Origin of the sequence: Mesorhizobium dulcispinae, assembly GCF_033977345.1 — a bacterium.
GTDB classification, from domain to species: domain Bacteria; phylum Pseudomonadota; class Alphaproteobacteria; order Rhizobiales; family Rhizobiaceae; genus Mesorhizobium; species Mesorhizobium dulcispinae.
In genome coordinates, this window is the sequence record NZ_JAVIIY010000002.1 from 499317 (window position 1) to 614116 (window position 114800).

The following is a 114800-nucleotide window of genomic DNA, read 5'->3' on the forward strand; positions in this document are numbered from 1 at the left end:
CCTGAAGGTTTCGACATTGACGCTTGGCACGATGACCTTCGGCGGCACGGGCCCGTTCGCCGCCGTCGGCAATTCCGATCTTTCGGAGGCCAGACGCATCATCGACACCTGCATCGATGCCGGCATCAACCTCATCGACACCGCCAACGTCTATTCGAACGGCCTGTCGGAAGAAATCGTCGGCGAGGCGCTCGGCGGCAAGCGCAAGAACGATGTGCTCATCGCCTCCAAAGCGCGCATGCGGATCGGCAACGGCCCCAACGACGAAGGCCTGTCGCGCCATCATCTGATCCGCGAATGCGAGAGAAGCCTGAAGCGGCTGAAGACCGACGTCATCGACATCTATTTCCTGCATGAGTGGGACGGCGTCACGCCGCTCGAGGAGACAATCGCCGCGCTCGACACCTTGGTCGGCCAGGGCAAGGTCCGCTATGTTGGCTGCTCCAACTATTCGGGCTGGCAGGTGATGAAGGCGCTCTCGATCAGCGACAGCCATCATCAGCCGCGCTTCGTCACGCAACAGATCCACTACACGCTTGAAGCGCGCGAGGCGGAGTACGAGTTGCTGCCGATCGCGGTCGACCAGGGCCTTGGCGTGCTGGTGTGGAGCCCGCTGGCCGGTGGCCTTCTTTCGGGCAAATACCGCCGCGACAGCCCGACTGCGCGCCAGCTCGGCGGCTGGTCGGAACCGCCGATCCGCGACGAGGACAGGTTGTGGCGGATCGTCGACGTGCAGGTCGAGATCGGCAAGGCGCGCGGCGTTTCGGCGGCACAAGTGGCGCTGGCCTGGCTGCTCGGCCGCCCGGCTGTTTCCTCGCTGGTGATCGGCGCCCGCAACGAAACCCAGCTCAAGGACAACCTTGCGGCGGCGAGCCTGACACTTTCGCTCGACGAGCGCCTGCGCCTCGACGCTGTCAGCAGGCCGCCGGTGCTTTACCCGTACTGGCACCAGCAGCTCACCGCCAAGGACCGGTTCGGCCCGGCCGATCTGGTGCTCGACCGCAGTGACATCTGAGCATGGTCAGCCGGTGATGTAGCGCCAGACTTCCGGGTCGGGTTCGATCTGGCCGCTCAGCACGAAATATTTGTAGAGGACGAGCAGCGAGACCGCACGCTCGTCCTTTTCGTTGCTGAACCGGCGGCAATAAGCGTTGGCCGCCGCTGTGATGCGCTGGGCTTCCGCCTGATGCTTTTCGAAATAGGCGATCTTGTCGGCGATGTCCGAAAAATCGGGCGCCAGCGGCACGTAATGGACATTGGCTTCGAGCTCAGCTTCGGCGAACCATGTCTCATAGGTCGGAGGCGGCATCAGGCAGAGCGAATTCGAGCTCATGATCCATTTCAGGTTCGTCGCCACGTCGTTGCCTTCGAGCGAGACGATGTAGCGGAACTGCCGCTGCTGCGGGATGGTGAGATACGGCTTGCGGTAGTCCTCCGGCGCGCTCGGCTTGGGCGAGCCCGCATCGCAGACCGGCAGATCGCGCACGGTGTCGACGAACCGCTTGCGGATCGGATTGTTGAAATCGCCGCGCCAGACCGCCATCGGGCGCTTGTCGGCGAAGGACAGATTGTCCCTCGGCATGTTGAAGTGGCGGAACTTGTCGAGCTTCATGATCACGGCGTTGCCGTTGCCGTCGCGGATTGGCCGATCCTTGACGATCGCCGGCATCGCGGGCACGTCGACGACATCGCCGAACTCGAGGTCGATGAGCAGGTCGCGATCGAAGTAGCGGGCGAACTCCTTCAGATCGTAATAGTACATGCTCCCGAATTTGGGTATTTGACCGGCTGGGACGGCAGCCGGGCTCGGCACGAAGCTGTGGTCGAGCTTGTTGTAATAGTTGACGCGATCGCGGACCGTTTTACCGGAGAGCTTCGCCTGTTGCAGGCGGCCGGCAAGGCGCTGGCGAAAGAGAGCCTGCGGCAGCACATCGCGCGTGATGTTGCGTACGAAGTAAAATACCCGCGCTGCGGTGCGTAAGGGCGAGGCCATGCGTCCTTCGTTTCAAAGATGTGCCGTCGCGCCTCCTACAGCATTGTGCCGAACATCTTGCAAGCCCGCGCAGCCCAATGAACTTGTGAGAGTCCTAATATTCGACGACGTTGCGGGATCAGGCAGCGACGACGGCGAAGCCCCTGGCGCGCAGGCCGCGCCGGTCGTCATGCAGCGACGTAATCAGCCGATCGCGGCTGCCCGCGATATGGGCCGAAAGCAGCCGCGCTGCCTCGTCGGCGTCACCCTGTCGCACTGCAGCCAGGATGGCATGGTGCTCGGCCCAGGCTCGGCCGAGGGCTCTCTCGTCACGCACTTCCAGCCAGCGGGCGCGCGACAGCCTGGTCATGGCGTCGCGCACCGCTCGCAACAGGAATTCATTGCCGGAAAGCCTGGCCAGCTCGATGTGAAAATCCATGCCGACGCGGTGCCATTCCTCGCGCGGCGTATCGGCGTCGCAGGAATCCAGCATCGCCGCGATCACTTCGACACCGCTGCGATCCTCAAGCGCTGCCGTCAACCGCACCGCCGCCACCTCGACCGCCTCGCGATAGACGGCGATCTGGCCAAGCTCGGCAAGGTTGATTGGCGCCACCGTCCAGCCGCGGCCGTCGCGGCCGATCAGCCCTTCGGTCTCGAGGCGCAGCAGTGCCGCCCTGACCGGGGTGCGCGAGGCGCCGAAGCGGCTTTCGATCCAGCGCTCGGTCAGCCGCTCGCCCGGGCCGATCTCCAGCCCGAGGATCATCTCGCGAAGCTGCCTTTCGACATTCTGCATCTGCGACATTGTCGTTTCGCTCTTCGGCGCCGCATTGACAGCGGCCGGGTCGAGGTTCATGACGGATACCAGCTTGGTATCCCAAATTGGTATCCGGAACAACCCGGGCAGGCAAGACATGGCGAACGACACTTCGGAACAGAGCGGTTACAACCTCCACTGGCGACGCAACCTTGCCGTCTGCTTCGCCGGCTCGTTCAGCACGCTGATCGCCATGACACTGCTGTTGCCCTTCCTGCCGCTTTACGTCGAACAGCTCGGCGCCGAGGGACACGTAGCGATCGTGCAATGGTCGGGCGTTGCCTATGGCGCCACCTTCTTTGCCGCGGCGCTGGTAGCACCCTTATGGGGCAGGCTCGGCGACCGCTACGGCCGCAAGCTGATGCTGGTGCGCGCCTCGTTCGGCATGGCGATCTGCATGTCGCTGACCGGTATGGTGCAAAGCGTGTGGCAATTGGTGCTGCTGAGGCTCTTGATCGGCTTTGCCGGCGGGTACTCTTCGGGATCGACGATATTGGTAGCGATGCAAACGCCGAAAGACCGCTCAGGCTGGGCGCTCGGCGTGCTGTCGGCCGGCATCACGGCGGGCTCGCTGGTCGGCCCGCTGCTCGGCGGTTTGCTGCCGCCGGTGATCGGCATCCGCGCCACCTTCCTGCTCTCGGGTGGCGTCATCTTCCTGGCTTTCCTGGCCACGACTTTCCTGATCAAGGAAAACCCGCCGGCGCCCAAACCTGTCTCGGCGGCAAAGCCGAAAAGCGGCTGGTCGCAGATCCGCGACAAGCGCCCGGTCGTCGCCATGCTGACAACCGGCATGCTGCTCGCCTTCGCCACCATGTCGATCGAGCCGATCATCACCGTCTATGTGCAGCAGCTCGTCGAGGACCAGAGCAAGGTGACGATGGTCGCGGGCGTGGTGATGTCGGCGGCAGCGCTCGGTACCATCCTGTCCTCTTCATGGCTGGGCAAGCTCGCCGACCGCGTCGGCCACTGGAATGTCGTCGTCGGCGCCCTCGCCGTCTCGGCGCTGCTGCTCATCCCGCAAGCCTTCGTCACCGACGGCTGGCAGTTGATCGGGCTGCGCTTCCTGATGGGCCTGGCGCTGGGCGGCCTGCTGCCCTGCATCACCAGCGTCATCCGCCACAACATCCCGGACGGCGTCGGCGGCAATGTGCTCGGACTGTCGATCTCGGCGCAGTATGTCGGCCAGGTCGCGGGACCGCTCGCCGGCGGCTTCGTCGGCGGGCATTTCGGCATGCCGGCGGTGTTTCTGGGCACCTCCGTGCTGATGGCGCTGGGCGCGGCCTATAACTGGATTGTCCAGTCGCGGCGGGCGCGGCATATGCTGCTCGAAGCCGGCGGATCCTGATCGGCGCGCTCGCTCGACCGAAGCATGGAGCATTCAAGATGAGCCTCGCGGGGCAATCCTCAAACGGCGGCAGCCGTATCCTCGTGCTGGCGGGTGGCCTTGTCGGCGCGGCAGGCGTGGCGCTATCGGCGGCGGCCGCGCATTTAGGCGGCGCCTTCACCGGCACGGCTGCATCCTTTCTGCTGATGCATGCACCGGTCTTCCTCGCCATCGGCCTTATCGGCGGCAACCGGTGTCTGAGGCTCGCAAGCCTGGTGCTGCTCGTCGGCCTGCTTCTGTTCTCGGGCGATCTGCTTGCCCGGGATTTCCTGGGCTCGCGGTTGTTTCCGATGTCGGCGCCGATGGGCGGCACTTTGCTTATCGCCGGCTGGCTGGTGATCGCGGTCTCGGCGCTGTGGCGCCCGCGATCTTAGATCGACCGCATGGCTCGGCGGATTACCCGCGCCCGGGACGCCGCTTGCGCCTCCGCGTCGCCGGTTCGGCCGCGCGCTGCCGCTCCGGCCGGTCGGTCGCCGGCGCGATGCCCCAATAGTTGCGATAGATGTCCTGGAAAAGATGGCTGATCGGATGCATGACGGATCTCCAATTATTGAATCGATCCAATCGATCGACGTAAAAAGGAATGATTTCTCAGGCGCGCTTGCGCTCCACGATGAAGCGCGGCTCACGCTTCCACGGGCTTGCCTTGCCCCGGCGCCGTTCGCTCAGCGAGGCCGAGGCAATGCCCCAATCGTTGCGATAGACGTCCTCGAACAGATAGTTGATCGGATGCATGGCATCCTCCTTCTGGAATTTTGCTCCAACCAGGAAAGCATATTGGATCGATTCAAATCATATGCCTCACGCCATCGGAGTCAAGCGGAAATTTGAATCGATCCAACAAAAATGTTAGATGACCGGCAACCATTCCGCGGTCATGTTCGTCACGTGACCGGATTCGGAGGAACGACATGGCACCACTCGTCGAAGGCCAGGCACGACCGATCCGGCTGGCGGATATCGCCAAGGCAGCCGGCGTCTCGCACGGCACGGCCTCCAACGTTTTCAGCCGGCCGGAGATCGTGCGCGCCGAGGTGCGCGAACGGGTCAAGGCGGTGGCGGAAGCGATGGGCTATGCCGGCCCCGACCCCAAGGGGCGCCTGCTGCGTGCCGGCAAGGTCAATGCCATCGGCGTCGGCACGACCGAGCCCCTCTCCTATTTCTTCGAGGACCCCTTTGCCCGCGTCATGATGGCCGGCATCTCTGAAGCCTGTGACGCCACCGGCGCCGGCATCGCCCTGGTCTCGGCCGCCAACCAGGAAAAGCTCGCCTGGAACATTCAGAGCGCGCTGGTCGACGGTTTTATCCTGTTCTGCATCGAAGGCGGCTCGCGGCTTGTCGATCTGACGCGCGAGCGCAGACTGCCTTTCGTCGCACTGGAGCTCGGCTTTCACGATGAGACCATTTCGGCGATCGGCGTCGACAATGTCGCTGGCGGACGGCTCGCCGCGCGTCATCTCGCTGAACTCGGCCATCGTCGTTTCGCGGTTCTATCGCTGACTCTCGGCGAGGATCGCACCGGCTTCGTCACGCCGGAAATGGTCCGCTCGGCGGTCTATACGGGAACGCGCGATCGTCTCGCCGGCTATTTCGAGGAGCTGTCCCGCTTCGGCGTCGACACGACACAGATCCCGATCTTTGAGACCGAAAACGAGCAAAAGAGCACCAGGGCCGGTCTCGAAGCGATTTTTTCCGGCGGCGAGAGGCCGAGCGCCATCCTTGCGATGTCGGATAGGATGGCCATGATTGCCATCGAATGGCTGACCGCGCGGGGTATTAAGGTGCCCCAGGATGTTTCCGTTGTCGGCTTCGACGGCGTACCGGACGGCGCGCTCTGCGACCCGCCGCTGACCACGATCGCCCAGCCGATCACCGAGATCGGCCGGCGCGCAGCCCGTATGATTCTCGACTTCGACGGCACGGTGCGGCGCGAGACGATGGGCGTCGAGCTCGTCGTCAGAGCCTCTACGGGCCCAGCGCTGAAAGGCTGAACAATTCCGAGCAGTTCAGCTGAACAGCTGAACTGCTTTCCCGGATTTCTTTCAGTATCCGCCAACCCTCGCCGGCACGCCGAATGTGGCGCGCGCTGTCTCCTCGCGCGCCGGCTTGGCGCGGGCCGGGCCGAGACCGGCGAGCCATTCGAGATAGAGCGCCAGCGCGAACTGCATGGCGATGCCGGCGGCGATCAGCAGCGTGTCATAGGCCAGGCCGCCCGGATTGATCAGCTTGAGCACCTGCGCGGCCATGGCAATCAGCGTTCCGGCAACGAACACCGGCAGCGAGCGCTTGCCGAGGATTGCCAGCGGATTATCGGGCCTGGCGCGGAAGAGGTTCGACACGGCCGGCATGGCGACCACCAGATAGCTGACTGCGAGGATGTGCAGCAGCCGCGGCAGCGACAGGAAAGTCTTGTCGAAGCCACCGATCACCACCGGCAGGTTGAACCAGGTGATCTGGCCCCAGAGCGGGCTGTGCACCCAGATCGCCGCGCCGACGACATAGACCAAGGCAGAGCCCACCAGCCAGCGGTTGACCGGAATCTCTCCGCCGCGCTTGACGTGGAGCATGGCGGCAAGGCCAATGTTGAACAGGAACTGCCAGGAAAGCGGGTTGAGGAACCAGAGGCCCGGCTCGGGATAATTCGGCGGCGCGATCTGCCAAACCCCGGCGACCAGCCACAACAGGCCGGACACGGTCAGTGCCGCCACGGGCCTGCAGCTGACAAACAGGACGAAGGCCGGCGCCGCCAGAAGCAGTGCCGCATAGACCGGCAGGATGTTGTTGTAGCCGAGCTGATGGCCGAGCGTGACGATGCCGAGCAGCACTTCCGGCGTGTTCTTCATCAGTGGCTCGATATTGATCATCTTCAGCATTTCCGGCTGGTGGGCAAACACCGCCGTGGCGCAGAACAGGGCGATCACCAGCATGGTGATGACGATGTGGGTGACGTAGAGCACGCCCGCGCGCCGCCACATCTTGAGCGTCGCCAGCAGCCTGCCGCCCGGCTTGAACTTTGTGCCATAGGCAAGCGCCACCGAGATGCCGGAGATCAAAACGAAGGCCTCGGCCGCATCGGAGAAGCCGAGATTCTTGTAGGTCAGGTTCTCGAAGACGGTGCCCGGCACATGGTCGACGAAAATGGTGAGCAGGGCGAGCGCGCGCAGCACGTCGATACGCGTATCGCGATCCTTGATACGCGTGTCGCGATCCTTGATACGCGTATCGCGATCTTTGACACGCGTGTCGCGTTCAGAAACGGGGATGGTCATCGACAAAAGGCCTCAGAGCTGGTGTTTCATGTCCAGCAATGCGACCCCCGACGCACCGCTTCGATTCCTCCCGTCGGGAGTGTATCGGCGCTGAAACGGTCTGAAATGCGCCCGGTTCAATCAACTTTCGCGGAGCTTGAAAACATTCCGTTTTGAAGCCGGCAAATCACCGAAATCACCGTAAAATCAACAGGATGTGATCATGTCCGAACATGTCAACAAAAACAGCATGCTGCACGATGATTTGCCTTTTTCCTACCGCTTGATTCGACCGGCAAATGCGAGCGGCGAATGCCTCTTTGTGCTGCATGGATCAGGCGTGGACGAAACGACGCTGGTTCCCCTGGCGAGGCAGATCGCGCCGCGCGCGGTGCTTGTCGCGTCGCGCGGCCGCATCCGCCAGGAGGACGGTTTCCGCTGGTTCGAGCGAATCACACCGACCAGCTTCGAGCAGTCGAGTATCCGCTCAGAGACGGCCGCTTTCGCCCAATTCGTAGCCGACGCCGCCAGGCGCCACGAGCTCGATCTCTCACGCGCGACTTTTCTTGGTTATTCGAACGGCGCCAATCTGGTTTCCACGCTCATGCTGCTTCACCCCGGGCTGGCGAAGCGTTCGGCTTTGCTGAGGGCGATGCCGGTACTTGATGACGCACCGGAAACCGACCTTGGTGGAACGCGGGTGCTGATCATCGCCGGTGCAGCGGACCAAACCTACGGCCCATTCGCGCCGGCCCTGGTGACGCTGCTAAACCAGCGCGGCGCCGAGGTCGACGCACGCATCGTCGCCGCCGGTCACGAGTTCGGCGATGCGGACGCCGCGATCGCGCGGCAATGGATTGCCGGAGCTGACCCGGTCGCCTGACGGGGACCGGAGCCGCAGTCGGGCACGAGTTGAGAGCGTAACGCATTTCACAGTCTGAGGGCGGCATGCCGCTCCATTGTCATATCTCTGTCACACACTGTCTATCGAGATACTGTTCACCGAGGGGGAGGTCTCAATGGCCGACGAGAACAGCATCACTCTGCTCGACGACACTTCGAAATTGCCTGTCATTGCCGCCAATCCAGGCGAGATCGCCAGGATTGAAGGCGGCATCGATATCCGGGATCGCGCCGGCATCTCGGTCTTCGGCGACCGCGCCCAGCAGGCGGTCAGCGACTATGCCGACAAAATCCTCTCGCAGATCCGCAACCGCGACCTTGGTGACACCGGCACGCTGCTCACCGACATCATCATGAAGGCCAAGAACCTCGATCCGGCCTCGCTGAAGGAAGAAGGGTTCCTGAGCAACCTGTTCTCTTCCTTCAAGGCGCGGCTCGAGCGTTTCAAAGAAAAATACGAAGATGTCGCCGGCCAGATCGACCGTATCGGACTGGAACTCGATCGGCATAAGGACACGCTGCGGCGCGACATCGCGGTGCTCGACGACCTGCACGAGCAAACCAAGGACTCCATCCTCAAGCTCGATGCCTTTGTCCAGGCCGGCAAGAAGTTCGTCGACGATTACCGCGCCAACGAACTGCCCAAGCTGAGAGCCGCCGCCGACGCCAAGGCCGGCGATGCCGGCGGCACGCTCGAAGCCCAGACCTACCAGGACGCGGTGCAGGCGCTCGACCGGCTGGAGAAGCGCGTCTTCTATCTGGTGCAGGCGCGCCAGCTCGGCATCCAGCAGTTGCCGCAGATCCGCATCGTCCAGGCCGGCGACGAGACCCTGATCGAGAACCTGCAGGCGACGTCGGCACTGACCGTGCCCGCCTGGAAGCAGAAGATGGTCATCCTGCTCGGCCTCACCAACCAGAAGTCGGCGCTCGAATTGCAGAAGACGGTGACCGATGCCACCAACGAGATGATCCGCCAGACATCGAAAATGATGAAGGATCAGGCCATCTCCATCGAGGAGCAGGCGCAGCGCGGCATCGTCGATGTCGAAACGCTGGCGCAAGCCAACCGCGATCTCATCGACACGGTGCAAGGCGTGCTCAGGGTCCAGCAGGAGGGCCGCCAGAAGCGGGCCGAGGCCGAGAAGCAGATGGATCAGATGACGGCCGACCTCAAGAAAGCGCTCACCCAGGGCTGACGGAGCCTCGATGCCGAAGACGCTGACGTCCGTTCTCGTCCTGGCGGTCTCGCTGCTGCTGGCTGCCTGCAATTCGAGCGACGTCAAATTCTCGATCGTGTCCGGCTCCGAAAACACGGTGCTCGAGCCGATCGTGCAGGAATTCTGCGCCAAACAGGGCGCGACCTGCACCATCTCCTACAAGGGATCGCTCGACATCGGGCTCGGCCTGCAGAAGGCGGGCGGGCTCGATCAGGATGCGGTGTGGCCGGCATCGAGCGTCTGGGTCGACCTGTTCGACTCCGGCCGCAAGGTGCGCAACCTCACCTCGATCGCGCAGATGCCCGTCATCCTCGGCGTGCGCAAATCCAAGGCCGCCGAGCTCGGCTGGATCGGCAAGGACGTCTTCATGAAGGACATCCTTGCCGCGGTGAAGGACGGCAAGCTCAAATTCCTGATGACGTCGGCGACACAGTCCAACTCCGGCGCCAGCGCCTATCTCGCCATGCTCTCCAGCGCGCTCGGCGGCAAGGAAGTGATCCAGCCGGGCGATCTCGACAATGTGTCCGTGCACGACACGGTCAGCGCCCTGCTGCAAGGCGTCGAGCGCTCGTCCGGCTCGTCTGGATGGCTGGCGGACCTCTATGTCGACTCCGCCCGCAAGGGCACGCTCTATGATGCGATGTGGAACTATGAGGCGACGCTGAAGGAGACCAACGACAAGCTGAAGCAGATGGGCGACGAGCCGCTCTATGCGATCTATCCGGCCGACGGCGTGGCGGTCGGCGATTCCCCGCTCGGCTTCATCGACCACGGACGCGGCACGGACGTCGAGAAATTCTTCACCGACCTGCTCGCCTACCTGCAGTCGGACGCGGTGCGCAAACGCATCGCCGACTCTGGAAGGCGGCTGCCGCTCGGCGGCGCGGCGGTCCAGGCGACGGCCGAGCCCGACTGGAATTTCGATCCCGGCAAGCTGGTGACGTCGATCCGCATGCCTGAGCCGGCGGTGATCCGCACGGCGCTCAACCTGTACCAGGAGGCTCTGCGCAAACCGTCGCTGACGGCGCTCTGCTTCGACTTCTCGGGTTCGATGGAGAACGAGGGCGAGACGCAGCTGCAACAAGCCGCGCAGTTCCTGTTCACGCCTGAAAAGGCGAGCGAGGTGCTGGTGCAATGGACGCCGTCCGACCACATCTTCGTGCTGCCCTTCGACAGCACGGTGCGCAATATTTTCGATGCGACCGGCGACCCGGCCGGCCAAAGCCGGTTGCTCGGCGCAGTGGCGGAACAGCACGCCGGCGGCGGCACCGACATGTATGCCTGCGCCGGGCAGGCGCTGCAGAAGATCCTGTCGACCGCCGACCTGCCGAAATATCTGCCCGCGATCGTTATCATGACGGATGGCCGCACCGACGGCAGCGCCGAGCCATTCCTTGCCGAATGGCGCCAGGCGCCCGTGCGCGTGCCGGTGTTCGGCATCACCTTCGGCGACGCCGACAAGAGCCAGCTCGACAGCCTCGCCAAGGCAACCTCGGCGCGCGTCTTCGACGGCAGCGGCGACCTCGCCGGTGCTTTCCGCGCGGCGCGCGGCTATAACTAAGGCTGACGATGCGCGGCTTGTTCGGCAACGACTGGAACTGGATCGTGGCGGGCCTCGTATCGGCCGCGCTGCTGATCGGCCTCAGCACGCTCACCCATTTCCCATTCCTGGTCTCGGCGATGATCTCGGTGCTGGTCTTTGCCGGGCTGGTCTTCGCGCTGGCGCCGCGGCAGCTGTTCGAAGGCCTCGACCTCGGCTCGATCGGCGGCGGTCAGGTGGCGTTCGCGCGCGAGCTCTTGTCGCAAGCGCAGCCGGCCGCCGACAGGCTCGCGGCCGCGGCCGGTTCGATCGCCGACAAGAACATGAAAGCCAAGGTGAAGAACCTTTCCGACATCGCCGCCGATGTTATCGCCAGGGTCGAGGCGAAGCCGGCAAGCGCCGCCTCGGTGCGGCGCTTCCTTACCTATTATGTGCCGCAAGCGGCGGAAGTCGCGGAAGGCTATGCAACGCTGGCCGACCGGCGGGCGCCCAACCGGGAGCGGCTTGCCAATGTCGGCGCCGTTATCACCAAACTGCAGGACGCCTTCACCCACTATGCCGACAGCCTGGCGGACTCGGAGCTCGGCACTCTCGACGTCGATTTGCGACTCATTCAGGAGTCGCTGAAAGAGGATATCGGTCGCTGATGGCTCTTTCTCGCCGCGCTTTCGGACTGGGATTGCTGGCCGCCGCCGCGGCTGGCACTGGCGGCTATGTGACGCTGAAGGACCGGCCGGAGTTTCGCGGCTATCTCGGCAACCGGACACATCTGTTCGGTTTCATCGGCGGCGAGAAGCAGGCCTTCCTAGCCGATCCGGATGTCGCGCATGCGCTCGGCGGCTACGGGCTGGAGCTTGATGCCCGCGTCGCCGGTTCTGTCGAGATGGTGCGCGAGCCCGCCTTGCTGACGCAGAAGCCGCAATTCCTGTGGCCGTCTTCCTCGATCATGGTCGATCTCGCGCGAAAGAGCGGGGTGGCGATCCGCAATGATCAGGTCGTGCTCAACTCACCGATCGTGGTCTACACCTGGGGGCCGGTGGTCGAGGGCCTGAAGAAGAGCGGGCTGGTCACGGTTTCCGCCAAAGGCGGCTACAACCAGCTCGACCTCAAGGCGCTGCTCGACGCCATTCTTGCCAGCAAGAACTGGTCGGATCTCGGCATTTCCGAACTTTATGGCCGGGCGCGCATCGTCTCGACCGATCCCAATCGCTCGAATTCCGGTTTCATGTTCGCCGGCCTGGTGCTCAGCCTGATGAGCGGCGACGTGGCGACGCAGGAATTGCTTGCCCAGCATGGCGAGCAGGCAAAGTCGATCTTCCGCAGCATGGGGCTGAAATCGTCATCATCCGGCAAGCTGTTCGACCAGTATATTGCCGGCGGCCTCGGCGCCGAGCCGATGGCGGTGGGCTACGAAAACCAGCTGGTGGAATGGGCGCTCGCCGACCCTGCGCGCTGGCAGCGCGTGCAGGCCGGGGCCGGCGCCAAGCCGGAGATCCTCTACCCGCGCCCGACCGTCTATTCGGCGCATCCGCTGATCGTCGTCGACCCGACGGTCGATCCGCTGCTCGAAGCGCTGACAAGCCCGAAGCTGCAGGAGCTTGCCTGGTCGAAACACGGTTTCCGCGGACCGCTCGGCACCGTCGCCGCCGGCAGCGACACGATCGCCGGCGTGCGGCCGGCGGAGATCGAGGCGGTGTTGCCGATGCCGTCGGCCGACGTGATGCTTTCGCTGCTGTCGCAGTTGGAAGTCTAGCTCATCGGCCCGACCAGGCTTCCGGGCCTAGCCCTGCCCCATCCTGTTCCAGGCATCCAGGCCGGCGATCTTGTAGGCTTCGGCCAGCGTCGGGTAGTTGAAGGTGTTGTTGACGAAGAAGTCGACCGTGCCGCCGAGATTGATCACTGCCTGGCCGATATGGATGAGCTCGGTCGCGCCCTCCCCGACGATATGGGCGCCGAGCAGGCGGCGTGTGTCGACCGAGAACAGGAGTTTCAGGAAGCCTGAGTTGACGCCCATTATGTGGCCGCGCGAGGTCTCCCGGAAGCGCGCGACGCCGACCTCATAAGCGATCCCGCTCTCGCGCACCTGTTCCTCCGACTGGCCGACGGTGGAGATTTCCGGCACGGCGTAGATGCCGTACGGGAAGGTTTCCGGCGGCGGCGGCAGCGCCACGCCAAAGGCATGGCAGGCGGCCACCCTGCCCTGCTCCATCGAGGTCGAGGCCAGGCTCGGGAAACCGATGACGTCGCCGGTGGCATAGATATTGGGCACGCTGGTCTGAAATGTCTGGGGATCGACCTTGATGCGGCCGCGGCTGTCGGCCTCGATGCCGATCACGTCGAGGCCGAGGCTGCCGAGATTGCCGCTGCGGCCGGCGGCATAGAGCACGATCTCGGAACGGATGGTGCGGCCGTCGGCAAGCGTCACCTCGGCATAGTCGGGCTTGGAGGCGATTTCCTTGACCGTGCTGCCGAGACGGATGGTCATGCCGCGATCGCGCATCTGGTGGATGAAGTCGTCGACGATTTCGCGGTCGACGAAATCGAGGATGGTGTTGCGCGGCTCGACCAGCGTCACCGGCACGTCGAGCGCCGAAAAGATGGTTGCGTATTCGACGCCGATGACGCCCGCTCCGATAACTGTCAGCGTGCGCGGCAACCGGTTGAGTTCCAGCATCTCGTCGCTGTCGAAGATGCGCGTCTTGTCGAACGGCACATCGCGCGGCCGGTGCGGCCTGGTGCCCACGGCAATCAGCGCATTGGCGAAGCCGACCTCGCTGTGGTCGCCATTGTCGGTCGTCAGGCTGACCTTGTCGGGACTGAGGAATTTTGCCGTCGCGCGCACGCTTTTGACAGCGTTGCGCATGAACTGGTGCTGCAGCACCTCGACTTCGTGGTCGAGCGTCTTGTGCAGGCGCTCGATCAGATCGGCGATCGAGATGTCCTGCTTGACCCGGTAGCCACGCCCGTAGAAGCCGCGTTCGCGCCAGCCGGAGAGATTGAGCACAGTCTCGCGCAGAGTTTTTGACGGAATGGTGCCGGTGTGCACTGAGACGCCGCCGAGGCGCCGGCCTCGATCGACCACCAGAACCGATTTGCCAAGCTTGGCCGATTGCACCGCGGCGCGGCGCCCGGAGGGGCCGCTGCCGATGACCAGCATGTCGTAATCCATAGTTCCCCATCCCCTCGGCGTCTTGTTGCGCCGCAGCAGGCTAACGCGATCCGCGCCATGAATTCAACCGCTGCAACCGCGCCCACCAAGGCATACCGCGCATGCGCTGCAAGCGCCGATCTTGATTCCGCCATCGGCTTTCACCATTTCAGTGGCGGATAGCCGAGACCTATTTCGGGCCTGTTACGAGGGCATGACATGAACACGCGCGTGCTTGACGGCGAGATCATCACCACGAGATTCGAGGACACGCGCGCCTATCGCGGCGTGCGCACCAGGCGCGTCTTCGCCTTCATCCTCGACTATTTCATCGTGGCGCTGCTCACCATCCCTTTCGCCATACTGGTCGCCCTCCTCGGGCTTTTGACCTTCGGCTTGGGCTGGGCACTGTTCTCCATCCTGGTGCCGGCAGTTGCCATCCTCTACATCTGGAACACGCTGGGCGGCCGCGATCAGGCCACGACCGGCATGAAGATCATGGGCATCCGGCTGGACAGGCTCGACGGCACGCGCATCGACGGCCTGACCGCGGTCGTGCATTCGGTGCTGTTCTGGGCAGGCAACGTCATCCTGACGCCGCTGGTGCTGTTGGTCACGCTGTTTTCCGATCGCAAGCGCACGCTACATGACCTGCTTCTCGGCACAGTGGTCACGCGCGCCGATATCTGACGGGTGTCTGCGGCAGCGCCGCGCCGCTTGTGCTAGAAAATGAACAGCCTGGGCCGGCCGCTGCAGCATAATCCTGTTGAATTTTTCGCCGGTCGGGCCAAAGGTAGGGCGATTCGCAGGAGCGTTTCCAAGAATCGATGACGCAGCATCCGACCCAGTCGCCGCAGTTCTTCCTGACAGCGCCGTCGCCGTGCCCCTATCTGGAGGGCCAGTTCGAGCGCAAGGTGTTCACGCACCTTGTCGGCGACAAGGCGCCCGAGATGAACGACCTGTTGACCCAGGGCGGCTTCCGGCGGTCGCAGAACATTGCCTACCGGCCGGCCTGCGAGTCCTGTCGCGCCTGCGTGTCGGTGCGGATCCTGGCGCAGGAGTTCACCGCCAGCCGCAACATGCGCCGCGTGATCCAGCGCAATGCCGACCTCATCGGCGCCATGCACGACGCCCAGCCGTCGACCGAGCAGTATTCGCTGTTCCGCGCCTATCTCGATGCCCGCCACCGGCGCGGCGGCATGTCCGACATGACGGTGCTCGACTATGCGATGATGGTCGAGGACACGCATGTCGACACCAAGATCATCGAATACCGGCGGCGCGGCCCGGACACCTTCATCACCGGCAAGGGCCAGGGCGAATTGATCGCCGTGGCGCTGACCGACAAGATGGCGGACGGGCTGTCGATGGTCTATTCCTACTTCAATCCCGATTTCGAGGACCGCTCGCTCGGCACCTTCATGATCCTCGACCATATCGCGCGCGCCAAGGCGATGGGGCTGCCCCACGTCTATCTCGGCTACTGGGTCAACGGCTCGCGCAAGATGAACTATAAGATGCGTTTCATGCCGCAGGAGCATCTCGGCCCGAAAGGCTGGGAACGCTACGACCACGAAGCGGTCAGTCGCTGATCCGCTTCACGCTTCATCCTTAAGCTGTTCAAGGAGGGGGACGCTGGTCTTTCGGCCGTCAGGCTGGAGGGACCGACGCATGGCCGCATGCGCCTCCTCAAGATTGTTGCGAGATTGCCGAGTGTCCACCCATACCGATCACCAGAAGGGTCTCCTGATCACTGCCTTTGGCGGATTGACGCTTACCGTCGACATCCCGCTGATCCGGCTGGCCGACGGCAGCCCCTGGACCATCATGATGCTGCGTACCGGCACCACGCTCATAGCCGCCTTGGTGGTCTGGGCCGTCTGGCGCGCGCTGCGCAGCGATGCGCCAAAGCTCATTCCCGGCTGGTCGGGGCTTGCCGCGGCGCTGTGCTACGGTTTGACCGGCGTCACTTTCGTCACCGCCGTCTACCACACCTCGACCGCCGATCTCGTCTTCATCCTTGCCTTCAACACGGTGTTCGCGGCGCTGCTGTCATGGCTGTTCCTGCGCGAAAGGCCCCGGGTCGGAACGTTGATCGCCATGTCGGCAATGATCCTAGGCGTGCTGATCATCGTCGGCGGCTCGGTCGGCACCGGGCATCTGTTCGGAAATTTCATGGCGCTGTGCTCGGCTCTGTTCGTCGCGATTGCCATCACCTTCTCGCGCGCCAGCGGCAAGGACATGGGCTTTACCGCGCTCATCGGCGTCGTCCTCCCGCTGGCGGTCGCCTTGTTCATGGTCTCCGGCGAAGGGTTTCACGTCAATGCGCCCTGGTGGATCATCTTCAACGGCGCCGTGATCATGCCGATCTCGTTCTTCTGCCTCGCCGCCGGGCCGAAATACATTTCAGGGCCGGAGGTGGCGATGTTCTATTTGGTCGAGACGGTGCTGGCGCCGGTCTGGGTCTGGCTGGTCTTTGCCGAGATGCCGTCGCGCAACAGTCTGATCGGCGGCACGATCCTGATCGTGACGCTGGTCGCCCATTCGCTCTGGCAATTGCATCAAGGCCGCAAGCGCCGCACGGCGCTCGCCGTCGGTCACCCGGCCTGAATCTTCCTGGCCTCGGCCGTCGCCTCGATACGCGGCGGCCCGTTCTCTTCGTCGGCGCCATGCGCCTGTTCGTCCATCATCTCGACCTCGCGCAGCCACTCGCGCCAGATGGCGACGAGCAGCGCCATCAGCACCGGGCCGATGAAAAGGCCGAGGAAGCCCATCGTCTTGACGCCGCCGATCAGGCCGAAAAAGGTCGGCAGGAACGGCAGCTTGATCGGACCGCCGACCAGTTTCGGCCGCAACGTCTTGTCGACGATGAAGAGCTCGACCGCGCCCCAGGTGAACAGCGCGAGCCCGGCGAAGAGCTTACCGCTGGCGGCGAGATAGATCGACACGAGCGAGAAGGAGAGCGGCGCGCCGCCCGGGATCAGCGCCATGATGCCGGTAAGCGCGCCGAGCGTGACCGGCGACGGCACGCCGGCCAGCCAGTAGGCGACGCCGAGCACCAGCCCCTCGCCGATGGCGATGACGGTCATGCCCGTGACGGTCGATGAAATGGTGGCCGGCACGACGCGCGATATCCGTTCCCACCGGGTCGGCAGGATGCGCTCGCCGAGGCGATCGACTTGCGCCGCGAAGGCCTCGCCGTCGCGATAGGCGAAAAACAGCGCGATCAGCATGAACAGCAGCGTGAGCAGCAGGCCAAAGGCGCTGCCGCCGGCGGCCAGCGCGCCGCGGTAGATGGTGCCGATGTTGGAGCCGCTCACCATCTGGATCAATTCACCGATGCCGCCTGGATGTCCGAGATTGACCGTCCACTGCTGGTTCAGCCATTCGCCGATCACCGGCATGGTGGCGATCCATTGCGGCGTGGCGGAACCGTGGCGGTTGGTCTCGATCGCCCACACCACCCATTCGCGAAGCTCGTTGATGGCGTAAGTGCCGGCGAGCGCGATCGGCACCACCAGGAAGGTGAGGATGAACAGGATCGCAAGCGTCGCTGCGATGGTGCGGTTGCCGCCAACCGCGGCGAGCAGCCGGCGATAGAGCGGCCAGCTGGCGAAGGCGATGACGAGCGCCGCCAGCACCGGAAACAGGAAGCCATGGAAGAAATAGACACCGGCGGCGACGATCAGCACCAGAAGCCAGCGCGCCGCCGAAAGCGGCGGGATGACGGCAGCTCTCAGCGGCGTCGACAGACCGAACAGGCGCTGCCCCGGCTTCTGGATTTCAGCCCGCTTCAACCCGGCGTTTCTCCCCTGCCCGGCAACTTCGATGAATGCTTATGCACCATGATAGTGCAGCAATCGTGACGATAGTCCAAATGTTTGCGCCTGATCTTCTCCCCTTGTGGGAGAAGGTGGATCGGCGCGGAGCGCCGAGACGGATGAGGGGGTGCTGGAAGAAACGCGGCGTCAAGAGATTGAAGGATTTGAAGCGCTTACGCCCGAGACGCAGCGATCCTTCCAGCACCTCTCATCCGGCCGTTTCGCGGCCACCTTCTCCCACAGGGGGAGAAGGTTGGGCGTCGCGCTAGCCGAACTTCCCCGTCCGCGGGAAACCCTTCGGCACCATGCGGCCGGCGGCGGCGCGGGCGCCGATCCATTCGGCCAGTTCCTCGCGCGACTTGGTGAAGGTGCGGTCGGCCGAATCCTGCCAGGTCAGCCCAGTCTCCAGCGTGAAGGTCTTCAGGTCCAGCACGCCGCCGTCCTTGTATTTCTGCAGGCGCACGCCCTTGCCGCGCGCCATCTCGGGGATCTCGGCGAGCGGGAAGACCAGCATCTTGCGGTTCTCGCCGACGATAGCGAGATGGTCGCCGGCGACCGGAATGCAGCGCTTGGCCTCGTCCGGCGCCTTGACGTTCATCACCTGCTTGCCCTTGCGGGTGTTGGCGACGACCTCTTCCTCAGAGACTACGAAACCGTTGGCATCATATGAGACCAGGAGCAGCTTGCGCTTCGGATCATGGACGAAGGCGGTGACGATGTCCTGGTCGTTCTCCATGTCGACGATGATGCGGATCGGCTCGCCATGGCCGCGCCCGCCCGGCAGCCGATCGGCGCCGATGGTGTAGAACTTGCCGCCGGTGGTGAAGACCAGGATCTTGTCCGTGGTCTGGGCGTGGAAGGCGAGCTTCAGGCTGTCGCCTTCCTTGAAGGCGAGCTGCGAATGGTCGGTCAGGTGACCTTTCATGGCGCGCAGCCAGCCCTTCTCGGAGACGACGACGGTAACCGGCTCGCGCTCGATCATGGCATGCGCGATGTCGGTCAGGTCATGCTCGGGCGCATCGGCGAACTGGGTGCGGCGTCTGCCGAGCTCGGTCTCGGGTCCGAACTTGTCGCGGATCTTGGTGACTTCCCACTTGATCGTCGACCATTGCTTGGCGTCGGAGGCAAGCAGCGCCTCGATCTGCTTCTTCTCCTCGGTAAGGCCGTCGAACTCCTTGCGGATCTCGATCTCTTCCAGCTTGCGCAGGGCGCGCAGCCGCATGTTGAGGATGGCTTCGGCCTGGTTGTCGGTGAGCGACCAGCGGGCCATCATCACCTGCTTCGGCTCATCCTCCTCGCGGATGATCCTGATCACCTCGTCGATGTTGAGATAGGCGATCAGGTAGCCGGCGAGGATTTCCAGGCGCTTCTCGATCTCGCCCAGCCGATATTTCGAGCGGCGGATCAGCACGTCGCGGCGATGGTCGAGCCATTCCTTGAGCACGCCCTTGAGCGAGAGCACGTTCGGCACCTTGCCGCGCGACAGCACGTTCATGTTGAGCGGGAAGCGGCTTTCGAGCTCTGTGAGCTTGAACAGCGATTCCATCAGGATGCCGGGATCGACGGTGCGGCTCTTCGGCACCAGCACGATGCGGATGTCCTCCGCACTCTCGTCGCGGATGTCTTCGAGCAGCGGCAGCTTGCGCGCCATCAACAGCTCGGCGATCTTCTCGATCAGCCTGGCCTTCTGGACGCCATAGGGGATTTCGGTGACGACGATGCTCCAGGTGCCCCTGCCCTGGTCCTCCTGGCTCCATTTGGAGCGGACGCGAAAACCGCCGCGGCCGGTCTCATAGGCTTCGAGGATCGAGGCGCGGCTGTCGACGATGATGCCGCCGGTCGGGAAATCCGGCCCCTGGACGAAATCCATCAGCTTCGCCACCGGCGCGTCCGGATGCTCGATCAGATGAAGCGCCGCGTCGCAAAGCTCGGCGGCGTTGTGCGGCGGGATCGAGGTCGCCATCCCGACGGCAATGCCGGACGAGCCGTTGGCGAGCAGATTCGGGAAGGCGCCGGGAAGAACGGATGGCTCCTCGTCCTCCTCATTGTAGGTCGGCCGGAAGTCGACGGCGTCCTCGGTGATGCCAGCGAGCAGCTCCGTCGCCACTTCCGTCATGCGCGCTTCGGTATAGCGCATGGCCGCAGCGTTATCGCCGTCGATGTTGCCGAAATTGCCCTGCCCGTCGACCAGCGGGTAGCGCATCGAGAATTCCTGCGCGAGACGCACCAGCGCGTCATAGATCGACTGGTCGCCATGCGGATGGAACTTACCCATCACCTCGCCGACGATGCGCGCGCATTTGGCGAAGCCCTGGTCGGGGTTGAGCCGCAAGAGCCGCATGGCATGCATGATGCGCCGATGGACCGGCTTCAGCCCGTCGCGCACATCCGGCAGTGCCCGATGCATGATGGTCGACAGCGCATAGGCGAGATAGCGCTTTTCGAGCGCTTCCTTCAGATCGACCGGTTCGATGTTGTCGCCGCCGCCACTGTCTTCGGGCGGCAAATGCCTTTTTCCCATGGATTTGGACTAACCGAGCGGGTGATTCGCGGCAAGCGCCGGGTTGGGAGTCGGCGGATTCGTCGCAAACAGCGACGTGAAGGATTTCACGGAAGCGGCAGGGCGAACATTCCAATTTGCCGCCATCTGCAACTGGCTTCGGCTGCAAGCGGGGGCGCCGGCCAACATCAATCTGTTACATGCGCCCTCTATCTGGGCATGCAACGCGATCTGAGCATCCAACGCGGGCGGAGGAGAGCCGCGGTCTTCATGACAAATTCACCGCACCATGCGAAGCGTGCCGGCCCGCATTTGCTTTTCATCGCCGTTTTCGACAAATGTGCCGGGAAACGCCTTTTTCCCGTCCCGTTCGTCGCGGAATGGTGATGGAGCAGAAATTCAAAAAACACTTTTCAGGACAGGGAACTCGCGATGACAATCCAACGCTCAATGCTCAAGAAACTGGCTTTTTCGACCTTTCTGCTGACCCTGCCGCTCAACGCCGCCTTCGCCGCCGATCCGGCGGTGGCCGAGCGCGTCAAGGCAACGCTTGCCGCCCAAGGCGTCGACATTTCCTGGACCGGGGTCTCGGGTGACGATTCGAATGTCGTTTTGCAGGGCGTCTCCATCAAGCCGGCCGCCGAGAAGGAGGCGCTGCCGCTCGGCGACGTGAAGCTTGAGGGCGTCACCGAGACCAATGGCGGTTTCGACATCGCGACCGTCTCGACCTCCCCGTTCGAGCATTCCAAAGATGGCGTCACGCTCAATCTCAGCCCCTTCGTCATCCACGACATGAAGGTGCCGGCCGAAGGCAGCACCGACCCGCTCGGCTCGATGATGATGTACAAGTCGGCCGAGCTCTCCAACATGACGGTCAAGGTCGGCGACAAGACGGCCTTCTCGATGGATGGGCTCGCCGTCCAGATCACGCCGCCGGCCGACGGCAAGGCTATGGACTTCACCGCCAATACGGAGAAGTTCAATGCCGACCTGACGCTGGTCGACGACCCGAAGTCCAAGGAGGCGATCGAGGCGCTCGGCTACCAGAACATCTCCGGCAACATCTCGATGGCTGGCACCTGGCAGCCCAGCGACGGCAAGATGGAGCTGTCGAAATATGACATCTCCGTCGACAACGCCGGCACGCTCGGCATGACCTTCGATCTCGGCGGCTACACCGTCGACTTCATCAAGTCGATGCAGGCCATGCAGAAGCAGCTCGCCTCGCAGCCGGAAGGCGCCGACAATTCCGCGCAGGGCATGGCCATGCTCGGCCTCCTGCAGCAGCTGTCCTTCAACGGCGCTTCGGTGCGCTTCGACGACGATTCGCTGACCGGCAAGGTGCTCGATTATGTCGGCAAGCAGCAGGGCATGTCGGCCAAGGACGTCGCCAACCAGGCGAAGGCGATCGTGCCGTTCGGCATGGCGCAGCTCAACAATCCCGAGCTGACAGCCGAGGTGTCGGCTGCGGTCAACAAGTTCCTCGACGATCCGAAGAGCCTCGAAATCTCGGCCGAGCCGCCGTCGTCGGTGCCGTTCGCGCTGATCATGGCTGGCGCCATGTCCAACCCGCTCGACCTGCCCAAGACGCTCGGCGTCAAGGTCAAGGCGAACGAGGACTGATCCAACGAAACGCGCGAAACAGAAAAGCCCGGCAATCGATGCCGGGCTTTTTTGTTGAGATCGATTCTTGGAATGGAAGGAACGGCTTGGGTGTGATCCCTAACCTTCCTTCTTCGCCACCGCGACGCGCAGCGACAGCTCGCGAAGCTGCTGCGCAGTGGCTTCCGAGGGGGCGTTCATCAACAGGTCGTAGGCCTGCTGGTTCATCGGGAACATCGTGACCTCGCGCAGGTTCTTGGCGCCGACGAGCAGCATGACGATGCGGTCGATGCCGGCCGCCATGCCGCCATGCGGCGGGGCGCCGTACTGGAAGGCGCGATAGAGGCCGCCGAAACGCTCCTCAACCGTCTTGCGATCCAGCCCGACGATCTCGAAAGCCTTGACCATGGTTTCCGGCAGATGGTTGCGGATGCCGCCGGAAGCGATCTCGAAGCCGTTGCAGACCATGTCGTACTGGAACGCCTTGATGCTGAGCGGATCCTCGCCCTTGAGCGCGTCGATGCCGCCCTGCGGCATGGAGAACGGATTGTGGCCGAAATCGACGCGCTTCTCCTCTTCGTTCCATTCGAAGAAGGGAAAGTCGACGATCCAGCACAGTTCGAAGCGGTCGCGGTCGACAAGGTTCAGCTCCTCGCCGGCGCGCGTGCGCGCCGCGCCCGCGAAGGCGACGAACTTCTTGGGGTCGCCGGCGACGAAGAAGGCGGCGTCGCCGTCGGCAAGGCCGAGCTGGAGCCGAATCGCCTCGGTGCGTTCCTCGCCGATGTTCTTGGCGATCGGTCCGGCGCCTTCGAGCCTGTCGCCCTCCTTACGCCAGAAGATATAGCCGAGGCCCGGCTGACCCTCGCTCTGCGCCCAGGAGTTCATGCGGTCGCAGAAGGCGCGGCTGCCGCCGGTCTTGGCGGGAATAGCCCAGATCTCGGCCTTGGCATCGTTGGCCAGGATGTTGGCAAAGACCTTGAAGCCGGAATCGCGAAAATGATCCGAGACCGCCTGCATCTCGATCGGATTGCGCAGGTCCGGCTTGTCGGTGCCGTAGGTGCGCATCGCCTCGTCATAGGGAATGCGACGGAATTTCTGGGTCACCGGCTTGCCGGCGGCGAAGGTCTCGAAAACATTTCGAAGCACAGGCTCCATGGTGGAGAGCACGTCGTCCTGCTCGACGAAGCTCATTTCGAGGTCGAGCTGGTAGAATTCGCCGGGCAGACGGTCGGCGCGAGGATCCTCGTCGCGGAAGCAGGGCGCGATCTGGAAGTAGCGGTCGAAGCCGGAGACCATGATCAGCTGCTTGTATTGCTGCGGCGCCTGCGGCAGGGCATAGAAATTGCCGGGATGGATGCGCGACGGCACCAGGAAGTCGCGCGCGCCTTCGGGCGACGACGCGGTCAGGATCGGCGTCGAGAATTCGGTGAAGCCGACCTCGCCCATGCGCTTGCGCATCTCGGCGATGATCCTGGTACGCGCCATGATGTTCCTGTGCAGCGTGTCTCGGCGCAGATCGAGGAAGCGGTATTTCAGGCGGATGTCCTCGGGGTATTCAGGCTCGCCGAACACCGGCAGAGGCAGTTCCTTGGCCGCCGACAGCACCTCGATCTCGCGCGCGAAAATCTCGATCTCGCCGGTCGGCAGGTTGGGATTCACCGTCTCCGGCAAACGCGCCTTGACCTCGCCGTCGACGCGGATCACCCATTCGCCGCGCACGGTCTCGGCGATCTTGAAGGCCGGCGAATCCGGATCGGCGACGATCTGGGTCAGGCCGTAGTGATCACGTAGATCGATGAAGAGCAGCCCGCCATGGTCGCGCACGCGATGCACCCAGCCCGACAGGCGGACGGAATTGCCGACGTCGCTCTTTCTCAATTGGGCACAGGTATGGCTGCGGTAACGATGCATAGTCATTGGTGGAGTCCGGAATTGCGGGCGAAAAGCCCGGCTCGAAAATTGGCGCGAAAAGCGCATGAGAGGCCGGCTTTGTCAAGGCAACCGGTCACACTCGGGCAGGCGGTCACACAGGCCCGAGGCTTTGGCCGCTCACGCGAAGCGGATTTCAGCGCCCTGTCGCTGGAAATCGGCGAGGATATCGCCGGGCGCCGTTCTTTCCACAACCAGATGGCGGATCGCATCGGGTGCCGCAACACGATAAGGCGCCGCCGTGGCGAGCTTGTCGGTGGTGGCGGCGATGACGATGCCGGCGCTGTTCCTGGCCATGGCGCGCTTCACCTCGGCCTCCGCCGAATCGAAGGCGGTGACGCCGCGCGAGGCATCGAGGCCGCAGGAGCCGAGGAAGAACAGATCTGCGCCGAGCTGCGCCACGGCGGCAAGCGTGTCGCCGCCGACGCAGGTGCCGAGGTCGCGGACATACCGGCCGCCGAGCATGATCAGCTCGACCAGAGGACGATCGGCGAGAGCCGATGCGACGGCGATCGAATTGGTGGCCACCGTCAGCTCGATGTCGCGCGGAATCGCCCTGGCGATCGCCTCATTGGTCGTGCCGCCGTCAATGAACAGGGTCTGTCCTGAAGTGAGCACGCCGACGGCCGCTTTCGCCAGACGCATCTTCTCATCGACCGCGTGGCTGCTGCGCTGGGCGATGGTTGCCGCCGCAAATGGCGCTGACGGAACCGCACCTCCGTAGACGCGGCGCAACTGCCCGGCTTTGGCGAGCTCGCGCAGATCGCGGCGAACCGTATCTTCCGAAACCCCAAAACGGCTGGCGAGCTCGCCGGCCAGCACCTTTCCTTCCGCCGCCAGTCGGTCGCGAATGAATTGGTGTCGTTCTTCGGTCAGCATGCACGATCCTATTTCTTTGTGCACATTCTTGCATGATCTGCATGTTTATGCAAGAAATGATGTATCGGATCGGCGATGCCGTCCCGCCCTCCCCAATGGAAAGTGCCGCAATGACCCTTGGCTTGAAACTCGCCCCCCAGCACCGCGTCTATGCCGGTTTCGCGATCTACTCCTTTGCCATGGGCAATATTTTCCCACGCCTGCCGGACATCAAGCGCGCCATGGCGATCGAGGACGGCACGCTGGGACTCAGCCTGATCGGGACGCCGATCGGCACCTTGACTGCGCTGACGCTGGCGACGCCCGTGCTGGAGCGTGTCGGCTTTCGCAGGGCGCTGCTCTGGCTTGTGCCGCTGATCGCGCTTGCCTATTCCATCGCCGTGCACGCGCCGGGACCTGTCGCCCTGTTCCTGATGCTGCTGCCGGTCGGCCTGATGATCGGCAGCGTCGAGATCATCCTCAATGTCGAGGCCGACAGGACGGAGTTTCTGCTCAAGCGCCGCATCATGAACCGGGCGCACTCCTTCTGGAGCGCGGGATTCTTCGGCGCCGGGCTGTTCGGCGGCGCCATGGCGCATCTCGGTCTGTCGCCGCAATTGCATCTGGCGCTGGTGGTGCCGATGGTGGCGGTTTCGATGGCGTTGTTCCTCGGCGGCTTCGAACCGGCGCCCGCCCGCTTCGCCGGAACGGGCGACAAGGCGCCGATGTTCGCGCGGCCGACGCTGCCGATCCTCGTGCTCGTGGCGGTGACGCTTTCGGCGATGCTCCTGGAAGGCGCCAGCATCGACTGGTCGGCGATCTACATGCGCACCGTCTTCGACGCCGGTCCCTTCGTCGCCGGCTTCACGGTGGCGCTGTTTGCCTTCTCGCAGGCAACCACGCGTTTCTTCGCCGACTCCTTTGTCGATCGCCACTCGCCGAGCGGCGTGGCGCGCGTGCTGTTGGCGACGATGGCGGCGGGTGTTCTTTTGGTCTTCTTCTCGCCGCTTCCGTTCGTCTCGATGCTGGGCTTCGCCCTGCTGGGCATCGGCAGCAGCGCCCTCTTCCCACTGGCGATCTCCGCCGCAGCGCAGCGGACGGACCGTCCGGCGGCGATCAATGTCGCGGCGCTTTCGCAGATCTCCTTCATCGCCTTCCTGCTCGGCCCGCCGCTGCTCGGCTTCGTGTCGGACCATTGGGGCATCCGCTCCGCTTATGGGATCGGCATCCCCTTCATCGCGCTCAGCCTGCTGACGGTGGGCTCGCTTGGCCGGCGTCCCGCCGCGGAGAGCATCCATGCTATTCCAGGCGAGGCGCCTGCTACGGTCGAGCTGGAGATGGAAATACGGGCGGGCAAAGCTTAGAGGCCCCCTACCCGATTGGCAGCCTATGTCCCCGCGGGTGCAAGAATGTGACCGTGTTCGTGTCGCATTTGTCGCTGGCATTGACGGGTTCTATGGTCCAAGAAGAGGCGACAGATCCGTGATTGCCTCTCTTCAATGTCTTCCGTCCGCCCGCTTATCCCCCTCCTCATTGCCGCAGGCATCCTGCTTGGCGGCAACGGGCTGCAGGGCACGCTGATCGCATTGCGCGGCGCGCAGGAAGGTTTTTCCGCATCCGACATCGGCCTTATGGGCACGTTCTATTTCGCCGGCTTCCTGCTTGGCTGCCTAGCCGTCACCCGCATCCTCAAGGCGGTCGGCCATGTCCGGGCTTTTGCCGCACTGGCCGCGATCGCCTCGGTCGGCACGCTGCTTCTGGTGCTCGTCATCGACCCCGTCATGTGGTGCGCGGTGCGCTTTGCCGGCGGCTTCTGCTTTGCCGGCCTGTTCACCGTCATGGAAGCCTGGCTGAATTCGGGCGTCGGCAACAAGGATCGCGCCCGGGTGCTCGCCATATACCGCATGGTCGACATCGGCTCGGTGACCAGCGCGCAATTCCTGATCCCGATCTTCGGCGCCGGCGGTTTCGCCATCTTCGCCGTCATGTCGATGATGATCACCTTTTCGCTGGTGCCGGTGTCGCTCGGGGACCGCTCGAACCCGGCGCCACCGGAAGACGTGAAACTCGATCTGCTCCGCGTCTGGCGGATCTCGCCGCTCGGTTCGATCGGCTGCATCGCCGTCGGCGTCACCAACAGCGCCTTTCGCACGCTGTCGCCGGTCTACGCCGAACAGATCGGTATGTCGGTTGCCGATGTGGTGACCTTCGTCAGCGTCGGCATATTCGGAGGCGCCCTCATCCAGTATCCGCTGGGCTATCTCTCCGACCGCCGGGACCGGCGCTCGGTGCTGTTGGCGACGACGTGCTGCGCCATGCTAGCCGCGCTGGCGCTGGCCTTCGTGGCGCGCGCCGACCCGTTCCTCAACTTCGTCATCGTTTTCATCTTCGGCAGCTTCGCCATGCCGCTCTATTCACTATCGGCCGCGCATGCCAACGACCGGGCCGGCAAAGGCGAATTCGTGCTGATCAACGCGGCGCTGATGCTGTTCTATTCCTTCGGCGCGATCGGCGGTCCGATTGCGGCGTCGGCGGTGATGCAATATTTCGGGCCGAGCGCGCTGTTCGTCTTCAGCGCCGTCGTCTATGCCGTTCTCATCATCGTGATTCTCTATCGTATGCAGGTGCGGTCGAGCGTGCCGGCCGGCAGCCGCAGCCGCTTCACCGCGCTTTTGCGCACCTCGACGCTGTTCGGGCGGCTGGCGCGGCGCAGCGGCGATTCAGACAAGCAGGACTAGAGCGGTTCAGCGTTTCACGGAAGCGCTGAACCGCTCTATCTCTTTGTTTTTACGCAATTCCGGACGGAAAACCGTTACACACTTTTCCTGGAATTGCTGTAGCTGCGGCTTGACGAAAGCGTTTGCGGCTGAAATTGAAAGAGGCCTGATATGATGCCAAAAGCGATTTGATGCACGTCATCACCACCCAGAAAGAACTCGAAAGCGTTATCGCGGCGTTCGAAAAGTCGGAATTCGTCACCGTCGATACCGAATTCATCCGCGAAACGACCTTCTGGCCGATCCTCTGCCTCATCCAGATGGCGGCGCCCGGCGTGACGGCGTTGATCGATCCGCTGTCGCCCGACATCGACCTGAAACCGTTCTTCCGGCTGATGGCCAACGAAGCGGTGGTCAAGGTCTTCCACGCCGCCCGCCAGGACATCGAAATCATCGTCCATCTGGGCAACCTGGTGCCGCATCCGGTGTTCGACACGCAGGTGGCGGCCATGGTCTGCGGCTTCGGCGACAGCGTCTCCTACGACCAGCTGGTGCAGCGCATCACCGGCGCGCGGCTCGACAAATCCTCGCGCTTCACCGACTGGCGGCACCGGCCCCTCTCCGACAAGCAGCTCGAATACGCGCTCGCCGACGTCACCCATCTGATCAAGGTCTACCAGCACCTCAGCGCCGAGCTGAAGCGCGAGGACCGCGGCCATTGGCTGAACGAGGAGATGGACGTCCTCACCTCGCGCGAGACCTACGATCCGCATCCGGAGGACGCCTGGAAGCGGCTGAAGATGCGGCTGCGCAAGCCGCAGGAACTGGCGATCGTGCAGGCGGTGGCCGCCTGGCGCGAGCGCGAGGCGCGCGAACGCGACGTGCCGCGCGGCCGCGTGCTCAAGGACGACGCTATCTACGAGATCGCTCAACAGGCGCCGCGCGATGCAACGGCTCTCGGCCGGCTGCGCACGACGCCGAAGGGCTGGGAGCGGTCGGCGACCGCAACCGCGCTGCTCGGCGCGGTCAATACGGCGCTTGCCCTGCCCAAGGAAGCGATGCCCAAACTGCCGAAGACGTTCCAGCCGCCGGAAGGCTCGAGCGCGGCGGCGGAACTGCTCAAGGTGTTGCTCAGGATCGTCGCCGAGAAGGAGGGTGTCGCCTCCAAGGTTCTCGCCTCCAGCGACGACATCGACCGCATCGCCGCCGAGGGCGATGGCGCCGACGTGCCGGCGTTGCAAGGCTGGCGGCGCGCCGTGTTCGGCGAGCAAGCACTGAGGCTGGTGCGCGGCGAGATCGGCATCAAGTTCGACAAGCGCAGGATCGCGGTGTTCGATCTTTAATCGTCACACCGCTCCAAGCAGGTGCAGCGCGAACCAGATCCAGGCGACGAGCAGTATGCCCGCGCCAAGGAAGAAAGCGCGGCTGCGGTGCAGCATATAGTTTCTGCTGAGATGCACCCAGGCATGGACATAGCGCGTGACTATGAACAGCCACATCAGCGCCAGCGTCAGGTAGTTCACGCCATTGGTGACGAAGAGCGCCAGGCAGAGCACGTGAAAGAGGACCGGCAGCTCGAACTGGTTGATCAAATTGTTGGCGACGGTGACGCTCGAGGCTGGCTCGGTCGAGCGGAGCTTGTACTGGCTGATCTTGGCCTCGCCCGACTTCACAGCCAGATAGCGTCGCTTCAGCATCACCAGATAGACGATATAAACCAGGAGCACATGCGCCAGCATCGGCCAGAAGATGGCGGTCTGGTTCATCCCCTGCCCGCTCAGCGTCTTTGCACTGCCAGCGCGAACACCGCGATGACCGCAACAGGAATGGCCAGAAGCGCGAACTTGGTGACGGTCAGCGACGAGGCCAAGGACAGCGTATCGGGATTGGCCAACTGGAAATCGGACAGCAGCCGCGCAATTGCGAAGTTCTGCGCGTAGTCGGCGACCGTGTAAGGCAGGACCAGCACCAACGCCGTCAGCGCCTGCAATTGCGCAGGCATGGTGCGGAAACTGCCGAGCCGCCGGCCAAAGGCCAGGATCAGGCTGAGCAAGGCGAGCGACAGCAACGCCGGAAACAGTAGATCGAAAGTCAGATAGTGCCAGACGATGATGATCTCGCCGCCGCGCCGCCCGAGCGCCGTCAACCATGCCATGCCTTCATCCGGCGTGAAGCCGGTGACGCGCATGTCGAGCGAGGGGAGCCCGCCGCTCAGCCGACGGAAATAGAAAAACTCGAGCGCCGTCATGGCGATGAAGATCGCGGCGGAAGCGACGGAGAGCGCCGCTGCATGACGCGACAGGCGCAACACCGTCACGATCAGGTTACGCCAAAGCCCCAGTCGATCCGGCCGCGCGTCAGCCTGATCAAATTCCGCCCGGATAGTTCGGGCTTTCGCGGGTGATCGTGACGTCATGGGCGTGGCTTTCACGAAGTCCGGCGTTTGATATGCGCACAAAGGTGGCGCGTTCCCGGAACTCGGCAAGATCGCGCCCACCGACATAACCCATAGCGGCTTTCAGGCCGCCTGCAAGCTGGTGCAGCACGCCAGCCACAGGTCCTTTGTAGGGAACCTGCCCTTCAATGCCTTCCGGAACCAGTTTCAGGGTGTCGCGGACCTCGGCCTGGAAGTAGCGGTCGGCCGAGCCGCGCGCCATCGCGCCGACCGAGCCCATGCCGCGATAGGCCTTGAAGGAGCGGCCCTGGTGCAGATAGACCTCGCCCGGGCTTTCGTCGGTGCCGGCGAGCAGCGAGCCGATCATGGCCGCACTGGCGCCGGCGGCAAGCGCCTTGGCGAGATCGCCCGAATATTTGATGCCACCGTCGGCAATCACGCTCACGCCAGCCCTCTCCGCCGTCTCCACCGCCGACATGATCGCCGAGAGCTGCGGCACGCCGACGCCGGCGACGATGCGGGTGGTGCAAATCGAGCCCGGGCCGATGCCGACCTTGACGGCGTCGGCGCCGGCATCGATCAGCGCCTGCGTGCCTTCGACGGTGGCGACATTGCCGGCCAGGATGCGCACGGAATTGGAGAGCTTCTTGGCCCGCGTCACCGCATCCAGCACGCGCTGCGAATGGCCGTGCGCGGTGTCGATGACCAGAAGGTCGACGCCGGCGTCGATCAGGCGCTCGGCGCGCTCGAAGCCGTCGTCGCCGACGCTGGTGGCGGCGGCGGCGCGCAGACGTCCCTGCGCGTCCTTGGTGGCGTGCGGGTTGAGCTGCGACTTCTCGATGTCCTTGACGGTGATCAGGCCGACGCAATTGCCCTTCCTGTCGACCACCACCAGCTTCTCGATGCGGTGCTTGTGCAGGAGGCGCTTGGCTTCGTCCTGGTCGACGTTCTCTTTCACCGTGATCAGGTTCTCACGGGTCATCAGCTCGTAGACCTTCTGCGCCGGGTCGGAGGCGAAGCGCACGTCGCGGTTGGTCAGGATGCCGACCAGCCGGCCGACCGTGTGGCCGCCGGTGCCGCCATTTTCCACCACAGGAATGCCGGAAATGCCATGCGCGCGCATCAGCGTCAGCGCGTCGGCCAGCGTCGCGTCGGGGCCGATGGTGACAGGGTTGACCACCATGCCGGATTCAAACTTCTTCACCTGCCTGACCTGCTCGGCCTGCTCGGCCGGCGAGAAATTGCGGTGGATGACGCCGATGCCGCCGGCCTGCGCCATGGCGATCGCAAGCCTCGCCTCGGTGACGGTGTCCATGGCGGCCGACAGGATCGGCACGTTGAGATCGATGTCGCCGGCGATGCGGGTGCGGATGTCGGTCTCGCCGGGCATGACTTCGGAATGACCGGGCTGCAGCAGCACGTCGTCGAAGGTCAGCGCCAACGCGCCGGTGGACGTCTCGATGATTTTTGCCATGGCCAGTCCTTTTGAATGCGGAAAAGGCGCTGGGCCGAAATGGCCAGCGCCGACTCTTATCTTCCCTTTCAGGATTGGCGCTGGCTGGTAACACGTCCTGCCACGGTTGAAAAGCCGGTCGTTGCGTTCCATCGCAAAGTGTTGAGCATTTGAGTTTTAAGGCCACCAGTGGTTGCGGTCGCGCAAAAGTGACAGCAATTTAATGCGACATCCGGGCCGATGCGTGATAACCGCCCGGGCGTGCCGGCTCGCCCCCAGCCTGGCCTAGAATCGCGAAGTCAAATCAGGGCGTTCCCTTGAACCGCATCATCCCGCTCATCCTGGCGGTCGCTCTTTTCATGGAGAATATGGATTCGACCGTGATCGCGACCTCGCTGCCGGCGATCGCCGTCGACATCCACACCAGCCCGATCGCGCTGAAGCTGGCGCTGACGGCCTATCTGGTGTCGCTGGCGATCTTCATTCCGATCAGCGGCTGGATGGCGGACCGGTTCGGCGCCAAGACCGTATTTCGCGCCGCGATCGCCGTCTTCATCGCCGGCTCGGTCGCCTGCGCTTTTGCCAACTCGCTGCCCGCCTTTGTGGTGTCGCGCTTCCTGCAAGGCATTGGCGGCGCCATGATGACGCCGGTCGGGCGCCTGGTGCTGGTGCGCGCCACGCCGAAGAACGAGCTTGTCGCGGCGATGTCCTGGCTGACGGTGCCGGCGCTGGTCGGGCCGCTGGTCGGTCCGCCGATCGGCGGCTTCATCACCACCTATCTCACCTGGCACTGGATTTTTCTCATCAACGTCCCGATCGGACTCGTCGGCATCTGGCTCGCGACACGCCATCTGCCGGAGACCGAGCCGACCGAAACACCGCCGCTCGACTTCCCCGGCTTCGTGCTGAGTGGGCTGGCGGCTTCCGGCATCGTCTTCGGCCTTTCCGTCGTCAGCCTGCCCGCGCTGCCGCCGATCGCCGGCTTCATCACGGTTGCCGTCGGCCTGGTTTCGGGCGCGCTTTACCTCCTGCACGCGCGGCGCGCCAAAAATCCGCTGCTGGCGCTGGAGCTATTCCGCAACCAGGTGTTCCGTTCCTCCGTGCTCGGCGGCTCGCTGTTTCGCATCGGCATCGGCGCGGTGCCGTTCCTCTTGCCGCTTATGTTCCAGATCGGCTTCGGGCTGACACCGTTCCAGTCCGGCATGATCACCTTCGTCTCGGCGATCGGCGCCATCGGCATGAAGTTCGTGACCGCGTTGCTCTTCCGGCTCGCCGGGTTTCGTCGGGTGCTGATTTGGGGTTCGCTGATCGCCGCCGGCTCGATCGCCATCTATGGCCTCTTCACCCCCGAAACACCCTATGCGCTGATGCTTGCGATCCTGCTGGTCGGCGGCTTCATCCGTTCGATGTTCTTCACCGGCGTCAACGCGTTGTCCTATGCCGAGATCTCCGCCGCCGACACCAGCAAGGCGACGCCGATCACCGCCGTCTTCCAGCAGCTTTCGATCGCGCTCGGCGTGGCGCTGGCCGGCGGAATCCTGGAAGTGTCGACCTCGATCCATGGCGGGCCGCTGACGCTCGGCGACTTCCACATCGCCTTCTTCATCGTCGCTGCCGTCTCAGCGGCGGCGTCGCTGACCTTCATGCGGCTCGCGCCCGATGCCGGCAACGCGGTGTCGGGACATGGCAAATTGACGACACCGAAAACGCTCGAGGCAGTGGGCACGGCGGGGAAGTAGGCGCGGCCTCTCCTTCTCCCCTTGCTGGAGAAGGTGGATCGGCGCGCAGCGCCGAGACGGATGAGGGGTGTTCCAGCGGAGTGAGACGTTGGCGTTCCCTGGAACACCCCTCATCCGGCCGCTTCGCGGCCACCTTCTCCCACAAGGGGAGAAGGTTAGGCGCTATCCCTTGAACTCCTTCGCCAGCAGGTAAAGCTCCACCGATTCATCGCGCGAGGCCGGCGGCTTCACATGGTGGACCGAGCGGAAATTCTGCTTCAGCCGCGACAAGAGCTCATTCTCGGCGCCGCCCTGAAAGGTCTTGGCGAGGAAATGCCCGCCGGGCTTCAAAACCTGCAGCGCGAAATCGGCCGCCACCTCGCACAGATGCATGGTGCGCAGATGGTCGGTGCGGCGGTGCCCGGTGGTGGGGGCCGCCATGTCCGACAGCACGACGTCGGGCTGGCCGCCGAGCGCCTCGGACAGTTTTTGCGGCGCTTCAGGATCGAGGAAATCCATCTGCAGGATGACCGCCCCCGGCACCGCGTCCATCTCGAGATAGTCGATGCCGACGACATGCGGGTTCTCGGCCGAAGATTTCGTGCGCGCCGCCGCCACCTGGCACCAGCCGCCGGGAGCGGCACCGAGGTCGATCACCTTCATGCCGGGCCTGAGCAGATGGTGCTTGTCGTCGATCTCGGTCAGCTTGTAGGCGGCACGGGAACGGTATCCGTCAGCCTTGGAGCGCTGCACATAGGGATCGTTCATGTGGCGCTCGAGCCAGCGGCGCGAGGATTCCTTCAGGCCGCTCTTCTTCTTGATCCTGGTTTTCAGCACACGCATGCCGGCCGAGCCCGGCTTTTCCGGCTTCTTTGTCATCGACGTTTTCTTTCGCGCATGATCTTTTCCAAAAACCGGATTCCACTTTTTTGGGATCATGCGCGGCGCCCGTCATGACGCCAGACGCCGTCATCAGCCATCAACTCGCTCAATATGCCTTCGCGCAAGCCACGATCGGCGACGCGCAGCCGCTCGGAAGGCCAGACGCCGCGGATCGCTTCCAGGATGGCGCAGCCGGCCAACACCAGGTCGGCGCGATCGGCGCCGATGCAGGGATTGGCGACGCGCTGCTGGAAATCCCAGCCGATCAGTCTTTCCACCATGCGGTCGACGCTCTGACGGTCCATCCAGAGCCCATCGACGCGGCGGCGGTCGTAGCGCTCGAGATCGAGATGGACGCCGGCCAGCGTCGTCACCGTGCCGGAGGTGCCGAGCAGATGGAACTGAGGGCTGGCCAGCACATGCGCGAGCCGGTCGCGCCCGTCGAAGGCCTTGAGCCGCACCGCGACGTCGTCGACCATGGCGGTGAAGGTCTCGCGCGTCACCGTTCGGCCGCCAAAACGCTCGGCAAGCGAGACGACGCCCACCGGAAGCGACGTCCAGGAGACGATGTGGTTGGCGAGCCGCGGCGAGCGCTGGCCGCGCGTGAGGTCGATCAGCGCGATCTCGGACGAGCCGCCGCCGATATCGAACAGCACCACGCCGCGCGTGTCGCGCTCGACCAGCGAGCCGCAGCCGGACACCGCCAGGCGGGCCTCGGTCTGGCGGTCGATGATCTCCAGCCTCAGCCCTGCCTCACGCTCGACGCGTTCGAGGAACTCGACGCCGTTTTCGGCGGCGCGGCAGGCTTCGGTGGCGATCAGCCTTGCCTTCCTGATCTTGCGGTTGCGCAGCTTCTCGCCGCAGACCTTGAGCGCCTCGACGGCGCGATCCATGGCGGCCTGGCCGAGCCGCCCGCTGGCGGAGAGCCCCTCACCCAGCCTGACGATGCGGGAAAAGGCATCGATGACGCGGAATTGACCGTGCCGGCCGGGCACGGCGACCAGCAGCCGGCAATTGTTGGTGCCGAGATCGAGCGCGGCGAACACCGGCAGCTCCGGCTGCGGCCGCCGCGGAACGCTCGCGACCGGCGGTTGCGGCATTGCCGCCGCTGGCTGAGGCGGATGGCTGGTAGGGTTCGCGGCGGGTACCGATAGCGGTATGGCGCCGTTCTCGTCGCGCGCGAACACCTTGCGGCCGCGCCTGCGCTTGCGGCGCTTGCGCGTCTTGCCCTTCTGGTTCTCGCCTTGATTGTCGGCATGTCTTTGGTCGGCATGTCTGGCATGCGCGCCCGCATGGCGGCTGAACCGCCCTGCAGGCGGGCCCGCCGATTCCGCCGGCGATGCCCCGGACATACCCACTGCCGACGCGCCCGCGCCGGTATCGTGGTCTTCCACTGCAATTCCTTCCGGCGCCGCGCGAATCGGAAGGACGCAGCAGGCACCTAGATTTGTTTCAAGTTGTGGACAGACTAGCAGCGCGATCCGCAATCACCAAGAGTGCGCGGCCCGTTTTTTGGCGGCGTCACGCTGGGGCAATCTCTTGCCGGTTGAATAGCCGGCTTCAATCAGGCATGTCTCAAATGAAGGGTTCGAAAGGGTCCGGGCAACATCAAATCAATGAGCTTGATCGCATGACGACGACGCCATGAACTGGAGGCGCTATTTCTGGCCGATCATCGGCATAGCGGCCGTGGTGTTCTCGCTCTGGCTGCTCATCCACGAACTGCGCGGCATTTCACTCGACGACGTCTGGGCCGGCATCGTCGCCATCCCGCCGCGCGCCTGGGCGCTGGCGGCGCTGAGCTCGGTCGTCGCCTATGCCTCGCTCGCCGGCTATGACCACATCGCTTTGCTCCACATAGGCAAAAAAGTGTCGTGGCTGTTCGTGACGCTCTGTTCCTTCACGACCTACGCGCTGTCGCACAATATCGGCGGCTCGGTGCTCTCGGGCGCGGTGATCCGCTACCGCGCCTACGGCACGAGGGGCCTGACCGGCCAGGATGTCGGCATTCTGGTGGCGATCTGCTGGATCACCTTCGTCCTCTCCAGCCTGCTTGTCGGGGGGCTCGTGCTGGTGCTGGAGCCGCAGATCGTAGACCGCTTCTCCACGACCCCGCACCACGAACTGGCGACGGCCGCCGGCCTTGTCATGCTTCTCCTGGTCGCGGTCTATGTGTTCTGCAGCTGGCTGCATCTGAGGCCACTCAAAATCGGCAGCTTCCAGGTGCATTACCCGGCGCTGCCGATCGTGGCGCGGCAGTTGCTGATCGGCCCGATCGAATTGCTGGCGGCGGCAGCGATCGTCTACTTTGCCCTGCCGACGGTCGGCAATCCCGGCTATTTCGTCGTGCTCGGCGTGTTCATGGTATCCTTCTCGGTAGGGTTATTGTCGCATGCGCCGGGCGCCCTCGGTGTTTTCGAGATCGTCTTCCTGGCCGGTTTGTCGCACATGGACCCGGTCGGTGTGCTTGCCGCGCTGTTGGTCTTCCGCCTGTTCTACCTGATTGTCCCGCTGCTCATCGGGCTCGGCGTGGTGCTGTTTTTCGAGCACTCGCAATACAGCCGCGGCGAGGGTTGAGCCATCGCAAGCGCCCGGCCAAGCAAACGAGAAAAAAGGCTGCGGTTGAACTGCGGCGCGGGGTTGACTATTTTCGAGCGGCGGCTACAAGGCAGCGCTCGCGGCGCATAGCCGCCCGCTTCGCGCGTTACCGACCGCGCCTGCTGGGGAATAGGTTAACGGTAGACCAGCGGACTCTGACTCCGTTAGTCCTGGTTCGAATCCAGGTTCCCCAGCCAGAAAATTATCACGAGAATTCAGTTGCTTAGAACGTGACGCTTACCGGGATTGTGTCCGCCGGCCTCGCCCGCGCGATCATATATTAGCGAATTAACGAATCGTAGACCGCGCTGTCCTATTCTGGGACAGCGCGGACACTACCCATCGGCCGCGCAGGCGGCTCCGGCTTTCAGGCAACCCTACCCCTAGCCGGAGCCGCCACTTTGTACATACCAGTAAAGGTTGAATCAACCCTTACCAAGCACCGTTAATGGTGCACTCCGCCGATTGTTAGATTTCGAAGTATGGACCGGCCGGGCGGTATTCGTGGCGCCGGCGAAGTTGTCATCCGGTCTGTTTGCCACATTCGGCCTCGATTTGCTTCCGCCTTCCCATGGCACCGGTGAACCCGCCTGCAGGATTCGTCGCCTATATTAGCAATCAACGATATGTTAACGACTAAGGCGCAGCCTTTCCGGATCGGGAGCGAGAACCCGATCGACGATCCGGCACTTCATGTGCCGAGACGTTCGACCGATGCGGAGCAAAACGCATGAGTGTCGAAACAGCGTTGGCGCAGCTATTGCGCATGCTTCACCGCCGGGCCTTGAACTTGGCAGCCTTGCCGGACGATGAAAGAGACCCGCACTACGATCGCATCCGCCGCTCATGCTGCGGAGCAGCCGAACATATCGGCCAGAGCCCCGACAACGCAGCCATGACGGCCAACAGCATGGTCGAATTCACCCGGGCGATGGTCGGCATCATCGAGGCAAGGCGCGGCTAAAACGGCGAGCGCCGACTGGACGCTGTTGACCGTTCGCAGCGTGGCGGCCGGATTCAGCCCGCGTGCCCGGCACCTTCGCCACACAGGCGCGGCGTGCGAATGGACCTGCCTGCCGGCCGGCCTCGCCATCATCTCGTCCATAGCGCCATAACAGCAATTTCTCCCAAGACGCGGAACCACGACGCTGCGACGGTTGTGGCAGCAACGTCCAGCATCTTCTCGCCGCTCGCTTATCCATTGGAGAAAAATCATGACGAGCATGGTTTCCCAGTTTCTCACGGCTCTCGCGTCCGACGGTCCTCCAGCGGACCGAGCGAAAGACATGAACCTCTATGGGTGGCTGATTGGAAGCTGGGAGATGGACTCGCTCCACCACCTCGACGACGGCACAATCCGGAAATGGACTGGCGAATGCCATTTTGGCTGGGTGCTCGAAGGCCGCGCGATACAGGACATCTGGATCAGGCCCAAGCGCCCTGCGCACTCCACCATGTATGGCACGACTTTGCGCATCTTCGATCCTGGGATCGGTGGCTGGCACATCATCTGGAGCGATCCGCTCAACCAGGATTACTCGCGCCAGATCGGGCGAGCCGAGGGCAAGGACATTGTCCAGATCGGCGAGGACTCGCGCGGCCTGCAAACGCGATGGCGGTTCACCGAGATCGCTACCGACAGCTTCCATTGGATCGGCGAGGAAAGATCAGGCGAGAGCGACCCGTGGCAAGTGACGTATGAACATTTCGCCCGTCGGACGGGTTCGTGAGCCAACCGGCCGTGAGTCCGTCGGAGTGGCTCAAAATGACAAGGGCGCGGTCGAGACCGCGCCCTTGTCAAATCGAATACCGCCGACGTTTGGCGTCAGCTCTAACTAGCGCCTGAGGTCTACTCAGCCGCCTCGTACCCCGCGATGCCCTTGATCTCGAGGAAATCCTCCAGACCGTATTCGGCGTATTCGCGGCCGTTGCCGGACTGCTTGTAGCCGCCGAAGGGCAGGCCGGCGTCCCAGGTCGGGTAGTTGATGTAGACATTGCCGGAGCGCATGCGGGCAGCGGCCTGGCGCGCCTTCTCGATGTCGTTGGCCTGGATGTAGGAGGCGAGGCCGAAGACGGTGTCGTTGGCCTGCTCGATCGCCTGCTCGACTGTGTCGTATGGCATGATCGACAGCACCGGCCCGAAGATTTCCTCCTTCGCGATGCGCATGTCGTGCGTCACGTTGGCGAAGACGGTCGGCCGGACATAGTAGCCGCGGTTGAGCTCGGCCGGGCGGCCGGGGCCGCCGGCGACCAGGGTCGCGCCTTCTTCGATGCCGCTCTGGATCAATCCTTGAATCTTGTCGAACTGCAGCTGGCTGACCACCGGGCCGAGCTTCGAGCCGGGCGCATCGGCCGGGCCGACGGTGAATTTTTCCGCTGCAGCCTTGGCGTAGCCGGCAGCTTCGTCATGACGGTCGCGCGGCACGAACATGCGGGTCGGCGCGTTGCAGGACTGGCCGCTGTTGCCGAAGCAGCCGGCAACGCCCTTGGTGACCGCTCTTTGCAGATCGACATCGGGGAACAGGATGTTGGCCGACTTGCCGCCGAGCTCCTGGTGCACGCGCTTGACCGTATCGGCGGCGGCCTTGGCGACGAGGATGCCGGCCCGCGTCGAGCCGGTGAAGGACATCATGTCGACGTCCGGATGGCTGGCCAGCGCCTGGCCGACGGTCGGGCCGTCGCCATTGACGAGATTGAACACGCCCTTCGGCACGCCGGCTTCGTCGATGATCTCGGCGAAGATGATGGCGTCGAGCGGCGCGATTTCGGATGGCTTCAGCACCATCGTGCAGCCGGCGGCGAGAGCCGGGCCGACCTTGCAGGTGATCTGGTTGAGCGGCCAGTTCCACGGCGTGATCAGGCCGACGACGCCGATCGGCTCCTTGACGATAAGCGACGAGCCTTTGACGTAGCGGAACTGGAAAGTCTTCAGCACCTCGGCCATCTTTTCCAGATGCGCCTGGCCGACGCCAACCTGGCTGTCCAGCGCCATCTGGCGCGGCGCGCCCATCTCGCGCGAGACGGCGAGCGCAAGGTCCTTGCTGCGCTTCTTGTAGATTTCGATGACGCGGTTGAGGATATCGAGACGCTCCTCGACTTCAGTGAAGCCGAAGCTGGCGAAGGCGCGCTTGGCGGCGGCCACCGCCTTGTCGACATCGGCCTTGCTGCCCAGCGAGATCTGCGCGAAGACGTCCTCATTCGACGGGTCGATGACATCGAACTTGTTCGGCACCACAGGGTCGACCCAGGCGCCGTCGATATAGAACTGCAGATTGTGCGACATGCTTTCGCTCCCTGTGGGCCGTCGGGCTTCGATTGTGGCGAGGCGATCGTCGTATATCGTCAGAGATAACGATGCGGCAACCGCCCTGTCAAACGCAAGCCTATGTGATTAAGCCAGCGTGTTGACTTCCCGATGCATACCGCTCGAAACCGTGCAGCGGTTTCGGGAAAACGACATCCATGGAAACAAGACTTAAACCGCGTCGCCTGAATCCGTTTCAGGCGGCGCTTTAGGCTGTGTTGAGATTCAGGTCAGGCCGCGCCGAGAATGGTGGGTTCCGAGAACCGGAGCGGAGCGTACTTCAAGTACGTGAGCACCGGAAGCGCAGGAAACTGCATTCGCAGGCCGGCATCACCTGAATATCAACACAGCCTAAGGCGCCAACCTCTTGCTCATGTAGACGGTCGTCCCGTTCATGAACGGCTCTTCGCGGTCGACCGCGTAGCCGTGCTTGCGATAGAGCCGCACATTGGCTTCGAAGGCGCCGTTGGTCAGCAGCCTCAGTTCCCGACAGCCGGCTTCAACGGCCTTGCGCTCGGCGCTGTCGAGCAGCTTCCGTCCAATGCCCCTGCCCTGCGCTTCCGGCGCCACGGCGACATTCTCGATCCAGATATGATCGTCATGCGCCATGGTTTCGATCAGGCCGACGATGCGGCCGCCCTCGATGGCGAGCTCGAACTGATGCTCGTTTAGCGCCTTGTCGTAGTCGGCGCACGTGGGCAGAGGCTCGCGGCCGATCACCGGCACCCATTTGGCATAGGCCGCGTGCACGACGACCTTGATGGCGGCGGCATCCGCCGGCGTGGCCGACCGAAACTCGATGGAAGAAACGACGCTCATTCAGAAACTCCAAAATACAAAAACCCGCCGATCGTTGCGATGGGCGGGGCTGGGACGGACGAACCGGGTGACTTGCTAGCCGGCCTTTGTCGTCACGCAATCAGCTTGCCGCTCCTTCGAACGGCGGCGTCGCTGCGGATTTGCGAAAAAGCGATCATGGCGCGTGAAGCGGGACCGGGAGCCGAGACGCTGTCAAGCCAGCCGCGTCGGCACGATGGTTGCATCACCCCGTCTTGACAATTGGGTGCCCATCCCGATCGTTCGTAAAAATCGATCATTATAACTTGAATAATTCGTTGGAAAGATTGGTTCCGGAATGCCATTTCCCCGGCGAACACGCTTGGAGAATTGCATTGTCTTTCCTGCCCGCCACCGCGAATGATCTTCCAAATGGCCTGAATGCGGCCAATTCCGGAAGCAGCAGCCCTGGCCTTACCTCGATCTGGGCCGGGATCGTGCCGGGAATCGTGCTCGTGGCGATGATCACCAGCGTCGCCTATTCGGCGCGCAATCTCTCCGGCCTCACCCTGTTCAGCCCGATGATCCTCGCCGTCGTCGCCGGCATGGTCTATTCCAACGTCCTCGGCACACCCGCACACGCCAAGGCCGGCATCGCGTTTGCGCAGCGCCGGCTGCTGCGCTTCGCCATCGTGCTGCTCGGCTTCCAGCTCACGCTCGGCCAGGTGGCGGGCATCGGCCTCGGTGGCGTCGGCATTGTCGCCGCCACGCTCGGCGTCACTTTCCTCTTCACTGTCACGCTCGGCCGGCTGATCGGCGTCGACGCCAAGCTCGCGCAGTTGATCGCGGCCGGCACCTCGATCTGCGGCGCTTCGGCGATCGTGGCCACCAACATCGTCACCGATGCGCGCGACGAGGACGTCACCTACGCCGTCGCCGCGATCACGCTGTTCGGCACCGTCGCGATGCTCGGCTTCCCGCTGCTGGCGCCCTTGTTCGGCCTCGACCAGCACGCGTTCGGCCTCTGGGCAGGAGCCTCGATCCACGAGGTGGCGCAGGTGATCGGCGCCGGCTTCCAGAATGGAGCCCAGGCCGGCGAGACCGCGACCGTCGCCAAGCTGACGCGCGTTGCCATGCTGGCGCCGATGGTGATCGCGCTCGGCCTGATGGCCCGCCGCGGCAGCACCGATGCTTCCGCCGCGAAACCGCCGATGCCGTGGTTCGTCGTCGCCTTTGTCGCGGTGGTGGCGCTGAACAGCCTCGTGGCGATCCCAACGCAAATCCATTCGGCGATCGCTTTGGCCGCGCAGGTCATGCTGACCATGGGGCTCGCCGCCATGGGCCTTCAGGCCGATATTTCGCAGCTGCGATCGCGCGGCCTGCGCCCGCTGGCTCTCGCTTTCTCGGCCTTCCTGTTTATCGCGGCGTTCAGCCTGACGTTGGTGAAGTTCGTCTAGTCTTCGAAGGAACTCGCCGCCACATAGATCGCGGCGAGCTTCTCGATGCCGGCCTGGTCTTCTTTGTCGAAGCGGCCGGGCAGCGGGCTGTCGAGATCGAGCACGCCGAACACACCCTCGGCGTCGCGCAACAGCACGACCAGTTCCGAACGCGAGTCGGCATCGCAGGCGATGTGGCCGGGAAAATCATGCACGTCCTTGATCAGCATCGACATGCCGAGATCGACCGCCGTGCCGCAGACGCCCTTGCCGACTGCGATGCGCACGCAGGCCGGCTTGCCTTGGAAAGGTCCTAGCACCAGCTCTTCGTCCGACTGCAGGAAATAGAAGCCCGCCCAATTGAGGTCGGGCACCATCTGGTAGATCAGCGCGGAGGTGTTGGCGGCGTTGGCGATGGAATCGCCCTCGCCCTCCAGCAGCGCTTTCAGTTGCGTGGCCAACTCATTGTAGAAGGCCGGCTTGTTGCTCGTGTCGATGGCGGTTGCCGCAAACATCCTGGTCGTTTCTCCGTTGCAAGGGCGCTGGCGCGCCCGCTACAGTCCCGCTCTCTCTGCCACCAAAGCCGCCGTCGGGAAACAGCCTATCGTGACTTCCAGCCATGCCAAGACCTTCAGGGCCAGAACGATCCGCATCGCCGCCGCCGTGATCCGGGATGACAGCGGCAAGCTGCTTCTGGTACGCAAGCGCGGCACCAGCACCTTCATGCAGGCCGGCGGCAAGATCGAGCCGGGCGAGGCGCCTGCCACTGCTCTTGCGCGCGAATTGCGGGAGGAATTGGGCATCGTCGTCGATCCGGCCGCGGCCTCCCATCTGGGCTTGTTCTCGGCGCCCGCCGCCAACGAACCGGATGCCCGCGTCGAGGCGGAGCTTTTCGAGCTGTCGATCGCCGGCGAACCGATGCCAGCGGCCGAGATCGAGGAAATGATCTGGCTGCACCCGGAGCTGGCGCGCGGCATAGAGCTCGCGCCGCTCACCGCCGACATCGTGCTGCCACGCTACGGCCGCCAGCCATGAGCCAGGCAAAGCCATCTCCGGGCGATACTCCTCTCACCTTCGCGGTGCTGGTCTTCCCAGGCTTTCCGATGATGGCGTTCTCGTCCGTCATCGAACCGCTGCGCGCCACCAACATTCTTGCCAAACGCGACTGCTACCGCTGGATGATCGTTGGTGCCGATGAGGGCACGGTCGAGGCCTCCAACGGCGTCGTCATCCAGCCCGGTTTTTCAGCGGCGGACGCACCGAAGGCCGACCGCATTGTGGTTTGCTCCGGCGGCGATGCAGACCATGTCGTGGCCGACGAAGCGATGAACTGGATCAGAAAAAGCCTGCGCGGCGGCGCGCATATCGGGGCGGTGGCGGACGCGGCGTTCTTCCTTGCCCGCGCCGGCCTGCTCGACGGCCATGCCTGCACCTTGCACTGGACGAGCCAGGCCGCCTTCACCGAGGCCTTTCCGGAGATCGAGCTCAGGCGCGACCTCTTCGTCATCGACCGCAAGCGGTTCACCTCGGCCGGCGGCGTCGGCAGCCTCGACATGATGCTGGAGATCATCACACGCGACTACGGCGCCGAGCTCGCCGCCGGCGTCGCGGAATGGTTCGTGCACTCTCCCTTGCGCTCGAGCGTCGACCGCAAGCTGATGCCGCTGCGCCTGCGCACAGGCGTGCAGAACGAGCTGGTGCTGTCGGCCATCGCCATCATGGAGGACGCGGTCGAGGAACGGCTGGGCATGGCGGAACTCGCCGAGCGTCTGGGCGTGTCGTCGGACAAGCTCGAGCGCAATTTCCGCGCCGAGCTGGATATTTCGCCCAACGGCTATTACCGGCGGCTGCGGCTGAAGCGTGCCGCCGACCTCCTGGCGCACTCGACGCTGATGGTGCGCGATGTCGCGCTCGCTTGCGGTTTTGCCTCGATGTCGAGTTTTGCCCGGGCGTTTCGCGAAGAGCACGGGCATGCGCCGAAGGCGATGCGGCGGCATTAGCTTTTCGCCTACGTCGCGTTCCTTCGCACCCCCCTCTGTCCTGCCGGACATCTCCCCCGCAAGGGGGAGATTGGACGTCACCCCGGCTTTCGCCAACCTCCGACGTTGACAAGAGGACGAGGCGCGGAAGCTGCCGATCTCCCCCCTTGCGGGGGAGATGGCCGGCAGGCCAGAGGGGGGTGCTGTCCCGCCAGCCTCGCAGTTGGATGCAAAGCACCGTGCGGCATCCGGCACGACATCTGCGGAAATCCGCACATACTTCGTGTGACGCTTAGCTCATGTTCTCCGCAACAGGAGGGCCTCCATGAGCATCGTCGTTTTCGATCCGGACAGCACCGAGGACGTGGACTTCAAGGACCGCATGCGCCACCCGGCCGCGGCCGATCCAGCCGGCGGCATGTGGCTTTCGGACACCGAGCCGTCCTTCATCGATGCCGATGCATTGCGTAAGGGGCGGCTGGCCAAGCTTCGCGCCTGGATGCGCGAGGCAGGCTATGGCGGCGTCGTGCTGTTCGATCCCTACAACCAGCGCTACGCCACCGGCTCGCGCAACATGTTCGGCTATTTCCTGCGCAACTCGACCCGCTATTTCTTCATCCCGACAGAAGGGCCGATCGTGCTGTTCGAATACCCGCAGAGCTACCATGTCTCGATGGTGCTCGACACGATCGACGAGGCACGGCCCTCGAAGCTTGTCTGGTCATCGGTCTCCGGCCGCGACGACGAGACCGCCGGGCCGTTCGCCGACGAGATCACGGAGCTTCTGAAGAAGCATGGCGGCGGCTCGATGAAACTCGGGCTCGACCGCTGCAGCCATCTGCAGGCGCTGGCACTGGAAAAGCGCGGCTGCGAGGTGAGGGACTGCCAGGGCGAGATCCTGGCAGTGCGGGCGGTGAAGACGCCGGAGGAAGTGAAATGCCTGCAGGTCTCGATGGCGGGCGCTGAAGCCGCGGTGGCGGCCGTGCGCGAGGCGATCAAGCCCGGCGTTTCCGAAAACGAGCTCTTCGCCATCATGTATCACGAGGTGATCCGCCAAGGCGGCGAGTTCATCGAGACAAGGCTGCTCACCTCGGGACAGCGCACCAATCCGTGGTTCAACGAGGCGAGCGGCCGCAAGATCAGGCCGGGCGAGCTCGTCGCGCTCGATACCGACACGATCGGCTGCTACGGTTATTACTCCGACTTCTCGCGCACCTTCCGCTGCGGGCCGGGCAAGCCGACGCCTTACCAGAAGTCGCTCTACCTCATGGCGCATGACCAGGTGCAGCACAATATCGGGATCGTGAAGCCCGGCATGGCCTTCCGCGAGATCGCCGAGAAAGCCTGGAAGATCCCGGATCGTTTCGTCGACCAGCGCTACACCTCGGTCATGCACGGCGTCGGCATGCATGGCGAGACGCCCTTTATCGCCCATTCGATGGACTACGAGACCTATGGCCGCGACGGCATCATCGTGCCCGGCATGGTGGTCAGCGTCGAAAGCTATATCGGCGAGAAAGGCGGCCGCGAGGGCGTCAAGCTGGAGGACGAGATCCTGATCACCGAGACGGGGACGGAGCTGCTTTCGCGCTTTCCGTACGAAGACGAATTTCTTGACAAGTAGCACCTGCACACCGACAGCACATTCCGCATGAAAAATCCCATTTCCATCCGGCGCGGCACGGTTGCCGCGGTGTTCATCGATCTCCAGGAGGAGCATCGCAAGGACAAGCGCTATCTGGTCGAAGGGTTTGGCGACGTCCTCGCCAATGTTCAGCGGCTGCAGGAGGCGGCGCGGCGCAATTTCGTGCCGCTCTACCATTGGGCCTACATCGTCGACCTCGCCGAGGCGCGCCCGTTTCATCCCGTGGACGAAAGCGGCAAGTCGGCCTTCTCCGACAAGGACGACCCGCTGACGGCGATCTGCCATGAGGTGGCGCCGCGTGACGGTGAGGCAACACTGGTCAAGCAGGAAGCGAGCGCCTTCGGCAAGAACGATTTTGCCGACAGGCTCAAGGCATCGGGCACCGAATGGCTGGTGATTGCCGGCGTGTGGACCGAAGCCTGCATCGACGCCACGGTGAAGGACGCGGTGGCGCGTGGTTTTCGCGTGCTGCTGGTCAAGGACGCCTGTGGCAGCGCAAGTGCGGCGATGCACCAGACCGGTATCCTCAACCTCGCCAACCGGCTCTATGGCGGTGCCGTCACCAACACGCTCGACGCCTGCCGGTTGATGGCCGGCGACACGGTGAACGTTTGGCAGGTCGAAGGCTCTGTGCCGCTGCGCTTCACCTTCGAGAATGCGGCGCAGCTCTACGCCGAGCTCTGACGGCAGTGGCCAGCGACCCAATCGATCCGGCGAGCCACGGCAAATATGCCGATCTGCTCGATCCGGAGCTCTGGGATTACATCGACAAGGTCAATTCCCGGTATCCACCGGAGATCGTCGCGGCGCCGATCGCCGAGCAGCGTGCGGTCTACAACCGGATGTGCGTGGCGTTCCACCAGGGCCGCCCAGAAGGCGTCATCGCCAGCGACGGCCTCGTCGCGACGGCTTCGTATGCCATCCCGGTGCGGCGCTACCGCGTGGCGGACAAGGCGGCAGCGGCGACCGTTGTCTACTACCACGGGGGCGGCTTCGTGCTCGGCGATCTCGACAGCCATGACGACATCTGCGCCGAGATCTGCGCCGGCACCGGCTTCGAAGTGGTGTCAGTCGACTATCGCCTTGCGCCGGAGCATCTGCATCCCGCTTCGTTCGACGACGCTTTTGCCGTGTTCGAGTGGATCGCCGCGACCAGCACGCTGCCGATCGTGCTCTGCGGCGAAAGCGCCGGCGGCAATCTCGCCGCGGCAGTGGCGCAGGCGACGCGGCATCATGCCCGGCACGCCGTCGGCCAGGTGCTGATTTATCCCGGGCTGGGCGGCGACGAGACCGGCCGCTCCTATGTCGAGCACGCCGAAGCGCCGCTGCTTTCACTTGCCGATATCGACTTCTACCGCCGTGTTCGCTCCGCGCCCGGACAGTCGGCGGACGACCCGACCTTTTCGCCGCTCAAGGACCGCGACTTTTCAGACCTGCCGCCGACAATCATCGTCACCGCCGAATGCGATCCGCTGTCGTCGGACGGCGAGACCTATCGCGAAAAGATCCTTGCCGCCGGCGGGCGGGCCGTATGGCGCGAGGAACCGCGGCTGGTGCACAGTTTCCTCCGCGCCCGCGTAAGCGTGCCGCGTGTGGCGGATGCGTTCGCGAGGATTGTTGGCGACATTGCGAGGCTGGGCGCGAGCGATGGAGCGCTAATCTCCCCCCTCGTGGGGGTTAAGGAGCGGTCCGCGTAGCGGACGGAAAGCCAATTGCTTGGCTTTCCGAGCGACGAAAGCCGGCAGGCCAGAGGGGGGCGCGAAGGATCGCGACCTTTCGGATTCCTAACATCCAAAACTACTTGCGAACGTAGCTCCAATTAGCTGAGACGCCGGCGGGACAGCGCCCCCCTCTGCCCTGCCCGTCCTCCGCAGCAGCTGCGCTGCAGCTGCGGAGGGTGGACCGGGCATCTCCCCACAAGGGGGAGATTGGCTGTGTCCACCTTGTGCGGAACAGCGCACAAGAACTGCGGAAAAGCAAACATTTCGCTGCGGAAAGCGGACCTATCATCCGTCGGCAGGCAACGCGCCCCGGTGGTCGTCTCCGCCCCCGCGCCTGACGACAACCGGGGCGCCCGTTGGGTTTTCGTGCAGCTCGTTGCCGCCAAAAAACCGCCGCGCGGACACGTGCGCCAACAACAGAGGGAACGACGATGAAATTCATGCTGACCGACAGAAAACTGCACCCGCAGGCCAGGCCGACCGCCGACGATTTCAAGAAAGGCGCGATCAGCCGGCGCGAGTATCTGGCGCTCATGGCCGGCTTCGGCGTCAGCGCCGCCGGCTCGCTGGCGCTGGGCGGGCTTGCTCCCTCGCCTGCCCGCGCCGACGAGCCGAAAAAGGGCGGCGTGTTGCGTGTGGCGATGAACGTCAAAGGCTTCAAGGACCCACGCACCTTCGACGGCGTCGAGATGTCGAACGTTGCGCGCCACTGCAACGAATATCTGGTGCGCTGGAAAACCGACTTCACCTTCGAGCCGTGGCTGCTCGAAAGCTGGGAAACCAGCGACGACGCCAAGGTGATCACGCTTCACGTGCGCAAGGGCATCACCTGGTCGAACGGCGACACCTTCAATGCCGACGACGTGATCCACAACCTCAACCGCTGGTGCGATGCTTCGGTCGCCGGCAATTCCGTCGCAGCGCGCATGGGCGCGCTGGTCAATGCCGACACCAAGAAGCCGGTCGACGGCGGCATCCAGAAGGTCGACGACTACACCGTCAAGCTCAACCTGCCCAAACCCGACATCTCGCTGATCGCCGGCATGGCCGATTATCCGGCGCTGATCATGCACCGCTCTTATGAGGGCGACGGCGACCCGAAGAAGGCTTTGGCCATCACCACCGGCCCCTGCGAACTGGTGAGCTGGGACGCCGAGACGGGCGCGGAAGTGAAGCGCAAGGACAAGCCGTGGTGGAAGGGCGAGTTCTACCTCGACGGCATCAAATGGGTCGACTACGGCTCGGATCCCAACGCCATGCTGTCCGCCTTCGAATCCGGCGAGATCGACACCGACCATGAGACGGCCTCCGATGCGGTGTCGCAGACCGAAAAGATGGGCCTGCAGAATTCGGAGATCGCCACCGGCTCGACCATCGTGGCGCGCTTCAATGTCGGCAACGCGCCCTATGACGACGTCAAGGTGCGCCGCGCCGCCCAGCTTGCGGTTGACAATGCGGCGGTGCTGAAGCTCGGCCTCGACGGCAGAGGCAAGCCCGCCGACAACCACCATGTCGGCCCGATGCATCCGGAATTCGCCGATATCGGCCCGGCCAAGCGCGATGTCGAGGCGGCGAAGAAGCTGCTCTCCGAAGCCGGCAAGGCCGATCACGAATACGAGCTGATCTCTGTCGACGTCGAGTGGCAGAAGAGCACCGCCGACGCGATCGCGGCGCAGATCCGCGAGGCCGGCCTGAAGATCAAGCGCACCGTGCTGCCGGCTGCGACCTTCTGGAATGACTGGAGCAAGTTCCCCTACTCCTGCACCGAATGGCTCGGTCGTCCGCTCGGCGTCCAGGTGCTGGCGCTTGCCTACAAATCCGGTGCTGCTTGGAACGAAAGCGCCTATTCGAACAAGGAGTTCGACGAGCTTCTCGACAATGCGCTGGCGACGCCCGATGCCGCCCAGCGCAAGGAGATCATGGCCAAGATCGAACAGAACCTGCGCGACTCCGGCGTCATCATCCAGCCCTACTGGCGCTCGGTCTACCGCACCTATCGCAAAGGCGTGCAGGGCTGCGAGCAGCACCAGGCGCTCGAGCAGCATTTCGAAAAGGTCTGGCTGGAGTCCTGATCCGCCCGGGACTGAAACGGCCGGCGTGGCTCAACAGAGCCGCGCCGGCCGGTTTGTACCTGCTCCCATGAATCAAGATCGATCGGCCAATTGGCTCGGGCGACTGCCTACCGACATCCGTTCGATGATCGTCGTCGGCAACACAATCCTTTCGGGCGGGCGGCCGTCGCCTTTCAGGCGACGTATCAGCAGCTCCGCCACGGATTTTCCGAGCGCATAGACCGGCTGGTCGATGACGGTGATGGGCGGCGTCGTCACGCTCGTCCAGTCGGCATCGTGGAAGGTGATCAGCGATATGTCCCTGGGGATGCTGAGCCCGCATTCGCGGATCGCCTTGAACAGGTCCAGTGCCACGACGCTGTCGGAGGCGAGGATCGCCGTCGGCCTGTCGGCGCTCCGGAGCAGTTGCAGGAGCATGGCGTGTGCACTCTCCGACCGCCCGCTGCCGAAATGAATGTTGCGCTCCGCTCCCTCGATCCCGGCTTCGCGGCAGGCTTCAAGGAAGCCCAGGATGCGCTCGCGCACGGTGGAGGTGTTGATCCTCGACTCGGCTCCGCGAAAATCTCCGGACAGCACCGCGGCGGTGACATAGGCAATCCTGCGGTGCCCCACTTGCGTCAACATGCGCGTGGCGCGCAGCGCGGCATTGCGGTCATCGACGGTGACGGTGTCGACGTCGAGCTCCGGCAGTGCCCGGTCAAGCAGCGCCAGCGGACAGGCGATCTCCTTGAGATGGCCGATATCTCCGGACTGGGCGGGAGTGACGATCAGGCCGTCGACTTGCTTTGCCAAGAGAACGCGTATCGCGCTCTTCTCCGCTTCGACCTCCTCGCCGGAATTAGCGAGGATCACGTTGATGCCGGATAGGCGCGCGACATCGCTTATGCCGCGCACCGCGAGCGAGAAGAACGGGTTCTCGATATCGCCGACGACCACGCCGATGCTGCCTGAACGGCCGGTCGTCATGCTGCGCGCCAGTTCGTTCGGCCGGTAGTCGAGCGCCTTCGCGGCTTCCAGCACGGCCGTGCGGACTGGCTCGCTCACGGTGCCATAGCCGCCCAGGACGCGCGCGGCGGTTGCCTTCGAAACCTTTGCCTCGCGGGCAACGTCGCTGACGGTGATGGAAGGAACCTTGGGCGAACGCTTCATTGTGGAAAAATCGCTTTTCAAACTCGTTGACGGATGGTCGTTCTCATGCCTACAAATGTCAAGAGACCGGTCTCATTCGCAATTGAGACCGGTCTCACAAGAACAAGAACGCCCGGAGGCGTCGGATGCAGGCCGTATCGAAATTGTTCGCTGCGCTCCCCGCACGGACCGATCTTCAGAGTGGAGAACTGCCATGAACATCAGAGGTCTTTTCACATCGAGCCGGCGGCAGCGCATCGGCTCCTATCTTCGCAGTCGCGCTTGCCGCCCTGTCGCTGCCCAAGGCCTGGGCGGCGGACAACCCGTACAATCTCATCGATGCCAAGACGATCAGTGTCGGCACGATGGGCGACGCCAAGCCCTACGCCTTCACCACGGCCGACGGCAAGTTCACCGGCTTCGATCTCGAATTCTTCCTGAACGTGGTGGGCCGGATGGGCTTCAAGCCGGACCAGGTGACCTTTACCGGCCAGGAATTCTCGGCGCTGATGCCTTCGGTCGCCAACCAGCGCTTCGACGTCGCAGTCGCGGCAATCGGAACGACGGAGCAACGCAAGAAGGCGGTCGATTTCTCCGACGGCTATCTCGCCGGCTACCTGTCGGTGCTGACGTCCGACCCTAAGATCACCTCGCCGGAGAGTCTCGCCGGCAAGCGCCTCGGCGTCGTGCAAGGCACGCTGCAGGAGATCTATGCCACCAAGACCTTCAAGGACACCGACCTGGTGAAGTTCCCGGACAACAACTCGGCAATTGCCGCGCTCAACAACGGCACGGTCGACGGGCACTTCCTCGACTATGAGGCGGCGAAACAATATGGCGAGCGCTATCCAGCCCTGAAGATCGCAATCAATATCCCGTCCTTCGACGCTCCGGCGGGCTTCGTCGTGCGCAAGGGCAACGACGCCTTCCGCGAGGCGCTCAACAAGGGCATTCACGACGCCATGCAGGACGGCACCTGGCGCGACCTCTACCAGAAATGGTTCCCCGGATCGCCGATGCCGGAGCAATATCTCCCCAAGAAGAACTGACCTGCGCAATGCCGCCGGCGCGAATGCTGGCGGCCTTCAGGCAGGCCGTTAGAGATCGAGGGCGCGACGGGTGGCGCCTCCGCGCAAGGCAGGTTGGCGGATGGATTGGTTAGAGAACCTTCAGCGCAGTTTCTTCGATTGGGACGCGATGGCAATGGTGTTGCCTGCGCTGCTTGCCGTCGGGTTGAAGAACACCCTGATCCTTGCCGTGGCATCGACGGTGCTCGGCATCCTGATCGGCATGGTGCTCGCCGTGATGGGCATCTCGCGCTCCGCCTGGCTGCGCATCCCGGCGCGCATCTACACCGACATCTTTCGCGGGCTGCCAGCGATCCTCACCATTCTTCTGATCGGGCAAGGCTTCGCCCGGATCGGCCGCGAGATTTTTGGTCCCTCCCCTTACCCGCTCGGCATCGTGGCGCTCAGCCTGATTGCCGGCGCTTATATCGGCGAGATTTTTCGTTCCGGCATCCAGAGCGTCGAGAGCGGCCAGATGGAAGCCTGCCGCGCGCTCAGCATGAGCTACGGCCAAGGCATGCGGCTGATCGTGATCCCGCAGGGCGTGCGCCGCGTGCTCCCTGCCCTGGTCAACCAGTTCATCGGCAACGTCAAGGATTCTAGCCTCGTCTATTTCCTCGGCCTGCTGGCCTCCGAGCGCGAGATCTTCCGCATCGGCCAGGATCAGGCGGTGGTCACCGGCAACCTGTCGCCGCTGCTCTTGGCCGGCATGTTCTATCTCATCATCACGGTGCCGCTGACCCATGTGGTGAACCACATCGACAACCGTTTGCGTCTTGGCAAGCAGAAGCCTGGCGGCGTCGTCAGCGGCCTCGTCGAGGTCGGCGAGTTGAAGGACACGACCGGTAAGGCCGCCACGGAACGGCCCGCCATCAAGGCCGGCAGCCTGGAGGTGCTCGATCTCGACATGGCCTATGGCGAATTGCAGGTGCTGAGAAAGATCCGGCTCAAGGTCGAGCCGGGCACCGTCACCTGCGTCATCGGCCCGTCGGGTTCCGGGAAATCGACGCTGCTGCGTTGCCTCAACCGGCTGGTCGAGCCGAGGGCCGGCGACGTGCTGCTCGACGGCGAAAGCATTCTGGCGATCAAACCGGAGACGCTGCGCCGGCGTGTCGGCATGGTCTTCCAGCATTTCAACCTGTTCCCCAACCATACGGCGATCGAAAACGTCATGCTGGCGCTGACCAGGATCAAAGGCATGGCGGGCAGTAAGGCTCGGCGGCTTGCCGAAGCGCGGCTCGCGGAAGTGGGCCTTGCCGCGCGCGCGGATTATCGGCCGAGCCGCCTTTCAGGCGGCCAGCAGCAGCGCGTGGCGATCGCCCGCGCGCTGGCGATGGACCCTGAGGTCATCCTCTTCGACGAGGTGACCAGCGCGCTCGACCCCGAACTGGTCAAGGGCGTCCTCAATCTGATGGCCGATCTCGGTCGCCGCGGCATGACAATGATCGTCGTCACCCACGAGATGGGTTTTGCCCGCAAGGTAGCCGATCAGGTCGCCTTCATGGACGAGGGCCGCATCGTCGAGGTCGGCCCGCCGGCGGAAATCTTCGACAGGCCGAAAAGCCCGCGACTCCGGCAATTCCTCGCCGAGGTTCTGTGAACGATTTTTGCCGCGCCGGCTCGGCGCATCTCCCAAACTATAGTCTGATCATCGAAAGCTGTATCCATGACCGATAAATCCGCTCTCAAGGTCGCCGTCATCGGCGCCGGCATCTTCGGCGTCTCCACGGCCGTCCACCTCGCCCGGCTTGGCGCGGAAACGACCATCGTCACGGATGGCAGGATCGCCAACGGCGCGTCGTCGCGCTCGCTTGCCTGGCTCAACTCGGCGCGCAAGCGCTCGGCCGCCTATCACAAGCTCCGCGTGCAGGGCCTTGAGCGCTACAGGGCATTTGCGGCGAAGCACGACTGCGGCGCCTTGCTGCGCCTCGACGGCGGACTCACCTGGGATGCCGACGATGCCGCCAACCAGATCAAGGAAATCTTCCGCCACGAACAGTCGATCGGCTACGAGACGCGCCTGCTCGCGCCCGGCGAGATCGCCGCCGTCGCGCCGGGCGTCGACGCCAGCGCAGTGTCTCCCCAAGGCGCGATCTTCAATGCCAGCGAAGGCTGGGTCGACCTGCCATCGCTCATCGGCCTGCTGCTCGGCGAGTTCCGTGAGCGTGGCGGCCGTATTCTCACCGACGCCGGCTCCGCCGACGTCACGCTCACCAATGGCCGCGTGAGCGGCGTGAAGACCACTTCCGGCCAGGTGATCGAGGCCGACGCAGTCGTGGTCGCGACGGGGCCGGCCGTGCCGGGCATGGCGGCGAAGGTCGGCAGGCGCATCGGCGACGGCACGACGCGCGCGCTGCTCGTCTTCAGCAAACCAATCGCGCATCCACTGCGCGCCGTGCTCAACACGCCGCGCGTTGCCATCCGGCCGACGCCGAGCGGCGCCTTCGCGCTCGACTCGGCATGGTCGGAAGAGGAAGTCATCGTGCGCAACGATGGCACCTACGAGGCGAAGCCATCAACGGTTGCCGGGCTGCTCGATGAAGCCTCGAAGGTGCTTGAAGGCAACCCGACACTCGCGCTGGAAAGCCATCACATAGGGCCGAAGCCAATCCCAGCCGATGGCGAGCCGGTGATCGGGCAGCTGACTGGCATTCCCGGCTATCACGTCGTCTTCAGCCACAGCGGCGCGACGCTTGGCCTTATCGCGGGCGAATTGCTGGCCGGCGAGATCGTCAGCGGCACGCCCAGTCGGTTGCTCGAGCTGTTTCGTCCCTCGCGGTTCGACTAAGACGGGCGTTGCCGACTACAACCTTGGCCTTGACACCGGATTGGAGCATCTGTCTGTAATTTGGTCCGTCGAGCAAGTGCCGAGGAGTGCTCGCGTCGCCGCGGAGAATTCTGATGCGTGCCCGTTGGGCTTTCGTTCTTGCACCTATTATTCCGGCGGCGGTGGCTGGCTACAATCTACACATAAACCGCCCTCAGATGCCGCTGCTGTCGAGCTTCATATTTATGTGTCTGGTATTCTATCTTCTCGAGGCAATAATCGGGATCCCGGCCTTCCATGTCCTCAGGCGGAGGTGCTGGAGGCATTTTTGGGCATACACCGCCATTGGCTTTCTGGCAGTTTTCGCTCCCTTTTTAGCCCTCTGCCTCGCTCGGTGGCATGCATCGTACGAAATCGGCTCAGTTTTATATACATGCGCCTTGGTAGGGATCTTTGGGGCTGCCACCGGCCTGATCTTCTGGCTCTTGGTCCGCCCGGATAAAGATCCCGTAGAGCAGCTTGCGTCGGATTTTACCTAGGCGATCGATAGCTGGCGGGCGATACGATGGATCACTTCGATCTCGGTACCTATCGCCGTCCCATCTCCACGTCCTCATCCGAAACGCAGCGCTGGTTCGATATTGGGCTGAACTGGTGCTACGGCTTCAACCATGAGGAAGGGATAAAATGCTTCGAGAAGGCGCTGGAAACGGATCCGGGCTGCGCCTTCGTGCATTGGGGCATCGCCTACGCCGCCGGCCCCTTCTACAACCTGACCTGGAAGGAGCATGGCAAGGACGAGGCCAACCGAGCGGCCAGGTGCTGCTTCGATCATGTGCAACTCGCGCGTTCGAAAGCGGCCGGCGCCAGTCCCGTCGAACAGCGGCTGATCGAGGCGCTGGCCGCACGTTTCCAACAGCCGCGCGGCGTGAGCGCGGTGGAATTCGAACGATGGGATGACGCCTATGCTGCCGCGATGCGGCAGGTCTATCGCGACTTTCCAGACGACCATGACGTCATGGCGCTGACCGTCGAGGCGCTGATGATGCGCACGGTCAGGCGTCTGTGGAACCTGAAGACCGGCGAGCCGGCGCCGACCTCCGACGTGCTCGAAGCGCTTGATGTCTGCGAGCGCTCGATCGGGCTTTCGGACAAAGCAGGTGCGGCGCCGCATCCGGCGATCCTGCACCTCCATATCCATCTGCTGGAAATGTCGACGCAACCCGAGCGCGGCATGCGCTCGGCGGAACGGCTGGGCACGATGTGTCCGGACGCCGGCCACATGAACCACATGCCCGGGCATATCTACGTGCTCTGCGGCGAATACGAGAAAGCAAAGTTTGCCAGCGAGAAGGCGGTGCGCGCCAATGACCTCTATCTCGCCTATGCCGGCGAGCCGACCTATTACCTGCTCGGCTGCTGCCACGACCTGCATTTGATGATGTTCACCTGCATGTTCCTCGGCCAGTACCGGCCGGCGCTGTGGGCGGCCGACAAGGTGCGCAGCCTGGTGACGCGTGATGTCGTCAGCATTCCCGAGCGGCCGAAGCTGACGCAGACGGTCGAAGGCTACCACGCCATGAGATCGCATGTTCAGGTGCGCTTCGGGCGCTGGCGCGAGATCATCGACGAGCCGATGAACGGCGAGCCGGAACTCTATGTGCTGACCACCGCGCTGCAGCACTATGCCAAGGGCGTTGCGCATGCGACGCTGCGCGAATTCGCGGCGGCAGAGCGCGAACGCGAGCACTTCCGCCGGCACGTCGAGAGCATTCCGCTGGAACGCCGCTTCCTCAGCAACCCAACGCGGGCATCGCTCGCCGTCGGCGCCGCGCTGCTCGATGGAGAGCTTGCCTATCATCAGGGCCGGCACAACGCGGCCTACGATCACCTGCGCCGCGCGGTCGAGCTGGACGACAATCTGTCCTACACCGAGCCCTGGGCCTGGATGCACCCGCCGCGCCATGCGCTGGCCGCCCTGCTGCTCGACCAAGGCCATGCGGCGGAGGCCGAGCAGGTCTATCGCGACGATCTGGGCCTCAGCGGCGCGGTGCAGCGCTGCGCCCAGCATCCCGACAATGTCTGGGCGCTGCACGGGCTGGTCGAATGCCTGAAGCTGCGCGGCGAGGGCGAGCAATTGCCGGGGCTGCAGGCGAAGCTAGCGGCAGCGCTTGTCAGGACGGACGTGCCGATCACCTCGTCATGCCTCTGCCGGACGAGCGTGCAGGCAGACCACTGCTGCTGCCATTAAGGCAAAGGTCGCCGCCCCTCGATTGAGCGCTGCGCCGCGGCGTTTCCTTACGAAAATATCTCCGCCAGTTCGTCTACGCTGGTGCCTTCCTTGACTCGCCGAAGCTCGACATAGGCGGTCGTCATAGCAATTGACGCCACTGTCCAAACGATCGCCGAGACAATGGCACCTGGAATTGTGCCGATAATAAAGGCAGAGGCCGAAGGAATAGCGCTAGCGGCAAATCTAATTCCAAAAACCAAGGCCACCCGCATCAGAAATATCAGCCCCAAGGCGATCGAAAACAGGCCGAATATCGGCCAACGGTACCCCATCGTCAGGGCGCGGCTGCGCGACATCGAAGCGATCGACCCAAGCCGCTCCCGGATCGCGACTGGGACAGCAACCGAGATTCCCATCGCCCATATAAAGGTGGGTACGATCAAAAGGATGAACACGACGCCGCCTCCATGAGGCGGAAAGAGCAATCCCGCGCCAAGCCTAACATACTGCATGAAAGATAGGACGAGATAGATCGCGAAGCTTATCCCCAAGACTGGAAGGAGGTGGTGCAGAGCTGTTCGAGTACAGCATCCGATCGATGGTTGATTGCCGTTGATGTCGTCGATCGTCGCCCTGGACAGCACCGCGTGACCCACGAAATTCGCCGCCAGGCCCAGCAGCCCAGAACCCAGGGCGGAGCCCAAGTTGGCCGCGATCGCCCAGGGGCTGTTGCCATGCGCGCCAGCCAGATACGCCACTCTCGGCCAATACCAGTAGGTCCACAAATCGACCAGAACCAGAGGAAAGACGAAGAAAAGCGCACCGACTACAAGCGAAAGGATCAAATTCCGCCCCATGAACGAGACGGTATTGCTGATTACCTTTGCCAGTCGCAATTTCCCTGACTGTCCGGGCGTCGACCCCACCATGGCGTCTGCCGCCAAATCGCTACGAGAAGATCTTCGCCAGTTCGTCGATGCTGGTGCCTTCCTTGACCTGGCGCAATTCGACATAGCTGACCGCCGTGGCGACGGAAAGGACCATCGACACCACGGCCTGCACCACAGCGGCTCCCAGCTCGGCGAGGATCCCGCCGAAGAGGAGCAGGACCACCAGGATGCCCCACTGGATGACCATCGCGATGATGAGCAGGATCAGGAAAAGCCCAAACAGCGACCAGCGATTGCCCTTTGTGAGCGCGCGGCTGCGCGACATCGAGCCGAATACGCCCTGGCGCTCCTGGATCAGGACCGGAACCGACATCGACCAGCCAAGCCAAAGGATGATGCCGGGAACGATCAGCGCGATCATCGCAAGCGCGGAGCCGATGCCGACGAGCAGGCCGATCGCGAGCGTCGGCAGCAGGAAGCGGATGGCAATCTGGACGCTATCGCCGAAGGAGGGCCGCCTTCCGTTCAAATCCTCGATGGTCGCCCGCACCAGCGACGACTGGAGCAGCAGCGTGAAGATGAAGGAGATCAGTCCCGCGAAGATGCTGAGGTAGGAGTTGCGGAGCATCTGGTCGGGATCGGCCATGGCGCTTGGATCGCCGCTCATCACCGCTTCCATCTGGGGTTGGGTCCACATCCTGATCAGCAATGTCGGCACGCCGGCAAACAACAACGCAAGCCCGGCGCAGAGTCCGATGTTGCGCGTGATCACACCGAAAGTGGTGTTGAACACCCTGCCGATCTCGAATCTGCCTGGTCGTCCCAATGTCGCAGTGGTCATGATAGTTTCCCCCGAGCCGCCGCCGCATCCAAATCGGCCGCTTCAAAGTAAATTTGCCAAGATCGACGGGCCGCGTCCAGTGCACTTGCAATTGTTCGGGCATATTGCCAGTGTCGGAGCCGAACCGCAGGTTGCAGGGGGAACGCGCGGGTGACAGAGCCGGGCACGGCCGACGCCGAATGGCTGGCCAGAATGCACAAACAGCTGCTGGCGGACGATTCCATCCAGTTTGACCTGCCGGCGCTGGTGCGGCCGGAACCGCCGGAATGGCTGAAGCCCTTTCTCGAAGCCCTGGCGAAGCTCGGGCCCTACATGATCTATTTGTTCTGGGGCGCGGTGATCATCGGCATCGCCATCATTGTGTTTTTGCTCGTCCTCGAGGCGAAAGGGGTCGCCTGGCGGCTGCCGTGGCGGCGCGCGCGCAAGGAGGATGAGACGAAGGAAGAATGGCGTCCGGACGCCGGTGCAGCGCAGATCCTGCTATCCGAGGCCGACGCGCTCGCCGCGCGCGGCGACTATGATGAGGCGGTGCATCTTCTTTTACGCCGAAGCGTCGCCGACATCGCCACCCGCCTGCCCGATTTCCTGCGCCCGTCGCTGACCTCACGCGACATCGCCGCCGCGAGTTCCATCCCTACCCGCCCCCGCGCGGCGTTCAGCGAGATCGCGCGCATCGTCGAGGCTGCCCTGTTTGCCCGCCGCCCGGTCGGCGCCGAGGGCTGGCGGCAGGCGCGCGGCGCCTATGAGCGCTTCGCCTTCCGGGATGCCTGGGCATGAGCGCGGAGGCAGCCGAGGCAACGCAGGAACCATTCAGCCGCAGGACGCTGTTCTGGGGCATCTTCGCCAGCCTGCTGGCGGCCGCCGGATTCTTCCTACTGTCGACCTACGCACCGGATTTCCGCCAGCCCGAAGGCGGCGGCACGCCGCTCTCCAAGGGCGGCACCGGCTATGCCGGGCTCGTCGAGTGGCTGAAGCTCACCAACCGGCAGGCGCCGCCGATGGCGCGTGGCGAGAAGGACCTGGAATCCCCGTTGGCATCCACCTTCCTGCTGATCGTCACCATCGCGCCAGGCAGCGATCCGGCGGCACTCGAGCGCATCGTCAAGCTGCGCTCGGGCAAGGACACGCTGTTCGTGCTGCCCAAATGGGTCACCATTCCGCAGCCCGGCCATGAGGGCTGGGAGACGAAAGTCGAGCGGCTGCCAAACACCGTGGTCAACGACTGGCTCGGACGCCTTGCCAAGGCGAAGCTCGGCGATGGCAGGCCGACGGTCGACCGGATCGATGTCGAAGGGCGCAAGATCGCCGCGCCCGATGAGCTGCAGTGGGTGGCCGACGATCATCCGCTGATCTCTGCAGGTGACGGTAAGGCTATCCTTACCGAGCTCGACAACGAGCCCTTCTACATCCTGACCGATCCCGATCTCATCAACAACGCCGCGCTGAAGGATCCGCAAAAGGCAGCCGCCGCGCTCGACATGATCGCCATGCTGGAGCCCGCCAGGGGCGCGGTGATGTTCGACCTGACGCTGCATGGCATCGGCCGGAACTACGATCTCGGCAAGCTCCTGGTCGAGCCGCCTTTCCTGGCGCTGACGCTGTCGGTGCTGATTGCGGCCGCGCTCGCCTTCCTGCACGGGCTCGGGCGGTTCGGGCCGCCGCGCGCCGAGGGACGCGCCATCGCCTTCGGCAAGCGGGCGCTGGTCGACACCACGGCGATGCTCCTGAAGCGCGCCGGGCGACTGCAAGAACTCGGTGACCGCTACGCGGCGCTGACGCGCCAGCGCGCCGCCGCGCTGCTTGGTGCACCGCACGGGCTGCAGGGCGACGCGCTCGACCGCTGGCTGGATTCCCGCGACAAGGGCGAAGCGGAAAGCTTCACGGCGCGGTTCAAAGCCGCGAACGATTCCAAAACATTGGCCGGAATGCATGAAGCAGCGGAAGAGCTGCATGACTGGACGGCAAGGAGGCTTGGTGAACGTCGATGATGTGAAGGCCCTGGCGAGCGCGATCAGGGAAGAAGTGGCGAAAGCGATCACCGGTCAGCGCGACACGGTCGATCTGATGCTGACGGCGCTGTTTGCCGGCGGTCATATTTTGCTCGAAGGACCGCCGGGCACCGCCAAGACCATGACCGCGCGCTGCTTCGCCCAGGCGCTCGGCGTCTCCTACGGGCGCATCCAGTTCACGCCCGACCTGATGCCCGGCGATATCGTCGGCGCCAACATCTACAATTTCCAGACCGGGCAGTTCACGCTGACGCGCGGCCCGATCTTCTGCGACCTCCTGCTTGCCGACGAGATCAACCGCACGCCGCCGAAGACGCAGGCCGCGCTTCTGGAGGCCATGCAGGAGCATGCCGTCACCTTCGACGGCACCACCCACTCGCTCGGCAAGAATTTCATGGTGGTGGCGACGCAGAACCCCATCGAGCATCAGGGCGTCTATCCCCTGCCCGAGGCGCAGCTCGACCGCTTCCTGTTCAAGCACCGGGTAAGCTACCCCGATGCGCCGGAGGAACGCGCCATCATCATCCATCATGGCGGCGGCTCGGCCTCGCACAATATCGAGCAATACGGCATCAAGGCACAGACCGACCGCAAGACGCTCGAGGCGGCTTTGGCCACGGTGGGCGACGTCACGCTGGTCGACGATGTCGTCGGCTACATCGCGGCCCTTGTGCGCGGCACGCGCGAAAGCCCGGACCTCGAAGTCGGCGCCAGCCCGCGCGCGGGCGCCATGCTGGCCAGGGCCGCGCGCGCCAGAGCGGCGCTCGATGGGCGCAACTATGTCATCCCCGACGACGTCAAGGCTTTAGCCGTGCCGGCGCTGCGCCACCGCGTCATCCTCTCGCCGGCAGCGCAGATCGACGGGCGACTGGTCGAGCAGATCGTCTCCGACCTCGTCGACCAGACGGAAGCGCCGCGTTGATCTATCCAAGCGGCAGAGCGGTGTGGGCAGCGGCGGCGGGGGCGATCCCCGCCTTCCTGATCGCGCTTGCACTGCCCTCTGTCTGGTATCTCGGGCTTTTATGGATCTGCGCATTGCTCGCCTTCCTGGCGGTCGACGCTGCGGCCGGGCGCGGGCGCGCATCGCTCAGCGCGACGCTGACCGCGCCGCCACAGGTCGGCGTCGGCGGGCGCTTCACGCTCCACATCGCCGCCGGTCTGGACGCAAGGCTGCGCCGGCTGCAGGCGCGTGTCGGGCACGACCAGCGGCTTTCGCCGGTCAACGGCACCGGCGGCGCCCTGCCCGCGAACGGCGGCACGCTCGACCTGGAATTCGACGCCGTTCGGCGCGGCATCGCCAGCTTCGACCGGCTGTGGCTGCGCTGGCAGGGACCGTTCGGGCTGGTCTGGAACCAGGTCGTGCTGTCGATGGACCGCAAGATAGCGGTGCTGCCCGATGTCAGCCACGCACGCGACGAGGCAATCGCGCTCTTGCAGCGCTCCGCCCTTGCCGATGGCCATGCGCAAAAGCGCGCCGGCCAGGGCCGCGAGTTCGAGGCGCTGAAGGATTACCAGCCCGGCATGGGCCGGCGCATGATCGACTGGAAGCGCAGCGCCCGCCACGGCAAGCTTCTGGCGCGCGAGTTCCGCATCGAGGAGAACAACAACATCGTTCTAGCCATCGACAGCGGCCGCCTGATGTGCGAGCCGGTCGACAGCGTGCCGAAGGTCGACCGCGCGGTGACGGCCGCACTTCTCTCCGCCTTCATTGCACTCAAGGGCGGCGACCTCGTCAGCCTGTTCTCCTTCGACGCCAGGCCGCGGGTCTCGAGCGGCGCCGTGCGTGGCTCGCCGAGCTTCACCATGATCCAGAAGCGCGCGGCGGAGATCGACTATTCGACCGAGGAGACCAATTTCACCCTGGCGCTGACGACGCTGGCTGCAAAGCTCGACCGGCGCTCGCTGGTCATCGTCTTTACCGATTTCGTCGACCCGATCAGCGCCGAATTGATGCTGCGCACCGTCGGCCGGCTGACCGAGCGGCATCTGGTGTTGTTCATGCTGATGAAGGATGTCGAGCTGGAGACCTTGGCCGACATGGCGCCGGCGACGCCGGAGGACGTGGCCCGCGCGGTCACTGCCGGCGACCTGCTCAGGCAACGGCAAGTGGTGATCGGCAGGCTGAGACTGCTCGGCGCGCATGTCATCGAGGCCGACCACCAGCGGCTCGGCCCGGCGCTGGTCGAGCGCTATATCCAGCTCAAGGAGGAAAACCTCTTATGACGCTGCCCGCCGGCACCGATGCCGTCCGCCAGTCGCTGGCGAGCTTTCGCCAGGAGCGCCAGGCCGACTGGAAGGCATTCGAGGCGCTCCTTGCCCGCGTCGAGAAACGGGCGCCGTGCGCGCTGTCGGAGGACGAGCTGCTCTCGCTGCCGCTCCTCTACCGCTCGGCGCTGTCCTCGCTGTCGGTGGCGCGCGCCACCTCGCTCGACAGCGCTCTCATCGCCTATCTCGAAGCGCTCTGCCTGCGCGGCTATTTCTACCTCTACGGCGCACGGCGATCGTTGAGAACACGCGTCGGCGACTTCTTCCTGCACGACTGGCCGGCCGCAATCCGCGACCTGTGGCGCGAAGTCTGGACATCGGTCGCCCTCACGGTGATCGGCGCTATTGCCGGCTACTGGCTGGTCGCTTCCGACAAGCGCTGGTATGACGCCATCATCGCGCCGAGCCTGGCCGGCGGGCGCAATCCGGATTCGTCGGCCGAGATGCTGCGCAGCGTGCTTTATGGCGACGGCGGCCATTTTCTCTCAGGCTTCGCCGCCTATCTCTTCACCCATAACACGCAGGTGTCGATCCTGGCCTTCGCGCTCGGCTTCGCCTTCGCGGTGCCGAGCGTGCTGATCATCCTGATGAATGGTTGCATGCTGGGCGCCATCTTCCAGATCTATGCCGCCAAGGGGCTCGGCTTCCAGCTTGGCGGCTGGCTGTCGATCCACGGCACCACCGAGCTGTTCGCGATCGCGATCGCAGGTGCGGCCGGCATGCGCATCGGCACCAGCATCGCCTTTCCAGGCGAGCTGACGCGCATGGCCGCGGCCGCACGAGCCGGGCGCGTGGCGGCAACCGCGATGGTCGGTGTCGCCGTGATGCTTCTGTTTGCCGGCCTACTCGAAGGCATCGGTCGGCAGACGATCACCAGCGACGTCGCCCGCTATTCCATCGGCGGCGGCATGCTGGCGTTCTGGATCTGCTATTTCTACCTGTTCCGGATGGTGCGGCATGGCGACCGCTAGGAACCCCGCCGCGCTCGTGCGCCCGCTGGTCACGCCGGAGGGCGTGGACCTGCGCGTGAAGCTTGCGGATGCCGGCACGCGGGCCTCGGGATTCCTGCTGGATGTGGTGATCATCATTGTCGCCGCGATCGTGGTCAGCATCGTTGCGCTGTTCGGCCTGGGCGGGCTTGGCGTGCAGGAAGCGGAACCGCTGTTCATCGTGTGGATCATCTTCATCTTCCTGCTGCGAAACGTCTATTTCATCGCCTTCGAAGCGGGACGGCGGGCGGCGACGCCCGGCAAGCGCATGGTTGGCGTCCGTGTCGCCTCGCGCAGCGGCGCCGGTCTCACTCTCGACCAGGTCATCGCGCGCAATCTGATGGGCGAGATCGAGGTATTCCTGCCGCTCTCGATCCTAGCCGCGCGCGGCAGCGCCGGCGTCGCCGACACGCTGTCGACCATCTTCGGACTGGTTTGGGCGCTACTGTTCTCGCTGTTTCCGCTGTTCAACCGCGATCGCCTCCGGATCGGCGACCTGCTCGCAGGCACCTGGGTGGTCGAGGCGCCGAAAGTGGCGCTGCTCGAGGATCTTTCGCTGCGCAAGGACCCGATCGCGGCGCGCTTCCAGTTCAGCCCGGCGCAGCTCGATGCTTATGGTATTGCCGAGCTGCACAAGCTGGAGGAAGTGCTGCGCCGTGACGACTATTTCGCGATGAAGGCGGTGGCGGAAACGATCGGCCGCAAGATCGGCGCCAGAGTTGAGCCTGTCGATTCAAAAGCCTTTCTCATGGCCTACTACGGCGAGCTGCGCGCGCATCTGGAACGCAAGCTGCTGCTCGGGAACCGGAAGGCGGATAAATACGCGCGGTAGACGCGCCTGAGCGAGGCTGAAAATGAGGACGTCATTGTCCGAACTCGAACTTCAGGAAACGCGGGCGGCAGCAGCCCAGCCCGGTCCGTGGAAGTTTTGGGTCGAAGGTCGGGATTTCGACGGAGGATCGAACTTCATCCAGACCGGCAGCGGGGCAGAGCGCGGCGAGGACATTGAAATGTCCGGTGCGACCGTTGCGGACCAGGATTTTATGGCCGCCGCACGCCAGGACATCCCTCGCCTGCTCGCGGAGGTGCGCCGCCTGCGCGCACTTCTTAATCAGACCAAGTAGAGCCTCGGAGCCCTCACCTACCCCACCCACTTCTCATAATCCGACACCAGCAGATGCACCGGCGCCACATCCTCCTCGATATTTGAGAAGCGGCCGATCGGCTCGCGGAAGACGTTGTCGGTGAGGTCATCATTGACGGTCGAGACCTCGCCGATCAGCACGTCCTTGCCTTCGGCCCAGAAGGCGTGCCAGACGCCGGGCAGCAGCGTGACGCTCTGGCCGGGGTCGAGCTTCAGGAGCCCGCCTGCCGGCAATCTGTGGATAGTGCCGTCGACCGGCACGGACACTTCGGCCTTCGGGTCGATGCCGCCGTCGCGGTCGTGCATGAACAGTTCCAGCACCAGCTTGCCGCCGCCGCGGTTGATGATGTCCTCGGCCTTGATGTTGTGGCGGTGCATCGGCGACAGCTGATCCTTGCGCGAGATCATGATCTTCTCTGCATAGAGCATGCCCATGCCGAACTTCATGTCCTCGTAACGGCCGTTGCGGACGGTGAACAGGAACAGGCCCAACTCGTCGAACTTCTCCTGGCCGTAATCGGTGATATCCCAGCCGAGACGCGAGCTGAAAATGGCCGAGGAGTCCGCCTTGTGCGCCTTCATCTCTTCCGGCGACCAGTAGGCGAAGGGCGGCATGATGTAGCCGAACGAGCGGATGAAGGCGTCGGCGTCGCGGATGATGTCGTTGATGGTCGAGCGTTTCATGGGTCTTTCCTTCCGGCCGCTGCCTGCTGAAAATCTGCCAATCGCAATAGCCCAATGGCAATCCGCTGTCGACGCAAACTGACGGTTCTGGCCCCGTGACATCCGCCCGGATCGGGACCATAAACCAACGGTTTTTTGAAATGGTGATTTCATGCCAAGCATAGACGAACTCGACACGCCGGCAATCCTGCTCGATACCGCCCGCGCCGAAGCTAATATCAAGAAGGCGCAAGCCCATGCCGACAGCCACGGGCTGAAGCTGCGGCCGCACATCAAGACGCACAAGCTGCCTTACTGGGCGAAGAAGCAGGTTGCGGCCGGCGCCGTCGGAATCACCTGCCAGAAGATCGGCGAGGCCGAGGTGATGGCCGATGCCGGACTGGCCGACATTTTCCTCCCCTACAACATCCTTGGCCGCGCCAAGCTGGAGCGGCTGAAGGCGCTGCATGGCCGCGTCACGCTCTCGGTCACGGCGGACAGTCATGAAACGCTAGACGGGCTTGCCGCGACCTTCACCGATGCCGGCCATCCGCTGCCGGTACTGGTCGAATGCGACACCGGCATGGGCCGCTGCGGCGTGCAGAGCCCAGCCGAAGCGCTCGCGCTTGCAAAAGTGATCGACCAGGCAAAGGGTCTCCGCTTCGACGGGCTAATGACTTATCCGGCCGCCGGCCGCGCCGCCGAGGCCGAGGCGTGGCTGAGAAGCGCCCGCGATGCGCTTGCCGCGGCCGGGCTCGAATGCCAGCGCATTTCCAGCGGCGGCACGCCGGACATGTGGCGCTCGGGCGAGGACAGCGTCGTCACCGAATATCGCCCCGGCACCTACATCTATCTCGACCGTTACCAGGTCGCCAAAGGCGTCGGCACGCTCGACGATTGCGCGCTGACGGTGCTCGCCACCGTGGTCAGCCACCCGACGCCGACCCGCGCCATCCTCGATAGCGGCAGCAAGGCGCTGTCTTCCGATACGCTCGGATTGCCCGACTTCGGCGAGCTGCTGGGCGTGCCCGGCGCCCGGGTCACCGGCTTGAGCGAAGAGCATGGCAACGTCACGCTTTCCGATGGCGCCAAGCTTCGCATTGGCGAGCGCGTGCGGGTGATTCCCGACCATTGCTGCGTGGTGACGAACCTGTTCGACCAGGTGCATCTGATCGACGGCGACAAGGTGCTGGAAACGCTGCCGGTGGCGGCGCGTGGACGGATGGGGTGACGCAGCGCTTCTCCTTCTCCCCTTGTGGGAGAAGGTGGATCGGCGCGTAGCGCCGGCCGGATGAGGGGTGTTGGACGGAGCGAGAGGCTGGCGTTCCCTGGAACACCCCTCATCCGGCCGCTTCGCGGCCACCTTCTCCCACAAGGGGAGAAGGGGGAGCCTTCTCGGCCTGCCTTGCCGCAACCCGCCGCATGGCCGTTACGCGCCTGCGGAAAATCTCCGTGCGTATCGCCATCAGGTGCAGCGCGAAGAACAGCACGGTGAAGCCGAGCGCCATGACGGCGAGCGGCCACAGCATCGAGGGGTCGATGGTCGGGCCGCCGAGCCGGAACACAGAGGCAGGCTGGTGCAGCGTGTTCCACCAGTCGACCGAGAATTTGATGATCGGGATGTTGATGAAGCCGACCAGCGTGATGATGGCGGCTGCCCAGGCGGCGCGGCCGGCGTCATCCAGCGCGCGGGTCAGCGCGATAATGCCGAGATACATCAGGAAAAGCACGAAAACCGAGGTCAGCCGCGCGTCCCACACCCACCAGGTGCCCCACATCGGCTTGCCCCAGATGGAGCCGGTGATCAATGCCAGCGCCGTGAAGGTGGCGCCGATCGGCGCGGCCGATTTCAGCGCCACGTCCGCCAGCGGATGGCGCCAGACCAATGTGCCCAGCGCCGAGACCGCCATGATCGTGTAGCACATCATGGCGAGCCAGGCGAAAGGCACGTGGATGTACATGATGCGCACCGTGATGCCCTGCTGGAAATCCTCCGGCGCGGTGAAGCTCATATAGAGGCCCGTGCCGAGCAGGATCGCCGCGATTGCCGCCAGCCACGGAATGACCTTGTCGGCCAACCCGACAAAGCGTGTCGGGTTGGCGAGATCGGTCCAGCCTGAGAGGCGTGAGGTGGTGTCGCTCATGCCGACCTAAATAGACCGGCAATGGGTCGGGAGCAATCGGACGGTTGTCGCAGGGGAGAGCCCTTGCCTTCTCCCCTTGTGGGAGAAGGTGGATCGGCGCGCAGCGCCGAGACGGATGAGGGGTGTTCCAGCGGAGTGAGACGTTGGCGTTCCCTGGAGCACCCCTCATCCGTCGCCTTCGGCGACACCTTCTCCCACAAGGGGAGAAGGAAAGACCTGAACTTACGCCGCTTCGTTGACCGGACGGCTGAGGCGACGGACTTCCTCGTCGTTGAGCAGGCCGCCGGCGCGCAGCAGGGCTGCGAAGCGGCCGTTGCGCAGCGACAGCTCGGTGAAGCCGCCATATTCGACCACCTTGCCCTTGTCCATGAAGACGACCAGGTCGGCGTCGCGCACTGTGGTCAGGCGGTGGGCGATGATGAAGGTGGTGCGGTCGCGGCGCAGCTCGTCGATCGCTTCCTTGACACGGTCCTCGGTCTCGACGTCGAGCGCGCTGGTCGCCTCGTCGAGCACCAGGATCGGGGCGTCCTTCAGCACGGCGCGGGCGATAGCGATGCGCTGGCGCTCGCCTCCCGAGAGCTGGCCGCCGCGCTCGCCGACGACGGTATCGTAGCCGCTGCTCTTGGCCAGGATGAAGTCCTGCGCGGCAGCTGCATTGGCGGCGGCGTGCACCTCGTCATTGCTCGCCTCGGCGCGGCCGACGCGGATGTTGTCCTCGATCGAGCGGTTGAGCAGGCCGGCGTCCTGGAAGACGGTGGCGATCGAGTGGCGCAGCGACTTGCGGGTCACCATGCGGGTGTCGATGCCGTCGATCAGGATGCGGCCGCTGGCCGGCGTGAAGACGCGCTGCAGCAGGTTGATGAGCGTCGTCTTGCCGGCGCCGGTCGGGCCGACGATGGCGACCGTCTTGCCGGCCGGCACCTCGAACGACACGTCGTCGATGCCGTGGCCGGAGTTGGCGAACTCGAAGCTGACATTCTCGAAGCGCACATGGCCGGTGACGTTGGTGAGCTCGCGCAGGCCATCCGGCTCGGCGGCGTCGGCGGCCGAGTCCTCGAGGCGGTAGAAGTCCTCGAGCTTGGCGCGCGCCTCGGAGATCTGGTTGGCGAAAGCCGACATCTGGTCGAGGCGGGCGATCAGCAGCGTGGCGAAGCCGGTGAAGGCGATCACGTCGCCGACGCGCAGCTGACCGTTGGTGACGAGATAGGCGCCAATCAGGAGCACGATCATCATCGAGATGGTCGAGGACAGCCGATGCAGCGCGTTGGCGATCGCCCACCAGTCGAGCACAGGGTTCTGCGCGTCGAGCAGGTTCTTGACGTAGCGCTTCAGCGTCGCGGTCTCGTGGCCGATGCGGTTGTAACTCTGCAACACGGCGACGTTGCTGACGGAGTCGGTCACATGGGCGAACACGGTGTGATAGTGGCGCTCGACAGCCGCCTGCCCTGCCTTGGTGCGGCGCATGACGAGCCGGCCGATACCGAGATAGAGCGCGCCGAGTCCGAGCAGCACCATCGACATGCGGATGTCCATGGAAAGCGCAGTGGGGATCAGCAGCGCCAGCGCGACGGCCGTCGACAAATGCTGGCGCATGAACTCGAGCCAAAGGCTGAACAGCGTCTCGACGGCGCGCAGCAGCGTGTGCAGCGAATTGGAGGTGCCGCGCTGGTTGTGCCAGGCGAGCGGCATGGTGATGACGCGCTCGAAGGATTGGCACAGCACTTCAGAGCGGCGGGCATGGGCGAAACGGTCGGCGCCGCGCGCCACCAGCACGAAGGCGGTGATGTTGAAGGCGCCGAGCGCTGCCCAGACAGCCAGCGTGCCGAAAACCGAACCGTGGCTCGAGATGGCATCGATCACCCGGCCGAACAGGATCGGTTCGACGATGGCGATCATCGCGAGTGCGATATTGGCGCCGCAGATGACCGCGACGCGCTTCTTGTCAGCCGCCAGATAACCCAGTGCTCGCCAGTAAATCTGCAGAAGTGACACTTCAGCTACTCCGCCAAACTCTTTAGTCGTGCTCAATTCCGGATTTGTGCACTGCACCATTTTTTGACACGTACCGGTTAACGCGTCGCAAAACAATGCCCGTCTATCGCTTCCGTTCCCATTTAGCGAACAAAAGATGACGACGGTGCGAAATCTGACGTGATCACCTAACGGTTTGAGATAAAAGGTGAAATGTCAGGCTTGCGGCAAAATAATGGCAGTTGCCTCGCGCTGCCACATTTTTAATCACAAGGCGCTTGCTTAGCCGGAGCTAAAGGAGCCTGGGGCGGCTGTCCGGGATCCTTGCCAAGTAAAACGCCAAGCTAGGCCGCGCATCCCGGGGGATGCGCGGCCTATAAGCCAAGCCTTTGATTTTACGCAGGTATCTTTACGACGACCTCGGTCTTCTCGCCGGCTTTCGGCTCGAAAGACCCCGATCTTGTCTTCGAACCATTGACTTCGAGGGAGATCGACTTGGTCTTTTTGTCGCGGATAACGCGAACCTTGATCTCGCCGTCGAACATTTTGAGCGTGGCGGCGTAGCCGTCCCAGTGTCCAGGCAGCTTCGGCCTAAACGTGATCTGCTTGCCGCGCCGCTCGATGCCCAGAATTCCCTCGACGGCAGCTCGATACAGCCAGCCGGCGGAACCGGTGTACCAGGTCCAGCCGCCTCGGCCGCCTTTTCCTTCGCCGGCGTAGATATCGGCCGCCACCACATAGGGCTCGACGCGATAGTGCTCGGCCGCCTTCTCGTCCGAAGCGTGGTTGACGGGGTTCAGCATAGAGAAGCAGCGATAGGCCTCGTCGACACGCCCCATCTCGGCCAGCGCGATGACGAACCAGGTGGCGGCATGGGTGTACTGGCCGCCGTTCTCGCGCACGCCCGGCGGGTAGCTCTTGATGTAGCCGGGATCGTTGTGGCTGTTCGAGAAGGGCGGCGTGAACAGCTTGACGATCTTGAGCTCGTCGTCGACGAGCATCTTCGTCGCCTGTTCCATCGCCGTGGTCGAGCGCGCCGGATCGCCCTCGCCCGAAAGCACGCTCCAGGACTGGGCGATCGAGTCGATCTTGCACTCATCCGAGTTGCGGGAGCCGAGCGGCGTGCCGTCGTCGAAGCTGCCGCGCCGGTACCACTGGCCGTCCCAGGCCGTGCTCTCCAGCGCCCGCTTCAGCAGGTCCGCGTGCTTGGTCCAGGCCTGCGCCCGCTTGCCGTCGCTTTGTCCCTTGGCGATGGGGGCGAAGTCGCCCAGCGTCTTCAACAGGAACCAGCCCAGCCACACGCTCTCGCCCTTGCCGCCCTCGCCGACACGGTTCATGCCGTCGTTCCAATCGCCGCCGAGGATCAGCGGCAGGCCGGCCGGGCTGCTGCGCTTGATGGCGAGGTCCAACGCCCGCGCGCAGTGGTCGTAGAGCGAAGCCGTGGTCTTGGTGATCTCGGGCGTGAAGAAGGCATCGTGCTCGCCTTCGCCGAGTTCCTGCCCGTCGATGAAGGGTATCTGCTCCTTGAGGATCGCGGTATCGCCCGTCACCTCGATGTAGCGGGCCGTCGCATGCGCCAGCCAGACAACATCGTCCGAGATCATGGTGCGCACGCCGGCATCGGTGCGCGGCAGCCACCAGTGCTGCACATCGCCTTCCGGGAACTGCCGGCGGGCGGCGTTGAGGATCTGGTCGCGCGCCAGCTTCGGATCGTGCGCCAGCAAGGCCAGCGTGTCCTGCAATTGGTCGCGGAAGCCGAAGGCGCCGCTCGCCTGGTAGAAAGCCGAGCGCGCGCGGATGCGGCAGGCCAGGCTCTGGTAAGGCAGCCAGTGGTTGACCATGGCGTTGAGCGCGCTGTCCGGCGTCTCGACCTGGATGGTGTCGAGGAAGCCGCGCCAGACGCTCTCGTTGTCGGCCAGACGCTGGTCGAAATCCTTGCCGCGATGGGTCTGCACCAGCGCGCTCGCCTCAGTGGCCGTGGCAGCGTCGCCGAGCAGCCAAAGCAGCGTCACGTCGCCACCGGCCGGAATGTCGATGTCGCTGGCGATGACGGCGCAAGGGTCGTCGCCGGCCTCGACGCGGCCGGACAGGGCAACCCCGCCAAGCACGGCCTGCGGATATTCGGTCGTGCCGTGCCTGCCGATGAACTCCGAGCGGTCGGCGGTTACCGAATGGACAGGCGCCGTCGCGGCGAGGAAAGCCACCCGCTCGCCGAAATCGAGCCCATAGGGGTTCTGCGCCAGCATGGCGCCGGTCGCGGCATCGCGCGACGGCACGATGGTCGCCGCCGTGCGTGAGCGGTGGCCGCCGAGCACCCACTCGGCATAGGCATAGACGCGCAGCCTTGCCGGCGCCGAGCCGGTGTTCTGGATGCGCAGCCGGGTGATCTTCACCGGATCCACCGGGTCGACCACCTGCGTCAGGTCCATCGACAGCGGCCCGCGCTTCGAACGGAAAGTCGAGAACCCCTGGCCGTGCCAGGTCTCGTAGGTCATCGAGGGATCGCGCACCACCGCGGCCATCGGCGAGAACGCCTTGCCGCTCAACTGATCGTAGATGTAGAAGCCCTCACCCGGCCGGTTCGACACCGGATCGTTCGACCACGGCGTCAGCTGGTAGTCGCGGCTGTTGCGGCTCCAGGTGAAGCCGGCGCCTTCGGCCGAAACGTGGAAGCCGAAGGAAGCGTTGGAGATGACGTTGATCCAGGGCTGCGGTGTCACACGACGCCCGGTCAGCCGCGTCACGTAGTGCCGGCCGTCGCCGTCGAAGCCGCCAAAACCGTTCCAGAGGCTGAGGCCGGTGCCGTCGGCGGCTATATCGGCTCCTCCCTGGCTGGCCAGCGTCGGCTCAGGCAATGGCGGTGACGGCTGGCGGGTCGGGACGCCTTCCGCCTGCTGCAACGCGTCACGGGCCTGCAATGCCGCCGTCTCGGCCCGCTCGAGCTGGTCGAATATGGTGCCGTTGCGGGTGTGGAGCGCGACGCGCGCGACCGACAGCAAGGTCTTGTAGGTCGGCTCGTCCATCAGGTCGCGGCGCACGGCGAAGATGTGCTGGCGGGGCCCAAGCTCGCGGCCGCGCAGACGGCTGTTCTCGCACAGCGTTTCCACCGCGCGCTGCAGGTCCTGCACGTAGGAGGACGCCTGCTCGTTGACGACGACGAAGTCGATCATCATGCCGCGGGCGCGCATATATTCCTGGAAGCGCAGCGCCTGGGCGACGATCTCAAGATCGGCGACATCGCCGATACGCACCAGGAAGATCGGGAAATCGCCGGAGATGCTGGTCGGCCAGAGGCTCGACTGGCGGCCGAGGCCCGAGGCGATCGAATCTGCGGGCAGGCGCAGGAACGGATCGGGATAGATCAGGTAGCGCGCCAGTTTCTGCACATTGGCGGCATCGGTCAGGCTCAGGCCGAGATGGCGCGTCTGCACCTGGCTGCGCGTCCAGGCGAGCATCGCCTGGCGGGCGAAGCTTTCCTGATGGTCGAGGCGGCCGATCGCCTCGTCGAGATCGCCGCGGTTGGCGCCGACAACGGTCCAGAAGGTGAGCGAGATCTTTTTGTTCGCCGGCACGCGCACCTGGCGGCGCAGCGCAGCCACCGGGTCGAGCGTGAAGCCCTGGCTGCCGCCAAGCCTGGCACCGGGATCGAACGCCACGGCATCCGCTATGGTGCGGCCGCGGCCGATGAAGGCGCGCCGGTCGGTCTCGGCCTCCGCGTCGCGCGACGGGCCCGATGGATCGGTGACGAAATGCACCATGGTGAGGTCGGGCTCATTCTTGTCGCGCTTGCGCCGGGTGGCGAAGATGGCGCCGTTGTTCGCTGCGATCTCGGTCTCGACGAACATCTTCGAGAACGCCGGATGGGCATTGTCCGAAGCCTCGTTGCCCAGCACCAGCTCGGCGAACGATGTCACCTCGATATGCCGGTCTGTGGGACCGTCGTTATAGAGCGTGATGCGGCGGCCCTCGCCATTGCCTTCGGAAATGACGATGCATTCGACTTCCGAACGCAGCGAGCCAACCGATTTCGTGAAGCTCGCCTTGTCGTCGGCAAACAGCGCCTGCACGCGCTCGTTCTCGGCGCGCTTCGGCTCGGCGGTCGCCGACCACCAGTCGCCGGTCGCGGCATCGCGCAGGAAGATGTAGGAGCCCATGCGGTCTTCGCTCGGGTCCGGCTGCCAGCGCGTCACGGCAAGCTCGCCGAAACGGCTGTAGCCGGAGCCGGCGGCGGTGACCATGACCGAGTAACGGCCATTCGACATGACATTGGTCGCGCGCAGCGCCTTGATCGGGTCGAGGATGATGCGGCTGTCCGGGCTCTCGGTCTCGGTCTCGTCCTTGGAGCGCTCGTCGGCCTCGGTCCTGACGGTGGCGGTCGGAATGTCGCGCGGCGCCTTCTCCTGCAGCAAGAGTTCCGCCGACTCGATCACCGGATCGCTGTGGAAGCGCTCGCGCAGCCGGCCCTCGAAGATGGCGTCCGCCACGGCGGCGATCGACATGCCGGAATGGTGTGCCATGTAGTTCTGGACGACGGCGTGGTCGGTGCCTTCCGGCACGCGCTGCGGCGTGAAATCGACCGCGTCGTAGAAACCGTGCCGGCCCATGGCGCCGATCGAGCGCAGCCGCATCAGGTTCTGCACCGCCTCGCGCGGATTGAACTGCGCAGACAGGATGGTGGCGTAAGGAGCGATCACGGTGTTCTGGCCGAGGCCGCGCTTCAGGCCGAGGCCGGGCACGCCGAAATTGGTGTATTGGTAGGTGAGCTCGCGGTCGCGGGCATTGTAGGCCGCTTCCGAAATGCCCCAGGGCACGTTTTTCGAGCGCGCATACTGGATCTGGCGCTTGATGATGAGCTTGCTGGTCTGGTTGAGGATCGAGCCGTGCGGCTCCTTCATCACCAGCGGTGGCATCAGGTACTCGAACATCGAGCCCGACCAGGACATCAGCGCGCCCTTGAAACCGATCTCGACGATCGGCCGGCCGAGCCGGAACCAGTGCTCCGTAGGCAGGTCGCCCTTGGCGATGGCGAACAGGCTGGTCAGCCGCGCCTCGGAAGCGAGCAGGTCGTAGCAGCTCTCGTCGAGCTGGTGCTCCTCGACGCGGTAGCCGATCGACAGGAGCTTGCGCTCCTGCCGCATCAGGAAGGAGAAATCCATCTCGAAGGCATAGCGGCGGCAGCGGCCGCGCAGGGCGAGCAGCTTGGTGCGCAGCGCCGTGACGGCGCTTTCGTCATTGTGCGAATCGTGCACATGCGCCTCGCAGGTCGCCTCGAGCCTTGCGGCCCAGTCGGCGATGACGTCGCTCTTCGGCGACGCCGCCTCGACGTTGATGGCGGTGGCGAGCTTGCGGATCTCGCCGGCCAGCACCGCGAGGTTGATGGTACGGATCGAGGCCATCTCGGGCTGCGCCTTGATGGTCATCACTGCGCGGCGCATGCCGTCGAGGCGGTCGGCGAGCCGCTGGCGCAGCGGCCTCAGTTGCCGGCGGTCGTCAGGCAGTTCCTCCAGGCTCTCGTCGAGGATGGTGACGGTGTCGAGGATGCCTTCGAAATCGCCCTGCAGGTGAACGGAAGGCGCTTCGGCCCATTCGGCGCAGGCCGCGGCCACGGCGACCAGATGGCCGGCAAGGTTGCCGCTGTCCACCGCCGAGATATAGAGCGGATAGAGCGGCTTCAGCGTCGTCGTATCGTACCAGTTGTAGAGATGCCCGCGATCGCGCGGCATGTTCTCGATGGTCGTCATCGTTGCGTCTATGCGGGTGATGGCATCCGACAGGCTGATCCAGCCGAAATCGCGCGCCGACACCACCGAGAGCAGATAGACGCCGATATTGGTCGGCGAGGTGCGCGGCGCCACCACGGGCGCCGGGCTTTCCTGGAAATTGTCCGGCGGCAGATGGTGATGCTCGGCCGTCACGAAGGTCTCGAAATAGTGCCAGGTACGCCGTGCCACGGTGCGCAGCGCATGGATGTCGGACGCCGAAATGCGCAGCCTGTCCTCGGTCTCCGCCGAGCGGCTGATCCAGCAGGCAACGGCGGGCGAGCCGATCCAGAAAATCGCGAAGAAGAAGGCGACGAACGCGCCGGTGGAATCGGCCAGCACCGGAACGGCAAGGCCGACGACGCCGATGATCACGGCGCCATACATCATGCTGTAATAGGAGCCGAGGTCGCTGCCGCCCGCCTTGTGCGCCTGCGAGGCGGTGCGCCACTCCAGAAGGTTCTGGCGGCTGACGAAGAGCCGATAAATCGTGCGGATGATGGCGTCGCCCATCATCCAGGCGAGATGCGCCATCAGCAGCACCTTCAGTGCCACCAGCGCGGTGCCGAATACCGTGTCGCGGGCAAGCGCGGAGAAATGGCCGCGCGGCGTCTGGTCGCCGCTCTTCGGCAGGATGCCGTTGACGATGTCGAAGGTCGGCGCCATGAACAGGCTGAGGATCAGCAGCGCCTGCCACTGCGCGGCCTGGGTGAAGGGCAGCAAGGTCCAGCCCGCGATACAGGCCATCACCCAGAAGATCGGGGTCAGCGAGCGGCGAAGGTTATCGACCATCTTCCAGCGCGACAGCGCCGGAACACCCGAGCGCGGATCGAACATGAAGCCGAGCAATTGCCAGTCGCCGCGTGCCCAGCGGTGGTGGCGCGAGGCATCGACCGAGTAGCGGGTCGGATAATCCTCGACCAGCTCGACGTCGGTGACCAAAGCGGCGCGCGCCAGGGCGCCTTCGAGCAGATCGTGGCTGAGAATGGTGTTTTCCTCGATGCGGTTCTTCAGCGCAGCCTCGAAGGCATCGACATGATAGAGGCCCTTGCCGGTGAAGGAGCCGTCGCCGAAGACGTCCTGATAGACGTCGGACACGGCGAAGACGTACGGATCCAGGCCGCGATTGGCCGAGAAGACGCGCTGGAAAAACGAAGCATCGTCGCCGCTGGTGAGCGATGCGGTGATGCGCGGCTGCAGGATTGTGTAGCCGGCGGTGACGACGCGCTTCGCCGGATCGAAATGCGGGCGGTTCAGCGGATGCGCGAGCTTGCCCACAAGTGTCGAGACGGCGTCGCGCGTGGTGCGCGTGTCGGCGTCGAGCGTCATCACATAGGTGACCTTATCCGGCAGCGGCACGTCGAGTGGCAGGAAGGTGGTATCGCTGTCGCCGCGCAGCAGGAGGTTGAGCTCGTGCAGCTTGCCACGCTTGCGCTCCCAGCCCATCCAGCAGCCCTGCGCCTGGTTGTAGAGCCGGCGGCGATGCAGAAGGTAGAAGCGCGGTGCGCCTTCGGACGGGTAGCGGGCGTTCAGCCTGGCGATCTCGTCGCGGGCATATTGCAGGATCTCGATGTCGGCGGCGTCGATCTCGGTCTTGGAATCCGGCCAGTCGGACAGAAGCGCGAAATGGATCTCTTCCGCGGTGTTGGCTAGATGATGGACCTCTATGTTGCGGATGTTTTCCTCGACGTCGTCGCGCGAGCCGATCAGCGAAGGCACCACGACCAGCGTGCGCGCTTCGGCGGGTATGCCGTCGTGCTTGTAGTCGTAGCCGACGAGGCGTGTCGGCTTGAGGAAGAGCGCCACGACGGTGTTGAAGAAGGCCAATGCGCCCTCGCTCGCCGGCACCGCGAACAGGGCCAGCATCAGCGTGATCGACTCCGCCGAGAGACCGAGATTGGCAAGGGCGTTGCCGGACAACACAAGCAGGAGCGCCGTCAGCAGGAAGACGGGCACGACGATCCCCAGCCAGCCGGTAGCGGTGAAGGCGCGCTTGAAAGTCACATTGATCGGCGGCCGATAGCCGATTGCCTGTTCCAGATCAGGCCGGCGCGGCCCGACCAGGAAGAAGCCGACATCGGTATGCACGGTGGGGTCGGCGGTTTCCGGCACGCCGGACGCGTCGGTGACGCCGGGCACGTGGCCGGCGAGCTCGATCGCCTTTTCGGCGACGCGGAATTCGGAAAGGTCGGAGCGGCGCGCGAGTTGCTCGATCGCGGTGCGATACTGGTCGCGCGAGAAGAAATCGAGCGCGGCGAAATCGGTCTTCTCGCGCAGCAGCGTGTCGATGCGGCTGACGCCCTCGAACCAGACCGTCCAGTCGACGTCGTTGATGAGGCGCAGGCCGCGGATGATGTTGCCGGTGGTGACATTGCCGCTGGACAGCGTCTGATGCTCGGAGATGATGATCTCCTCGGCGTCGGAACCGGTCTTCTCGAGCTCGCCCTCCAGCCATTCCAGCGCCCGGCCGGCATTCTGCGAGCCGTCGCGCAGGCGATAGAGGAGTTGGGTGGCGAAAGTCGTGTCCTGCGCGTGCGCGGCGTAGGTCGACAGGATCCTGGTCCGGTCGGCGTGGTCGTCGGTCGCCAGAACGCGGTCGGCGACCTCGTTGGCGATGTGGCGCATCTGACGCGTGCGCTCAACACGCACGGCGATGCGGCGAAGGTTTTCGATCAGCACGAAACGCAGCAGCGACGGCAGCGCCCAGAGCTCGCCGATCTTCAGCGGCTCGACCGACTGGAAGCCCTCGACGATCGCCCTGAACATGGTCGCGGAGACCGCGCTGTCGGAATGCTCGACATAGCTCCAGGCGACGATGAAGGCGCGCGGCAACACGGTCCCGTCGGCAAGCTTGAGGGTCGGCAGCTGGCGATAGAAACGGCGCGGCAGGTCGCGCTTGACCTGGAAGATGGTCTCTTCGACCAGGTAATTGTTGTCGAGCAGCCACTGCGCCGCCGGCGTGATCGTCTCGCCCTTGGCCTGAGCGGCATTGGTCGAACGGTAGACTTCGAGAATCCTCTTGGCGCTGTCGCGGATACGGGCCTGGAATTCGAACGGCGAGAGCCCGAACAAGTCCCTGACTTCGCCCTTGGCGAGTGCTGCGCCCAGCGCGCGCAGCCGGTCATCGGGCAGGAAATTGGAGCGTATCGGCGCTTCCGTGACGGTCGGGAAGCCGGCGCTTGTCTGTTCGATCTTAGTGGGGTTCGTCTGTATGTTCATTGATTATTCCGTAAGGCGGGGCGCGATGCGGCGTCACCGCCACGGCAATGGCCCTAAAACCGGTTCAAATGCAATTGGTTGCATGGCAGGTTTGGCCGAAAGTTTGTTTGCGCTCCATGACAGGGGCGTCCCCTTTCGACAACTCAAGGGCGAACGCCCCTCGCTTCCCGCCCCCGGTTTCGATCAGGGAAAGGATTCAGGCTTTTTCGTGATGCATGCAAGTGGCCGGACGATATTTCGCCCGCGGCGCGATCATGTTTGGCAACAGCCGTTAATCGTTGGCGGCGGTGGCGTGCAGACGGATCACAAAAAGCAGCCCCTGCCCTTCAGGCTGCAGCCGCAGTTTCGGGCCGTTCCGGTCGACGACGAGCGTGTCGAGCGGGCCGAGGCTCGAAGCGCCGTCGGCAAAGACTTTCAAGCCGCCGCCGACGGGGAGAATGAGCGTTGTGCCGGCACCCTGCTCAATCCGCATTTCGCCCGAGAGCGGCAGGCGCTCGACGGTGTGGGTCATGCGGCTCCGGCGGGTCATGACGTTGAGATCGGTGATCGGGCCGCCGACCAGGGTGGCGCCGGTCGGCACGTCGCCCGGAAAGGAAAGCGGCGCTGAGGCCGCCGTCAGCCGTGACGCGGGCTGGCCGGCGATGTCGAGCACGATGCCCTCGCCTTCCAGCACAGACAGCGTGCGGTCTATGCCAGCAAAGCTCGAAAAAGGCCCGCTCGTCGCGACGCGGGCCATCGAGACGCGCCAGTCGAAATCGTCGAGGCCGGCGCCGTTAGGCGAGACGGCGATCTCGGTCGTCGTGCCGCCGCCGTTCTTCCACGGCATGACGCGGTAGTCGGCGGCACGGAGGATTTGCATCGCCTCAGCCCAGAATGCCCGGCAGGTTGAGCTGGTGCTCTTTGGCGCATTCAATGGCGATGTCGTAGCCGGCATCGGCGTGGCGCATGACGCCCGTCGCCGGATCGTTCCACAGCACGCGCTCCAGCCGCTTGGCGGCTTCCGGCGTGCCGTCGGCAACGATCACCATGCCGGCATGCTGCGAGAAGCCCATGCCGACGCCGCCGCCGTGATGCAGCGACACCCAGGTGGCGCCCGACGCGGTGTTGAGCAGCGCGTTGAGCAGCGGCCAGTCGGAAACGGCGTCCGAGCCATCCTTCATCGCTTCGGTCTCGCGGTTCGGCGAAGCGACCGAGCCGGAATCGAGGTGGTCTCGGCCGATGACGACCGGCGCCTTGAGTTCGCCCCTGGCGACCATCTCGTTGAAGGCGAGGCCGAGGCGATGGCGATCGCCCAAGCCGACCCAGCAGATACGCGCCGGCAACCCCTGGAAGGAGATGCGCTCGCGCGCCATGTCGAGCCAGTTGTGTAGGTGTGTGTTGCCGGGAGTCAGCTCGCGAACCTTGGCGTCGGTCTTGTAGATATCCTCCGGATCGCCGGAGAGGGCTGCCCAGCGGAACGGACCGATGCCGCGGCAAAACAGCGGCCGGATATAGGCCGGCACGAAGCCAGGGAAGGCGAAGGCGTTCTCGAACCCTTCATCCTTGGCGACCTGGCGGATGTTGTTGCCGTAATCGAGCGTCGGCACGCCGGCATTCCAGAACGCCACCATCGCTTCGACATGCTCGCGCATCGACGCGCGGGCGGCCTTCTCGACCGCCTTCGGATCGCTGACCCGCTTCTCGCGCCATTGCGCCATCGTCCAGCCCTTGGGCAGGTAGCCGTTGATGGGATCGTGCGCCGAAGTCTGGTCGGTGAGGATATCGGGGCGGATGCCGCGCCTGAACATCTCCGGCACGATTTCGGCGGCGTTTCCGAGCAGGCCGACCGATTTCGCCTCGCCGGCCTTGGTCCAGCGCTCGATCATTTCCATGGCTTCGTCCAGCGTCTCGGCCTTCTCATCGAGATAGCGGGTGCGCAGACGGAAATCGATCGAGTCAGGGTTGCATTCGATGGCGAGGCAGCAGGCGCCGGCCATGACGGCGGCCAGAGGCTGGGCGCCGCCCATGCCACCAAGGCCACCGGTCAGGATCCACTTGCCCTTGAGGTTGCCGCCATAGTGCTGGCGTCCGGCCTCCACGAAAGTCTCATAGGTGCCCTGAACGATGCCTTGCGTGCCGATATAGATCCAGGAGCCGGCCGTCATCTGGCCGTACATCATCAAGCCCTTCTTATCCAGCTCGTTGAACTTCTCCCAGTTTGCCCAGTGCGGCACGATGTTGGAGTTGGCGATCAAAACGCGCGGCGCGTTGGAGTGAGTCTTGAAGACGCCGACCGGCTTGCCCGACTGCACCAGAAGCGTCTCGTCTTCGCCAAGCGTCTTCAACGAAGCGACGATGCGGTCGAAATCGTTCCAGGTGCGCGCGGCCCGGCCGATGCCGCCATAGACGACGAGCTCATTCGGGTTCTCGGCGACTTCCGGATCGAGGTTGTTCATCAGCATGCGCAGCGGCGCCTCGGTCGTCCAGTACCGGGCGTTCAGCTTGTCGCCGCGTGGCGCACGCACTTCACGTATGTTGTGACGAGGATCGGTCATCTTTGTCCCTTTCAAGCAAGGCGGGCGGCGCGGGTCAGCGCCCGGCCCAGTCAATGGCGGTTTCGAGGATGGTTTTCAGCGTGGCGCGGATCGGCGCCGCATAGGTTGCGTCGTAAGGCACGGGCCAGTTTTCCGGCGCGCCCTTTTCCGACGGCTCGCGCATGTAGCCGCGGTTGGAGAGCTCCATCTGCAGCGCATGGACGCCGTTCTGCGGCTGGCCGAAGCTGCGCGTGATCCAGCCGCCCTTGAAGCGGCCATTGATCACCCAGCTCTCGCCTGTCGCGGCGAGGATGGCGGCCACCTTTTCCTGCAGCGACGGATCGGTGCTCTTGCCGTCATTGGTGCCGAGGTTGAACACCGGGAGCGTGCCTTCGAACAGGCGCGGCAGCACCGAGCGGATCGAATGGCAGTCGTAGAGAACGATCTTCTCGTGCATGCCGCGCAGGCGGTCGATCTCGGCCTGCAGGGCGGCATGATAGGGTACGAAATAGGTCTCACGACGCCTGTCGATCTCGGACGGCGTCGGCTCCTCACCCATGCGGTAGAGCGGATCGCCGTCAAACGTGTCCGTCGGGCAGAGCGTGGTGGTCGCCTGTCCAGGATAGAGCGAGACGCCGGAAGGGTCGCGGTTGGCGTCGATGACGGTGCGCGAGATGGCGGTGTGGACGACCGTCGCGCCAAGCTCGGTAGCGAAATCATAGAGCTTGTCGATCCACCAGTCGCAGTCACGGCGGCCAAGCCAGGTCGAAACCAGCCGGCTATCGAGGCCAGCGAGATCGATGCCGGTGTGCGGGATCGAGACCAGCAGGGGCGCCGTGCCGCGCGTGATGGTGAGCCAGGGAGGCGTGGCCATCACGCCGTCCCTGCAATCGAAGGCAGCGCCACCACGCTTGCCGCGTTCACCGCGGCACCGCTGCGCACCAGGGCGATCGCCTTTTCCATGTCGGGATGGAAATGCCGGTCGTTGTCGAGATGCGGCACCTCGGCTCGGACCGATTTGCGCACGGCCTCCAGAGCATCGCTCGAAGCGAGCGGTGCGTGGAAATCGCAGCCCTGTGCGGCCGCCAGCAGCTCGATGCCGATGACGGCGGTCGCATTTTCGATCATGCCGAGCAGCCGGCGCGCGCCGTGGGCCGCCATCGAAACATGGTCTTCCTGGTTGGCCGAGGTCGGGATGGAATCGACGCTCGCCGGATAGGCCTTCTGCTTGTTTTCCGAAACGAGCGCGGCCGCCGTTACCTGCGGGATCATGAAACCGGAATTCAGCCCCGGCTTCGGCGTGAGGAAAGCCGGCATGCCGGAGAGCGCCGGATCGACCAGCATGGCGATGCGCCGCTCCGACAGCGAGCCGATCTCACAGACCGCCAGCGCGATCATGTCGGCGGCGAAGGCCACCGGCTCAGCGTGGAAATTGCCGCCCGAAAGCGCGGTGTCGTCCTCGGCGAAGATCAGCGGATTGTCGGTGACACCGTTGGCCTCGGTCTCGAGCGTGTCGGCGGCCTTGCGCAGCACGTCGAGGGCTGCACCCATCACCTGCGGCTGGCAGCGCAGGCAATAAGGATCCTGCACGCGCTCGTCGCCGACGCGGTGCGACTCGCGAATGGCGCTGCCGGCCATCAGATTGCGCAGCGCATCCGCCGTCTCGATCTGGCCGCGATGTTTCCTCAACAGGTGGATGCGCGGATCAAAGGGCGCGTCCGAGCCGCGGGCGGCATCGGTCGACAGCGCGCCGGCGACCAGCGCCGACTGGTAGAGCGTCTCGGCCTCGAACAGGCCGGCGAGCGCGAAGGCGGTCGAGAACTGCGTGCCATTGAGCAGCGCCAGGCCCTCCTTGGCACCGAGCGTGACCGGCTCCAGCCCGTGCGAGACGAAAGCGACCTTGGCCGGGAAACGGCCGTGCGGCGTAAAGCATTCGCCGACGCCGATCATCACCGCCGTCATATGCGAGAGCGGCGCGAGGTCGCCGGAAGCGCCGACCGAGCCCTGCGCCGGCACGACCGGGATGACGTCGTTGGCGAGCATCCCCTGAAGCAGGTCGATGGTCTCGGCCTTTACACCGGACGCACCTTGGGCGAGGCTGGCAAGCTTCAGCGCCATCATCAGCCGCACCACCGCGACGGGCATCGGCTCGCCGACACCGGCGGCGTGCGAAAGCACGATGTTGCGCTGGAGCGTTTCGAGGTCGGCCCCGGGAATGCGGACGCTGGCCAATTTGCCGAAGCCGGTGTTGATGCCATAGACCGGCTCGCCCTTGGCGAGGATGCGGGCGACCGCTTCGGCGCTGGCCTTGATTTTCGGCCGGCAAGCGTCGTCGAGCTTCGGCACGGCGCCGCGGTAGATGGCGCGCCAATCGGCAAGCGTCGCGCTGCCGGGCTTCAAGGTCAGTTCGGTCATTGTCCTCTCCAGATACGGGCATGGAGCGGGTTGAAGCCCATGCGGTAGACGAGTTCTGCCGGGCGCTTGATGTCCCAGATGGCAAGGTCGGCGGATTTGCCGGTCTCCAGCGTGCCGGTTTTGTCGAGAAGCCCCAGCGCACGCGCCGCCTCGCGGGTGACGCCGGCGAGGCATTCGTCGACGGTCAGGCCAAAGAGCGTCGCGGCCATGTTCATGGTGAGCAGCAGCGATGTGAGCGGCGAGGTCCCGGGGTTGCTGTCGGTGGCAACTGCCATCTTCACGCCGTGGCGGCGGAACAGGTCGATGGGCGGCTTCTTGGTCTCGCGGATGAAATAGTAGGCGCCTGGCAGGATCGTCGCCACGGTCCCGGTCTTGGCCATAGCCGCGGCGCCCTCCTCGTCGGTGTATTCGAGATGGTCGGCGGACAGCGCGCCGTAGCTCGAAGCAAGCGCCGCGCCATGCAGATTGGAAAGCTGGTCGGCGTGGAGTTTTACGGGCAGGCCGAGTGCTTTTGCCTTGTCGAAAACACGCGCGATCTGCTCGGGCGAAAACGCGATGCCCTCGCAAAAGCCATCGACGGCGTCGGCAAGTTTTTCGGCGGCAACCGCCGGAAGGATCGTGCCGGCGACGAGGTCGATGAAAGCGTCCTTGTCGCCCTTGGCTTCAGGCGGCAGCGCATGGGCGGCGAGACAGGTCGTGTGGACCGTCACCTTCCGTTCGCTATCGAGACGGCGCGCAGCGCGCAGCGACTTCTTCTCATTGTCGAGGTCGAGGCCGTAACCGGACTTCACTTCGACGGTGGTCACGCCCTCGGCAATCAGCGCATCGAGGCGCGGCAGCGTCTCAGCAACGAGTTCATCCTCGCTCGCGGCGCGCAGCGATTTCACGGAAGAGACGATGCCGCCCCCGGCGCGGGCCACTTCTTCATAAGTGGCGCCGGCCAGCCGCATCTCGAATTCATTGGCGCGGTTGCCGGCATAGACAAGATGCGTGTGGCAGTCGATCAGGCCGGGCGTGATCCAGCGGCCCTCGCAATCGATGCTCTCGCTGCCTTGCCCGAGCGCCGCCGGCATGTCGGCTTCCGCGCCGGCATAGACAATGAGCCCGTCGCGCGCGGCGACCGCGCCCTTTTCGACGATGCCTAAGCCCGCCGCACCATCGGCCATGGTCGCCAGGCGCGCGTTGCGCCAAAGACGAAGGCCGCCCTGTCTATTCTCTCCACCCATCATCTTTTCCATTTGAAAGGATTGCGATTATGTATATACATATTAGAACGCGACGCAAGTGGTAATGTCGCTTGGGCAATGAGATTCGGAGAGGAACGTGACGGCGATCTTTGCGGAACAGGCGCTGCTGCCCGAGGGCTGGCGAGGTAATGTGAGGATCGCTTTCGACGGCGGCCGCATCGCCACGGTCGAGGCTGGCGCCTCGCCGCAGTCCGGCGACGAACGCCATGCGATTCTCCTGTCCGGCATGCCCAATTTGCACAGCCACGCCTTCCAGCGCGGCATGGCGGGGCTGGCCGAATTGCGGGGCCCTTCGGCCGACAGTTTCTGGAGTTGGCGCGAGGTGATGTACCGCTTCGCGCTGTCGATGACGCCCGACCAGGTCGAGGCGGTGGCGGCGCAGCTCTATGTCGAGATGCTGGAGGCCGGGTTTTCCCGGGTCGGCGAGTTTCACTATCTCCACCACGACCGCGACGGAAAGCCTTACGCCAACATCGCCGAGATGGCCGAGCGTATCGCGGCGGCGGCCGCCGAGACCGGCATCGGGCTGACGTTGCTGCCGGTCTTCTACGCCCACTCCGCCTTCGGCGGCGCGGCGCCGAATGAAGGCCAGCGGCGATTCATCAATAATGTCGAACGGTTCGGGCGCTTGCTTGAGAAAAGCCGTGAATGCGTATCGAAGCTGGAACAGGCTGTCGTCGGCGTCGCGCCGCACAGCCTGCGCGCCGCAACGCCGGACGAGTTCAACGCGGTCGCCGCGATGGCGCCAAACGGGCCGATCCATATCCATATCGCCGAGCAGGTGAAGGAGGTGGAGGACTGCGTCGCCTGGTCGGGCGCGCGGCCCGTCGAGTTTCTGCTGTCCAGCGCCAAGGTGGACAAGCGCTGGTGCCTGATCCACGCCACGCATATGACCGAAGCGGAAACGATCGCCATGGCGAAGAGCAGCGCGATCGCCGGCCTCTGCCCCATCACCGAGGCCAATCTCGGCGACGGCACCTTTGCCGCGCCACTGTTCATCGAGCACGGCGGTCGCTTCGGCGTCGGCTCCGACTCCAATGTGCTGATCGGGCTGCCGGACGAGATCAGGCAGCTCGAATATTCGCAGCGCCTCGCCCACCGCGCCCGCAACGTTTTGGCGCGTGCCGGCGGCTCGACCGGGCGCGCGCTGTTCGACGCCGCGCTCGACGGCGGCGGCGCGGCGCTCGGCGCCGGTCCGTCATGGATTGCCGCCGGCGGTCCCGCCGATTTCGTCTCGCTCGACGCCGGCCATCCCTCGCTTGCCGGCAAGACGGGCGACGCGATCCTCGACGCCTGGATCTTCGCCAATGGCAGCAAGGTCGATTGCGTCTGGGTGCATGGCAAAAAGCAGGTCAGCGGCGGCAGGCATGCCAAGCACGAGGCGATCGCCAAGCGGTTCCGCACGGTGATGACCGCCCTTTCCCAAGGCTGACGCAGGAAAAGCCCGATGAGCCTGGTTGAAACCGATGATGTTGAAAGCGGCGAGAGCGTTTCGCTGCACCAGCGCATCCTGTCGGATATCCGCGAGAAAATCCTGTCCGGGGCTTGGTCGCCCGGCCACCGCATCCCGTTCGAGCACGAGCTGACGGCTCAATATAACTGTTCGCGCATGACGGTGAACAAGGCGCTGTCGCAGCTCGCCAAGGCCGGGCTGATCGAGCGCCGCCGCCGTTCGGGCAGCTTCGTGCGCCAGCCGCAATCGCAGGCGGCGGTGCTGGAGCTGCACGACATCAGGATCGAGGTCGAGGCGCTCGGCCTGCCCTATCGCTATCAACGGCTCGAGCGCCTGAAGCGGCGCAGCGGCGCCGAGGACCGGTCGCTGCTCGGGCTTTCCGTCCCGGGTCCGCTGCTTGCGCTGGAAGGCCTGCATTTTGCCGGCGAACGGCCGTTCGCGCTCGAGCAGCGGCTGATCAACCTGTCAGCGGTGGCCGAGGCGGCCGAGGAAGAATTTCTCGACATCGCCCCCGGCCCCTGGCTGATCGGTCGCGTGCCGTGGAGCGAGGCCGAGCACCGCATCCGCGCCATGGCGGCCGACGAGAATATCGCCGACGCGCTCGACATCGACCCCGGCGCGCCCTGTCTCGTGGTCGAGCGCCGCACCTGGAGCGCCGAGCACCCGGTCACGCATGTGCGCTTCATCTATCCGGCGGAAAGCCACACGCTGGTGGCGAGGTTCACGCCGTCGCAGGGGTAGCGCCAACGCCCCTTCTCCCCTTGTGGGAGAAGGTGGATCGGCGCACAGCGCCGAGACGGATGAGGGGTGCTCGAGGGAATGAGAGGCCAGAAATCCAAGCACCAGAAGCGCCTAGTTCTTCAGCGCGGCGATTCTTCCAACACCCCTCATCCGGCCGCTGCGCGGCCACCTTCTCCCACAAGGGGAGAAGGCAAGACAGGTGCTAGATCGCCGCCGTGATAATGATCTCGACCAGATATTCCGGTCCGGCGAGCTTGGCTTCGCCTGTGGCGCGGGCGGGCGTGTGGCCCTGCGGCACCCACTTGTCCCATTCCGAGTTCATCTCGGCGAAGGTGCCCATGTCGGCCAGCCAGATGATCGCCTGGACGATCTTGGTCTTGTCGGTCCCGGCTTTGGCCAGCAATTCGTCGATGGTCTTCAGGATGTCGCGCGTCTGCGAAGCGACGTTGCCTCCGGGCTCGCCGACCTGGCCGGCCAGATAGACGGTGTTACCGTGAATGACGATCTGGCTCATGCGCGGGCCGACATCAATGCGACGAATGCTCATGGGAGGTTCCTTCGTTATGGGAGTCGTGCCTCTTTAGAGTCCGTGCCGGCTCCGGGCAAGGCCGCCGGACGCGAAACCAATTGAGCCAATTATCCGGCCCGGCCTCGTCACGCACACGGCGAGTTGACCGGCCGAGACGTAAATTCCGCCGGTCTGCCGTGTTGACTAATGTAATAACATCACATATCGACGGTGCACTCGATTTAGTGGGACCGCCCCGGAACATCTGATGACAAATGCCTGCCTGACCTTCCGCGACCTGACGCTCGGCTATGGCAGCCACCCCGCCATCCATCACCTCGACGGCATCGTCCGCAAAGGATCGCTGACCGCGGTTGTCGGCGCCAACGGCTCGGGCAAGTCGACGCTGATGAAGGGCATTGTCGGCGTGCTGAAGCCTATGGAGGGCACGGTGGTCCGCGCGCCCGGCGTGCGCACCGCCTACCTGCCGCAGCAGTCGGAATTGGATCGCACTTTCCCGGCGCGCGTCGTGGACCTGGTCTCGCTTGGGCTTTGGCCGAAGCGCGGCATGCTCGGGCGCTACACCAAAGAGGATCGCGAGTCGGTCAGCAAGGCACTGATGGCGGTCGGGCTCGGCGACTTCGAGAAGCGGTCGATCGACACGCTCTCCGGCGGCCAGCTGCAGCGCACGCTTTTTGCGCGTGTGCTGCTGCAGGACGCCGATCTCATCCTGCTCGACGAGCCGTTCAATGCGGTGGATGCCAAGACCGTCGGCGACCTTATCCAACTGATAAAACGCTGGCATGGCGAGGAACGCACGATCATGGTCGTCGTTCACGACCTCGATCTGGTGCGGCAGAATTTCCCGGAAACGCTGCTGCTCGCCCGCCAGCCCGTTGCCTGGGGCGAGACGCGCGAGACGCTGCGGCCGGAGAATCTGCTCAAGGCGCGGCGCTTCCACGAGGCCTGGGAAGAGAATGCGCCTTGGTGCGAGCCGAGCGAGCACGATCACAGCCATGACCTTGGTGATCACGCCCATGTGCATGATCATCACGATCACCACCACGGCTCCGGACCGAGGGCGGCGTGATGGATTTCCTCTACGGCCTGTTCATCGCGCCTTTCGCCGATTTCGCCTTTATGCAGCGGGCGCTGTTCGGCTCGCTGATGCTGTCGCTCGGCGCCTGCCCTGTCGGCGTCTTCCTGATGTTGCGCCGCATGAGCCTCTCGGGAGACGCGATGGCGCATGCGATCCTGCCCGGTGCCGCAGCCGGCTTCCTGCTCTACGGCCTCGAAATCCTCCCGATGACAATAGGCGGGCTTATCGCCGGCATCATCGTCGCGCTTGGAGCGGGCGCGGTCTCGCGTTTCACCATCCAGCGCGAGGACGCTTCGATGGCGGCCTTCTATCTCATCTCGCTCGCCGTCGGTGTGTTGATGGTGTCGATCCGTGGCTCGAGCGTCGACTTGATGCATGTGCTCTTCGGCACCGTGCTCGCACTCAACAACGAAGCGTTGACGCTGATCGGCGGCATCGTGGTAGTGACGCTTGCCAGCCTTGCCATCTTCTGGCGCGCGCTGGTCGCCGAATGCCTCGATCCGCTGTTCCTACGCTCGGTGAGCCGCATGGGCAGCCCGGTGCACTTCGTCTTCCTCGGCCTCGTCGTGCTCAACCTCGTTGGCGGCTTCCAGGCGTTGGGCACACTGCTGTCGGTCGGGCTGATGATGCTGCCGGCGGCGGCCGCCCGTTTCTGGACGGTGCGTGTTGGACCCATGTGCGTGCTGGCCGTGCTGATCGGCTTTGCGTCCTGCATCGCCGGGCTGCTGCTTTCCTATCACGCGTCGCTGCCGTCCGGCCCGGCGATCATCCTTTCGGCCGGCGTCGTCTATTTCGTCTCGATCCTGTTCGGCTCGCGCGGCGCGTTGCGCGCGCGCATCGTGCATCACCGCCACCGCACCGCCTGACCCCAATCCCAAGCAAGGAGAGCTTCCCAATGCTGAAATCCTTCCGTGCCGCCCTGGCGATGAGTGTTATAACATTAAGCGCATTCGCAACCTCATCGGCCATCGCGGCGCCGCTCAAGGTGGTGGCGAGCTTCACGGTGATTGCCGACTTCGCCAAGAATGTCGGCGGCGACCGGGTCGAGATCACCACCATCGTCGGCACGGACGGCGACGCGCATGTCTATGAGCCGAGCCCGGCCGATGCGGTGGCGATGGCGAAGGCCGATGTCGTTCTGGTCAACGGCCTGCATTTCGAAGGTTTCCTGCAGCGCCTGGTCGATGCCAGCGCCACCAAGGCCGCGATCGTGACGCTGACCAAAGGCGTCACGCCGATCGACTTCAAGCCGGAATTCGCCGATGCGGATGCAGCCGAAAGCGCCGGCACGAGCAGCGGCAAGACGGTCACCGACCCGCATGCCTTCCAGTCGATCGCCAATGCCAGGATCTATGTCAAGAACATTGCCGACGCTTTCTGCGCCGCCGACAGCGCAGGCTGCGACAGCTACAAGGCCAATGCCGCCGCCTACGCCATCAAGCTCGATGCGCTGGAAGGCGAAGTGAAGGCAGCGATCCAGTCGATCCCCGAGGCGAAGCGCGTGGTCATCACCTCGCATGACGCCTTCGGCTATTTCGAGCACGAATACGGCCTGACCTTCCTGGCGCCGCAAGGCATCTCGACCGATTCCGAGCCTTCGGCCGCCGACGTCGCCAAGCTGGTCGAGCAGATCAAGCAGGACAAGGCGGCGGCGATCTTCATCGAGAACATCACCAATCCGCGGCTGATCGAGCAGATCGCCGGCGAGACCGGCGTCAAGGTCGGCGGCACGCTCTATTCGGATGCGTTGTCGAGTTCCGACGGCCCGGCCTCGACCTATATCGACATGATGCACAACAACATCACGCAGATCAAAGGCGCAATTCTCGGCAGTTGAGCTCGCCGCACCAGATCGCGTGGCGAAACGGCCTATGCTCCGTCCAGCCGGACCAATATCCGGCTGGATTTCTAGGCGAAAATGCCTATCTGCTGGGGGGTGGGTGATCCTCCCGATCGACCCCTACGCGGGCAGGCCTTTCCATGACTGACTTTACGCCTTTCCAGTCCTTGCTTGGCGGAGCCCTCATCGGCCTGTCGGCGGTGCTGCTGATGGCATTGCACGGCCGCATTGCCGGCATGACAGGAATCCTAACCGGCGTCATTCCGCCGGTGTCCTCCGACTGGCAGTGGCGCGCCGCCTTTATCGCCGGCGCGATCGCCGCGCCTTTGCTGGTGGTGCTTGCCGGCAAAGAGATCCCGTTCAGTGTACCGGTACCAACGCTGGCCCTCGTCATCGGCGGCTTCCTCGTCGGTATCGGCGTGCATTTCGGCGGCGGCTGCCCGAGCGGGCACGGCATTTGCGGCATCGCGCGATTGTCACCACGCTCGTTCGTCGCGGTCGCCACCTTCATGGCCACCGCCTTCGTCACCGTCTTCATCATCCGTCATGTGATCGGAGGCTGATCCATGAACAAACTCGTCTCGGCTTTCCTGATCGGCGGGCTTTTCGGTTTGGGTATCGCTGTGTCCGGTATGATCAATCCGGCGAAAGTACTGAATTTCTTCGATATCGCCGGAACCTGGGACCCGAGCCTGATCTTCGTGATGGGCGGCGGCTTGGCAGTGGCCTTCACCGGTTACCGCCTCGTGTTCGGCCAGCGCGAGGCGCCCGTGTTTGAGAGTGCCTTTGCGCTGCCGGCCAAACGCGCCATTGACTGGCAACTGGTCTGCGGCGCGGCCATCTTCGGCATCGGCTGGGGCATTGCCGGCTTTTGCCCCGGCGCCTCAATCCCGGCGCTGGGCCTTGGCTATTCGGCGACGCCGATCTTTGTCGCGGCGGTCATCGCCGGCATCGTCGCGGCCCGCTTCGCCAGGACTCGGTTTACCCAGCCGGCCGCGGCGTAAGAACTAACGGCAGCAGCAGTTGCCGGACCGCTCGGGGAGTGGCAGAACTGCCGCCAACCAGAATGCGAGGACGACACCAATGGAATACCGCCAAATCAGCGATGACTACTCAGTCTCCGGCCAGATCCTGCCCGAGGACATCGCCGCCATCAAGGACGCCGGCTTCAGAAGCGTGATCTGCAACCGGCCCGACAACGAACAGCCAGGCCAACCCTCGGCCGATAGCGTCAAGGTCGCGGCGGAAGCCGCGGGGCTTGCCTTCCGCTACATTCCGGTCATCAGCGGTCAGATCACCATGGACAATGTCGAGGACCAGGCCGAGGCGCTCGACGAGCTCGAAGGGCCGGTGTTCGCTTATTGCCGGTCCGGCGCCCGGTGCACCAACCTTTATGGGTTGATCCAGCAGCAGAAGGGGTGACGGGCGTTCCCAATCTTACGGAAGTCAATTCCGCAGGTTGGCGATCCTTCGCGCCCCCCTCTGTCCTGCCGGGGGGAGATCAGCTTTCACGCGGGCTTTCGCCAATCTCCAACGTCGCAGAAAAAGGCGCCTTCGCCGCAGCTGCCAATCTCCCCCCTCGTGGGGGAGATGGCCGGCAGGCCAGAGGGGGGCGCTGTCCCGCCGACGTAGCCAATAAAATCTGTCGGGCCTAAATCGGCAGCGCGCCGGTTTCCTTCAGCGTTTCCAGCACGATCGCAGTCTTCACATGCTGCACGGATTCATGCGGCAGCAATACCCCGTTGACGAATTCCGACAGCGATTTGAGATCGGGCGTCACCACCTTCAGGATATAATCCATCTCGCCGGTCAGCGCGTGCGCCTCCTGCACTTCGGGCAGCCGCGCCACCAACTCGCCGAAGCGGCGCGCATTGTCGCGGTTGTGGGTGGCCAAGGTCACCGAGATGACGTTGACCAGCGAAAAGCCGAGACGGTCGCGGTCGAGCACGGCGCGGTAACCCCTGATATAGCCGTCCTCCTCCAGCCGCTGGCGACGGCGCGAGCATTGCGAGGCCGAGAGGTTCACCCGCTCCGAAAGGTCGTTGTTGGTGAGCCGCGCATCGCCCTGCAACAGCGCCAGTATCTTGCGGTCAAATCGGTCAAGGCGCGCATCATCCATGGATTTTCCTCCAATCATGCACAATCCGCGCACATCAAGAGCATTTCAAGCGGTTGAATGCAAGCACCGTGCGACCGCTCCGTGCTATCATGATGAAAGATGGCCAAGACCGGCCAGAACAGTTTTCGGAGGATTGCCATGGGCCCCTTCCCGCACGACGCACCGCCCGCCAAAATCAGCAAGGCGAACCCCGCCGGTACCGATGGTTTCGAATTCGTCGAGTTCGCGCATTCAGAGCCGGAAAAACTCGCCGAGCTTTTCACCCGCATGGGCTACACCGCGGTGGCGAAGCACCGCACCAAGAACATCACCGTCTGGCGCCAGGGCGACATCAACTATGTCGTCAATGCCGAACCCGGCTCGCATGCGATGAAATTCGTCGAAAAGCACGGCCCCTGCGCCGCCTCGATGGCCTGGCGCGTGGTCGATGCCAGGCACGCCTTCGACCATGCCGTGTCCAAGGGCGCCACGCCCTATGAGGGGAAAGACAAGGCGCTCGACGTGCCGGCGATCGTCGGCATCGGCGGCTCGCTGCTTTATTTCATCGATGCCTATGGCGAGAAGGGCTCGGCCTATGACGCCGAGTTCGAATGGCTCGGCGAGCGCGACCCGAAGCCCCAGGGCGTCGGGTTCTACTATCTCGACCACCTGACCCACAATGTCTATCGTGGCAACATGGACAAGTGGTGGGATTTTTATCGCGACCTGTTCGGCTTCAAGCAGATCCATTTCTTCGACATCGACGGCAGGATCACCGGCCTGGTCAGCCGCGCCATCACCTCGCCCTGCGGCAAGATCCGCATTCCGCTCAACGAGTCCAAGGACGAGACCAGCCAGATCGCCGAGTATCTGAAAAAGTATAATGGCGAGGGCATCCAGCACATCGCGGTCGGCACCGACGCGATCTACGAAGCTACCGACAAGCTTGCCGCCAACGGGCTGAAATTCATGCCCGGCCCGCCCGACACCTATTACGAGATGTCGCATGAGCGCGTGCACGGCCATGACGAGCCGATCGAGCGGATGAAGAAGCACGGCATCCTCATCGACGGCGAAGGCGTCGTCGACGGCGGCATGACCAAGATCCTGCTGCAGATCTTCTCGAAAACCGTGATCGGCCCGATCTTCTTCGAATTCATCCAGAGGAAGGGCGACGAAGGTTTTGGCGAAGGCAATTTCCGCGCCCTGTTCGAATCGATCGAGCAGGACCAGATCAAGCGCGGCGTGATCAAGCTGGACGGCAAGGCGGCGTAGGTCTGCAGGGCTTCGAGCGGTTCACAACCCCAGCCGTTCGACCTCGTCCTTCCTCAGTTTGCTGTCGTAATCGAGCAAAAACTCATCCAATTGCGGCGGCGCGACGGAGGTGCCGGAAAGCATGGCGTGCACTTGGCCGCGATGATGGATGTCGTGCAGGAAGATGTGCGCGAGGATGTCGCCGATGCGCTCTGGGATCATGCCGTCCTCTCGTCGGTCGGTGATGACGCGGCGGTCGAGATCGGCTTCGGACAGACGGTCGCAGAAGGCAATCAGCTTGCGGTCGAAATTGGCCTGTGCCGTCGCCAGGCTGGCCACATCATCGAACGGTACGAAGGTGTCGTAGGCTGCGGCGCCGAGGCCGCCATCCGTCAGGAAATCGAAATAGAGACGATCGACCGCGATGATGTGGTTGAGCGTCTCCTTGATCGATGGGAAGAAGCTGGTGCGCTTGGCCTCGAACTCGCCGGGCTGAAGCGCTAGAACCGCTCGATAGAGGCGGTCGTTCGACCATAGATTGTTGCGCGCCATGCGGCGAAGATGCTCAAGCAGGGTCACCGTTTCGGCCTCCTCCCCCGGCTCGTGCTTATTTGACGTACTTCTCGACCTTCTGCTCGATCGCTCCGAACATCGAATGTCCGGCCTTGTCTTTCATCTCGATGCGCACCGTGTCGCCGAAATGCAGGAAGGGCGTCTTCGGCTCGCCGCTCTCGATGGTTTCGATCATGCGCAGCTCGGCGATGCAGGAATAGCCGGCGCCGCCTAACGATACCGGCTTGCCCGGTCCTCCATCGAGCTTGTTGGAGACGGTGCCGGAACCGATGATGGTGCCGGCGGCGAGCGGCCGCGTCTTCGCCGCATGCACGATCAGCGCCGGGAAGTCGAAGGTCATGTCGATACCGGCATTGGCCCGGCCGAACGGCTTGCCGTTGAGATCGACCAGCAGCGCGAGGTTAACCTTGCCGCCGTCCCAGGCATCGCCCAATTCATCCGGCGTGACCGCGACCGGCGAGAAAGCGGATGACGGCTTTGACTGGAAGAAGCCGAAGCCTTTTGCCAGTTCCGGCCCGGTGATGGCGCGCAGCGTCACATCGTTGACCAGCATCACGAGGCGAATTGCATCCCTCGCCTCTTCGAGGCTTACGCCCATCGGCACATCGTCGACAATGACGGCGACCTCGGCCTCCATGTCGATGCCGAAGGCCTCGTCCGCCATCCGGATCGGATCGCGCGGCGCAATGAAGGAATCCGAGCCACCCTGGTAGATCAGCGGATCGGTCCAGAAACTCGCCGGCATCTCGGCGCCGCGCGCTTTGCGCACCAGCTCGACATGGTTCACATAGGCCGAGCCGTCCGCCCATTGATAGGCGCGCGGCAAAGGCGAATGCGCATCATGCTCGTGGAAGCGCGCTGAAGGAACGGCGTTGGTCTCGAGCGACTCCGCCATTGCCGCGAGATGCGGCGAGATTCGCCGCCAGTCATCGAGCGCCGCCTGCAGTGTCGGCACAAGGAAGGAAGCGTCGGTGAACCGCGTCAGATCGCGCGAGACTACGACCAGTTTTCCGTCGCGTGTCCCGTTCTTCAATGTGGCAAGCTTCATGCGGCTTCCTCTCCCGATGCGGCTTTTCCCACCGCTTTGGAATTTTGTTTGAGCATGATCTCCACCGAAAACCGGTTCCCACGTTTCGGGATCATGCTTCAGTCCACAACAAGGCCGTTGCGGGCGATCGTCAAGCCGCCTATGCGAGTTTTCCTGATAAAGGCGCCCTGATCAGGACCAGTCGCCCTCAGGCGTGCCGTTAAAACGCTTCTTCAGGCCGGCCCAGCAGTCGATGTAGTTCTCCTGCAGCGTGTCCAGTTCGGCGGCGTGGCGCGTCAGCATCTGCGGAAAGCGCGTCTCGAACATGAAGGCCATGGTGTTGTCGAGCTTGACCGGCTTGAGCTCCGCACCCGTCGCCTTCTCGAAGCCGGACGCATCCGGGCCATGCGCCAGCATCTGGTTGTGCAGGCTGATGCCGCCGGGCACGAAACCTTCTTCCTTGGCGTCGTACTGGCCATGGATCAGGCCCATGAACTCGCTCATGATGTTGCGGTGGTACCAGGGCGGGCGAAAAGTGTTTTCCGCCACCAGCCAGCGCGGCGGGAAGATGACGAAGTCGACATTGGCCGTGCCCTCCTCGCCGCTCGGCGCGGTCAGCACGGTGAAGATCGACGGATCCGGGTGGTCGAACAGGATGGCGCCGACCGGCGAAAATGTCGCCAGATCATATTTATAGGGCGCGTAGTTGCCGTGCCACGCGACGACGTCGAGCGGCGAATGGCCGAGTTCGGTGACATGGAAAGTGCCGCACCATTTGACGATCAGCCGGCAGGGCGTCTCCTTTTCCTCGAACCAGGCGCAGGGCGTCTTGAAGTCGCGCGGGTTGGCGAGGCAGTTGGCGCCGATCGGGCCGCGATCGGGCATGGTGAACTTGGCGCCATAGTTCTCGCAGACATAGCCGCGCGCCTCTTTGTCGGCGAGCTCGACCTTGAAGACTAGGCCGCGCGGCAGCACGGCGATCTCGCCTGGCCGAAGCTCGATGACGCCCATCTCGGTGACAAAGCGCAGCGCGCCGAGCTGCGGCACGATCATGAGCTCGCCGTCGGCATTGAAGAAATGGTCGTCGACCATGGAGCGGTTGGCGACATAGACATGCGCCGCCATGCCGGATTGCCCCACCGCGTCGCCGGCCGTGGTCATAGTGCGCATGCCGGAGATGAAGTCCGTCGGCTCGGCGGGCATCGGCACCGGGTTCCAGCGGTACTGGCCGAGCGCCAACTCATGATCGCCGATGTTGGGCGCGGTCTTCCACAAGGGGTAGCTCGCCCGCTTGAAGCGGCCGGTGTGTCTCACGCTCGGGCGGATGCGGTAGAGCCAGGAGCGCTCGTTGGTGCCGCGCGGCGCGGTGAAGGGCGAGCCGGAAAGCTGCTCGGCATAGAGGCCGTAAGCCGGCCGCTGCGGCGAGTTGCGCCCCCGCGGCAACGAGCCGGGCAGCGTCTCGGTCTCGAAATCGTTGCCGAACCCCGGCATGTAGGAAAAGGCCATCCGATCCTCCCTGATCCCGGCTTCCAGGCGTCGCGAAGCTTGGCTTGCCGGCAATGTTGACCAAACTGGTTTCATTTGTAACCATTGAAAATGTAACTATCAACGACTGACACATTCGTGGTGCACCCATGGAACCGGAAATCCTCGAACTGGAAAGCTTCCTGCCCTACCGGCTCTATCGGCTGGCCGATGCCGTCAGCCGCGAATTCTCGCGCATCTACAAGGAGCGCCAGGGGCTGACGCGGCCGGAATGGCGCACGCTTTCCGGTCTCGGCCAGCGCGGGACGATGACGGCGACGGAGCTCGGCGAGCAGTCGGCCATGCACAAGACCAAGGTGTCGCGCGCGGTGGCTGAGCTGGAACGCAGGCGCTGGCTGACGCGCACGCCCGACGGGAACGACCGCCGCGTCGAGCATCTGACGCTGACCAAGGCGGGGCTTGCCGCCTATCGCGAGATGGTGCCGCTGGCGAAGGCGTTTGAAAGGGAGCTGCTGGCTAGGCTGGGCGAGGAAGGGCGCGCGGCGATTGTGAGCGGGGTGACGGCGCTGGAGGTGGCGTTGGGAGGGAAGTAGAGCGGAAACTGATAGACTGGCGGGACAGCGCCCCCTCTGTCCTGCCGGACATCTCCCCCGCATGGGGGGAGATTGGCAGCTTCGGCGACGGCGCCCTTCTGCAACGCTGGTGATTGGCGAAAGCGGGCGTGATGGCTGATCTCCCCCTTGTGGGGAGATGTCCGGCAGGACAGAGGGGGGCGCGAAGGAACTCTACGTCTCTACCCAGGCCCCTACCAATCCATCACCACCTTGCCCGAGCTGCCGCTGCGCATCGCGTCGAATCCAACCTGGAAATCGTCGATCCCGATGCGGTGGGTGATCAACCCCGATACATCCAGCGGCCCCTGCACCAGGGCGATCATCTTGTACCAGGTCTCGAACATCTCGCGGCCGTAGATGCCCTTCAGGTGCAGCATCTTGAAGATGACCTTGTTCCAGTCGATCTCGAAGCCGGTCGGCGCGATGCCGAGGATGGCGATCTTGCCGCCATTGTTCATGGTGTCGATCATGTCGCGGAAGGCCGGTGCTGCGCCCGACATCTCCAGACCGACATCGAAACCTTCGGTCATACCGAGCTTCGGCATGACGTCGCGCAGCTTTTCCTTCGAGGCGTCGACGACATGCTGGACGCCGAGCTTGCGCGCAAGGTCCAGCCGGACCGGGTTGATGTCGGTGATGACGACTTTCCGCGCGCCGACGCATTGCGCCACCAGCGCGCCCATGATGCCGATCGGCCCGGCCCCGGTGACCAGCACGTCCTCGCCGACCAGATCGAAGGACAATGCGGTGTGGACTGCGTTGCCCAGTGGATCGAAGATGGCCGCGATCTCGTCCGGCACGTCGCCGGGGATCGGCACGACATTGTGCTGCGGGATCGCCATGTACTCGCCGAAAGCGCCTGGACGGTTGACACCGACGCCGAGCGTGTTGCGGCAGAGATGCCCTCGCCCAGCGCGGCAGTTGCGGCAATGGCCGCAGACGATGTGGCCCTCGCCCGAGACGCGCTGACCGACCTTATATTCGGTGACCGCGGCGCCGAAATCGGCGACCGTCCCGACGAATTCGTGGCCGGTCACCATCGGCACCGGCACGGTCTTCTGCGCCCACTGGTCCCAATTGTAGATATGCACGTCGGTGCCGCAAATCGCGGTCTTCTTGACCTTGATCAGCACGTCGTTGGGGCCGATCTCCGGCACTGGCACCTCTTCCATCCAGATGCCCGGCTCGGCCTTGGCCTTCACCAGCGCCTTCATCATGTTGGACATCAGGTTCTCCCGGTGCTTCGGAGGCTTGCGTTCTGTCGCGCCCCCCTCTGTCCTGCCGGACATCTCCCCCACTTGGGGGGAGATTGGCAGTTTCGGTGCGGCGCCCATCTTGCGACGTTAGCGATTGGCGAAGGCAAAGGCGATGATCGATCTCCCCCCTTGTGGGGGAGATATCCGGCAGGACAGAGGGGGGCGCCGTAGAGCATGAACATTGGCGACTATCTAATTATGCCGAGTTCGCGCCCAACCTCGCCAAACGCCTCGACCGCCCGATCGATGTCAGCGCTCGAATGCGCCGCCGACATCTGCGTGCGAATGCGCGCCTGGCCCTTCGGCACCACCGGGAAGGAAAAGCCGATGACGTAGATGCCGCGCTTCAACATCCGCGCCGCCATCTCCTGCGCAAGTGCCGCGTCGCCCAACATCACCGGGATGATCGGATGATCGGCACCGGCAAGCGTAAAGCCGAGCTTACCCATTTGAGAGCGGAAGCGTTGCGCATTGGCATATAGGCGCTCACGCAGCGCGTCGCCATTGCGGATCAGCTCGAACACTTTCAGCGAGGCGCCGGCGATCGCCGGCATCAGCGTGTTCGAGAAGAGATAAGGCCGCGAGCGCTGGCGCAGCCAGTCGACCACCTGCTTCTTCCCCGAAGTATAGCCACCCGAAGCGCCGCCCAGCGCCTTGCCGAGCGTGCCGGTAATGACGTCCACCCTGCCCTCGACGCCGCAATGCTCGGCCGAGCCGCGGCCGTTCTTGCCGACGAAGCCGACCGCATGGCTGTCGTCGACCATGACCATGGCATCGTATTTCTCGGCGAGATCGCACACGCCCTGCAGATTGGCGATGATGCCGTCCATCGAGAACACGCCGTCGGTGGCGATCAGCCGGAAGCGGCAGTCTTTCGCTTCCTTCAGGCGGGCTTCGAGATCGGCCATATCGTTGTTGGCGTAGCGGAAGCGCCTGGCCTTGGAGAGCCTCACCCCGTCGATGATCGAGGCGTGGTTCAGCGCATCCGAGATGACGGCGTCCTCCTCGCCGAGCAGCGTCTCGAACAGGCCGCCATTGGCGTCGAAGCAGGAGCCGTAGAGGATGGTATCGTCCATGCCGAGGAAGGACGAGATTGTCGCTTCGAGCTGCTTATGCTCCTCCTGCGTGCCGCAGATGAAGCGCACCGAGGCCATGCCGTAGCCATAGCGGTCGAGCGCCTGCTTCGCCGCCTCGCGCAACTCGGGGCTGTCGGCAAGGCCGAGATAGTTGTTGGCGCAGAAATTCAGCACCTTCTGGCCGGCGACCTCGATCTCGGCCGACTGCATCGAGGTTATGACCCGCTCGGACTTATAGAGACCGGCCGATTTCAGGCCCTGAAGCTCGTTGTCGATGTGGGAGAGAAACGCTGCGCTCATGGTCCGGCCCTGTTCGGTTCAAGGCGGACTGTCGCGCCGCTGATGCGAAAAATCCATCGTAAAAACGACCGCTTCGGTGGCGCTGCGAAAGCTTCCCGTTCACCGCAGGAGAACGATGCACTCAAATGCCGACAACGCTCGAAAGGACGCGATAACCATCTTGTCAGCTTTGTCACGCTGCCGGGGTGATGCGCCGCCCCTGCTTGCCGACTGTTAACCCTTTCACGTCAAGGGTCTTCCTGCCACGAATACAAGGCAGGAATCCGTCGACCGGAGGGGTCACTAAGTTATGTCGCAGCAGCCACTGCAGAGCGTTTCGCGCAAGCTGATTCTGCTCATCAAAACCGGCTACTGGTTGGCGCTCACCATCATTGCCGCCATGGTGATGGCCTCCTTCATTCTCCTGCAGCAGCTGATGGCGCAGCAGCAGCACAATGATGCGCTGCTCGATATCGTTTCCACGCAGAAGGCACTGTCGCAGCGCATCGTCTTCCTGGCCAGCGCAACCGGCGCCGCCGCGCGCGACAAGCAGCCGGCGCTCGTCACCGCGCTCAAGCAGGCAACGGGTGAGTTCGAGACCAATTACGACCGGCTGCTCAAGGAAACCGGCGCCGATCCGCTGTCACCTGCCCGCAACGATCCGAAATCGATCGAATATGTGCTGTTCAGCAAGCCGTTCCATCTCGATTATTTCTCGGTCGGCCTGATCGCCAACGGCGATCGACTGGTCTCGTCATTCGCATCTCAGCTCGGCATGCAAAGCGACGGCTACAAGGGCGGCGGCGAGCGCGTCGGCCTCGACGCCTCCGTCGCCAATGCGACTTTGTCCGGCTATGCCGCGCTCGGCCAGCGCATCAACGCCTTTGCCAACGAGCGGTCGAATGAGATGCTCGACCTGCACCGCACGCTGTTCTTCGCCACCATCGGCGTCATCGTGCTGGTGGCGCTGTTCATCTTCCGGCCGATGTCCAAGGCCATCCTGCGCAAGACGCATGAGCTGGTCGACGCCCGCAATTCGATGGCCTTCATCGCGGTGCATGACGGCCTGACCGGCCTGCACAACCGCACCTTCCTGACCGATCATTTCGACACGCTGATCAAGGGCGCGCATCGCCGCCGCGAGCGGCTGGCGGTGATCCAGTTCGATCTCGACCGTTTCAAGCAGATCAACGACACGCTCGGCCACCCCGCCGGCGACTATGTGCTGGTGGTGACGGCGCAGCGCATGCGCGATTCCTGCCGTGCGTCAGATTTTTGCGCCCGTCTCGGCGGCGACGAGTTCGTGATGATCCTGAACGGCGCAGGCACCACCGAGGACATCCATACCCTGGCCAAGCGCATCCTGAGCGAGATCAACGAGCCGATCACCTTCCAGGGCGCGACGATCATGCCCGGCGCCAGCGCCGGCATCGCCGTCTACCCGGTCGATGCCGACAATGCGCAGGACCTGCTTGTCCATGCCGATCTCGCGCTCTATTCGGCCAAGAAGCTCGGCGGTGGCAGCTTCTCCTTCTTCTCCGAGGAGCTTCGGCGCGAGCTCGACTACCGCAAGCAGCTCGAACAGGACATCCGCACCGCGATCGCGGAAAAGACCTTCGAGGTCTATTTCCAGCCGCAGGTGTCGCTTACCAGCGGCAAGATCAGCGGCATCGAGGCCCTGGTGCGCTGGAAGCATGCCACGCGCGGCATGATCTCGCCCGGCGAGTTCATCCCGGTGGCGGAGAAGTGCGGCTTCATGCCGGATATCGGCCGCATCGTCATCACCAAGGCGATCAATGAAGCCGCCGAATGGGATCGCGCCGGCATCGATTTCGGGCGCATTGCCGTCAACGTCTCGGGCACCGAGCTGCGCGAGCCGGACTTCGACAAGTTCCTGTTCGGAACCCTTGAGCGGGCCGGGCTCGCGCCGCAGAAGCTGTCGCTGGAAATCGTCGAATCCGTCATCCTCGACGACGAGAAGACCGGTATCGCCGCCAAGCTCAGGCACATCCGTGCCGCGGGCGTGCATCTCGAGCTCGATGATTTCGGCACCGGCTATGCATCGCTCAGCCACGTCAATCCGAACGAGATCGACCGGCTGAAGATCGACCGCCGCTTCGTGCAGAACATCAACGAGAACGGCGACAACACCAAGATCGTGCGCGCCATCACCGAGCTTGCCCGCGGGCTCGGCATCTCGATCGTCGCCGAGGGCGCCGAAACCGAGGCCGAGCTCGATTCGCTGATGGCGATCGGCTGCGACCAGGTGCAGGGCTATTCGATCGCCTTCCCGATGCCGCAGGACAAGGCCCGCGAATGGCTTCTGGCGCGCAGCCCGAAGAAGGCGAAGCTCAAGGTGCTGCAGGGCAACCTCGCCTAGGGTCAATTGCTATTCGGGTGAGGCCGGCCTGCGAACGGCGGCCTCCTGCGCTTCCGGTGCTCGCGTACGCTAAGTACGCTCCGCTCCGGTTCTCGGAAGCCACCATTCTCGACTCGGCCTGACCCGAATCCCAACAGACCCTGGACAATTCGCCGAGACTTGACAGACCCGCGCTGGCATGGCGGCCTGCCGAGATCACAATCTGGTCCCGCGGATGCCGCTTCGTCTCGTCCTGTCGTTCCTGCTGCTCATCACATGGCCGGCACTGGCGGCCGACCGCACCATCTATCTCACCTTCGACGACGGTCCGCTGAACGGCACCGCCAACATCCTCGATGTGCTGCAGGCAGAGCAGGTGCCGGCGACATTGTTCATGGTCGGCATGCATGCCGAAGCCAATGCTGGGAACCGGGCGTTGGTGCAGCGGGCGAAGTCGATGCCGCTGGTGACGATCGGCAACCACAGCTACAGCCACGCCTACAACCACTACCGGCACTTCTACGGCGATACCGAAGGTGTGGTTGCCGACATGCTGAAAGCGAATGCCGTGCTCGGGCTGAAACCCGCCGTGCACGCGCGGTTGCCCGGGCGCGACGTGTTCCGGCTGCCCTCGATGTCGAAGGACGACAACTCGCTCGGGCTGGCGCAGGCCGGCCGCGAGGATCCCGACTACGAGTTCGTCGCTGCGTCCGGCTTCTGGCTCTACGGCTGGGATCATGAATGGGTGCACGAGGACAGCGGCAAGCCGGTGCAGAGCGTGGACCTTCTGGTGAGCGAGATCGACCATCTGTTCGGCTACGGCCATTTCGCGAAGCCGGGCAAGCTGATCCTGTTGATGCATGACGAGATGTTCCAGGACGCCTTCGACGGCAAGGCGAAGCTCGCGGCGCTGATCGCCGCGCTCAAGCTGCGCCACTACGCCTTCGGCGCCATCCTGACCTATGACTGAGGCGGCTTGATCTCGGCGTTCGCCCGGAGTGCCGCAAGCACGTCGGCGAACTCGGCCAGCCTCTCGTCGGGAATTCCGGCCCGCAGCCGCTTGTCGAAGGCGATCGCGGCCAGCCGCAGCTTCTCGAACATCGCCTCGCCGGCCTCCGTCAACTCGACCTGATGCACGCGGCGGTTTTGCGGATCGCGGCGGCGCGTCAGCAACCCTTGCGCCTCCATTGCGTTGAGGTGATGCGTCAGCGTCGCGCCCTGGATGCCGATCATGCCGGCAAGCTCGCGCTGGTTGGCCAGCTCCTTCGACTTGACGGAGAGCAAAGTCACCCAGACCGGCAATGTTCCGCCGGCCTCAACCATCGCGGCGTCGAAGGCCTGCGCCACGATCTTGGATGTGCGAGCGAGATTCATGCCGACTGGCGGGCGATCAAATAGCGTCATGGCCGGACAGTAGAGCAAGCAATGAGACGGTGAAACTCGGCTTCATACATTGACATCTAACCGTTAGATATCTAACTTTGTCTTATTGATGGCGTCGCCTCACTGTTGCGACGGCACGGGCGGGCGGCAGAGAGGAATGCGGTCATGCAATATGTCTACATCGTCGTCATCGGCCTGCACGTCATGGCCGGCGTCTTCTGGGCCGGCACGACCATAGCGGTTGCCCGCGATCCGGAGATCAAGGCGGAGCATTTCATCCGGCCGCAGCTCGGCGCTTCCGGCCTGGTTTTCCTGACCGGCATACTGCTCTGGTATTTCTTCCACCAGGGTGCTTTCGGCTCGATGGAGACGGTGCTCGCGCTGGGCATTGCGACCGCGCTGATCGCCGCCGGCGTGCAGGGCGCGCTTGTGGCCTCTGCCAGCAGGCAGTTGGCCGGCGCGGATGCGGCAATGCAAACCCAGCTGCGCGCGAAAATGACCAGGGGCGAACGGATCGCCGGCGGGCTGCTGGTCTTCACCGTGCTTTGCATGGCCACCGCCAGGATGTTTTGAAATCGCACGTCGCCGGCACCAGGCCGGCGCCATGCGCGGCGCGCAGCCGACCGAAGCGGCAGGTGGCTCTCTTTGCGGAGGCCGGCTGCGCGCCACCAGTAGAGCCTGTTCCATCCCGACAAAATCGGGATGGCGCTCTATCTTTTGTGAGCATGATCTTTTCCGAAAACCGGTTTCCACTTTTTGGGATCATGCTCGACGCGTCAGATTCTGATCCCGAACCTGATGCCGTCATAGATGGCGGCGTGGATGTTGCGGGAGGCGACCGCGTCGCCGATGCGGAACACGACAAAGCCGCCCTCCGGATTGCGTGACGGGAAAATGTCGCCGGCGGTGACCAGCCGCTCGTAGTCGACCGCGCCGCCATTCTTCGATAGCGGCTTCAGCGCGAGGTAGAGGTCGTCTAGCGGCGCGGTGCCGTGCTCGACGACCACCTGGTCGACACGCCGCTCGCCGCGCCAGCCATCGGCGAAATCAGACGCCAGTTCGGCGATGAGCTGGTTGCCCTCGCGCCGAACCGAGCGCAGGCGGGTGTTGATGGTGACGGTGACGCCTTTCTCGTGGAAGGCACGCATATAGGGCACGTGGTTCAGCCCGCCCATCTCCGGCGCGAAGAAGCGCTCCGGCGAGACCAGCTCCAGCCTTGAGCCGCTGTTGGCGATGAGCTCAGCCGCGCCCATGCCCTGATGGCCGCCATTGTCGTCATAGAGCAGCACGTTCTCGGCCGGCTTGACGCTGCCGGCCATGATGTCCCAGCTCGAGGTGACGAGATTGTCGCCCGCCGTCAGCGGCGGGTTCTGCGGCAGGCCGCCTGTCGCGACAATCACCACGTCCGGCGACAGCGCAAGCACATCGTCCTTCTCGGCCCAGGTGTCGTAGCGCATCTCGACGCCGAGGCGATCGAGCTCGGCGAGCCGCCAGTCTATGATGCCGATCAGTTCCTTGCGGCGCGGGTTCTGCGTCGCCAGCCGCACCTGGCCGCCGGCCTGGCTCGACGCTTCGAGCACCGTTACCTGATGGCCGCGTTCGGCCGCGACCCGTGCGGCTTCGAGTCCGCCGGCCCCGGCCCCGACGACGACCACCCGCTTCTTCGGCCCTTCGCTTTTGGCGATGACATGCGGGATCGTCGCTTCGCGGCCGGTCGCGGCATTGTGGATGCAGAGCGCCTCGCCGCCTTCATAGATGCGGTCGAGGCAATAGGTGGCCCCGACGCAGGGCCGGATCTCGTGCTCGCGGCCCTCCATCACCTTCTTGACGATATAGGGATCGGCAATGTGGGCGCGCGTCATGCCGACCATGTCGAGCTTGCCGGTGGCAATCGCATGGCGTGCGGTAGCGACATCGGAAATGCGCGCCGCATGGAAGGTCGGGAACTTCGTGGCCGCCCTTATCTCGCCGGCGAAGTCGAGATGCGGCGACGAGCGCATGCCGGTCACCGGGATCACCTTAGTCAGCGCCGCGTCGGTCTCGATCGAGCCGCGGATGATGTTAAGGAAATCGACCTTGCCGGATGAGGCCAGGCGCTTGGCGATCTCGACCCCCTCCTCCTTCGACAGGCCCTTTTCGAAATCCTCGTCGGCGACCATGCGGATGCCGACGACGAATTTTTCCCCGACCGCCGCGCGCACCGCATCCAGCACCATGTTGGTGAAGCGCAGCCGGTTGTCGAGCGAGCCGCCGAATTCGTCGTCGCGCTGGTTGGTTGCCGGCGACCAGAAGCCGTCCATCAGATGTCCATAGGATTCGAACTCGATGCCGTCGAGGCCGGCCGCCTGGCAGCGCTGAGCGGCCGAGGCGTAGTCGGCGACGATGCGCTCGATGTCCCAGTCCTCGATGGTCTTGGGAAAAGCGCGATGCGCCGGCTCGCGCACCGGCGAGGCCGAAAGCACGGGCAGCCAGTCGGCCTTGTTCCAGCCGGTGCGGCGGCCGAGATGGGTGATCTGGATCATCACCTTGCAGTCATGCTCGTGGCAGGCGTCGACAAGTTCCTTGAGCCAGGGCACGATCCGGTCGTCATAGACATGCAGGTTGCCGAAGGCGGCCGGACTGTCGCGCGAGACGATAGCCGAGCCCGCCGTCATGGTCAGCGCCATGCCGCCCTTGGCCTTCTCGGCATGGTAGAGCCGGTAGCGCTCCTTCGGCATGCCGTCCTCGGAATAGGCCGGCTCATGACTGGTCGACATCACCCGGTTCTTCAGCGTCAGGTGCTTGAGCTGGTAAGGTTGGAGAAGCGGGTCGTTGCTGGTCATCGTCTTCCTGCCGTTTCAAATTGTGCTAATGAGCGGTCAAACGCGTTGCGCCCGAGAGGACTGCGACGCTTCTTTCAACCTTTGTTTCGCGCCCGCCGCCATTGAACTGCGCTTCCAGCGGCTGGGAGCAAGGAGCCCGCCCATGACCGACGCCAAAAACCTCACCCAGCTCGGCAAGCACGTCGAGACGCCACAGAGCCCCGAACAGGCGGTCCTTGAGACCGTGCCGTTCAATCGCGGCGACGGCCCGCCGGCGATCGTGCGCTTCACCTGCCCGGAATTCACCTCGCTCTGCCCGGTCACCGGCCAGCCGGACTTCGCCCACATCGTCATCGACTACGCACCCGACAAGACGCTGGTGGAATCGAAATCGCTGAAGCTGTTCATGACCTCGTTCCGCAACCACGGTGCCTTCCATGAGGAATGCACGGTCATGATCGGCCGGCGCATCGTCAAGGCGACCAGGCCGCTCTGGCTGCGCGTCGGCGGCTACTGGTTCCCGCGCGGCGGCATCCCGATCGACGTCTTCTGGCAGACCGGCGCGCCGCCGAAGGACGCCTGGCTGCCCGACACTGGCGTGGCGCCCTATCGCGGCAGGGGCTGAGCTAACCACCGTCATTCGCACTGGTATTGGCTGAGCGCCCATTCGCCGGTGACCGACAAAAGGTCGAAAATCTTCCAGGCGCCGCCGACCTTCTTCAGCTTCCATTCCAGGCGATGCTGGTTGCCGGCGACGACGAAGGCCGCCACCACCTTGGCCTCGTCGCCCTTGACGGCCTCGATGGTCTTCAGGCTCCTGTCGATGGCGAGCTTGTCGTATTCGGCATTGTCGAGCGCCATGTTGGGGTCGAGGCATTCGCCCTGGCCAGAGGCGCGCAGCGCATCGCTCTTGTCGAGAACGCTCTTCGCCGGGTCGATGAAATTCTTGCGCTGGGCCGGATCCAGTTCCAGCCCGAGATGCTCGTAGAAGGGCTTCACAACGGCCGTGGGCGAGCCAGGCAGGACGGGCGCGGCCGGCGCTGGTTCGGCCGGCTTGGTCTCCGGCGCCGGCGTAGCGGCCGGCGCGTTGTCGCCTGAGGACGCGTTCGGCGGCGGCGAGCCGAACCGCCCCTGGGCGCAGGCGCCGCCGTTCAGCCCCGCGGCCAGCATCGACAAGCTCGACAGCGCGAGGAGGAGGCGGCGGAGCACGGGATCACTCCGTCGAGGAGCCGCATCCCAGCGCGCTGAGCGTCCAGTCGCTGGTCTTGGAGGTGATGTCGGCGATCTTCCACCTGCCGTCCACTTTCTTCAGCGACCACACCATTTCGCGGTTGGAGTCATCGCCTTCCGGGAAAAGATTGAAGCTTGCCGTCACCTCGGCGGTATCGCCATTGACGGTCTCGGCAAGCTTCAGCGTCTTCGACACGGTCTTCTGGTCGAAATCCTGGGCATCGAGGCCAGGGGCGAAATCGATGCACGATACCTCGTCGGGCTTCTCCTTCTGCGCCTTGTCGTTGAGCTCGAAGAGTTTTGTCACCGGCTCGGTGAAGCGGTCGCGGTATTTCGCGTCCGCCTCGAACTTCACTTCAGGCACATAGAAGAACTTCACGGCTTTGGAAGCCGGCCCGGCAAGCGCCGCGGCGGGCAAGGCAATCGACATGGCGGCGGCCAGCACTATCGGTCTCATGCAGGATCTCCGGATGTTCGGCGGCATGGCGGCGAGATCGCCACCACGCATCCTGCATATCGGCTTTTTCGCGGCGCATGAAGTCCTGGCGCGGCCGTCCTCAGCTTTCCAGCCAGACGTTCTGGAAATCCATCTTGTAAGTCTGGTGCATTGCGTAGTTCTTCACCTTCTTGTTCATGTGGCAGTAGAGCTTTTGCCAGAACGGCTGGATGATGACGCCGGAATCCTGCAGGATCTGCTCGACGTCCTTCATCACCGCCTTGCGCTTGTCGACGTCGATCAGTGACAGCGCCTGCTTGAGTTTGGCGTCAAAATCCGGGTTCGAGAACGCGGTCTCGTTCCAAGCCTCACCGCTGCGGTAGCCGAGCGCCAGCACCTGGACACCAAGCGGGCGCATATACCAGATGGTCAAGGAATAAGGATATTTCGTCCAGTCATTCCAGAAGGTCGAGCCGGGCAGCACCGTGCGCTTCACCTTGATGCCGGCATCGCGCAACTGGCCGGCGATGGCGTCGCCGGTGTTCTTCTGCCACTCGTCCTCGACCGTGATCAGCTCGTGCTCGAAGTCGGCCTGCCCGGCGTCGGCCATCAGCTTCTTGGCGCCGGCGGCATCGCGCTCCTTCTTGGGCAGCGGATAATATTCCGGATGGATCGGGCTGACGTGGTGGTTCTCGCCGACCGTGCCGCGCCCGGCGTAGCCGAGCTGCATGACGGCATTGTTGTCGACGGCCATCTGCAGCGCGTTGCGCACCCGTTTGTCATCGTAGGGCTTGTGCGTGATGTTGGTGCGGGCAACCAGCGTGGTCGCCGTCGCGACCTCCGATTTCACCAGATCCATCTTGTCGAGGGCGTCGATGAAGTCGGCCGGCGTTTCGAAATCGAGGTCTATCTCCCCGGACTCGAAGGCATTTAGCGTGGCGTTGAAGTCGGTGCCGTAGTCGATGAACTCGACGCCGTCGAGCGGCGCTTCGCCACCCCACCACTTGCCGTTCTCGCGGCGCTTGACGACCGCTTTCTGGCCGACATCGTAGGAGACCAGTTCGAACGCTCCGGTCCCGATCGGCTTCTTGATCGGGTCGGCGCCATCCTTGTCGAAGTCGCGGTGCACGACCAGCGCCGGGTAGTCGGTAAGGCCCGGTATGATCGCGATATCGGCTTCGGCGAGCTTCAGCTTGACCGTATAATCATCGACCTTGGTGATGGCGCCGTCCTTCGCCTTACCGGTCTTTGGGTCGACCAACGCGCCAACGCGTGCCGCCATGGAATTGCCGGAAGCCCCCTTCTCGCACCAGCGGTTCAGATTGAAGACCACATCATCGGCGTTGAAGGCATCGCCATTGTTCCAGGTGACGCCCTTACGCAGATGCAGCGTGTATTCGGTGGCGTCGTCATTGACGTCCCAGCTTTCCAAGAGGACCGGCTCGAAAGTGAACTGGTGCGTGTAGCGGACGAGCGGCTCCAGCCAGGTACGGGTGACGTTCGCCATCTCCGTCCAGTCATAGGTGCGCGGATCCTTCTGCGCTTTCACCGACATCGAGACATGCAGCGTTCCGCCCTTCTTCGGCTCGTCGGCCAGCGCCTTGGTCGGCGCGGCAAGGCCGATCATGCCATAGGCGAAAGCCGTCGATGCGCCGAAGGCGCTTGCCAGAGCCAGGAACTCGCGCCGGTCCATGCGGCCCGCGCGCGCTTCTTCCGCCATCGCCTCGATGACGGCGGGGACACGATCACCGTTGCTTCTGAAAAGTGTCATTTTCTTCTCCCATTGGTTTCGTCGGGTTCTTCGCCCGTTCTCTATCAACTAACGCTATCAGGCAGCTTTTCCTCGCGCCGCGCGATCAAATCCTTGAGACCTTCGGCGACGCCCTCGTCGAGCTTCGGCTCCTGATAGTCGGCGAGCATGTTGCGCGCCTTTTCCAGGCCGCGCGTATCATGATCCTTCGCACCTTCGGCTGTCCATTGCTCAAAAGAGTTGAAGTCCATGATGCTCGGCATGAAGAAGGCGCTCTCGAAATGTTCGAGCGTGTGCTGCGTGCCGAGGAAATGTCCTTGCGGACCGACCTCGCGGATCGCCGCCATGGCCTCCTTGAAATCGTCGAAGGGAACGCCGCCGGCATATTTGTACCAGCCGACGAGCTGCTCGCAGTCGGTGGCGAATTTCGAATAGCCGCAGGTGAGGCCGGCCTCGAGCCAGCCGGCGGAGTGCCAGATGTAATTGGCGCCGGCGAGGATCGCGGCATGCATCAGCATGTTCGCCTCGTAGCCGGCCTGGGCGTCGTTGAGCTTGGAGCCGACATGGAAGCCGGAAGTGCGCCACGGCAGCTTGTACTTCCGCGCCAGCGCGCCCATCAGATACATCATCTGGGCGGCCTCCGGCGTGCCGCCCATCGGGGCGCCGGTCTTCATGTCGACCGTCACCATGAACTGACCGTAAATCTGCGGCGAGCCGGGTCGGATGAGCTGGGTGAAGGCAACGCCCGCAAGCGCCTCGGCATTGACCTGCGCGACCGCGCCGACTGCGGAAGCCGAGGTCGAGGCGCCGCAGAGCGCGAAGGGCGCCAGGATCAGCGGCTGGTTGTGACGCGCATAGACCCTCATGGCGTCCAGCATGGTGGCATCCCAGACCAGCGGCGAATTGCAGTTGGTGATCGCCACCAGCACCGGATTGTCGCGCACGAACTCCTCGCCGAAGACGATACCGGCCATTGCCATCGTGTCCTCGGCGCGCTCCTTCGACGTCACGATGCCCATGAACGGCTTGTCGGAGTGCTTGAGCGCCGAATGGATGATGTGGAGATGCCGCTTCGGCACCGGGATCTCCATCGGCTCGCAGATGATCGAGCTCGACGAATGCAGCGCCGGCGCCATATAGGCGAGCTTGTGAAAATTGTTGAGGTCAGCAAGCGTGCCGTAGCGCCGCTTGTTGTCGAGGTCGCGCACATAGGGCGCGCCATACATCGGCACGAAGATCGAGTTCTTGCCGCCGACGCGAACCGTGCGCTCGGGGTTGCGTGCATTGAGCGTGAATTCCGGCGGGACCTTCGAGACGAGCTCCATCAGCAGCGCGCGGTCGATGCGCACACGCGTTTCCCTGACGTCGGCGCCCGCCGCCTTCCAGAGCGCGATCGCCTCGTCGTCGCGGAATTCGCAGCCCACTTCCTCGAGGATTTTGAGCGACTCCCCGTGGATCAGTTCCACCGCCTCGTCGGGCACGATCTCGTAGACGGGGATCTGCCGAACCAGCGTCGGAAAGGACGCGACCGGCGCGCTTCTCAGCGCCTTGCGCCCAAGGCGGCCGCCGCCGCGACGGTGGGTCGGTTCAGTCAATTCAGCGGCCAGTGCGTTCATGGATCCTCCTTCTTCCCGCCCGCCCAAGTTAGCGAGACGAAATATGGATGTGACGCTGGAAAATCCTGATCTCTTGTATAAGCTCTCCTTATGCGAAGCCTGCGCCATCTCCTGCCCTCGGCCGGCAGCCTCGTCGTCTTCGAGGCGGCAGGCCGGCTGTCGAGCTTCACCGCTGCCGGGCGCGAGCTCGGCATGACGCAGGCGGCCGTTTCCTATGCGGTGCGCGGGCTGGAAGAACAGCTCGGCGCAAAGCTCTTCCAGCGCCGCCATCGCCAGGTGCTGCTGACCGAGGCCGGCGAGCGTTTCCATGCCGACGTGTCGCTCGGCCTGTCGCATATCCGCAAGTCGGCCGAGGACCTTCGCCTGCAGGCCACCGGCGGCCATGTAACGCTTGCCGCTTCGACCGCCTTCGGCTCCTTCTGGATGATGCCGCGCCTGCAGCAGTTCCGCGACGAGCTGCCCGGCGTCGACCTGCGCATCCAGACCGCCGACCGCGATCTCGACATCATCGCCGAGGGCATTCCGCTCGGCGTGCGCGGAGGGATGCCGCGCGACTGGCCGGACTATCACTCGCTGTCGCTCTCCGACGAAGAGATCTTCCCGGTCGCGGGCCCCAGCTACCTCGCCAAATTCGGCCGGCCGAAGACTGTCGAGGAACTGGCCACGCACCGGCTCATCCATCTGGAGGAACCCTATCGCGAGGCGCCGAACTGGGACGAATGGTTCGCCTCCGCCGGAACCAGCCTGCGCAACGCCGAGCGCGGGTTGCGCATCAATGACTACGCCCTGGTGATCCAGGCGGTCATGGAGGGGCAAGGCATTTCGCTCGGCTGGCGGCATCTGGTCGAGCGGCTCGTGGCATCGGGCCTGCTGGTGCCGGTGACCGACCATGTGATGAGGACAGGCATCGGCTTCTACGTCATCTGGCCGAAGAACCGCGAGCTCAGCGACAATGCGCGCAAGGTGCGGGACTGGCTGGTGGCGCAGGCGTGAAGTAGCCCCTCCCCCACGCCGTTCGAATCCGCCTATAATCTCCAGATGCCCATTCGCCAGCTTTCCGAAACGATGATCAACCAGATCGCCGCCGGCGAGGTGATCGAGCGTCCGGCAAGCGTGGTGAAGGAGCTGGTCGAGAACGCGCTCGACGCCGGCGCAAGCAGGGTCGAGGTCGTCACCGCCGGCGGCGGGCTTTCGCTTATCCGCGTCACCGACGACGGCTCGGGCATTCCTGAGAAGGAATTGTCGCTGGCGGTCGCCCGGCACTGCACCTCGAAGCTGTCCGACGACATCCACGACATCCGCTCGCTGGGTTTCCGTGGCGAGGCGCTGCCGTCGATCGGCTCGGTGTCGCGGCTGTCGATCCGCTCGCGCACGGCAAGCGGCGACGGCGCGGCCGAGATCGGCATCGAGGGCGGCCGCGTGTCGGCCGTAAAGCCGGCCGCGGCCAACCGCGGCACGACCGTCGAGGTGCGCGACCTCTTCTTCGCCACGCCGGCGCGGCTCAAATTCATGAAGGGCGAGCGCGCCGAAAGCTCGGCGACCAGCGACGTGGTGAAGCGCATAGCCATAGCCTTCCCCGCCGTGCGCTTCACGCTTGCCGGCTCCGACCGCTCAACGCTAGAATTGCCGGCGACCAGCGACACGCCGGAAGGCCGACTCGCCCGCGTCGCGCAGGTGATGGGCAAGGATTTCCCTGACAACGCGATCCCCATCGATGCCATGCGCGACGGGGTGCATCTTGCCGGCCACGTCTCGATCCCATCCTACACACGCGCCAACGCGCTGCAGCAATATGCCTATGTCAACGGCCGGCCGGTGCGCGACAAGCTGATCGCCGGCGCGATCCGTGGCGCCTTCGCCGACGTGCTGCCGCGCGACCGGCATGCGGTGACGGTGCTTTTCCTGTCGCTCGATCCGGCGACCGTCGACGTCAACGTCCATCCGGCCAAGGCCGATGTGCGCTTCCGCGATCCGGGCCTGGTGCGAGGGCTGATCGTCGGCGCCATCCGCGAGGCGCTGGCCGGCGCCGGCATCCGCGCCGCGACCACGGGCGCGGCCGGCATGATGGCGGCGTTCCGCCCGGGCGCGGCGCCCTATTCGCACCCCGGACCGGCCAACGGGCACCGCAGCTACGAGGCCGCCTATCGCGCCTCCGGCTTCAGTGGCTTCGATCCTTCCCGTTCGCCGCAACGGCCGCTGGATATGGGCGAAGCGCGGGCGGCGCGAGGTGGCTTTGGCGAAAACGACCAGGCAGCCTTCGACACTGGACCACTTGCCAGCGCCGACGCGCGGGCGGGCATTTCAGAGCCGGCCGAAGCGCTGCTCGGCATGGTGCTCGGTGCGGCCCGCGCGCAGGTGCACGAAAACTACATCGTCGCCCAGACAAGGGATTCGCTCATCATCGTCGATCAGCACGCCGCGCATGAGCGGCTGGTCTACGAGGCATTGAAGAACGCGCTCAATTCTCGCGCCGTGCCATCGCAGATGCTGCTCCTGCCCGAAATCGTCGACCTGCCCGAAGAGGACGCCGAGCGACTGGCGATGCATGCTGAGACACTCGCCAAATTCGGCCTTGGGCTGGAGCGCTTCGGGCCGGGGGCGGTGGCGGTGCGCGAGACGCCGTCGATGCTCGGCGAGACCAATGTGCAGCCGCTGGTGCGCGACCTTGCCGACGAGATCGCCGACAACGACACGGTCGAGACGCTGAAGGAGCGGCTGCATAAAATTGCCGCGACCATGGCCTGCCATGGCTCGGTGCGTTCGGGACGCCTGCTCAAGGCCGAGGAGATGAACGCGCTGCTGCGCCAGATGGAGGCGACACCGGGATCCGGCACCTGCAACCACGGCCGCCCGACCTATATCGAGCTCAAGCTCGCCGATATCGAACGGCTGTTCGGGCGGCGGTGAGCGCCCCCTGGTTCGTTGCGCAACAGCAGGGTTGGCGGCTGAATATCATTTCTTCAGATAGTATTTTTTTGTCTTCGGGTTGAGGACATAGTCGTCCGCGCCTGCGAATTTGCCA

Annotated in this window: 99 protein-coding genes and 1 tRNA gene (2 of these 100 cut by a window edge); 56 read left to right on the forward strand and 44 right to left on the reverse strand. The window is 64.3% G+C overall.

The window, feature by feature from the left end; translation table 11 throughout:
* Positions 1-1015 carry the 3' portion of an aldo/keto reductase gene (locus RFN30_RS07250; protein WP_320261418.1) on the forward strand. The gene continues 29 nt to the left of window position 1, outside the view, so the window shows 1015 of its 1044 coding nt (coding positions 30-1044); its start codon lies off the left edge, out of view; it ends in the stop codon at positions 1013-1015.
* A 6-nt stretch (positions 1016-1021) separates the two neighbouring features.
* Here the strand turns inward: RFN30_RS07250 and RFN30_RS07255 are convergent, their stop codons facing one another.
* On the reverse strand, positions 1022-1993 hold the full coding sequence (locus RFN30_RS07255; RefSeq protein WP_320261419.1) for a glycosyl transferase family 90: 972 nt from the start codon (positions 1991-1993) through the stop codon (positions 1022-1024).
* 118 nt (positions 1994-2111) lie between these two features.
* On the reverse strand, positions 2112-2777 hold the full coding sequence (locus RFN30_RS07260; RefSeq protein ID WP_320261552.1) for a GntR family transcriptional regulator: 666 nt from the start codon (positions 2775-2777) through the stop codon (positions 2112-2114).
* A gap of 109 nt (positions 2778-2886) precedes the next feature.
* Between RFN30_RS07260 and RFN30_RS07265 the strand changes: the two genes are divergently transcribed.
* Both RFN30_RS07265 and RFN30_RS07270 read left to right on the forward strand, forming a co-directional pair.
* Complete coding sequence (locus tag RFN30_RS07265) at positions 2887-4134, forward strand: MFS transporter (protein WP_320261420.1); 1248 nt, start codon at positions 2887-2889, stop codon at positions 4132-4134.
* Between the two features lie 38 nt (positions 4135-4172).
* Positions 4173-4547 carry a DUF423 domain-containing protein gene (locus RFN30_RS07270; protein ID WP_320261421.1) on the forward strand — a complete coding sequence of 125 codons (375 nt, stop codon included), beginning with the start codon at positions 4173-4175 and terminating at the stop codon, positions 4545-4547.
* A 22-nt stretch (positions 4548-4569) separates the two neighbouring features.
* Here RFN30_RS07270 and RFN30_RS07275 read toward each other — a convergent pair whose 3' ends face one another.
* Both RFN30_RS07275 and RFN30_RS07280 read right to left on the reverse strand, forming a co-directional pair.
* On the reverse strand, positions 4570-4707 hold the full coding sequence (locus RFN30_RS07275; protein WP_320261422.1) for a hypothetical protein: 138 nt from the start codon (positions 4705-4707) through the stop codon (positions 4570-4572).
* A 57-nt stretch (positions 4708-4764) separates the two neighbouring features.
* Positions 4765-4908, reverse strand: coding sequence for a hypothetical protein (locus RFN30_RS07280; protein ID WP_320261423.1), 144 nt, complete (start codon positions 4906-4908; stop codon positions 4765-4767).
* 176 nt (positions 4909-5084) lie between these two features.
* Between RFN30_RS07280 and RFN30_RS07285 the strand changes: the two genes are divergently transcribed.
* The gene (locus RFN30_RS07285; protein ID WP_320261424.1) at positions 5085-6164 is read left to right on the forward strand and encodes a LacI family DNA-binding transcriptional regulator; all 1080 of its coding nucleotides are present in this window, start codon (positions 5085-5087) and stop codon (positions 6162-6164) included.
* Between the two features lie 51 nt (positions 6165-6215).
* On the opposite strand, the gene RFN30_RS07290 is transcribed toward RFN30_RS07285, so the two are convergent.
* The gene (locus RFN30_RS07290) at positions 6216-7442 is read right to left on the reverse strand and encodes an OpgC family protein (protein WP_320261425.1); all 1227 of its coding nucleotides are present in this window, start codon (positions 7440-7442) and stop codon (positions 6216-6218) included.
* 202 nt (positions 7443-7644) lie between these two features.
* Here RFN30_RS07290 and RFN30_RS07295 point away from each other — a divergent pair, with 202 nt between their 5' ends.
* The 5 genes from RFN30_RS07295 (at position 7645) to RFN30_RS07315 (ending at position 12834) form a co-directional block, all read left to right on the forward strand.
* On the forward strand, positions 7645-8304 hold the full coding sequence (locus RFN30_RS07295) for an alpha/beta hydrolase (RefSeq protein WP_320261426.1): 660 nt from the start codon (positions 7645-7647) through the stop codon (positions 8302-8304).
* A 136-nt stretch (positions 8305-8440) separates the two neighbouring features.
* Entirely contained in the window at positions 8441-9520 is a 1080-nt protein-coding gene (locus RFN30_RS07300) for a toxic anion resistance protein (protein ID WP_320261427.1), read from the forward strand.
* Between the two features lie 10 nt (positions 9521-9530).
* Positions 9531-11102, forward strand: a complete 1572-nt coding sequence (locus RFN30_RS07305) for a substrate-binding domain-containing protein (RefSeq protein WP_320261428.1) — start codon at positions 9531-9533, stop codon at positions 11100-11102.
* 8 nt (positions 11103-11110) lie between these two features.
* The gene (locus RFN30_RS07310) at positions 11111-11728 is read left to right on the forward strand and encodes a 5-bromo-4-chloroindolyl phosphate hydrolysis family protein (RefSeq protein ID WP_320261429.1); all 618 of its coding nucleotides are present in this window, start codon (positions 11111-11113) and stop codon (positions 11726-11728) included.
* A complete protein-coding gene (locus RFN30_RS07315) occupies positions 11728-12834 on the forward strand; it encodes a type 2 periplasmic-binding domain-containing protein (RefSeq protein ID WP_320261430.1) in 1107 nt (368 codons plus the stop codon). The genes RFN30_RS07310 and RFN30_RS07315 overlap by 1 nt, the downstream gene beginning before the upstream one ends.
* A gap of 27 nt (positions 12835-12861) precedes the next feature.
* Here RFN30_RS07315 and sthA read toward each other — a convergent pair whose 3' ends face one another.
* Positions 12862-14250, reverse strand: coding sequence for a Si-specific NAD(P)(+) transhydrogenase (gene sthA, locus RFN30_RS07320; RefSeq protein WP_320261431.1), 1389 nt, complete (start codon positions 14248-14250; stop codon positions 12862-12864).
* Positions 14251-14448: 198 nt separating this feature from the next.
* Here sthA and RFN30_RS07325 point away from each other — a divergent pair, with 198 nt between their 5' ends.
* The 3 genes from RFN30_RS07325 (at position 14449) to RFN30_RS07335 (ending at position 16839) form a co-directional block, all read left to right on the forward strand.
* Positions 14449-14919 carry an RDD family protein gene (locus tag RFN30_RS07325; protein WP_320261432.1) on the forward strand — a complete coding sequence of 157 codons (471 nt, stop codon included), beginning with the start codon at positions 14449-14451 and terminating at the stop codon, positions 14917-14919.
* Positions 14920-15056: 137 nt separating this feature from the next.
* Positions 15057-15821 carry an arginyltransferase gene (locus RFN30_RS07330; RefSeq protein ID WP_127424261.1) on the forward strand — a complete coding sequence of 255 codons (765 nt, stop codon included), beginning with the start codon at positions 15057-15059 and terminating at the stop codon, positions 15819-15821.
* Between the two features lie 121 nt (positions 15822-15942).
* The gene (locus tag RFN30_RS07335) at positions 15943-16839 is read left to right on the forward strand and encodes a DMT family transporter (protein ID WP_320261433.1); all 897 of its coding nucleotides are present in this window, start codon (positions 15943-15945) and stop codon (positions 16837-16839) included.
* Here RFN30_RS07335 and RFN30_RS07340 read toward each other — a convergent pair.
* Together RFN30_RS07340 and parC are read right to left on the reverse strand one after the other, a co-directional pair.
* Positions 16827-18026, reverse strand: a complete 1200-nt coding sequence (locus RFN30_RS07340; protein ID WP_320261434.1) for an AI-2E family transporter — start codon at positions 18024-18026, stop codon at positions 16827-16829. The genes RFN30_RS07335 and RFN30_RS07340 overlap by 13 nt on opposite strands.
* A 289-nt stretch (positions 18027-18315) precedes the next feature.
* Entirely contained in the window at positions 18316-20571 is a 2256-nt protein-coding gene (gene parC, locus RFN30_RS07345) for a DNA topoisomerase IV subunit A (protein WP_320261435.1), read from the reverse strand.
* 411 nt (positions 20572-20982) lie between these two features.
* Between parC and RFN30_RS07350 the strand changes: the two genes are divergently transcribed.
* Complete coding sequence (locus RFN30_RS07350; protein WP_320261436.1) at positions 20983-22173, forward strand: aq_1923 C-terminal domain; 1191 nt, start codon at positions 20983-20985, stop codon at positions 22171-22173.
* 99 nt (positions 22174-22272) lie between these two features.
* Here the strand turns inward: RFN30_RS07350 and aspS are convergent, their stop codons facing one another.
* Both aspS and RFN30_RS07360 read right to left on the reverse strand, forming a co-directional pair.
* Positions 22273-24063 carry an aspartate--tRNA ligase gene (gene aspS, locus RFN30_RS07355; protein ID WP_320261553.1) on the reverse strand — a complete coding sequence of 597 codons (1791 nt, stop codon included), beginning with the start codon at positions 24061-24063 and terminating at the stop codon, positions 22273-22275.
* 138 nt (positions 24064-24201) lie between these two features.
* Positions 24202-24960, reverse strand: coding sequence for a DeoR/GlpR family DNA-binding transcription regulator (locus RFN30_RS07360; RefSeq protein ID WP_320261437.1), 759 nt, complete (start codon positions 24958-24960; stop codon positions 24202-24204).
* Positions 24961-25070: 110 nt separating this feature from the next.
* Here RFN30_RS07360 and RFN30_RS07365 point away from each other — a divergent pair, with 110 nt between their 5' ends.
* The 3 genes from RFN30_RS07365 (at position 25071) to rnd (ending at position 28999) form a co-directional block, all read left to right on the forward strand.
* On the forward strand, positions 25071-26303 hold the full coding sequence (locus tag RFN30_RS07365; protein WP_320261438.1) for an MFS transporter: 1233 nt from the start codon (positions 25071-25073) through the stop codon (positions 26301-26303).
* A 135-nt stretch (positions 26304-26438) separates the two neighbouring features.
* Positions 26439-27677, forward strand: a complete 1239-nt coding sequence (locus RFN30_RS07370) for an MFS transporter (protein ID WP_320261439.1) — start codon at positions 26439-26441, stop codon at positions 27675-27677.
* A 170-nt stretch (positions 27678-27847) separates the two neighbouring features.
* Positions 27848-28999 (forward strand): ribonuclease D, encoded by a 1152-nt coding sequence (gene rnd, locus RFN30_RS07375; protein ID WP_320261440.1) that lies wholly within the window; start codon positions 27848-27850, stop codon positions 28997-28999.
* 3 nt (positions 29000-29002) lie between these two features.
* Here the strand turns inward: rnd and RFN30_RS07380 are convergent, their stop codons facing one another.
* The 3 genes from RFN30_RS07380 to guaB are packed head-to-tail and all read right to left on the reverse strand — an operon-like array spanning position 29003 to position 31525.
* On the reverse strand, positions 29003-29422 hold the full coding sequence (locus RFN30_RS07380) for an MAPEG family protein (protein WP_320261441.1): 420 nt from the start codon (positions 29420-29422) through the stop codon (positions 29003-29005).
* 11 nt (positions 29423-29433) lie between these two features.
* Positions 29434-29979, reverse strand: a complete 546-nt coding sequence (locus tag RFN30_RS07385; protein WP_320261554.1) for a hypothetical protein — start codon at positions 29977-29979, stop codon at positions 29434-29436.
* 43 nt (positions 29980-30022) lie between these two features.
* Positions 30023-31525, reverse strand: coding sequence for an IMP dehydrogenase (guaB, locus tag RFN30_RS07390; protein ID WP_320261442.1), 1503 nt, complete (start codon positions 31523-31525; stop codon positions 30023-30025).
* A 296-nt stretch (positions 31526-31821) separates the two neighbouring features.
* On the opposite strand from guaB, the gene RFN30_RS07395 reads away from it, so the two are divergent.
* The gene (locus tag RFN30_RS07395; protein ID WP_320261443.1) at positions 31822-33243 is read left to right on the forward strand and encodes an MFS transporter; all 1422 of its coding nucleotides are present in this window, start codon (positions 31822-31824) and stop codon (positions 33241-33243) included.
* 162 nt (positions 33244-33405) lie between these two features.
* Here RFN30_RS07395 and RFN30_RS07400 read toward each other — a convergent pair whose 3' ends face one another.
* The gene (locus RFN30_RS07400) at positions 33406-34101 is read right to left on the reverse strand and encodes an RlmE family RNA methyltransferase (protein ID WP_320261444.1); all 696 of its coding nucleotides are present in this window, start codon (positions 34099-34101) and stop codon (positions 33406-33408) included.
* A gap of 56 nt (positions 34102-34157) precedes the next feature.
* Positions 34158-35498 (reverse strand): Ppx/GppA phosphatase family protein, encoded by a 1341-nt coding sequence (locus RFN30_RS07405; RefSeq protein WP_320261445.1) that lies wholly within the window; start codon positions 35496-35498, stop codon positions 34158-34160.
* Between the two features lie 250 nt (positions 35499-35748).
* Here RFN30_RS07405 and RFN30_RS07410 point away from each other — a divergent pair, with 250 nt between their 5' ends.
* The 4 genes from RFN30_RS07410 (at position 35749) to RFN30_RS07425 (ending at position 38432) form a co-directional block, all read left to right on the forward strand.
* Positions 35749-36681: a lysylphosphatidylglycerol synthase transmembrane domain-containing protein gene (locus RFN30_RS07410; RefSeq protein ID WP_320261446.1), complete on the forward strand. Its 933-nt coding sequence runs from the start codon at positions 35749-35751 to the stop codon at positions 36679-36681.
* Between the two features lie 144 nt (positions 36682-36825).
* Positions 36826-36899: transfer RNA gene (locus RFN30_RS07415), tRNA-Gln, on the forward strand.
* Between the two features lie 533 nt (positions 36900-37432).
* Entirely contained in the window at positions 37433-37666 is a 234-nt protein-coding gene (locus RFN30_RS07420; RefSeq protein ID WP_320261447.1) for a hypothetical protein, read from the forward strand.
* Positions 37667-37916: 250 nt separating this feature from the next.
* Complete coding sequence (locus RFN30_RS07425) at positions 37917-38432, forward strand: hypothetical protein (protein WP_320261448.1); 516 nt, start codon at positions 37917-37919, stop codon at positions 38430-38432.
* Between the two features lie 119 nt (positions 38433-38551).
* On the opposite strand, the gene RFN30_RS07430 is transcribed toward RFN30_RS07425, so the two are convergent.
* Together RFN30_RS07430 and RFN30_RS07435 are read right to left on the reverse strand one after the other, a co-directional pair.
* Positions 38552-39985 carry an aldehyde dehydrogenase family protein gene (locus RFN30_RS07430; RefSeq protein WP_320261449.1) on the reverse strand — a complete coding sequence of 478 codons (1434 nt, stop codon included), beginning with the start codon at positions 39983-39985 and terminating at the stop codon, positions 38552-38554.
* A 372-nt stretch (positions 39986-40357) separates the two neighbouring features.
* Positions 40358-40825: a GNAT family N-acetyltransferase gene (locus RFN30_RS07435; RefSeq protein ID WP_320261450.1), complete on the reverse strand. Its 468-nt coding sequence runs from the start codon at positions 40823-40825 to the stop codon at positions 40358-40360.
* 362 nt (positions 40826-41187) lie between these two features.
* Between RFN30_RS07435 and RFN30_RS07440 the strand changes: the two genes are divergently transcribed.
* The gene (locus RFN30_RS07440; protein ID WP_430698762.1) at positions 41188-42240 is read left to right on the forward strand and encodes a YeiH family protein; all 1053 of its coding nucleotides are present in this window, start codon (positions 41188-41190) and stop codon (positions 42238-42240) included.
* On the opposite strand, the gene msrC is transcribed toward RFN30_RS07440, so the two are convergent.
* Positions 42237-42734 carry a free L-methionine (R)-S-oxide reductase MsrC gene (gene msrC / locus RFN30_RS07445; RefSeq protein WP_320261451.1) on the reverse strand — a complete coding sequence of 166 codons (498 nt, stop codon included), beginning with the start codon at positions 42732-42734 and terminating at the stop codon, positions 42237-42239. The genes RFN30_RS07440 and msrC overlap by 4 nt on opposite strands.
* On the opposite strand from msrC, the gene RFN30_RS07450 reads away from it, so the two are divergent.
* The 6 genes from RFN30_RS07450 to RFN30_RS07475 all read left to right on the forward strand — a co-directional run bounded on the left by RFN30_RS07450 (position 42709) and on the right by RFN30_RS07475 (position 49636).
* Positions 42709-43254 (forward strand): NUDIX hydrolase, encoded by a 546-nt coding sequence (locus RFN30_RS07450; protein ID WP_320261556.1) that lies wholly within the window; start codon positions 42709-42711, stop codon positions 43252-43254. The two genes, msrC and RFN30_RS07450, sit on opposite strands and share 26 nt — an antisense overlap.
* Entirely contained in the window at positions 43251-44219 is a 969-nt protein-coding gene (locus tag RFN30_RS07455) for a GlxA family transcriptional regulator (RefSeq protein ID WP_320261452.1), read from the forward strand. Before RFN30_RS07450 ends, RFN30_RS07455 begins: the two co-directional genes overlap by 4 nt.
* 304 nt (positions 44220-44523) lie before the next feature.
* On the forward strand, positions 44524-45822 hold the full coding sequence (locus tag RFN30_RS07460) for a M24 family metallopeptidase (RefSeq protein WP_320261453.1): 1299 nt from the start codon (positions 44524-44526) through the stop codon (positions 45820-45822).
* A gap of 27 nt (positions 45823-45849) precedes the next feature.
* Entirely contained in the window at positions 45850-46527 is a 678-nt protein-coding gene (locus RFN30_RS07465; RefSeq protein WP_320261454.1) for an isochorismatase family protein, read from the forward strand.
* A gap of 5 nt (positions 46528-46532) precedes the next feature.
* Positions 46533-47540 (forward strand): alpha/beta hydrolase, encoded by a 1008-nt coding sequence (locus RFN30_RS07470; RefSeq protein WP_320261455.1) that lies wholly within the window; start codon positions 46533-46535, stop codon positions 47538-47540.
* 455 nt (positions 47541-47995) lie between these two features.
* Complete coding sequence (locus tag RFN30_RS07475; protein WP_320261456.1) at positions 47996-49636, forward strand: ABC transporter substrate-binding protein; 1641 nt, start codon at positions 47996-47998, stop codon at positions 49634-49636.
* Positions 49637-49708: 72 nt separating this feature from the next.
* Here the strand turns inward: RFN30_RS07475 and RFN30_RS07480 are convergent, their stop codons facing one another.
* On the reverse strand, positions 49709-50785 hold the full coding sequence (locus RFN30_RS07480; RefSeq protein WP_320261457.1) for a LacI family DNA-binding transcriptional regulator: 1077 nt from the start codon (positions 50783-50785) through the stop codon (positions 49709-49711).
* A gap of 245 nt (positions 50786-51030) precedes the next feature.
* On the opposite strand from RFN30_RS07480, the gene RFN30_RS07485 reads away from it, so the two are divergent.
* The 4 genes from RFN30_RS07485 (at position 51031) to RFN30_RS07500 (ending at position 56849) form a co-directional block, all read left to right on the forward strand.
* On the forward strand, positions 51031-51813 hold the full coding sequence (locus tag RFN30_RS07485) for an ABC transporter substrate-binding protein (RefSeq protein ID WP_320261557.1): 783 nt from the start codon (positions 51031-51033) through the stop codon (positions 51811-51813).
* Positions 51814-51913: 100 nt separating this feature from the next.
* The gene (locus RFN30_RS07490) at positions 51914-53431 is read left to right on the forward strand and encodes an amino acid ABC transporter permease/ATP-binding protein (RefSeq protein ID WP_320261458.1); all 1518 of its coding nucleotides are present in this window, start codon (positions 51914-51916) and stop codon (positions 53429-53431) included.
* Between the two features lie 66 nt (positions 53432-53497).
* Positions 53498-54619 (forward strand): NAD(P)/FAD-dependent oxidoreductase, encoded by a 1122-nt coding sequence (locus RFN30_RS07495; protein ID WP_320261459.1) that lies wholly within the window; start codon positions 53498-53500, stop codon positions 54617-54619.
* Positions 54620-55163: 544 nt separating this feature from the next.
* A complete protein-coding gene (locus tag RFN30_RS07500) occupies positions 55164-56849 on the forward strand; it encodes a tetratricopeptide repeat protein (RefSeq protein ID WP_320261460.1) in 1686 nt (561 codons plus the stop codon).
* Positions 56850-56896: 47 nt separating this feature from the next.
* Here RFN30_RS07500 and RFN30_RS07505 read toward each other — a convergent pair whose 3' ends face one another.
* Together RFN30_RS07505 and RFN30_RS07510 are read right to left on the reverse strand one after the other, a co-directional pair.
* Positions 56897-57727, reverse strand: coding sequence for a hypothetical protein (locus RFN30_RS07505; protein ID WP_320261461.1), 831 nt, complete (start codon positions 57725-57727; stop codon positions 56897-56899).
* Positions 57728-57779: 52 nt separating this feature from the next.
* Positions 57780-58562 carry a YciC family protein gene (locus RFN30_RS07510; RefSeq protein WP_320261462.1) on the reverse strand — a complete coding sequence of 261 codons (783 nt, stop codon included), beginning with the start codon at positions 58560-58562 and terminating at the stop codon, positions 57780-57782.
* A gap of 150 nt (positions 58563-58712) precedes the next feature.
* On the opposite strand from RFN30_RS07510, the gene RFN30_RS07515 reads away from it, so the two are divergent.
* The 7 genes from RFN30_RS07515 to RFN30_RS07545 are packed head-to-tail and all read left to right on the forward strand — an operon-like array spanning position 58713 to position 64949.
* Complete coding sequence (locus RFN30_RS07515) at positions 58713-59339, forward strand: DUF4129 domain-containing protein (protein WP_320261463.1); 627 nt, start codon at positions 58713-58715, stop codon at positions 59337-59339.
* Positions 59336-60550 (forward strand): DUF4350 domain-containing protein, encoded by a 1215-nt coding sequence (locus RFN30_RS07520; RefSeq protein ID WP_320261464.1) that lies wholly within the window; start codon positions 59336-59338, stop codon positions 60548-60550. Before RFN30_RS07515 ends, RFN30_RS07520 begins: the two co-directional genes overlap by 4 nt.
* On the forward strand, positions 60537-61493 hold the full coding sequence (locus RFN30_RS07525) for an AAA family ATPase (RefSeq protein WP_320261465.1): 957 nt from the start codon (positions 60537-60539) through the stop codon (positions 61491-61493). Before RFN30_RS07520 ends, RFN30_RS07525 begins: the two co-directional genes overlap by 14 nt.
* Positions 61490-62794 carry a DUF58 domain-containing protein gene (locus RFN30_RS07530; RefSeq protein WP_320261467.1) on the forward strand — a complete coding sequence of 435 codons (1305 nt, stop codon included), beginning with the start codon at positions 61490-61492 and terminating at the stop codon, positions 62792-62794. The genes RFN30_RS07525 and RFN30_RS07530 overlap by 4 nt, the downstream gene beginning before the upstream one ends.
* Positions 62791-63807, forward strand: a complete 1017-nt coding sequence (locus tag RFN30_RS07535; protein ID WP_320261469.1) for a stage II sporulation protein M — start codon at positions 62791-62793, stop codon at positions 63805-63807. Before RFN30_RS07530 ends, RFN30_RS07535 begins: the two co-directional genes overlap by 4 nt.
* Positions 63794-64657: an RDD family protein gene (locus tag RFN30_RS07540; protein WP_320261470.1), complete on the forward strand. Its 864-nt coding sequence runs from the start codon at positions 63794-63796 to the stop codon at positions 64655-64657. The genes RFN30_RS07535 and RFN30_RS07540 overlap by 14 nt, the downstream gene beginning before the upstream one ends.
* Before the next feature lie 34 nt (positions 64658-64691).
* Positions 64692-64949: a hypothetical protein gene (locus RFN30_RS07545; protein ID WP_320261472.1), complete on the forward strand. Its 258-nt coding sequence runs from the start codon at positions 64692-64694 to the stop codon at positions 64947-64949.
* Positions 64950-64966: 17 nt separating this feature from the next.
* On the opposite strand, the gene RFN30_RS07550 is transcribed toward RFN30_RS07545, so the two are convergent.
* The gene (locus RFN30_RS07550; protein WP_320261473.1) at positions 64967-65653 is read right to left on the reverse strand and encodes a D-lyxose/D-mannose family sugar isomerase; all 687 of its coding nucleotides are present in this window, start codon (positions 65651-65653) and stop codon (positions 64967-64969) included.
* Between the two features lie 151 nt (positions 65654-65804).
* Here RFN30_RS07550 and RFN30_RS07555 point away from each other — a divergent pair, with 151 nt between their 5' ends.
* Positions 65805-66863: a D-TA family PLP-dependent enzyme gene (locus RFN30_RS07555; RefSeq protein ID WP_320261475.1), complete on the forward strand. Its 1059-nt coding sequence runs from the start codon at positions 65805-65807 to the stop codon at positions 66861-66863.
* A gap of 109 nt (positions 66864-66972) precedes the next feature.
* Here the strand turns inward: RFN30_RS07555 and RFN30_RS07560 are convergent, their stop codons facing one another.
* The 8 genes from RFN30_RS07560 to hutI all read right to left on the reverse strand — a co-directional run bounded on the left by RFN30_RS07560 (position 66973) and on the right by hutI (position 84879).
* The gene (locus tag RFN30_RS07560; RefSeq protein WP_320261476.1) at positions 66973-67776 is read right to left on the reverse strand and encodes a heme ABC transporter permease; all 804 of its coding nucleotides are present in this window, start codon (positions 67774-67776) and stop codon (positions 66973-66975) included.
* 222 nt (positions 67777-67998) lie between these two features.
* The gene (locus RFN30_RS07565; protein ID WP_320261477.1) at positions 67999-69768 is read right to left on the reverse strand and encodes a glucan ABC transporter ATP-binding protein/ permease; all 1770 of its coding nucleotides are present in this window, start codon (positions 69766-69768) and stop codon (positions 67999-68001) included.
* Positions 69769-70142: 374 nt separating this feature from the next.
* Positions 70143-78725, reverse strand: coding sequence for a glycoside hydrolase family 94 protein (locus RFN30_RS07570; RefSeq protein WP_320261478.1), 8583 nt, complete (start codon positions 78723-78725; stop codon positions 70143-70145).
* Between the two features lie 271 nt (positions 78726-78996).
* Complete coding sequence (locus RFN30_RS07575) at positions 78997-79584, reverse strand: HutD/Ves family protein (protein ID WP_320261479.1); 588 nt, start codon at positions 79582-79584, stop codon at positions 78997-78999.
* A gap of 4 nt (positions 79585-79588) precedes the next feature.
* The gene (hutU, locus tag RFN30_RS07580; protein ID WP_320261480.1) at positions 79589-81259 is read right to left on the reverse strand and encodes a urocanate hydratase; all 1671 of its coding nucleotides are present in this window, start codon (positions 81257-81259) and stop codon (positions 79589-79591) included.
* A 34-nt stretch (positions 81260-81293) separates the two neighbouring features.
* Entirely contained in the window at positions 81294-82112 is an 819-nt protein-coding gene (gene hutG, locus RFN30_RS07585) for an N-formylglutamate deformylase (RefSeq protein ID WP_320261481.1), read from the reverse strand.
* Positions 82112-83653: a histidine ammonia-lyase gene (hutH, locus tag RFN30_RS07590; RefSeq protein WP_320261482.1), complete on the reverse strand. Its 1542-nt coding sequence runs from the start codon at positions 83651-83653 to the stop codon at positions 82112-82114. The genes hutG and hutH overlap by 1 nt, the downstream gene beginning before the upstream one ends.
* Entirely contained in the window at positions 83650-84879 is a 1230-nt protein-coding gene (hutI, locus tag RFN30_RS07595; RefSeq protein ID WP_320261483.1) for an imidazolonepropionase, read from the reverse strand. The genes hutH and hutI overlap by 4 nt, the downstream gene beginning before the upstream one ends.
* Before the next feature lie 97 nt (positions 84880-84976).
* Between hutI and RFN30_RS07600 the strand changes: the two genes are divergently transcribed.
* Complete coding sequence (locus RFN30_RS07600) at positions 84977-86332, forward strand: formimidoylglutamate deiminase (protein ID WP_320261484.1); 1356 nt, start codon at positions 84977-84979, stop codon at positions 86330-86332.
* A gap of 15 nt (positions 86333-86347) precedes the next feature.
* Positions 86348-87094: a histidine utilization transcriptional repressor HutC gene (gene hutC, locus RFN30_RS07605; RefSeq protein ID WP_320261485.1), complete on the forward strand. Its 747-nt coding sequence runs from the start codon at positions 86348-86350 to the stop codon at positions 87092-87094.
* A gap of 202 nt (positions 87095-87296) precedes the next feature.
* Here hutC and RFN30_RS07610 read toward each other — a convergent pair whose 3' ends face one another.
* Positions 87297-87641 carry a RidA family protein gene (locus RFN30_RS07610; RefSeq protein WP_320261486.1) on the reverse strand — a complete coding sequence of 115 codons (345 nt, stop codon included), beginning with the start codon at positions 87639-87641 and terminating at the stop codon, positions 87297-87299.
* A 229-nt stretch (positions 87642-87870) separates the two neighbouring features.
* Here RFN30_RS07610 and aztA point away from each other — a divergent pair, with 229 nt between their 5' ends.
* The 6 genes from aztA (at position 87871) to RFN30_RS07640 (ending at position 91963) form a co-directional block, all read left to right on the forward strand.
* A complete protein-coding gene (gene aztA / locus RFN30_RS07615; protein WP_320261487.1) occupies positions 87871-88692 on the forward strand; it encodes a zinc ABC transporter ATP-binding protein AztA in 822 nt (273 codons plus the stop codon).
* Positions 88692-89567: a zinc ABC transporter permease AztB gene (gene aztB / locus RFN30_RS07620; RefSeq protein ID WP_320261488.1), complete on the forward strand. Its 876-nt coding sequence runs from the start codon at positions 88692-88694 to the stop codon at positions 89565-89567. The genes aztA and aztB overlap by 1 nt, the downstream gene beginning before the upstream one ends.
* A 29-nt stretch (positions 89568-89596) precedes the next feature.
* A complete protein-coding gene (gene aztC, locus RFN30_RS07625; RefSeq protein WP_320261489.1) occupies positions 89597-90538 on the forward strand; it encodes a zinc ABC transporter substrate-binding protein AztC in 942 nt (313 codons plus the stop codon).
* Between the two features lie 143 nt (positions 90539-90681).
* On the forward strand, positions 90682-91104 hold the full coding sequence (locus RFN30_RS07630) for a YeeE/YedE family protein (protein ID WP_320261490.1): 423 nt from the start codon (positions 90682-90684) through the stop codon (positions 91102-91104).
* Positions 91105-91107: 3 nt separating this feature from the next.
* Positions 91108-91545 carry a DUF6691 family protein gene (locus tag RFN30_RS07635; RefSeq protein WP_320261491.1) on the forward strand — a complete coding sequence of 146 codons (438 nt, stop codon included), beginning with the start codon at positions 91108-91110 and terminating at the stop codon, positions 91543-91545.
* A 79-nt stretch (positions 91546-91624) separates the two neighbouring features.
* Positions 91625-91963, forward strand: a complete 339-nt coding sequence (locus RFN30_RS07640; RefSeq protein ID WP_320261492.1) for a protein tyrosine phosphatase family protein — start codon at positions 91625-91627, stop codon at positions 91961-91963.
* Positions 91964-92192: 229 nt separating this feature from the next.
* Here RFN30_RS07640 and RFN30_RS07645 read toward each other — a convergent pair whose 3' ends face one another.
* The gene (locus tag RFN30_RS07645) at positions 92193-92660 is read right to left on the reverse strand and encodes an Lrp/AsnC family transcriptional regulator (RefSeq protein WP_320261493.1); all 468 of its coding nucleotides are present in this window, start codon (positions 92658-92660) and stop codon (positions 92193-92195) included.
* A 138-nt stretch (positions 92661-92798) separates the two neighbouring features.
* Between RFN30_RS07645 and hppD the strand changes: the two genes are divergently transcribed.
* Positions 92799-93914 (forward strand): 4-hydroxyphenylpyruvate dioxygenase, encoded by a 1116-nt coding sequence (gene hppD / locus RFN30_RS07650; protein WP_320261494.1) that lies wholly within the window; start codon positions 92799-92801, stop codon positions 93912-93914.
* A gap of 21 nt (positions 93915-93935) precedes the next feature.
* Here the strand turns inward: hppD and RFN30_RS07655 are convergent, their stop codons facing one another.
* The 3 genes from RFN30_RS07655 to hmgA form a co-directional block, all read right to left on the reverse strand.
* Entirely contained in the window at positions 93936-94472 is a 537-nt protein-coding gene (locus RFN30_RS07655; protein WP_320261495.1) for a DinB family protein, read from the reverse strand.
* Between the two features lie 28 nt (positions 94473-94500).
* Complete coding sequence (locus tag RFN30_RS07660; RefSeq protein WP_320261496.1) at positions 94501-95514, reverse strand: fumarylacetoacetate hydrolase family protein; 1014 nt, start codon at positions 95512-95514, stop codon at positions 94501-94503.
* 171 nt (positions 95515-95685) lie between these two features.
* The gene (gene hmgA, locus RFN30_RS07665) at positions 95686-96999 is read right to left on the reverse strand and encodes a homogentisate 1,2-dioxygenase (RefSeq protein WP_320261497.1); all 1314 of its coding nucleotides are present in this window, start codon (positions 96997-96999) and stop codon (positions 95686-95688) included.
* A gap of 128 nt (positions 97000-97127) precedes the next feature.
* On the opposite strand from hmgA, the gene RFN30_RS07670 reads away from it, so the two are divergent.
* Positions 97128-97571 (forward strand): MarR family winged helix-turn-helix transcriptional regulator, encoded by a 444-nt coding sequence (locus tag RFN30_RS07670; RefSeq protein WP_320261498.1) that lies wholly within the window; start codon positions 97128-97130, stop codon positions 97569-97571.
* A gap of 212 nt (positions 97572-97783) precedes the next feature.
* On the opposite strand, the gene tdh is transcribed toward RFN30_RS07670, so the two are convergent.
* Both tdh and RFN30_RS07680 read right to left on the reverse strand, forming a co-directional pair.
* Entirely contained in the window at positions 97784-98818 is a 1035-nt protein-coding gene (tdh, locus tag RFN30_RS07675; protein WP_320261499.1) for an L-threonine 3-dehydrogenase, read from the reverse strand.
* 218 nt (positions 98819-99036) lie between these two features.
* Positions 99037-100224 (reverse strand): glycine C-acetyltransferase, encoded by a 1188-nt coding sequence (locus tag RFN30_RS07680; RefSeq protein ID WP_320261500.1) that lies wholly within the window; start codon positions 100222-100224, stop codon positions 99037-99039.
* A gap of 289 nt (positions 100225-100513) precedes the next feature.
* On the opposite strand from RFN30_RS07680, the gene RFN30_RS07685 reads away from it, so the two are divergent.
* Entirely contained in the window at positions 100514-102583 is a 2070-nt protein-coding gene (locus RFN30_RS07685) for a putative bifunctional diguanylate cyclase/phosphodiesterase (RefSeq protein ID WP_320261501.1), read from the forward strand.
* 214 nt (positions 102584-102797) lie between these two features.
* A complete protein-coding gene (locus RFN30_RS07690; RefSeq protein ID WP_320261502.1) occupies positions 102798-103532 on the forward strand; it encodes a polysaccharide deacetylase family protein in 735 nt (244 codons plus the stop codon).
* On the opposite strand, the gene RFN30_RS07695 is transcribed toward RFN30_RS07690, so the two are convergent.
* Positions 103523-103936 (reverse strand): MarR family winged helix-turn-helix transcriptional regulator, encoded by a 414-nt coding sequence (locus RFN30_RS07695; protein ID WP_320261503.1) that lies wholly within the window; start codon positions 103934-103936, stop codon positions 103523-103525. The genes RFN30_RS07690 and RFN30_RS07695 overlap by 10 nt on opposite strands.
* 174 nt (positions 103937-104110) lie before the next feature.
* Between RFN30_RS07695 and RFN30_RS07700 the strand changes: the two genes are divergently transcribed.
* Positions 104111-104518, forward strand: a complete 408-nt coding sequence (locus RFN30_RS07700; RefSeq protein WP_320261504.1) for a hypothetical protein — start codon at positions 104111-104113, stop codon at positions 104516-104518.
* A 203-nt stretch (positions 104519-104721) separates the two neighbouring features.
* Here RFN30_RS07700 and RFN30_RS07705 read toward each other — a convergent pair whose 3' ends face one another.
* On the reverse strand, positions 104722-106767 hold the full coding sequence (locus tag RFN30_RS07705) for an oxidoreductase (protein WP_320261505.1): 2046 nt from the start codon (positions 106765-106767) through the stop codon (positions 104722-104724).
* Between the two features lie 142 nt (positions 106768-106909).
* Here RFN30_RS07705 and queF point away from each other — a divergent pair, with 142 nt between their 5' ends.
* Positions 106910-107371: a preQ(1) synthase gene (queF, locus tag RFN30_RS07710; protein WP_320261506.1), complete on the forward strand. Its 462-nt coding sequence runs from the start codon at positions 106910-106912 to the stop codon at positions 107369-107371.
* A gap of 11 nt (positions 107372-107382) precedes the next feature.
* Here queF and RFN30_RS07715 read toward each other — a convergent pair whose 3' ends face one another.
* The 4 genes from RFN30_RS07715 to RFN30_RS07730 form a co-directional block, all read right to left on the reverse strand.
* The gene (locus RFN30_RS07715) at positions 107383-107955 is read right to left on the reverse strand and encodes a YqhG/Tai3 family protein (RefSeq protein ID WP_320261507.1); all 573 of its coding nucleotides are present in this window, start codon (positions 107953-107955) and stop codon (positions 107383-107385) included.
* Positions 107956-107959: 4 nt separating this feature from the next.
* Positions 107960-108433, reverse strand: a complete 474-nt coding sequence (locus RFN30_RS07720) for a DUF3828 domain-containing protein (RefSeq protein ID WP_320261508.1) — start codon at positions 108431-108433, stop codon at positions 107960-107962.
* Between the two features lie 100 nt (positions 108434-108533).
* The gene (locus tag RFN30_RS07725; RefSeq protein ID WP_320261509.1) at positions 108534-110183 is read right to left on the reverse strand and encodes an ABC transporter substrate-binding protein; all 1650 of its coding nucleotides are present in this window, start codon (positions 110181-110183) and stop codon (positions 108534-108536) included.
* 44 nt (positions 110184-110227) lie between these two features.
* Positions 110228-111778, reverse strand: a complete 1551-nt coding sequence (locus RFN30_RS07730) for a trimethylamine methyltransferase family protein (protein WP_320261510.1) — start codon at positions 111776-111778, stop codon at positions 110228-110230.
* Between the two features lie 90 nt (positions 111779-111868).
* Between RFN30_RS07730 and RFN30_RS07735 the strand changes: the two genes are divergently transcribed.
* Entirely contained in the window at positions 111869-112771 is a 903-nt protein-coding gene (locus RFN30_RS07735; protein WP_320261511.1) for a LysR substrate-binding domain-containing protein, read from the forward strand.
* Positions 112772-112816: 45 nt separating this feature from the next.
* Positions 112817-114685 carry a DNA mismatch repair endonuclease MutL gene (gene mutL, locus RFN30_RS07740; RefSeq protein WP_320261512.1) on the forward strand — a complete coding sequence of 623 codons (1869 nt, stop codon included), beginning with the start codon at positions 112817-112819 and terminating at the stop codon, positions 114683-114685.
* Between the two features lie 45 nt (positions 114686-114730).
* Here the strand turns inward: mutL and RFN30_RS07745 are convergent, their stop codons facing one another.
* Positions 114731-114800, reverse strand: partial view of a hypothetical protein gene (locus RFN30_RS07745; RefSeq protein ID WP_320261513.1) — the 3' end only. The gene runs 689 nt beyond the window's last position; 70 of the gene's 759 nt are visible here — the last part of the coding sequence; the start codon falls outside the window, past its right edge — the gene reads right to left on this strand; the stop codon is at positions 114731-114733.

What these genes read in the sequence shown, in the direction of transcription:
- tdh (WP_320261499.1), bottom strand. Translation starts at nt 98,818, where the DNA reads ATGTCCAACATGATGAAGGCGCTGGTGAAGGCCAAGGCCGAGCCGGGC.
- hmgA (WP_320261497.1), bottom strand. Translation starts at nt 96,999, where the DNA reads ATGGCCTTTTCCTACATGCCGGGGTTCGGCAACGATTTCGAGACCGAG.
- RFN30_RS07730 (WP_320261510.1), bottom strand. Translation starts at nt 111,778, where the DNA reads ATGAACGCACTGGCCGCTGAATTGACTGAACCGACCCACCGTCGCGGC.
- RFN30_RS07540 (WP_320261470.1), top strand. Translation starts at nt 63,794, where the DNA reads ATGGCGACCGCTAGGAACCCCGCCGCGCTCGTGCGCCCGCTGGTCACG.
- RFN30_RS07680 (WP_320261500.1), bottom strand. Translation starts at nt 100,224, where the DNA reads ATGAGCGCAGCGTTTCTCTCCCACATCGACAACGAGCTTCAGGGCCTG.
- hutI (WP_320261483.1), bottom strand. Translation starts at nt 84,879, where the DNA reads ATGGGTGGAGAGAATAGACAGGGCGGCCTTCGTCTTTGGCGCAACGCG.
- RFN30_RS07550 (WP_320261473.1), bottom strand. Translation starts at nt 65,653, where the DNA reads ATGAAACGCTCGACCATCAACGACATCATCCGCGACGCCGACGCCTTC.
- RFN30_RS07285 (WP_320261424.1), top strand. Translation starts at nt 5,085, where the DNA reads ATGGCACCACTCGTCGAAGGCCAGGCACGACCGATCCGGCTGGCGGAT.
- RFN30_RS07500 (WP_320261460.1), top strand. Translation starts at nt 55,164, where the DNA reads ATGGATCACTTCGATCTCGGTACCTATCGCCGTCCCATCTCCACGTCC.
- RFN30_RS07535 (WP_320261469.1), top strand. Translation starts at nt 62,791, where the DNA reads ATGACGCTGCCCGCCGGCACCGATGCCGTCCGCCAGTCGCTGGCGAGC.
- RFN30_RS07475 (WP_320261456.1), top strand. Translation starts at nt 47,996, where the DNA reads ATGAAATTCATGCTGACCGACAGAAAACTGCACCCGCAGGCCAGGCCG.
- RFN30_RS07290 (WP_320261425.1), bottom strand. Translation starts at nt 7,442, where the DNA reads ATGACCATCCCCGTTTCTGAACGCGACACGCGTGTCAAAGATCGCGAT.
- RFN30_RS07510 (WP_320261462.1), bottom strand. Translation starts at nt 58,562, where the DNA reads ATGACCACTGCGACATTGGGACGACCAGGCAGATTCGAGATCGGCAGG.
- RFN30_RS07735 (WP_320261511.1), top strand. Translation starts at nt 111,869, where the DNA reads ATGCGAAGCCTGCGCCATCTCCTGCCCTCGGCCGGCAGCCTCGTCGTC.
- RFN30_RS07690 (WP_320261502.1), top strand. Translation starts at nt 102,798, where the DNA reads ATGCCGCTTCGTCTCGTCCTGTCGTTCCTGCTGCTCATCACATGGCCG.
- RFN30_RS07420 (WP_320261447.1), top strand. Translation starts at nt 37,433, where the DNA reads ATGAGTGTCGAAACAGCGTTGGCGCAGCTATTGCGCATGCTTCACCGC.
- hutH (WP_320261482.1), bottom strand. Translation starts at nt 83,653, where the DNA reads ATGACCGAACTGACCTTGAAGCCCGGCAGCGCGACGCTTGCCGATTGG.
- RFN30_RS07630 (WP_320261490.1), top strand. Translation starts at nt 90,682, where the DNA reads ATGACTGACTTTACGCCTTTCCAGTCCTTGCTTGGCGGAGCCCTCATC.
- RFN30_RS07430 (WP_320261449.1), bottom strand. Translation starts at nt 39,985, where the DNA reads ATGTCGCACAATCTGCAGTTCTATATCGACGGCGCCTGGGTCGACCCT.
- RFN30_RS07380 (WP_320261441.1), bottom strand. Translation starts at nt 29,422, where the DNA reads ATGAACCAGACCGCCATCTTCTGGCCGATGCTGGCGCATGTGCTCCTG.
- RFN30_RS07360 (WP_320261437.1), bottom strand. Translation starts at nt 24,960, where the DNA reads ATGCTGACCGAAGAACGACACCAATTCATTCGCGACCGACTGGCGGCG.
- RFN30_RS07365 (WP_320261438.1), top strand. Translation starts at nt 25,071, where the DNA reads ATGACCCTTGGCTTGAAACTCGCCCCCCAGCACCGCGTCTATGCCGGT.
- RFN30_RS07640 (WP_320261492.1), top strand. Translation starts at nt 91,625, where the DNA reads ATGGAATACCGCCAAATCAGCGATGACTACTCAGTCTCCGGCCAGATC.
- RFN30_RS07370 (WP_320261439.1), top strand. Translation starts at nt 26,439, where the DNA reads ATGTCTTCCGTCCGCCCGCTTATCCCCCTCCTCATTGCCGCAGGCATC.
- RFN30_RS07670 (WP_320261498.1), top strand. Translation starts at nt 97,128, where the DNA reads ATGGAACCGGAAATCCTCGAACTGGAAAGCTTCCTGCCCTACCGGCTC.
- msrC (WP_320261451.1), bottom strand. Translation starts at nt 42,734, where the DNA reads ATGTTTGCGGCAACCGCCATCGACACGAGCAACAAGCCGGCCTTCTAC.
- RFN30_RS07460 (WP_320261453.1), top strand. Translation starts at nt 44,524, where the DNA reads ATGAGCATCGTCGTTTTCGATCCGGACAGCACCGAGGACGTGGACTTC.
- guaB (WP_320261442.1), bottom strand. Translation starts at nt 31,525, where the DNA reads ATGGCAAAAATCATCGAGACGTCCACCGGCGCGTTGGCGCTGACCTTC.
- RFN30_RS07435 (WP_320261450.1), bottom strand. Translation starts at nt 40,825, where the DNA reads ATGAGCGTCGTTTCTTCCATCGAGTTTCGGTCGGCCACGCCGGCGGAT.
- queF (WP_320261506.1), top strand. Translation starts at nt 106,910, where the DNA reads ATGACCGACGCCAAAAACCTCACCCAGCTCGGCAAGCACGTCGAGACG.
- RFN30_RS07455 (WP_320261452.1), top strand. Translation starts at nt 43,251, where the DNA reads ATGAGCCAGGCAAAGCCATCTCCGGGCGATACTCCTCTCACCTTCGCG.
- RFN30_RS07410 (WP_320261446.1), top strand. Translation starts at nt 35,749, where the DNA reads ATGAACTGGAGGCGCTATTTCTGGCCGATCATCGGCATAGCGGCCGTG.
- aztC (WP_320261489.1), top strand. Translation starts at nt 89,597, where the DNA reads ATGCTGAAATCCTTCCGTGCCGCCCTGGCGATGAGTGTTATAACATTA.
- RFN30_RS07265 (WP_320261420.1), top strand. Translation starts at nt 2,887, where the DNA reads ATGGCGAACGACACTTCGGAACAGAGCGGTTACAACCTCCACTGGCGA.
- RFN30_RS07555 (WP_320261475.1), top strand. Translation starts at nt 65,805, where the DNA reads ATGCCAAGCATAGACGAACTCGACACGCCGGCAATCCTGCTCGATACC.
- RFN30_RS07635 (WP_320261491.1), top strand. Translation starts at nt 91,108, where the DNA reads ATGAACAAACTCGTCTCGGCTTTCCTGATCGGCGGGCTTTTCGGTTTG.
- hppD (WP_320261494.1), top strand. Translation starts at nt 92,799, where the DNA reads ATGGGCCCCTTCCCGCACGACGCACCGCCCGCCAAAATCAGCAAGGCG.
- RFN30_RS07350 (WP_320261436.1), top strand. Translation starts at nt 20,983, where the DNA reads ATGACAATCCAACGCTCAATGCTCAAGAAACTGGCTTTTTCGACCTTT.
- RFN30_RS07260 (WP_320261552.1), bottom strand. Translation starts at nt 2,777, where the DNA reads ATGTCGCAGATGCAGAATGTCGAAAGGCAGCTTCGCGAGATGATCCTC.
- RFN30_RS07425 (WP_320261448.1), top strand. Translation starts at nt 37,917, where the DNA reads ATGACGAGCATGGTTTCCCAGTTTCTCACGGCTCTCGCGTCCGACGGT.
- RFN30_RS07300 (WP_320261427.1), top strand. Translation starts at nt 8,441, where the DNA reads ATGGCCGACGAGAACAGCATCACTCTGCTCGACGACACTTCGAAATTG.
- RFN30_RS07275 (WP_320261422.1), bottom strand. Translation starts at nt 4,707, where the DNA reads ATGCATCCGATCAGCCATCTTTTCCAGGACATCTATCGCAACTATTGG.
- rnd (WP_320261440.1), top strand. Translation starts at nt 27,848, where the DNA reads ATGCACGTCATCACCACCCAGAAAGAACTCGAAAGCGTTATCGCGGCG.
- RFN30_RS07305 (WP_320261428.1), top strand. Translation starts at nt 9,531, where the DNA reads ATGCCGAAGACGCTGACGTCCGTTCTCGTCCTGGCGGTCTCGCTGCTG.
- RFN30_RS07295 (WP_320261426.1), top strand. Translation starts at nt 7,645, where the DNA reads ATGTCCGAACATGTCAACAAAAACAGCATGCTGCACGATGATTTGCCT.
- RFN30_RS07725 (WP_320261509.1), bottom strand. Translation starts at nt 110,183, where the DNA reads ATGACACTTTTCAGAAGCAACGGTGATCGTGTCCCCGCCGTCATCGAG.
- RFN30_RS07695 (WP_320261503.1), bottom strand. Translation starts at nt 103,936, where the DNA reads ATGAATCTCGCTCGCACATCCAAGATCGTGGCGCAGGCCTTCGACGCC.
- RFN30_RS07255 (WP_320261419.1), bottom strand. Translation starts at nt 1,993, where the DNA reads ATGGCCTCGCCCTTACGCACCGCAGCGCGGGTATTTTACTTCGTACGC.
- RFN30_RS07270 (WP_320261421.1), top strand. Translation starts at nt 4,173, where the DNA reads ATGAGCCTCGCGGGGCAATCCTCAAACGGCGGCAGCCGTATCCTCGTG.
- RFN30_RS07330 (WP_127424261.1), top strand. Translation starts at nt 15,057, where the DNA reads ATGACGCAGCATCCGACCCAGTCGCCGCAGTTCTTCCTGACAGCGCCG.
- RFN30_RS07575 (WP_320261479.1), bottom strand. Translation starts at nt 79,584, where the DNA reads ATGCAAATCCTCCGTGCCGCCGACTACCGCGTCATGCCGTGGAAGAAC.
- parC (WP_320261435.1), bottom strand. Translation starts at nt 20,571, where the DNA reads ATGGGAAAAAGGCATTTGCCGCCCGAAGACAGTGGCGGCGGCGACAAC.
- hutC (WP_320261485.1), top strand. Translation starts at nt 86,348, where the DNA reads ATGAGCCTGGTTGAAACCGATGATGTTGAAAGCGGCGAGAGCGTTTCG.
- hutG (WP_320261481.1), bottom strand. Translation starts at nt 82,112, where the DNA reads ATGGCCACGCCTCCCTGGCTCACCATCACGCGCGGCACGGCGCCCCTG.
- RFN30_RS07660 (WP_320261496.1), bottom strand. Translation starts at nt 95,514, where the DNA reads ATGAAGCTTGCCACATTGAAGAACGGGACACGCGACGGAAAACTGGTC.
- RFN30_RS07685 (WP_320261501.1), top strand. Translation starts at nt 100,514, where the DNA reads ATGTCGCAGCAGCCACTGCAGAGCGTTTCGCGCAAGCTGATTCTGCTC.
- hutU (WP_320261480.1), bottom strand. Translation starts at nt 81,259, where the DNA reads ATGACCGATCCTCGTCACAACATACGTGAAGTGCGTGCGCCACGCGGC.
- RFN30_RS07315 (WP_320261430.1), top strand. Translation starts at nt 11,728, where the DNA reads ATGGCTCTTTCTCGCCGCGCTTTCGGACTGGGATTGCTGGCCGCCGCC.
- aztA (WP_320261487.1), top strand. Translation starts at nt 87,871, where the DNA reads ATGACAAATGCCTGCCTGACCTTCCGCGACCTGACGCTCGGCTATGGC.
- aspS (WP_320261553.1), bottom strand. Translation starts at nt 24,063, where the DNA reads ATGCATCGTTACCGCAGCCATACCTGTGCCCAATTGAGAAAGAGCGAC.
- RFN30_RS07490 (WP_320261458.1), top strand. Translation starts at nt 51,914, where the DNA reads ATGGATTGGTTAGAGAACCTTCAGCGCAGTTTCTTCGATTGGGACGCG.
- RFN30_RS07520 (WP_320261464.1), top strand. Translation starts at nt 59,336, where the DNA reads ATGAGCGCGGAGGCAGCCGAGGCAACGCAGGAACCATTCAGCCGCAGG.
- RFN30_RS07495 (WP_320261459.1), top strand. Translation starts at nt 53,498, where the DNA reads ATGACCGATAAATCCGCTCTCAAGGTCGCCGTCATCGGCGCCGGCATC.
- RFN30_RS07465 (WP_320261454.1), top strand. Translation starts at nt 45,850, where the DNA reads ATGAAAAATCCCATTTCCATCCGGCGCGGCACGGTTGCCGCGGTGTTC.
- RFN30_RS07720 (WP_320261508.1), bottom strand. Translation starts at nt 108,433, where the DNA reads ATGAGACCGATAGTGCTGGCCGCCGCCATGTCGATTGCCTTGCCCGCC.
- RFN30_RS07480 (WP_320261457.1), bottom strand. Translation starts at nt 50,785, where the DNA reads ATGAAGCGTTCGCCCAAGGTTCCTTCCATCACCGTCAGCGACGTTGCC.
- RFN30_RS07705 (WP_320261505.1), bottom strand. Translation starts at nt 106,767, where the DNA reads ATGACCAGCAACGACCCGCTTCTCCAACCTTACCAGCTCAAGCACCTG.
- RFN30_RS07700 (WP_320261504.1), top strand. Translation starts at nt 104,111, where the DNA reads ATGCAATATGTCTACATCGTCGTCATCGGCCTGCACGTCATGGCCGGC.
- RFN30_RS07400 (WP_320261444.1), bottom strand. Translation starts at nt 34,101, where the DNA reads ATGACAAAGAAGCCGGAAAAGCCGGGCTCGGCCGGCATGCGTGTGCTG.
- RFN30_RS07570 (WP_320261478.1), bottom strand. Translation starts at nt 78,725, where the DNA reads ATGAACATACAGACGAACCCCACTAAGATCGAACAGACAAGCGCCGGC.
- sthA (WP_320261431.1), bottom strand. Translation starts at nt 14,250, where the DNA reads ATGGATTACGACATGCTGGTCATCGGCAGCGGCCCCTCCGGGCGCCGC.
- RFN30_RS07610 (WP_320261486.1), bottom strand. Translation starts at nt 87,641, where the DNA reads ATGAGCATTCGTCGCATTGATGTCGGCCCGCGCATGAGCCAGATCGTC.
- RFN30_RS07560 (WP_320261476.1), bottom strand. Translation starts at nt 67,776, where the DNA reads ATGAGCGACACCACCTCACGCCTCTCAGGCTGGACCGATCTCGCCAAC.
- RFN30_RS07310 (WP_320261429.1), top strand. Translation starts at nt 11,111, where the DNA reads ATGCGCGGCTTGTTCGGCAACGACTGGAACTGGATCGTGGCGGGCCTC.
- RFN30_RS07645 (WP_320261493.1), bottom strand. Translation starts at nt 92,660, where the DNA reads ATGGATGATGCGCGCCTTGACCGATTTGACCGCAAGATACTGGCGCTG.
- RFN30_RS07325 (WP_320261432.1), top strand. Translation starts at nt 14,449, where the DNA reads ATGAACACGCGCGTGCTTGACGGCGAGATCATCACCACGAGATTCGAG.
- mutL (WP_320261512.1), top strand. Translation starts at nt 112,817, where the DNA reads ATGCCCATTCGCCAGCTTTCCGAAACGATGATCAACCAGATCGCCGCC.
- aztB (WP_320261488.1), top strand. Translation starts at nt 88,692, where the DNA reads ATGGATTTCCTCTACGGCCTGTTCATCGCGCCTTTCGCCGATTTCGCC.
- RFN30_RS07280 (WP_320261423.1), bottom strand. Translation starts at nt 4,908, where the DNA reads ATGCATCCGATCAACTATCTGTTCGAGGACGTCTATCGCAACGATTGG.